Annotated in this window: 94 protein-coding genes, 5 tRNA genes and 1 other RNA gene (2 of these 100 cut by a window edge); 55 read left to right on the forward strand and 45 right to left on the reverse strand. The window is 51.8% G+C overall.

Features of this window, described 5'->3' with window-relative positions:
* From nth to OCL06_RS11115, 9 genes are all read right to left on the reverse strand, one after another.
* Positions 1-126 carry the start of an endonuclease III gene (gene nth, locus OCL06_RS11075; RefSeq protein ID WP_262994504.1) on the reverse strand. It extends 510 nt beyond the left edge of the window, so 126 of the gene's 636 nt are visible here — the first part of the coding sequence; the start codon lies at positions 124-126; its stop codon lies off the left edge, out of view.
* A gap of 20 nt (positions 127-146) precedes the next feature.
* Positions 147-839, reverse strand: coding sequence for an electron transport complex subunit E (locus tag OCL06_RS11080; RefSeq protein ID WP_262994506.1), 693 nt, complete (start codon positions 837-839; stop codon positions 147-149).
* Positions 836-1,486, reverse strand: coding sequence for an electron transport complex subunit RsxG (rsxG, locus tag OCL06_RS11085; RefSeq protein ID WP_262994508.1), 651 nt, complete (start codon positions 1,484-1,486; stop codon positions 836-838). Before rsxG ends, OCL06_RS11080 begins: the two co-directional genes overlap by 4 nt.
* Positions 1,486-2,577: an electron transport complex subunit RsxD gene (gene rsxD / locus OCL06_RS11090; RefSeq protein ID WP_262994510.1), complete on the reverse strand. Its 1,092-nt coding sequence runs from the start codon at positions 2,575-2,577 to the stop codon at positions 1,486-1,488. Before rsxD ends, rsxG begins: the two co-directional genes overlap by 1 nt.
* Entirely contained in the window at positions 2,577-5,027 is a 2,451-nt protein-coding gene (gene rsxC, locus OCL06_RS11095) for an electron transport complex subunit RsxC (RefSeq protein WP_262994871.1), read from the reverse strand. Before rsxC ends, rsxD begins: the two co-directional genes overlap by 1 nt.
* A 3-nt stretch (positions 5,028-5,030) precedes the next feature.
* Positions 5,031-5,600 (reverse strand): electron transport complex subunit RsxB, encoded by a 570-nt coding sequence (gene rsxB / locus OCL06_RS11100; protein ID WP_262994512.1) that lies wholly within the window; start codon positions 5,598-5,600, stop codon positions 5,031-5,033.
* The gene (gene rsxA, locus OCL06_RS11105; protein ID WP_262994514.1) at positions 5,600-6,181 is read right to left on the reverse strand and encodes an electron transport complex subunit RsxA; all 582 of its coding nucleotides are present in this window, start codon (positions 6,179-6,181) and stop codon (positions 5,600-5,602) included. Before rsxA ends, rsxB begins: the two co-directional genes overlap by 1 nt.
* A 331-nt stretch (positions 6,182-6,512) precedes the next feature.
* A tRNA-Asn gene (locus tag OCL06_RS11110) sits at positions 6,513-6,589 on the reverse strand.
* A gap of 23 nt (positions 6,590-6,612) precedes the next feature.
* Positions 6,613-6,689 (reverse strand) — tRNA-Asn (locus OCL06_RS11115).
* A 1,457-nt stretch (positions 6,690-8,146) separates the two neighbouring features.
* Here OCL06_RS11115 and OCL06_RS11120 point away from each other — a divergent pair.
* The 4 genes from OCL06_RS11120 to OCL06_RS11135 all read left to right on the forward strand — a co-directional run bounded on the left by OCL06_RS11120 (position 8,147) and on the right by OCL06_RS11135 (position 13,936).
* The gene (locus OCL06_RS11120) at positions 8,147-9,523 is read left to right on the forward strand and encodes an MATE family efflux transporter (RefSeq protein WP_505606710.1); all 1,377 of its coding nucleotides are present in this window, start codon (positions 8,147-8,149) and stop codon (positions 9,521-9,523) included.
* The gene (uvrB, locus tag OCL06_RS11125) at positions 9,520-11,535 is read left to right on the forward strand and encodes an excinuclease ABC subunit UvrB (protein WP_262994516.1); all 2,016 of its coding nucleotides are present in this window, start codon (positions 9,520-9,522) and stop codon (positions 11,533-11,535) included. Before OCL06_RS11120 ends, uvrB begins: the two co-directional genes overlap by 4 nt.
* A gap of 310 nt (positions 11,536-11,845) precedes the next feature.
* Positions 11,846-12,796, forward strand: coding sequence for a transposase (locus OCL06_RS11130; RefSeq protein ID WP_262994518.1), 951 nt, complete (start codon positions 11,846-11,848; stop codon positions 12,794-12,796).
* 213 nt (positions 12,797-13,009) lie between these two features.
* Entirely contained in the window at positions 13,010-13,936 is a 927-nt protein-coding gene (locus OCL06_RS11135; RefSeq protein ID WP_262994520.1) for a LysR family transcriptional regulator, read from the forward strand.
* A gap of 283 nt (positions 13,937-14,219) precedes the next feature.
* On the opposite strand, the gene queC is transcribed toward OCL06_RS11135, so the two are convergent.
* Positions 14,220-14,879, reverse strand: a complete 660-nt coding sequence (gene queC, locus OCL06_RS11140; RefSeq protein WP_262994522.1) for a 7-cyano-7-deazaguanine synthase QueC — start codon at positions 14,877-14,879, stop codon at positions 14,220-14,222.
* Positions 14,880-14,939: 60 nt separating this feature from the next.
* Here queC and queE point away from each other — a divergent pair, with 60 nt between their 5' ends.
* The 3 genes from queE to OCL06_RS11155 are packed head-to-tail and all read left to right on the forward strand — an operon-like array spanning position 14,940 to position 16,940.
* Complete coding sequence (gene queE / locus OCL06_RS11145; protein WP_262994524.1) at positions 14,940-15,647, forward strand: 7-carboxy-7-deazaguanine synthase QueE; 708 nt, start codon at positions 14,940-14,942, stop codon at positions 15,645-15,647.
* Between the two features lie 16 nt (positions 15,648-15,663).
* Positions 15,664-16,071 (forward strand): hypothetical protein, encoded by a 408-nt coding sequence (locus tag OCL06_RS11150; RefSeq protein WP_262994526.1) that lies wholly within the window; start codon positions 15,664-15,666, stop codon positions 16,069-16,071.
* Positions 16,071-16,940, forward strand: a complete 870-nt coding sequence (locus OCL06_RS11155) for a transporter substrate-binding domain-containing protein (RefSeq protein WP_262994528.1) — start codon at positions 16,071-16,073, stop codon at positions 16,938-16,940. The genes OCL06_RS11150 and OCL06_RS11155 overlap by 1 nt, the downstream gene beginning before the upstream one ends.
* A gap of 43 nt (positions 16,941-16,983) precedes the next feature.
* Here the strand turns inward: OCL06_RS11155 and asnB are convergent, their stop codons facing one another.
* Positions 16,984-18,657, reverse strand: a complete 1,674-nt coding sequence (asnB, locus tag OCL06_RS11160; RefSeq protein WP_262994529.1) for an asparagine synthase B — start codon at positions 18,655-18,657, stop codon at positions 16,984-16,986.
* Positions 18,658-18,950: 293 nt separating this feature from the next.
* Complete coding sequence (locus OCL06_RS11165) at positions 18,951-20,603, reverse strand: M28 family metallopeptidase (protein WP_262994531.1); 1,653 nt, start codon at positions 20,601-20,603, stop codon at positions 18,951-18,953.
* A 71-nt stretch (positions 20,604-20,674) separates the two neighbouring features.
* Here OCL06_RS11165 and OCL06_RS11170 point away from each other — a divergent pair, with 71 nt between their 5' ends.
* Positions 20,675-21,529 (forward strand): DUF3025 domain-containing protein, encoded by an 855-nt coding sequence (locus tag OCL06_RS11170; protein WP_262994533.1) that lies wholly within the window; start codon positions 20,675-20,677, stop codon positions 21,527-21,529.
* On the opposite strand, the gene OCL06_RS11175 is transcribed toward OCL06_RS11170, so the two are convergent.
* The 16 genes from OCL06_RS11175 to OCL06_RS11250 form a co-directional block, all read right to left on the reverse strand.
* On the reverse strand, positions 21,530-22,234 hold the full coding sequence (locus OCL06_RS11175) for a Yip1 family protein (protein WP_262994535.1): 705 nt from the start codon (positions 22,232-22,234) through the stop codon (positions 21,530-21,532). It abuts the gene before it with no gap.
* A 168-nt stretch (positions 22,235-22,402) separates the two neighbouring features.
* Complete coding sequence (locus OCL06_RS11180) at positions 22,403-24,133, reverse strand: SLC13 family permease (RefSeq protein WP_262994537.1); 1,731 nt, start codon at positions 24,131-24,133, stop codon at positions 22,403-22,405.
* Between the two features lie 17 nt (positions 24,134-24,150).
* Positions 24,151-25,566 carry a sulfate adenylyltransferase subunit CysN gene (cysN, locus tag OCL06_RS11185; RefSeq protein WP_262994539.1) on the reverse strand — a complete coding sequence of 472 codons (1,416 nt, stop codon included), beginning with the start codon at positions 25,564-25,566 and terminating at the stop codon, positions 24,151-24,153.
* 2 nt (positions 25,567-25,568) lie between these two features.
* On the reverse strand, positions 25,569-26,357 hold the full coding sequence (gene cysQ, locus OCL06_RS11190) for a 3'(2'),5'-bisphosphate nucleotidase CysQ (RefSeq protein ID WP_262994541.1): 789 nt from the start codon (positions 26,355-26,357) through the stop codon (positions 25,569-25,571).
* Positions 26,357-26,950, reverse strand: a complete 594-nt coding sequence (cysC, locus tag OCL06_RS11195) for an adenylyl-sulfate kinase (RefSeq protein WP_262994543.1) — start codon at positions 26,948-26,950, stop codon at positions 26,357-26,359. The genes cysQ and cysC overlap by 1 nt, the downstream gene beginning before the upstream one ends.
* The gene (gene cysD, locus OCL06_RS11200; protein WP_262994545.1) at positions 26,950-27,864 is read right to left on the reverse strand and encodes a sulfate adenylyltransferase subunit CysD; all 915 of its coding nucleotides are present in this window, start codon (positions 27,862-27,864) and stop codon (positions 26,950-26,952) included. Before cysD ends, cysC begins: the two co-directional genes overlap by 1 nt.
* A gap of 183 nt (positions 27,865-28,047) precedes the next feature.
* Positions 28,048-29,556 (reverse strand): sodium/proline symporter PutP, encoded by a 1,509-nt coding sequence (putP, locus tag OCL06_RS11205; protein ID WP_262994547.1) that lies wholly within the window; start codon positions 29,554-29,556, stop codon positions 28,048-28,050.
* Positions 29,557-29,861: 305 nt separating this feature from the next.
* Positions 29,862-30,566, reverse strand: a complete 705-nt coding sequence (locus OCL06_RS11210; RefSeq protein WP_262994550.1) for a DUF3379 family protein — start codon at positions 30,564-30,566, stop codon at positions 29,862-29,864.
* Positions 30,559-31,116: a sigma-70 family RNA polymerase sigma factor gene (locus OCL06_RS11215; protein WP_262994552.1), complete on the reverse strand. Its 558-nt coding sequence runs from the start codon at positions 31,114-31,116 to the stop codon at positions 30,559-30,561. The genes OCL06_RS11210 and OCL06_RS11215 overlap by 8 nt, the downstream gene beginning before the upstream one ends.
* 182 nt (positions 31,117-31,298) lie before the next feature.
* A complete protein-coding gene (locus OCL06_RS11220) occupies positions 31,299-33,170 on the reverse strand; it encodes a DUF885 domain-containing protein (protein WP_262994554.1) in 1,872 nt (623 codons plus the stop codon).
* Between the two features lie 106 nt (positions 33,171-33,276).
* A complete protein-coding gene (locus tag OCL06_RS11225; protein WP_262994556.1) occupies positions 33,277-34,980 on the reverse strand; it encodes a BatD family protein in 1,704 nt (567 codons plus the stop codon).
* Positions 34,980-36,911, reverse strand: a complete 1,932-nt coding sequence (locus OCL06_RS11230) for a vWA domain-containing protein (RefSeq protein ID WP_262994557.1) — start codon at positions 36,909-36,911, stop codon at positions 34,980-34,982. The genes OCL06_RS11225 and OCL06_RS11230 overlap by 1 nt, the downstream gene beginning before the upstream one ends.
* Entirely contained in the window at positions 36,911-37,933 is a 1,023-nt protein-coding gene (locus tag OCL06_RS11235; RefSeq protein WP_262994559.1) for a vWA domain-containing protein, read from the reverse strand. The genes OCL06_RS11230 and OCL06_RS11235 overlap by 1 nt, the downstream gene beginning before the upstream one ends.
* Complete coding sequence (locus tag OCL06_RS11240; protein WP_262994561.1) at positions 37,926-38,435, reverse strand: DUF4381 domain-containing protein; 510 nt, start codon at positions 38,433-38,435, stop codon at positions 37,926-37,928. Before OCL06_RS11240 ends, OCL06_RS11235 begins: the two co-directional genes overlap by 8 nt.
* The gene (locus OCL06_RS11245; protein ID WP_262994563.1) at positions 38,432-39,400 is read right to left on the reverse strand and encodes a DUF58 domain-containing protein; all 969 of its coding nucleotides are present in this window, start codon (positions 39,398-39,400) and stop codon (positions 38,432-38,434) included. The genes OCL06_RS11240 and OCL06_RS11245 overlap by 4 nt, the downstream gene beginning before the upstream one ends.
* Positions 39,400-40,356 carry an AAA family ATPase gene (locus tag OCL06_RS11250; RefSeq protein ID WP_262994565.1) on the reverse strand — a complete coding sequence of 319 codons (957 nt, stop codon included), beginning with the start codon at positions 40,354-40,356 and terminating at the stop codon, positions 39,400-39,402. The genes OCL06_RS11245 and OCL06_RS11250 overlap by 1 nt, the downstream gene beginning before the upstream one ends.
* A gap of 331 nt (positions 40,357-40,687) precedes the next feature.
* Between OCL06_RS11250 and fadI the strand changes: the two genes are divergently transcribed.
* The 3 genes from fadI (at position 40,688) to OCL06_RS11265 (ending at position 44,514) form a co-directional block, all read left to right on the forward strand.
* The gene (fadI, locus tag OCL06_RS11255) at positions 40,688-41,998 is read left to right on the forward strand and encodes an acetyl-CoA C-acyltransferase FadI (protein ID WP_262994567.1); all 1,311 of its coding nucleotides are present in this window, start codon (positions 40,688-40,690) and stop codon (positions 41,996-41,998) included.
* The gene (gene fadJ, locus OCL06_RS11260; RefSeq protein WP_262994569.1) at positions 41,998-44,151 is read left to right on the forward strand and encodes a fatty acid oxidation complex subunit alpha FadJ; all 2,154 of its coding nucleotides are present in this window, start codon (positions 41,998-42,000) and stop codon (positions 44,149-44,151) included. The genes fadI and fadJ overlap by 1 nt, the downstream gene beginning before the upstream one ends.
* Before the next feature lie 165 nt (positions 44,152-44,316).
* Complete coding sequence (locus OCL06_RS11265; protein ID WP_262994571.1) at positions 44,317-44,514, forward strand: hypothetical protein; 198 nt, start codon at positions 44,317-44,319, stop codon at positions 44,512-44,514.
* Positions 44,515-44,592: 78 nt separating this feature from the next.
* Here the strand turns inward: OCL06_RS11265 and OCL06_RS11270 are convergent, their stop codons facing one another.
* From OCL06_RS11270 to OCL06_RS11280, 3 genes are all read right to left on the reverse strand, one after another.
* The gene (locus OCL06_RS11270) at positions 44,593-44,757 is read right to left on the reverse strand and encodes a hypothetical protein (RefSeq protein WP_262994573.1); all 165 of its coding nucleotides are present in this window, start codon (positions 44,755-44,757) and stop codon (positions 44,593-44,595) included.
* A 151-nt stretch (positions 44,758-44,908) separates the two neighbouring features.
* Positions 44,909-49,498, reverse strand: a complete 4,590-nt coding sequence (locus tag OCL06_RS11275) for an EAL domain-containing protein (protein ID WP_262994575.1) — start codon at positions 49,496-49,498, stop codon at positions 44,909-44,911.
* A gap of 248 nt (positions 49,499-49,746) precedes the next feature.
* The gene (locus OCL06_RS11280; protein ID WP_262994577.1) at positions 49,747-52,497 is read right to left on the reverse strand and encodes an insulinase family protein; all 2,751 of its coding nucleotides are present in this window, start codon (positions 52,495-52,497) and stop codon (positions 49,747-49,749) included.
* 170 nt (positions 52,498-52,667) lie between these two features.
* Here OCL06_RS11280 and sixA point away from each other — a divergent pair, with 170 nt between their 5' ends.
* Entirely contained in the window at positions 52,668-53,183 is a 516-nt protein-coding gene (gene sixA / locus OCL06_RS11285; protein ID WP_262994580.1) for a phosphohistidine phosphatase SixA, read from the forward strand.
* A gap of 295 nt (positions 53,184-53,478) precedes the next feature.
* Entirely contained in the window at positions 53,479-53,658 is a 180-nt protein-coding gene (locus tag OCL06_RS11290; RefSeq protein WP_262994582.1) for a hypothetical protein, read from the forward strand.
* A 16-nt stretch (positions 53,659-53,674) separates the two neighbouring features.
* Here OCL06_RS11290 and OCL06_RS11295 read toward each other — a convergent pair whose 3' ends face one another.
* Both OCL06_RS11295 and OCL06_RS11300 read right to left on the reverse strand, forming a co-directional pair.
* Positions 53,675-54,967: an HlyC/CorC family transporter gene (locus OCL06_RS11295; protein ID WP_262994584.1), complete on the reverse strand. Its 1,293-nt coding sequence runs from the start codon at positions 54,965-54,967 to the stop codon at positions 53,675-53,677.
* Positions 54,968-55,067: 100 nt separating this feature from the next.
* Positions 55,068-55,859 carry a cytochrome C assembly family protein gene (locus OCL06_RS11300; RefSeq protein WP_262994586.1) on the reverse strand — a complete coding sequence of 264 codons (792 nt, stop codon included), beginning with the start codon at positions 55,857-55,859 and terminating at the stop codon, positions 55,068-55,070.
* A 231-nt stretch (positions 55,860-56,090) separates the two neighbouring features.
* Between OCL06_RS11300 and ffh the strand changes: the two genes are divergently transcribed.
* The 7 genes from ffh to OCL06_RS11335 all read left to right on the forward strand — a co-directional run bounded on the left by ffh (position 56,091) and on the right by OCL06_RS11335 (position 66,358).
* Positions 56,091-57,503, forward strand: a complete 1,413-nt coding sequence (ffh, locus tag OCL06_RS11305; RefSeq protein ID WP_262994588.1) for a signal recognition particle protein — start codon at positions 56,091-56,093, stop codon at positions 57,501-57,503.
* A 200-nt stretch (positions 57,504-57,703) separates the two neighbouring features.
* Positions 57,704-58,597: a WYL domain-containing protein gene (locus tag OCL06_RS11310; protein ID WP_262994590.1), complete on the forward strand. Its 894-nt coding sequence runs from the start codon at positions 57,704-57,706 to the stop codon at positions 58,595-58,597.
* Positions 58,598-58,836: 239 nt separating this feature from the next.
* Positions 58,837-62,517 (forward strand): ATP-binding protein, encoded by a 3,681-nt coding sequence (locus OCL06_RS11315; RefSeq protein WP_262994592.1) that lies wholly within the window; start codon positions 58,837-58,839, stop codon positions 62,515-62,517.
* Positions 62,514-63,149, forward strand: coding sequence for a hypothetical protein (locus OCL06_RS11320; RefSeq protein WP_262994594.1), 636 nt, complete (start codon positions 62,514-62,516; stop codon positions 63,147-63,149). The genes OCL06_RS11315 and OCL06_RS11320 overlap by 4 nt, the downstream gene beginning before the upstream one ends.
* Entirely contained in the window at positions 63,146-64,366 is a 1,221-nt protein-coding gene (locus OCL06_RS11325) for a phosphoenolpyruvate carboxylase (RefSeq protein WP_262994596.1), read from the forward strand. The genes OCL06_RS11320 and OCL06_RS11325 overlap by 4 nt, the downstream gene beginning before the upstream one ends.
* 247 nt (positions 64,367-64,613) lie before the next feature.
* Positions 64,614-65,033 carry a tellurite resistance TerB family protein gene (locus OCL06_RS11330; protein WP_262994598.1) on the forward strand — a complete coding sequence of 140 codons (420 nt, stop codon included), beginning with the start codon at positions 64,614-64,616 and terminating at the stop codon, positions 65,031-65,033.
* Positions 65,034-65,197: 164 nt separating this feature from the next.
* The gene (locus OCL06_RS11335; RefSeq protein WP_262994600.1) at positions 65,198-66,358 is read left to right on the forward strand and encodes an alpha/beta hydrolase; all 1,161 of its coding nucleotides are present in this window, start codon (positions 65,198-65,200) and stop codon (positions 66,356-66,358) included.
* 45 nt (positions 66,359-66,403) lie between these two features.
* On the opposite strand, the gene OCL06_RS11340 is transcribed toward OCL06_RS11335, so the two are convergent.
* From OCL06_RS11340 to OCL06_RS11355, 4 genes are all read right to left on the reverse strand, one after another.
* Positions 66,404-66,865, reverse strand: a complete 462-nt coding sequence (locus tag OCL06_RS11340) for a host attachment protein (protein WP_262994602.1) — start codon at positions 66,863-66,865, stop codon at positions 66,404-66,406.
* 162 nt (positions 66,866-67,027) lie between these two features.
* A complete protein-coding gene (locus OCL06_RS11345; protein WP_262994604.1) occupies positions 67,028-70,135 on the reverse strand; it encodes an efflux RND transporter permease subunit in 3,108 nt (1,035 codons plus the stop codon).
* The gene (locus OCL06_RS11350) at positions 70,128-71,183 is read right to left on the reverse strand and encodes an efflux RND transporter periplasmic adaptor subunit (RefSeq protein ID WP_262994605.1); all 1,056 of its coding nucleotides are present in this window, start codon (positions 71,181-71,183) and stop codon (positions 70,128-70,130) included. Before OCL06_RS11350 ends, OCL06_RS11345 begins: the two co-directional genes overlap by 8 nt.
* A 101-nt stretch (positions 71,184-71,284) precedes the next feature.
* Positions 71,285-73,039 carry an ABC transporter transmembrane domain-containing protein gene (locus OCL06_RS11355; protein ID WP_262994607.1) on the reverse strand — a complete coding sequence of 585 codons (1,755 nt, stop codon included), beginning with the start codon at positions 73,037-73,039 and terminating at the stop codon, positions 71,285-71,287.
* A 261-nt stretch (positions 73,040-73,300) separates the two neighbouring features.
* Here OCL06_RS11355 and rpsP point away from each other — a divergent pair, with 261 nt between their 5' ends.
* From rpsP to rplS, 4 genes are read left to right on the forward strand one after another with little or no spacing between them, the layout of a single operon-like run.
* Positions 73,301-73,552, forward strand: a complete 252-nt coding sequence (rpsP, locus tag OCL06_RS11360; protein WP_262994609.1) for a 30S ribosomal protein S16 — start codon at positions 73,301-73,303, stop codon at positions 73,550-73,552.
* A gap of 25 nt (positions 73,553-73,577) precedes the next feature.
* Positions 73,578-74,099, forward strand: coding sequence for a ribosome maturation factor RimM (rimM, locus tag OCL06_RS11365; RefSeq protein WP_262994611.1), 522 nt, complete (start codon positions 73,578-73,580; stop codon positions 74,097-74,099).
* Entirely contained in the window at positions 74,100-74,861 is a 762-nt protein-coding gene (gene trmD, locus OCL06_RS11370; protein WP_262994613.1) for a tRNA (guanosine(37)-N1)-methyltransferase TrmD, read from the forward strand.
* Positions 74,862-74,878: 17 nt separating this feature from the next.
* On the forward strand, positions 74,879-75,238 hold the full coding sequence (rplS, locus tag OCL06_RS11375; RefSeq protein WP_262994875.1) for a 50S ribosomal protein L19: 360 nt from the start codon (positions 74,879-74,881) through the stop codon (positions 75,236-75,238).
* A gap of 89 nt (positions 75,239-75,327) precedes the next feature.
* On the opposite strand, the gene OCL06_RS11380 is transcribed toward rplS, so the two are convergent.
* Complete coding sequence (locus OCL06_RS11380) at positions 75,328-77,889, reverse strand: hybrid sensor histidine kinase/response regulator (RefSeq protein WP_262994615.1); 2,562 nt, start codon at positions 77,887-77,889, stop codon at positions 75,328-75,330.
* Positions 77,890-78,405: 516 nt separating this feature from the next.
* On the opposite strand from OCL06_RS11380, the gene OCL06_RS11385 reads away from it, so the two are divergent.
* A complete protein-coding gene (locus OCL06_RS11385) occupies positions 78,406-79,497 on the forward strand; it encodes a 3-deoxy-7-phosphoheptulonate synthase (RefSeq protein ID WP_262994617.1) in 1,092 nt (363 codons plus the stop codon).
* A 33-nt stretch (positions 79,498-79,530) separates the two neighbouring features.
* Positions 79,531-80,673 carry a bifunctional chorismate mutase/prephenate dehydrogenase gene (gene tyrA, locus OCL06_RS11390; protein WP_262994619.1) on the forward strand — a complete coding sequence of 381 codons (1,143 nt, stop codon included), beginning with the start codon at positions 79,531-79,533 and terminating at the stop codon, positions 80,671-80,673.
* 8 nt (positions 80,674-80,681) lie between these two features.
* Here tyrA and OCL06_RS11395 read toward each other — a convergent pair whose 3' ends face one another.
* Positions 80,682-81,587 (reverse strand): LysR family transcriptional regulator, encoded by a 906-nt coding sequence (locus OCL06_RS11395; RefSeq protein WP_262994877.1) that lies wholly within the window; start codon positions 81,585-81,587, stop codon positions 80,682-80,684.
* Between the two features lie 95 nt (positions 81,588-81,682).
* Between OCL06_RS11395 and OCL06_RS11400 the strand changes: the two genes are divergently transcribed.
* Entirely contained in the window at positions 81,683-82,669 is a 987-nt protein-coding gene (locus tag OCL06_RS11400; protein WP_262994621.1) for a zinc-dependent alcohol dehydrogenase family protein, read from the forward strand.
* Between the two features lie 43 nt (positions 82,670-82,712).
* On the opposite strand, the gene pheA is transcribed toward OCL06_RS11400, so the two are convergent.
* From pheA to yciH, 3 genes are all read right to left on the reverse strand, one after another.
* Positions 82,713-83,894, reverse strand: coding sequence for a prephenate dehydratase (gene pheA, locus OCL06_RS11405; RefSeq protein ID WP_262994623.1), 1,182 nt, complete (start codon positions 83,892-83,894; stop codon positions 82,713-82,715).
* A gap of 228 nt (positions 83,895-84,122) precedes the next feature.
* Complete coding sequence (locus tag OCL06_RS11410; RefSeq protein WP_262994625.1) at positions 84,123-84,923, reverse strand: response regulator; 801 nt, start codon at positions 84,921-84,923, stop codon at positions 84,123-84,125.
* A gap of 53 nt (positions 84,924-84,976) precedes the next feature.
* Positions 84,977-85,309, reverse strand: coding sequence for a stress response translation initiation inhibitor YciH (gene yciH / locus OCL06_RS11415; protein ID WP_373318484.1), 333 nt, complete (start codon positions 85,307-85,309; stop codon positions 84,977-84,979).
* Between the two features lie 156 nt (positions 85,310-85,465).
* Between yciH and OCL06_RS11420 the strand changes: the two genes are divergently transcribed.
* The 8 genes from OCL06_RS11420 (at position 85,466) to OCL06_RS11455 (ending at position 94,100) form a co-directional block, all read left to right on the forward strand.
* Positions 85,466-85,771 (forward strand): STAS domain-containing protein, encoded by a 306-nt coding sequence (locus tag OCL06_RS11420; protein WP_262994628.1) that lies wholly within the window; start codon positions 85,466-85,468, stop codon positions 85,769-85,771.
* 10 nt (positions 85,772-85,781) lie between these two features.
* Positions 85,782-87,425 (forward strand): fused response regulator/phosphatase, encoded by a 1,644-nt coding sequence (locus OCL06_RS11425; RefSeq protein WP_262994631.1) that lies wholly within the window; start codon positions 85,782-85,784, stop codon positions 87,423-87,425.
* A 120-nt stretch (positions 87,426-87,545) separates the two neighbouring features.
* The gene (locus OCL06_RS11430) at positions 87,546-87,983 is read left to right on the forward strand and encodes a tellurite resistance TerB family protein (protein WP_262994633.1); all 438 of its coding nucleotides are present in this window, start codon (positions 87,546-87,548) and stop codon (positions 87,981-87,983) included.
* Between the two features lie 52 nt (positions 87,984-88,035).
* Entirely contained in the window at positions 88,036-90,111 is a 2,076-nt protein-coding gene (locus OCL06_RS11435; RefSeq protein ID WP_262994635.1) for a putative bifunctional diguanylate cyclase/phosphodiesterase, read from the forward strand.
* Positions 90,112-90,346: 235 nt separating this feature from the next.
* Entirely contained in the window at positions 90,347-90,619 is a 273-nt protein-coding gene (locus OCL06_RS11440; protein ID WP_262994637.1) for an EF-hand domain-containing protein, read from the forward strand.
* A gap of 99 nt (positions 90,620-90,718) precedes the next feature.
* Positions 90,719-92,167 carry a sensor histidine kinase gene (locus OCL06_RS11445; RefSeq protein ID WP_262994638.1) on the forward strand — a complete coding sequence of 483 codons (1,449 nt, stop codon included), beginning with the start codon at positions 90,719-90,721 and terminating at the stop codon, positions 92,165-92,167.
* Positions 92,164-92,760, forward strand: a complete 597-nt coding sequence (locus OCL06_RS11450; protein ID WP_262994639.1) for a hypothetical protein — start codon at positions 92,164-92,166, stop codon at positions 92,758-92,760. The genes OCL06_RS11445 and OCL06_RS11450 overlap by 4 nt, the downstream gene beginning before the upstream one ends.
* A complete protein-coding gene (locus OCL06_RS11455) occupies positions 92,757-94,100 on the forward strand; it encodes a sigma 54-interacting transcriptional regulator (protein WP_262994640.1) in 1,344 nt (447 codons plus the stop codon). Before OCL06_RS11450 ends, OCL06_RS11455 begins: the two co-directional genes overlap by 4 nt.
* Before the next feature lie 16 nt (positions 94,101-94,116).
* Here OCL06_RS11455 and OCL06_RS11460 read toward each other — a convergent pair whose 3' ends face one another.
* A complete protein-coding gene (locus OCL06_RS11460; RefSeq protein ID WP_262994642.1) occupies positions 94,117-95,019 on the reverse strand; it encodes a DUF72 domain-containing protein in 903 nt (300 codons plus the stop codon).
* Between the two features lie 194 nt (positions 95,020-95,213).
* On the opposite strand from OCL06_RS11460, the gene aspS reads away from it, so the two are divergent.
* From aspS to OCL06_RS11550, 18 genes are all read left to right on the forward strand, one after another.
* Positions 95,214-96,974, forward strand: a complete 1,761-nt coding sequence (gene aspS, locus OCL06_RS11465; protein ID WP_262994644.1) for an aspartate--tRNA ligase — start codon at positions 95,214-95,216, stop codon at positions 96,972-96,974.
* Between the two features lie 3 nt (positions 96,975-96,977).
* Positions 96,978-97,418, forward strand: coding sequence for a dihydroneopterin triphosphate diphosphatase (gene nudB, locus OCL06_RS11470; protein WP_262994646.1), 441 nt, complete (start codon positions 96,978-96,980; stop codon positions 97,416-97,418).
* Positions 97,418-97,936, forward strand: a complete 519-nt coding sequence (gene ruvC / locus OCL06_RS11475) for a crossover junction endodeoxyribonuclease RuvC (RefSeq protein WP_262994648.1) — start codon at positions 97,418-97,420, stop codon at positions 97,934-97,936. The genes nudB and ruvC overlap by 1 nt, the downstream gene beginning before the upstream one ends.
* 10 nt (positions 97,937-97,946) lie before the next feature.
* On the forward strand, positions 97,947-98,564 hold the full coding sequence (gene ruvA, locus OCL06_RS11480; protein WP_262994649.1) for a Holliday junction branch migration protein RuvA: 618 nt from the start codon (positions 97,947-97,949) through the stop codon (positions 98,562-98,564).
* Positions 98,565-98,577: 13 nt separating this feature from the next.
* Entirely contained in the window at positions 98,578-99,582 is a 1,005-nt protein-coding gene (ruvB, locus tag OCL06_RS11485) for a Holliday junction branch migration DNA helicase RuvB (RefSeq protein WP_262994651.1), read from the forward strand.
* A gap of 388 nt (positions 99,583-99,970) precedes the next feature.
* Complete coding sequence (ybgC, locus tag OCL06_RS11490; protein WP_262994879.1) at positions 99,971-100,369, forward strand: tol-pal system-associated acyl-CoA thioesterase; 399 nt, start codon at positions 99,971-99,973, stop codon at positions 100,367-100,369.
* Positions 100,359-101,042, forward strand: coding sequence for a protein TolQ (gene tolQ / locus OCL06_RS11495; protein WP_262994653.1), 684 nt, complete (start codon positions 100,359-100,361; stop codon positions 101,040-101,042). The genes ybgC and tolQ overlap by 11 nt, the downstream gene beginning before the upstream one ends.
* Before the next feature lie 38 nt (positions 101,043-101,080).
* Entirely contained in the window at positions 101,081-101,503 is a 423-nt protein-coding gene (gene tolR, locus OCL06_RS11500) for a protein TolR (RefSeq protein ID WP_262994655.1), read from the forward strand.
* Positions 101,500-102,309, forward strand: coding sequence for a cell envelope integrity protein TolA (gene tolA / locus OCL06_RS11505; protein ID WP_262994657.1), 810 nt, complete (start codon positions 101,500-101,502; stop codon positions 102,307-102,309). Before tolR ends, tolA begins: the two co-directional genes overlap by 4 nt.
* Before the next feature lie 5 nt (positions 102,310-102,314).
* Positions 102,315-103,670: a Tol-Pal system beta propeller repeat protein TolB gene (tolB, locus tag OCL06_RS11510; RefSeq protein ID WP_262994659.1), complete on the forward strand. Its 1,356-nt coding sequence runs from the start codon at positions 102,315-102,317 to the stop codon at positions 103,668-103,670.
* Between the two features lie 36 nt (positions 103,671-103,706).
* On the forward strand, positions 103,707-104,273 hold the full coding sequence (gene pal / locus OCL06_RS11515) for a peptidoglycan-associated lipoprotein Pal (protein WP_262994661.1): 567 nt from the start codon (positions 103,707-103,709) through the stop codon (positions 104,271-104,273).
* The gene (gene ybgF, locus OCL06_RS11520; RefSeq protein WP_262994663.1) at positions 104,273-105,064 is read left to right on the forward strand and encodes a tol-pal system protein YbgF; all 792 of its coding nucleotides are present in this window, start codon (positions 104,273-104,275) and stop codon (positions 105,062-105,064) included. The genes pal and ybgF overlap by 1 nt, the downstream gene beginning before the upstream one ends.
* Before the next feature lie 224 nt (positions 105,065-105,288).
* Positions 105,289-105,364: transfer RNA gene (locus OCL06_RS11525), tRNA-Lys, on the forward strand.
* 41 nt (positions 105,365-105,405) lie between these two features.
* Positions 105,406-105,481, forward strand: a tRNA-Lys gene (locus tag OCL06_RS11530).
* A gap of 38 nt (positions 105,482-105,519) precedes the next feature.
* Positions 105,520-105,650: non-coding RNA, RtT sRNA (locus tag OCL06_RS11535), on the forward strand.
* A 268-nt stretch (positions 105,651-105,918) separates the two neighbouring features.
* Positions 105,919-106,983, forward strand: coding sequence for a quinolinate synthase NadA (gene nadA, locus OCL06_RS11540; protein ID WP_262994665.1), 1,065 nt, complete (start codon positions 105,919-105,921; stop codon positions 106,981-106,983).
* 116 nt (positions 106,984-107,099) lie between these two features.
* Positions 107,100-107,190 (forward strand) — tRNA-Ser (locus OCL06_RS11545).
* 403 nt (positions 107,191-107,593) lie between these two features.
* The gene (locus OCL06_RS11550) at positions 107,594-109,414 is read left to right on the forward strand and encodes a DUF885 domain-containing protein (RefSeq protein WP_262994667.1); all 1,821 of its coding nucleotides are present in this window, start codon (positions 107,594-107,596) and stop codon (positions 109,412-109,414) included.
* A 145-nt stretch (positions 109,415-109,559) separates the two neighbouring features.
* On the opposite strand, the gene OCL06_RS11555 is transcribed toward OCL06_RS11550, so the two are convergent.
* Complete coding sequence (locus OCL06_RS11555; RefSeq protein WP_262994669.1) at positions 109,560-110,540, reverse strand: PA2778 family cysteine peptidase; 981 nt, start codon at positions 110,538-110,540, stop codon at positions 109,560-109,562.
* 1 nt (position 110,541) lies between these two features.
* The gene (locus OCL06_RS11560; protein WP_262994671.1) at positions 110,542-110,922 is read right to left on the reverse strand and encodes a PA2779 family protein; all 381 of its coding nucleotides are present in this window, start codon (positions 110,920-110,922) and stop codon (positions 110,542-110,544) included.
* A gap of 249 nt (positions 110,923-111,171) precedes the next feature.
* On the opposite strand from OCL06_RS11560, the gene OCL06_RS11565 reads away from it, so the two are divergent.
* Positions 111,172-111,663, forward strand: a complete 492-nt coding sequence (locus OCL06_RS11565) for a BLUF domain-containing protein (RefSeq protein ID WP_262994673.1) — start codon at positions 111,172-111,174, stop codon at positions 111,661-111,663.
* Between the two features lie 4 nt (positions 111,664-111,667).
* Positions 111,668-115,343, forward strand: the 5' portion of a protein-coding gene (locus OCL06_RS11570) for a response regulator (RefSeq protein WP_262994675.1). 215 nt of this gene lie beyond the right edge of the window; the window shows 3,676 of its 3,891 coding nt (coding positions 1-3,676); it begins with the start codon at positions 111,668-111,670; its stop codon lies off the right edge, out of view.

Raw genomic sequence — 115,343 nt, forward strand, 5'->3', positions numbered from 1 at the left:
AGCCTGTGCCGACAGCGTCACGGCCACCAACAGCTCGTAAGGCGTGGTGAAGTTAAGCTCGGTGGTGGGATTCGGATTCGCATCACGAAGACGAGTCAGGATCTCTTTGCGTTTTGTATTGTTCATAAATGATAGCGACTTTTATATTAGTTTTCTGCCGTCACCCGCGCCCGGGTGGCTTTTTGATGAACGACGGTCTGGCGCGCTGCAATATGTGCATCGATACTGTTTTTCAGAGCAATCAATAAGCCCATACCCAGAAAGGCGCCGGGGGGTAAAATGGCCAGCAGGAACGGATGCTCTGTTGTGAACAGTGTGAGTGTCCAGTCTTTGGCTACCGGACCAAACAGACGGTCTGCGCCTGCCAGCAGCGTTCCGCCGCCCAGTGCTTCCCGCAGCCCGCCCAGTAACACCAGTACCAGTGTAAAGCCCAGGCCCATCATCAGACCATCAAACGCGGCAGCGCCCACAGAGTTCTTTGACGCATAGGCTTCGGCACGACCAATAATGGCGCAGTTGGTCACAATCAGCGGAATGAAAATACCCAGTGCCAAGTACAGTTCATAAGTGAATGCGTTCATCAGTAACTGCACGATGGTGACAAAGCCGGCAATGATCATCACAAACACCGGGATCCGAATTTCATTTCTGACGATATTCCGAATTAGCGAGACAGTCACATTGCTGCCTACCAGCACCAATAAGGTAGCCAGCCCTAACCCCAGCCCGTTAACTACCGTGGCAGTAACTGCCAGTAGTGGGCAGAGACCCAGTAGTTGTACTAAGGCGGGGTTGTTTTTCCAGATACCCTGCAACGAAAGATCTCTAAAATCTGTCATACCTTATCTCCGGTTGCCTTGGGGGGTTGGCATTGGTTAGGGCGTGCAAACAGGTCCTGCTGATTTTCATTCACATAAACCAGCGTACGTTTCACTGCATTCACCACTGCCCGGGGCGTAATAGTCGCGCCAGTGAAGGCATCAAATTCGCCCCCGTCAGATTTAACCTGCCAGCGCTCAACGCTGTCGGCACTAAACTGCTTGCCGGTAAAGGATAAGATCCAGTCACTTACCGCCAGTTCGATTTTGTCGCCCAGACCTGGGGTTTCCTTGTGTTCGACCACACGCACCCCCAACACTTCCATCGTAGCGCTTACCCCCACTACCAGCTCAATATTGCCACTGTAGCCATTGGGCGCGGTTGTTTCGATGGCCAGCGCACTGGGCTCGCCGTTATTTCGAGCGCGGTATACCAGGTGGGGCAGGGTATTGCCTAATGCAGGATCCGTTACCGTGGCACAATCTTTAAACAGCACGTTGTCGTGGTACCGGGCGGGAACCACTTCATTAAGTACACCTAGCAACCGTTGCTGCTGTTGAAACGCGATGCGTTCGCGGGTGCCTTCAAAGGTAAACGCAATCAAGGCGGTTGTTACCACCGCAAAGGCTGCCAGCATCCCCCCATTTTTCGATAATGTACTTAACATTACTGCTGCCCTCCGCGCGCACTGTTACGCGGCGTCCGGCCATAGGTCCTGGGGCGGGTATAGTAATCAATCAAGGGGACGGCCATATTCATTATTATTACCCCGAAGGCCACAGCATCCGGGTAGCCGCCAAAGGTGCGGATAATCACCACCCAAAAGCCGATGAGGGCTCCGAACACGATTCTGCCGCGTGGGGTAGTGGAGCCTGACACAGGGTCGGTAACAATAAAAAACGCCCCAATCATGACAGCGCCATTGGTCAGATGAAACAGCGGCGAGCCATATAAGTCGGCATTGGTGAGGTGCAGTACTAACGAAACCACCAACACGGCCAACAACATACTACCGGGCATGTGCCAGGTAATTACCCGTAACCGAATAAGCATCAGACCGCCCAGCAGGTAAGCCAGACTAACGTATCCCCAGCCATAGCCCATGGCATCGAAAAATGCGGTATTAAATATATCGCGGCTCAGTAACTCTGAGTACGTCGCGCCCTGGGTGAGGCCGGTTTTCACAGTATCCAGCGGCGTAGCGGCGGTGACGCCATCTATGGCGCCTCGCACCTGAGTGATGTCATAGCCGTGTTGCGTGAAACCGGTAAAGATCAGGCTAGCGGTATCCGCCAGCGACAAGGCGTCGGCAAATACGCCGGCGGCGGGCAACCACATGGTCATTGCGACCGGAAAAGAGATAAGCAAAACCACATAGGCAACCATGGCCGGGTTGAACATGTTGAAGCCTAACCCGCCATAGAGCTGCTTGACGATAATGATCGCAAACAGGGTGCCGACTACCGTCATCCACCAGGGGAGAGCGGGAGGAATGCTTACGGCAATCAGTAAGGCAGTTAACACCGCCGAGTAGTCACTTAATGCGCGCTCGACGTTTTTCTTGCGCAAGCTCAGGATGGTGCCTTCCGCGAGTACGGCCGTCATTACCGCCAGTACGGCCTGGATCAGCACACCCCATCCGAAGAAGTACCACTGAGCCAGGATACCCGGCACCATGGCGTAAATAACCAGGCGCATCACCTGGCCGGTGTCACGCCGGGTACGTAAGTGCGGTGAACTGGATAAGGTTAACTTCATCAGCTGGCGCTCTCGTCTTTATCAATACTTTCATTATTCGCTTTGGCCGCTTTTTTAGCTTTTGCTTTGGCAACGGCAGCTGCAATCCGGCGCTGTTTTTCTGTTTGGGCGTCGGCAGTGGCGTGGTGACTGTCAGCGTCCGGTTCTTTCTTGTCCGCTGTGTCAGAATCTTGTGGCAGCACCTGGTCCCTGGCGGCTTTTTTCGCCTTAGCTTTGGCAACCGCAGCGGCAACCCGCTGCTGCTTTTCAGACTTCGCGTGGTCATTAGGCGTAGTGTTGTCATCCGTGTTGGAGTGACTGTCCTCACCGGTGTCTGTCTTGTTGTGGTCAGGCTGTTGTGCCGCGGCTTTTTTTGCTTTGGCTTTGGCGACTGCAGCAGCCACCCGCTGTTGTTTTTCAGACTTCGCGTTGTCATTAGGCGTAGTGTTGTCATCCGTGTTGGAGTGACTGTCCTCAGCGGTGTCTGACTTGTTGTGGTCAGGCTGTTGCGCAGCGGCTTTCTTTGCCTTAGCTTTGGCAACCGCAGCGGCAACCCGCTGCTGCTTTTCAGACTTCCCGTGGTCATTAGGCGTAGTGTTGTCATCCGTGTTGGAGTGACTGTCCTCACCTGCGTCTGTATTGTTGTGGTCAGCCTGTTGCGCAGCGGCTTTCTTTGCCTTAGCTTTAGCGACTGCAGCAGCCACCCGCAGTTGTTTTTCAGGCTTCCCGTGGTCACTAGGCGTAGTGTTGTCATCCGTGTTGGGGTGACTGTCCTCAGTGGTGTCTGTCTTGTTGTTGTCAGCCTGTTGCACAGCGGCTTTTTTGGCTTTGGCCCGGGCAATGGCGGCGGCCACCTGGGCTTTTTTATCATCCACCGCCGGTGCGTCGTCGGTCGTCTTTTCAACCTCTTGGGCAGCGGCTTTTTTGGCTTTCGCGCGAGCGAGCGCCGCCGCGACCTTATCTTTAGTTCCGCCGTCTGTTTTTTGTCCTGCGGCTTCCCGGGCAGCTTTGGCCTTACGGTGTTTTTCTTCCCGCTCTAATTTTTCCCGCTCTAATCGGGCTTTACGTGCTTCAAAGCGCTCCTTGGCTTTTTCTGCTTTGTTGCGTTCATCACGCTGGGTACGAATTTCTGCTTTGGCTTGCCGGTAATAATGCACCAACGGAATTTCACTGGGACACACATAGGCGCACGCACCACACTCTATACAGTCAAACAGGTCGTATTCTTCCGCCTTGTCCAACTCCTTGGCCTTGGCGTGCCAGAACAGCTGCTGGGGAAGCAATGAGGCCGGGCAGGCCTGCGCGCAATCAGAGCAGCGTATGCAGGGGCGTTCGTTATCATCAGCGGGTAGCTCTTTCGCTGCCGGCACCAACAGGCAGTTGGTAATTTTTACCACAGGGATAGCGGTGTCGGTGAGCGTGAAGCCCATCATGGGCCCGCCCATGACTATCTCAGGGTGACGCTGCTTCTTCGGCAAATAATTCGTGTGAGCCAGCATGTGGCTGACAGGGGTGCCGATGAGCGCCCAGTAGTTACCGCGCTGCTGCACGGCTTCTCCCGTTACCGTCACAATACGTTCAATAAGCGGTTTACCATGGAAAATAGCATCGGCAATGGCGTAAGAGGTCGCGACATTGAACATCAGCACGCCGACATCAGCGGGCAGCCCATGGCGCGGCACTTCCCGGCCGGTCACCACCTGAATTAACTGTTTTTCACCGCCCGCCGGATAGACAGTTTCAATGACCACCACCCGGTATTCCGGCTTATCCTGACAGGCAATTTTAATGGCCTCAATGGCTTCTGGCTTATTGTCTTCAATCGCAATGACGACTGCTTTAGGAGAAAGCAGGTGGTCCAGGACGTCAATGCCCTGACGAATTTGCCAGGCAAACTCTCGCATCAGCCGGTCGTCGGCACTGATATAGGGTTCGCATTCCACGCCATTAATAATGAGAAACTCAATGTCTTTACTACTGGCCGTCTTGATATGAGTGGGAAAACCGGCACCGCCCATTCCCGAAACCCCGGCATTGCAAATGGCTTCTATTACCTGCTGCGGGGGGAGCTCCTGATAATTAGCCAGGGGGGTTAACGGCGCCCACTTATCATCGCCGTCCGGGCGAATGGACACACACATTTCCGACAAGCCACTGGGGTGCGCTATCACATGGGGAGCGATGGCCACAACTTCACCGGACGTGGGGGCGTGGACCGGGACCGCGAAAGGACTTTGGCTGGTAGTAAGGGGTTGGCCTTTTAATACCTTGTCGCCCACGCTGACATCACATTGACCATCTGTGCCAGCGTGCTGCCGTAATGGCACGGTAACAAGCTGAGGTAAAGGCAGCCGCTGCGTTGGGGTAGTGGCTGACAGTTCTTTACGGCCATCGGGATGTACCCCGCCCGGGAAGCGGTGCAACTTATTGCGATTGAGGTTTTCTATAATTTCGTCAAAGGCTGGATACATCAATTACGACACCATTTTTACCGGGATATCGCCTTTGGGCGAGTCTGAAAAATCCCATTTCCAGGACGCTGTGGTTGGCGTCAGGGGAACCATATCGATACAGTCAACCGGGCAGGGGTCGACACACAGATCGCAGCCTGTGCATTCGTCAACAATGACAGTGTGCATGTGTTTTGCTGCACCTAATATGGCGTCCACCGGGCACGCCTGAATACACTTAGTGCAACCAATACACTCATCTTCCCGGATAAAGGCAACTTTTTTGGTATCTTCCTCACCATGGGCTGCATCCAGCGGCTTGGGTTCAACGCCCATAAGATCTGCCAGTTTCTTTATCGTGGTTTCACCCCCCGGGGGGCATTTATTAATTTCGTCCCCATTGGCGATGGCTTCCGCATAGGGGCGGCAACCGGGATAGCCGCACTGGCCACACTGAGTTTGCGGCAAGACTTCGTCTATTTGGTCTACCAGCGGATCGCTTTCCACCCGAAAGCGGATACTCGCATAGCCCAGCGCCAACCCAAACGCGAGCGCCAGAAGGCCTATTGCAATCAGACTCATCGTTATCGTCATCAGAATTTCACCAATCCACTAAAACCCATGAATGCCAGTGACATCAGTCCGGCAGTGATCATGGCGATTGAAGCACCCCGGAAAGCCACCGGGACATCTGCCGCGGCCAGGCGCTCTCGCATTGCCGCAAATAAAATAAGCACGAGGGAGAAGCCCAGAGCAGCACCAAACCCGTAAATCAGACTCTCCATCAGGGTATGTTGCTCGGTGAGGTTGAGCAGTGCTACGCCTAGCACAGCACAATTGGTGGTGATCAGCGGCAGAAAAATGCCCAGCAACCGGTAAAGGGTAGGGCTGGTTTTATGCACCACCATTTCGGTGAATTGTACCACTACGGCTATTACCAGAATAAAGGCTAACGTGCGCAGGTAGCCGATACCAAGAGGCTGCAGCATGTAGGTTTCTACCAGGTAGCTGGAAACAGACGCTAATGTGAGCACAAACGTGGTGGCCATAGACATGCCGATGGCGGTCTCCAGCTTGCTGGATACCCCCATAAACGGGCAAAGTCCTAAAAACTTTACCAATACAAAATTATTTACCAATACTGTGCCGATTAACAGTAATAGAAAATCTGTCATGTAACTGCCTGGTTTCCCGTAACGTCGTCACCGCTGCATGCTGCTGACTCATACGGCCTCTGCAAAAGAAGATTACGAGAGACCCGGACGATTACTGCGCGGTGATATTACGATAGGTTTTTAATGTAAGCTGCGCATTATGCGCATACCGGGTGAGCCCGGTTTAGCTTCGTGCGTCCTTTACCCTCATTCGGGGTGCAGGTAAACATCGGTATTATCGCTGTTTAGGCGTCGAGAAACAACTTGCGCGCCGCCACTTTACAATGAAATTCAAAGAAATATGTAAACTAAAGCGATGTAGAATTTTACGAGAGACCAAAGGTAGGGAAGGTGGCTCCCCCTCCCCGACTCGAACGGGGGACCTGCGGATTAACAGTCCGTCGCTCTAACCAACTGAGCTAAGGGGGAATCTTACCTTTGGTGTGAAAAGTTGGCTCCCCCTCCCCGACTCGAACGGGGGACCTGCGGATTAACAGTCCGTCGCTCTAACCAACTGAGCTAAGGGGGACCTGCTTTTCAACGAGGGCGAATATTAAAGAGCATCCGTATCGCTGTCAACAACCCACATGACTTTTTTATTTCAACTGAACAAAAATTGTATTTTTGACGCTTATATGGCTAATTTTAAATCAACAGCGAAAAATATATGGTTACTTTATGCCCACATTGGCGATTGCTGAGAATTAAAGAGAAATGTTAGTGCGGCGTAATGGAATTCTATAAATATCACCGGTTATGCTTTTAATCGTTATTATTATATCAAAAAGCTATTAAAATACCTTTGATCACTGTTTTTAAATACAGTTGTTCATAAAAGTGTAACCTGTCCACGTCAGACAGGCGGTTAGTCATCACTTACATATTTTTTAGTGAATGAGCCAGTAATTCCCGCCATTGCTGGGTTTAAGCCACTTATCCACTAAAACTGTGGATAAGTATGTTGATAGCTCTCCGGAAGAATGCAGCTGATACAGCTCCCTATCGCCTTCTCCAGTAAGGATCACTTTTAAGTTAACTGTTTTGTTTATTATTTTCAGTTGCTTATTGAATCATTTTAGATCTGGGGATGATCATATTTGCGATCAGTTGGACAATAAATAGCTTGTGTGTTAATTCCCCGCCCTGAGGGATAATTAACCATGGAAACCGACAAATTCACGGCTGTCCAACATTAATTTAACGATTGGTTGTTAGCTACCCAACTTTACGTTGTCTATTTTCTCTAAAGGCGGGCGTCGCCAATTTCCTACAGTCTGTTAGTTAACTAAGGGAATCGTTGCTGGTAGTTAGAAAGAAACCGTGCATGGTCAAATAGTAGTCAGCAATAATCATTTTCAAAAGATAACTTAGATGAATATGCACTACGGCGTATTTATCACACTATGGACACCCACATACAATCAAGTTTGTTCATCGTGCGCAATTCCACTCATGGACACCCACCCCCGTGAATTCTGGACACCCACTGTTTTAGTAACAACCAAAAGGTCCAAATTGAAGTTAATTGCACAGTCACTCAGCGTTTACTGCACCACTTTCGCAGGTAAACGCGTAGTGTGGGAACTACTGACGGTAAGTTTCATCAGGTGATTGAATAAAAAAGTGGACAGTCACACTTTTGCAAACGCCCCAAGGAAACCCGTTGAGTAACCAATGTATAGTTGGATAACTTCATAGAAAGCACATGAAAGAGGGTGGGTGGCCATGAACATTGACCGGGCAGACGTGCAGTGTGAAAGTTGTGTGGGTGTCCATTCTTTTTTAGGTGTAGGGGTTAATTTGCACTGTGCGGCACATATTTGGACCTACTTCATGGTAGAGCTGACGCAGGTGCTTTAAACTAGCTGGTTCAGTAGCCTTCGCAGGATAATGAGGGCTTATCAGAAATGGTGGGTTCAATGCATAGCCTCATGGTTGACGGCGCAATTGCACAGCTCCCGGTTAACCGCAACAAAGTGAGTGATAGTGAGCAAATCGCAGTCTTCTGATCGCAATTCCAACCTTACTGAGGGTGACATAAGCCAAACACTTCGACGCATGACCATACCCATGATTTTGGGCATGATCATGATGATGAGCTTCGGACTTATCGATACGTTTTTTGTCAGTCTGTTAGGGACCGACCAGCTGGCCGCAATCAGTTTTACTTTTCCGGTAACCTTCACTGTCATAAGTCTGAATATAGGGCTTGGGATAGGCACTTCGGCAATTATTGGTAAATTGCGTGGTGCGGGCGAAATGACGCAATCAAAGCAGCACGCCACAGGGGCACTTATTTTGTCCTTTTTATTAGTGGGACTGCTTGCCTTATTGGGCTTTTTCGGCATCGACATTATTTTCCGGGCACTTAATGCCACCGACAACCTGATGCCCTATATCCATGATTATATGGGGATATGGTATCTATCGAGTATATTTCTGGCTCTCCCAATGGTGGGTAACAGTGTACTTCGCGCCTGTGGTGACACTCGTACCCCCAGTATTATCATGGCGGCCGGGGGGGGACTGAATGCGTTGCTCGATCCTCTTTTAATCTTCGGCTGGGGCCCGGTACCGGCGATGGGTATACAAGGCGCGGCACTGGCCACGTTTATCGCATGGCTGGTGGGGGCAAGCTGGATCCTTTATTTGCTGGCTGTGCGCAGAAAACTCATCCTGCCGCGTTTTTTAACCTTAGCTGAGATGCGGGAAAGCAGCCGGGATATTCTCAGGATTGGGTTACCTGCCGCTGGGGCCAATATGCTCACGCCTGTTGCTGGCGGCGTCATGACCGCGGTAGTAGCAAGCTATGGTGCAGAGGCCGTTGCAGCATGGGGAGTAGGAAACCGCTTGGAATCTATCGCCAGCATTGTGATCCTGGCCTTATCAATGACACTGCCCCCGTTCATTAGCCAGAACGTGGGCGCAGGGAATATTAATCGTGTTCACGAAGCATATAGCCGTACGTTAAAGTTTATTCTGATATGGCAACTGGCCGTCTTTGTGGTGATGTGGCTGTTATCAACCTGGATAGCCGCAGCTTTCGCTAAGGAACAGGCGGTAGCAGAACTGATTGCATTATTTTTAGTGATCGTGCCGCTGGGTTATGGAATGCAGGGGATCATTATTCTCACCAACTCATCACTTAATGCAATGCACCGGCCGATGTCTGCGTTAACCCTCAGTGTCATCCGCCTGTTTGTTTTTTACGTACCAGTGAGCGTGGCAGGAAGTTGGCTGTTCGGGCTGAAAGGCCTGTTTTGGGGCACAGTAGTGGCCAACCTGGCCATGGCGGCCGTGTCATATCTGATTTTTACCCGTGCGATAAGCGCACAATATAACGAGGGATCAACAACAGCATGAGTAAAGGTTTCGAACTGGTTTCACACTATCAACCTGCGGGCGATCAACCCAAAGCCATTGAGTCGTTGGTGGACGGCCTCGAAAGCGGCCTGGCGACTCAGACATTGTTGGGTGTAACCGGATCGGGGAAAACCTTTACGATGGCCAACGTAATTAAGCAGGTTCAGCGACCTACGCTTATTCTTGCACACAATAAAACGCTGGCTGCGCAATTGTATGGAGAGATGAAAGATTTCTTTCCTAACAATGCGGTGGAGTATTTCGTTTCTTATTATGACTATTACCAGCCTGAAGCGTACGTGCCAACCACTGACACTTTCATAGAAAAAGACGCCTCAATCAATGATCACATCGAACAAATGCGCCTGTCAGCCACGAAAGCGCTGATGGAAAGGCGAGATGTTGTCATTGTAGCGAGTGTGTCCGCTATATACGGATTGGGCGATCCTGAGTCCTATATGAAAATGCTATTGCATCTGCGTCAGGGCGACACGATGGATCAGCGGGACATTCTGCGTCGACTGGCTGAGTTACAGTACAAACGTAATGACCTGGCGTTTGAACGGGGTACCTTCCGAGTGCGTGGCGACGTCATTGATATCTTCCCGGCTGATTCAGAAAAGCAAGCGGTGCGGGTAGAGTTGTTCGACGACGAAATTGATAAAATCAGTCTGTTCGATCCGCTGACCGGTGCGGTGGATAAATCCGTCGTACGCACAACCGTCTTTCCAAAGACCCACTATGTCACCCCCCGCGAAAAAATTCTGAACGCTATAGAGCGTATTAAAGAAGAGCTAAAGGAGCGCAAAGATCAGCTCCAGGCTGTAAATAAACTGCTGGAAGACCAGCGTATTACCCAACGAACTCAATATGATATCGAGATGATGCTGGAGCTTGGGTATTGCTCAGGCATCGAAAACTATTCCCGCTACCTGTCCGGTCGCGCCCCGGGCGAGCCACCACCAACTCTGCTGGATTATTTTCCAGCTGACGGGCTGATGTTTATTGATGAGTCACATGTGACTGTCTCGCAGGTAGGCGCCATGTATAAAGGCGACCGTTCACGCAAAGAAACGTTGGTTGAATATGGTTTCAGGTTGCCCTCCGCGCTGGATAACCGCCCGCTCAAGTTCGAAGAGTTCGAGCAGATTTGCCCCCAGACAGTGTATGTCTCTGCGACGCCGGGCGCCTATGAACTGGAAAAATGTGGTGGTGATATCGTGGAGCAGGTAGTACGGCCTACTGGTTTACTCGATCCGGTAATCGAAATCCGTCCGGTAGCGACGCAGGTGGATGACGTGTTATCGGAGATCCAGAAGCGTGTAGAGCTTGACGAACGGGTATTAATAACCACGCTGACCAAACGTATGGCTGAGGATCTAAGTGAATATTTGAATGAACATGGCGTGAAAGTGCGCTACCTTCATTCCGATATCGATACAGTGGAACGTATTGAAATTATTAGGGATTTGCGACTGGGTAAATTTGACGTTCTGGTTGGCATTAACTTATTGCGGGAAGGGCTGGATATGCCCGAGGTATCGCTGGTGGCAATCTTAGATGCGGACAAAGAAGGGTTCTTACGGGCGGAACGCTCACTGATCCAAACGATAGGCCGCGCTGCACGACATGTGAACGGGCGTGCGATCATGTACGGAGACGTTGTGACCAAGTCGATGCAAAAAGCTATCGATGAGACAGATCGCCGTCGTGCGAAACAGATTGAGCACAATAAGGCCAATAACCTCACACCGCAGCGTTTGAATAAACCTATCACTGATATTATGGATGTCGGTGACTCTGCTCACCCAGCCTCCGGTAAGGTGCGCATGCGGAAGGTGGCAGAGAAGAAAAAACAGCAACAAACTGCCAGCGCCACAGACCTTATGGAACGAATCACTACTCTGGAAAAACAGATGTTTGAACATGCGCGAGAGCTTGATTTCGAAAAAGCAGCATCACTGCGAGACGATATTGAGGAGCTGCGTAAGCAGGTAGTGGCACTGTCATGATGTGCCATCAGTAATTCAGCAGTAACTCAGGACACCCACCTTTTTCAGCTGTAGTTTACGGCCGGGATACTCACCGGCCGTACACTACATTCTATGAATCTCCCACAGCGCGGCAGCATGAGTTAAAACCGAGACACCCACCTGCGATATACAGTCATTCACCCTCGCATGTGTATAGGCATGGTAGCGACCGAAAGGCAGTACGCGTGATAAAAGTTGTGACTGTCCTACCTTTGATTACCTTACTTAGTACAGCTGACGTGCAGTCCTTTCGGGCGCAAAATCTAATTTTATTTCGATGAAGTTCGTTATGCCCAGACCCAGAAAGAGCCTGATAGATTTATCTGCCACACCTTATTATCACTGCATATCCAGGTGCGTGCGCCGGGCATTTTTGTGTGGGCAGGACACCATTACAGGCAAAAGCTATGAACACCGCAGGAAGTGGGTAGAAGACAGGCTCTTATTTTTGGCCCGGGTGTTTGCCATCGATGTGTGTGCTTATGCGGTCATGAGCAACCATACCCATGTGGTTCTTCATGTGAACACTCGGCACGCAGAAAGTTGGACAGAGACAGAGGTTTTGCGCCGCTGGCACAAGCTGCATAAAGGGTTACCTTGCTGCCACAATTTTATAGACAACAGATTGCGACAATCATTATCGGAAGCAGAGCAGCAAACGGTAAAAAGCTGCATCGCCATATACCGGTCTCGCTTACAATGCATCAGCTGGTTTATGCGGTTGTTAAATGAGCCTATCGCCCGACAAGCGAACCAGGAGGATGAGTGTACGGGGCGATTTTGGGAGGGCCGCTTTAAATCACAGGCCCTGCTTGACGAATCCGCTCTGGCTGCCTGTATGGCATATGTGGACCTGAATCCTGTTAGAGCCGGCATCGCCTCATCGATAAAAACGTCATCGCATACCAGCTTGCGTCTTCGTATGGCAAATGATCCTCTCCAAGGAAAGGTATTGCCACTTATGCAGTTCTTTGAACACACCAAACCCTCTGTCAGAACAACTTTGCCGTTTGCATTCGAGGAATATCTGGCTCTGGTTGAACAATCACTTCCCCAGCAACCTTCGATAGCGTCGGGTGCTAGGCGCTTTGCGGAGGTAAACTTACTGGATCGTCTTGGAGTCTCTACTGAGCTTTGGTGCGCGTGGCTCACTGCTATAGAGACCCATTTTGGTACAGCAGTGAGTCGTACCATTGCATTTAGACGTTTAACGACCGGTGAGCTTCGACGCACAGGCTAGACTCAGCACCTGCCGCAGATGTATCCAAACACTACGTAGTATGGCAGGTGCATCACGTTCGGTATAGTAAGTGATAACCCAAAAGCTGAGTGGCCACCCACTTCTTCAGTTGTGACACGCGTATAATCTTGAAATTTGTGATTGTAATCGCAAACACAGTTGCCTATTATGCTAGCTTGAGTATCCATAACTATACCTATAACTGGTGCCTCCATGTTGAACCGACTGCAAGAATCCGATATCAAATTACTTCGCGTATTTTACGCGGTGGCAAGTTGCAATGGCTTCACGGCTGCTGAACCTGTATTACGGATGCAACGGCCAAATATCAGTGCGGCGATTAAGAAACTCGAAGAGCGCTTGGATCTGGTGCTATGTCACCGGGGCAGGGGTGGCTTCCAGATGACAAAAGAAGGTGAAGTGGTTTTCCAGGAAACTAAGCGCATCTTCAACGCCTTTGATAACTTCGTTTTCAACCTCAAGTCTCTCCACGACGATTACTCCGGACATATCACGTTAGTGATGATGGCGGGGTTGCCATTATCTGTTCATCTGGCCGTGAGTAAAGCGGTGAAGAGTACGATGAAAAAGTTTGACGATATCCATGTAAATATACAGACCCGACTGTATAACGAAGTGGAGCACGTGGCACTTTCGGGAGAATGTCACCTGGTAGTGTCCACCTACGATATGGTGAAGCCCGAATCTGTAACGTTTCATCCTATCGGTATTGAGTGTGAGGGGCGCTTATACTGTGCGCCTTCCCATCCACTGGCCAAATACCGCGACACCGATCTGCCTGCAGAGGTCAAAATAGAAGATTACCCGGCTATTGGTATATCGGGACTGTCGTCAGCCAATTACATTGAAGGTGATCGTCGACTGGCTATTCAAACGTTTTCAGACTCTTACGATGCAGCAATGTCCGCGATGATGACCGGTGAGTATGTAGCTTTGTTGCCGGACTACATGGCCAAAGAGCAAGGTGCAAGCCTGGGCTTGGTGCCTATTGCGCAGGGAAGTTTGTTTACGTTTCAGCATGAACTGTTTGTCATGAACGGTAAAAACACGCGCCTCAACCCCGTACTTCGGCATTGCATTAAAGAATTATCCTACTTCATTTCAGAAAGCCAAAAGTAACTAACAATATGCATTGTGAGAGCACGACCCGGCGTCGCGCTCTCACATATAGCGCACAGTGTTACCTTAGTTCCACAGGATACTTCTTCCCACTTCATTAAGGCCTAAACCAGCCCGCCAGGCTAACTATCCCTACCAGCAGCTGTGACTGTCCTACTATAAATGACTGTCCATTTCATAGGCGCTAACCAAAGTCGCCGTATAACTGTGGCTGTCCAAATCTAGCTGTGACTGTCCAGTGAGTTGTGTGAGTGTCCACCGCCGGGGAGCGGCGGCGGAGGCATTAACTTTCGTATTCGAGGGGGTCGTTGGCCTGGTTATCGCGAAATGCTTCCAGCCGCTCCTGACAGGCTCCGCAACTACCGCAGGCCTTCTCTCTGCCGTTGTAGCAGGTCCAGGTCTGGCTGTAATCCAGGCCCATGTTCAGGCCATCGGTAAGTATGGCTGTCTTACTGTCTTTCAGGTAAGGCGTGACAATTTCTACCGGCGTGTAATTGGCAATGCCACACACGTCGTTCATGCGCTGCACAAACTCCGGGCGGCAATCCGGGTAAATAGCGTGGTCACCGGAATGGGCGCCGTAATACACCTTCTCTGCCTCCAGGCTAACCGCATAGCCCACCGCCATCGAAAGTAAAATCATGTTGCGGTTCGGAACCACCGTCTGCTTCATGCTGGGCTCTTCGTAATGGCCTGCTGGTACCTCAATATCTGACGTTAATGCAGACCCGCCAATCAACTGATTAATGGCAGAAATATCCACCACCTTGTGGGGCACGTTAAGTGATTCACACACCCGGGCGGCATAATCAATTTCTTTCTTATGGCGTTGGCCATAATCGAACGTGAGCGCATACGGGGCTTTGCCCTCGCGTAACGCGCGGTGCAAAACGGTAAATGAATCCATTCCACCGGAATAGATAACAACAACTTTTTCAGACATAGTGAGTAAAAGTGAGGAAATTATCCCGGAATTTTATGTGATCCTTGGTAAAATCCCAACATGATATTGCGATTGGATAACCCTGTGAGCCATTTCTCCACCCTAAAAATCAACGAAATGTTCGAAACCATTCAAGGCGAAGGCGCCCATACCGGCGTGCCTGCGGTGTTCGTCCGCCTGCAGGGCTGCCCGGTAGGATGCCCATGGTGTGATACCAAGCATACCTGGACGCTGGATGACGCGCTGGTAACCACCGCGGATAATGTGCTTAAAAAAGATGCGGAAAGTGAAACCCATTTCGCAACTGATGCAAAGGGGCTACTGGCGCTGTTCGAACAGGAAGGGTACGTGGCAAAACACATTGTCATTACTGGCGGAGAGCCCTGTATGTACGATTTACGCGATCTGACGACGCGGCTGCACGCACGGGGCTATACTACTCAAATAGAAACCAGTGGCACGTATGAAGTGCTGTGCCACGCCGATACGTGGGTCACCGTATCACCCAAAGTGGAAATGAAAGGTGGCTACGAGGTGCTGACATCCGCTTTACAGCGTGCCAATGAAATTAAGCATCCGGTGGCGATGGAGAAACACATCGAAGAACTCGATACTTTGCTGGCGCGCCTGGATGACATCAGTCAGGTTCAGGTGTGTCTGCAACCTATCAGTCAGCAGGCCAGAGCCACAGCATTGGCGGTGAAGACTTGTATCCAGCGAAACTGGCGTCTATCGTTACAGACACACAAGTACATTGGTATTGAATAACCGGTAAGGGATTAATATGACAGCAGAAGTCCGGGCGTTTTTCCGCCACATGGCCGATGCACTGCAGCAGGGCGATATCGGGGCTCTGGAAACCATGTTTGGGCGCCCTACGGTATTTGTGACTGACGGCGAAAAAGAAGCCTGCCTGTCGGCAGGGGCCATTCGTGACAAGCTGTCGGGATTCATTCATATTGCCAGAGAACACCTGGGGCTTAGTTTACACATTGAGCTGATACAGTTAATGAAGCTGGCCGACGATACCTACTTCGCCCAGCTAAACTGGCAGTGGAAAAATGCCAAGCAGGAGGTGATCAGGCAACGGGTCAGTTCCTTCACGTTGCATCAACAAGCCGGCGCGTTGAGCGTAGTGGTCTGCGTGGTGGATAAGCCCCAGCTGGTAAACAGCGAGAAGGTGGCTTCCTGATGCGTCTTACCCTGTTGTTACTGTTTATACTTATCTGGAGCGGCAGCACGGCGGCTGCGCTGTGGACCATCACCTACCCTCGGCCTTTATCTGAGGCTGACTTGCGGGATGAATACCCCCGCGCACTGCTGACTCTGGCACTGGAAAAAACCGGAGTTAAATACGAACTCAAACCCTCGGAGCGTATCTTGTTGCAAGGCAAGGCACTCCGCCAGTTACGGGAGAACCGCGAAGTCAACGTGGTCTGGAGTATGACGGACAGTCAGCGCGAAAAGGATCTGCTGCCTATTCGTATTCCTATTGCAAAAGGCTTGATCGGCTTACGTATATTTTTGATTAACCGGCAGCGCAGTGGTACGTTCCGTTCGGTTGATTCAGCCCGCGAACTGGTAGGGCTGGCGCCTATTCAGGGGGAGGAGTGGCCCGACACGAAAATCCTGCAGGCCAATGGCTTTAACGTTATTACGGTACCGGACTACCCGGAAGCTATGGAGCTACTGGCCAGCAACCGCGGTGACTTTTTTCCCCGTTCGGTGATTGAAGTGAATAATGAACTGGAGGAGGCCGGACGTGATCCTGATATAGTTCTGGAGCCGCGACTGGCTATTCACTATCCCTCGGCAATGTACTTCTTTGTGAACCGGGGTAATCCCACGTTAGCACGGCTGATTGAAACCGGGCTCAGGCGAGCCCTCGATGACGGCTCGTTCGACGCCCTGTTTATGTCAACTCATGAAGAAATTCTCAACTCGCTGAACCTGCCGCAACGCCAGATTTTCACAATGGAAAACCCACTGATGCCACCGCAGACCCCATTGGGTGATTCGAAATTATGGCTGAAAGTAAGCGACCTGAGCGAAAACGAGTGATAGGCAGGGAAGGGCAGCAGCACCGCAGCGCTGCTGCTGAGTACTAGTGGCTGTTACCAGCGTGTACCCCTTTCATTGAACGGCCTGACGGATCGGCGTTCGATTTAAAGCTCTCATCCCACTCCAGTGCCTCCGCGGTACTGCAGGCAATAGATTTACCCCCAGGCACACAATGGGCAGCGCTTTCCTGTGGGAAGTAGGCCTCGAAGATAGTCCGGTAGTAATACCCTTCTTTGGTATCCGGGGTGTTAACCGAAAAACGGAACTCCGCGGTGGCCAGTTGCTGGTCAGTCACTTCGCTGTCCACAAAATCCCGAATGGAGTCAATCCAGGAGTATCCAACCCCGTCACCAAATTGTTCTTTCTGACGCCATAAAACTTCTTCTGGCAGGGTTTCACCATTGTCGAAGGCTTTGCGCAGGATCCATTTTTCCATCCGGCCGTTGAGACACATTTTATCGTCCGGGTTTAACCGCATAGCCACGTCAATAAAGTTTTTATCCAAGAACGGTACCCGGGCTTCTACCCCCCAGGCTGATGTCGCTTTGTTGGCGCGGGCACAGTCGAACATATGCAGCCGCTCCAGTTTGCGAACGGTCTCTTCGTGAAACTCTCTGGCGTTGGGGGCTTTGTGGAAATACAGGTAGCCACCGAATATTTCATCAGCACCTTCGCCACTGAGCACCATTTTAATCCCCATCGCTTTAATCTTCCGGCTCATCAGGTACATAGGCGTGGCGGCACGGATGGTGGTGGTGTCGTAGGTTTCAAGGTGGAAGATAACGTCACGTATGGCGTCCAGGCCTTCCTGAACAGTGAAATGGATCTCATGGTGCACGGTGCCAATCATCTCCGCGACCTGCTTAGCGGCTTTGAGGTCCGGCGCGCCTTCAAGGCCGACAGAAAAGCTGTGCAGGCGCGGCCACCAGGCATCGGATTTATCTTCATCTTCGATGCGTTTGGCTACATACTGTGCGGCTACCGCAGAGACCAGCGACGAGTCCAGGCCACCGGATAACAGAACCGCATAGGGTACATCCGACATCAGGTGCGATTTTACTGACTTTTCGAATGCTTCACGCAATTCCGTTAAGTCAGTTTTATTGTTCGCCACATTGTCGTAATCCATCCAGTCACGCTGATAATAGCGGGTCAGCTTGCCGTGTTTGCTCCACAGGTAATGGCCAGGAGGGAACTCCTTAATGGTTTTGCACACCGGCGCCAGTGCTTTCATTTCCGACGCTACGTAGAAGTTGCCGTGTTCATCGTAGCCGGTGTACAGCGGGATAATGCCCATATGATCCCGGGCAATCAGGTAGGCGTCTTCTTTGGCATCATAAAGAACAAATGCAAACATGCCTTCCAGCTGATCGATAAAGTCTATGCCGCGCTCCTGAAACAGTGGGAGAATGACCTCACAGTCGGAGCGTGTTTTAAACTGATAATCGTTGGTCAGATCGGCAGCCAGGTGCTTATGGTTATAAATCTCACCATTAACGGCCAGAATTCCATTGCCATCCTGACTGATCAGCGGCTGCGCGCCGGTGTCGACATCTACAATCGCAAGGCGCTCGTGACACAGAATTGTATTGTCATTATTCCAGATACCTGACCAGTCGGGGCCGCGATGGCGCAGCAGTTTGGTTAAATCCAGAGCTTGTGTTCTTAGTTCAGACACGTCGGTCTTGATATCCAGGATACCGAAAATACCACACATAAAACGAGTTCTCTCTTGTCACTTGTTGAAAAATTCAGGCGATTTTCTGTCGGATCTCGCGGGGAGATAGCGGTGGTGTTGTTATTGTTTTATGTTGCGTCACACGCGTGTCTTTGAATGTGCCAGCATGAGGAAAAATTGCAAGCGGAATCTCGTGCCATTTTGGAATCATGTACGAAGACCGGGTGGGGAGCGCAGGCAGGCGGGTGGGTGAAATGGCGTGCTTTATTTTGCCGCACAAATAAAAAAGCCAGTCTCGGTGGCTGGCTTAACTTAAATACTACAACGCGTTGTTACTGACGCTGGAATTCGCTGCTGTCTTTCCATTGTGGCCAGTCTTCGGCATTGGCTATCTGGTAGCCTACATCAAATAGCAGTTGGGTGTCCTGGGCGATGCCGCTCAGATCCCAGTTGTCGCGATAATGGTCACATACCTGGTGATAACAACCGTTTACAATCACGTTCATGCGCTTGCGGTATGCGGCCGTTTCCTCGTCAGCGGGTTCGCTGCCACCTTTTGCGTACAATGCCGGCACCCCTTGCTTGGCAAAACTGAAGTGATCAGAACGATAGTAATAGCCTGCTTCTGGTTTATCTTCCTGGGTCAGCGTGCGGCCCTGACGTTCGGCAGCCACTTTCAGGTTGTCTTCCAGGTCAGACTTACCCATTCCCACCACGGCGACGTCTTTGGTTTTACCCAGCACATTCATAGCATCCATGTTGATATTGGCGATGGTGTTTTCAATCGGGATGACAGGATTGTTGGCGTAAAACTTAGAGCCCAGTAACCCTTGCTCTTCGGCGGTAACCACCAAAAAGCTGACGGAGCGCTGTGGGGCAGGGCTTAACTTTGCGAAGGCGCGGGCCATAACAAGTGTGGCTGCGGTGCCGGTGGCGTTATCATGGGCACCGTTGTATATCTGATCGCCCTCTTTAGAGGTATCTTTACCCAGGTGATCCCAGTGCGAGGTATAGATCACGTGCTCATCAGGCAGCTCGGCACCGGGAACGGTGGCAAGCACGTTGTAGCTTTTCGACTTCTTGAAGGTGTTTTTTACCGTTACTGATGCAGTCACATCCATAGGTTTGGAGTAGGGGCCCTGCATGGCTTTGGCTTTTTCTTCAAAGTAGTCCAGGCCAGCATCGGCAAACACTTTCTGTGCGGCGTCTACGGTCAGCCAGCCTTCCATGGCCACCCGGCTGGCACCACCGTCTTCAGTGACCAGGCCATATTGAGGCCCACTCCAACTGTTTGCCACCACCGACCAGGGGTAACTGGCGGGGGCTGTTTCATGCACAATCAGTGCGCCCGCGGCACCCTGACGGCTGGCTTCTTCATATTTGTAGCTCCAGCGGCCGTAATAGGTCATGGTAGTTCCCTGGAATTTGCCGCTGCCCGGATTTTCAAAGCCGGGATCATTAATCAGTATGACCACGGTTTTGCCTTCAACATCCAGCCCGTCGTAATCGTTCCAATCGTATTCAGGCGCATTCACCCCGTATCCCACGAACACCAGCTCAGAGTCGGACAGCGCGACTTCCGCCTGCTCACGTTTAGAGGAGGCGACCATGTCTTCTTTGTAATTAAAAGTGTTGTCGCCAATGGTCATGACCATATTGGGGTCGGCGTTAATTTCCATTAGCGCGACTTCTTGCAGGAAGCTATCTCCGTTGCCGGGCTTGAGGCCGGCAGCTTTAAACTCGCTGATAAGGAAGTCGAGGGTTTTCTTTTCTCCGGCCGTGGTGGGCAGGCGACCTTCAAATTCGTCGGAGGCAAGAGTTTTTAACGGCGGGCGAATATCATCTGCGGTGATATTGGCGTAAATTTCTTCGAAGTTATTGATGTCCTGCGCTACATTTCCCTGGTTTTCAGGATCTTCGGCAGGCGAGCATCCGGTAAGTGCCACGGAGAGCGTGGCTGCCAGTGGCAAAAGAATTTTTTTCATTGTTAGTCTCTGTTTGCTCTACAATAGACAGCCAGTATAGAGAAATCCAGAGCGCTAACCAACTGCTGACTATGACATCTACCGATATAAACTGGCAACCTGACACATTTCTGACCGCGGCAGCCGCGCCTGTGAGAGCGCTTTTTGACACTTTACAGTTAACCGGCTGCACCGCGTTCCCCACTGCCGGATTCCTCAGTGAAAAAATGAAAATGCTGCATCCGGCATGGCAGGGGCCAGTGTTTGTCGCCCAGTCAGCCTTGGCGGAAGACGATGCCCGTTATTACGAGGAGATTATCGGCAGCGATAATCGCATTCCCACCCGGGAACACAGCTGGCATGATTTGTTTAATGCCTGTATCTGGATGCAGTTTCCGCAAACCAAGTTGCATCTGAATCAGCTGCATGTTGATGACATCCAGCGGCATGGCGTACATCCGCGCACTCCCCGGCGTAACCGGCTGACCCATTTTGATGAATGCGGTGTGGTACTCGCGGTAGAGCAGCGGCATCTGAACGCAGGTAATGCCTTGCTAGCCGGGCTGGCAGAGCACGCGTGGCTGGAGGTCTTATGGCACCATCGTCAGACCTGGCTGGATACGGTGACGCCGTTTATGTTTGGGCATGCCAATCTGGAAATGATGCTGGCGCCGTTTACCGGCCTGACTGGTAAGTGGCTGGCAGTTACCGTGCCTGACGGGTTTCGTGAGTTATCGCAAGCCCAGCAGTGGGCAGTGATAGACAGTGCGGTGTCAGCAAGAATTACGGCGCTGGATAATTTTCAGCAGCCGGAGATCCTCAGACCCTTGCCGCTATTGGGTGTGCCTGGCTGGTGGCCGGGGCAGTCGAAAAGCTTTTATCATGATACCAGTTACTTCCGCCCGCAGCGTGCCAACACGCCGCGAACGGTACAATTGCCATTGTAATTACAGTAGCACCACAACCAGCCAGATCGTCCAAATAATGGCAAACGGGGCGATCGCAATCACCGCTGATTTTCTTACTGAAAATGACGTCCACTGGCTAACACCAACCATGGTCAGATAAATACTCCAGATCGAGTCCAGCCGAACCGACTGCAAAAACGCAAACCAGTCTGAGGTCATCGGCACACTAAACCAGTATGCCAGTGACAGCGGCATGCTAATCGCCGGGCTTATCTGCGGGTCACTGTTCAGCAAGAGCAGAACAATGCTGATCAGTGCACTGAATACGATGGGCATGCCAGCCCACCAGGTGAATCCATACCAGTCGGTAAACCCGTTGGCGTTACTTTCGTCTGAACGGGTAGCCAGGTTGAGGTAGGTAGCGACTATGGCATTAATAACAATCATGCCGATGATAGTGCCGACTACGGCAAAGGCGGTAATCGAGGTTTTCGTCATGTTCTGACGGTAGGTGTCCTGCTCGGCTGGGCTCAGGTCGCCATACTGCGCATCAATGATGGTATTCTGATACCAGCTGAAGTCCACCGCATTAAGGTACAGATATTGAGGCAACAAGCCCATCAACACCACGATGATAAACGGGATCCACGACCAGTTATTATGCTCGTTTACTGCTTTAAACACGCCATTTGGTCGGAAAAATATATCATTACATGCCTGGATAGGATTGGTCACAGTGTGCATCCGGTGCTCCGTCTTATTATCGTTCTGGTTGAATGTGATGAAGGGGCAAGCCCACTGGATAGTCTATACCGTGTTCACCTTCCAGCGAAAGCCCGAATGCCATATTGCGGTAACAGAGATAGTTACCAAATGTGTCGGCAAACAGGCCGCACGCAGCGGCCTGCCCGGTTAACCCGCCAGATAGGTGACATTCAGCAACATCAGCACCACACTGCTGTAAAGCAGGGAAATGGGCACCCCTACCTTGATAAAGTGTTTAAACCGGTAATTGGCAGCATTAAACACCAACAGGTTAGTCTGGTAGCCGTAGGGGGAGATGAAACTGGCGCTGGCAGCAAATGCCACGGCCAGTGCAAACGGCATCAGCGGTGCGCCGATAATCTCCACCAGGCCATAGGCAAACGGAAACATCAGTGCTGCCGCCGCGTTATTGGTCACAAACTCGGTGAGCAGCAAGGTCACGACATAGACGATGATAAGCGCGATAAACCAGTCTGTATCCGCCAGGTAGGGCATTAGCTGAGTCGTTGCCAGGGCAATGACCCCAGTTCCCTCGAGTGCCGTGGCCAGGCTTAACGCGCCGACGATCACCACAATAAGGTTGAGGGGTAAATTACGCTTAATCTCGCCGTTGGTGGCTACTCTCGCGGCCAGCAAGACCGCTGCAAAGAACAACAGCCCCAGTGCCAGCGACAGCATATCCATGGCGGCGAGTGCCACGGTGAGCAAGAAGCCTCCCAGCGTCACCCACTCCTGCTTCGAGCTGAGTGGCCGGGCTATTTTCTGCTCTGACAGAATAAAGAAGTTTTTCGACAGGTTATGCCGGGTATGAAAGTCCGGTCCGGTCGCCAGCAGTAAAAAATCACCGGCGCGTAACTTGATGTCGCCCAGCTTGCCGGAGAGTTGCTCGCCATCGCGTCGTATGGCCACGACGGCGGCGTCAAACAGTGCCCGAAAGCCCAGTGCTTTGATAGTCTGCCCGATGATTTGTGCGCGGTTGGCAATAATCACTTCGGTCAGGTTTTCCCGCAGGATCCCATCCGCCTCGGCGAAGGTGGTAAGGCCACGAATATGACTGAGATTATCGAGCTTTTGCACATTACCGGAAAAGATCAGTTTATCCCCTTCCAGGATAACCAGTTCCGGTGATATCGGCGAGATGAGCTGGCCTTCGCGGACCACCTCTACTAAAAACAGCTCCGGTAAATTCCGCAGGTGATTGTCTTCTACGGTTTTGCCTACCAGTTCAGAGTCGGGTTCAACTTCAGCTTCCAGTAAATATTCCCGGTAGTCGCCGCCTTTATGCGCAATGGTGGGCAGCAAGGGGGTAAGAAAAAACATAAACACCCCACAGGTCAGCCCGGCTATCATGCCGTACAGGGTAAAGTCCCAGAATTTAAACCCCGGGTGCCCCTGTTCCTGCAGGAAACTGTCAACAATCAGGTTGGTGGATGTCCCTATCAGGGTGACGGTGCCGCCCAGAATAGCCGCATACGACAACGGGATAAGCAGCCGTGAGGCGTGAAAGTGTTGGTTTTGCTTCACCGGACCAATCAGACTGGCCACAATAGCCGTGTTGTTCAGCAAAGCAGAAGAAAAGAATGTCAGCCCAAACAGACGCCAGTAGGAGGCAGTATAGCTGGCCGTAACCAGCTTTCTGCCAAGGCGCTTAATGAGGGCCGTCTTGTCGATGGCACTACTGACGATAAGCAGCAGTATCAGCGTAATCAGGCCCTTATTGGTCAGGTTGTGCAGGACATCGTCAAACGTGATTTGCTGGGTGACCAGTAAACTGAGCACGGCCAGTGCGAAAATCGAAGCAGGGCGCCGTTTCGTAAAAATCAGCGCAGCAATGGTACCGAAGAAAATCCCCAGTACCATTAACTGGTTTAACTCCATGTTGTCCTGTCCTGTGGTTACAGCTTAGTAATATCCAGTGCATTCCAGTGTGGGAAATGCTTACGAACCAGGGCGTTAAACTCTTGCTCGAACTCAGAGAACTGTGGGCTCTCGTGTTGTTCATCCTGACTCAGTTCGTCAATGATCATGCCTGCGCCAACGGTGCCGTTGGTCATGCGGTCAATCACAATAAACGAGCCGGTAGGCTGGTTGCGGGTGTACGGGTCGCACGCTACCGCTTGCTGGAACTTCAGGTCAACCACACCGATTTCATTCAGGTTCAGATGCAGCGCATCTTTTTTCTGTAACGTATTCACATCAATCTGGCAGTCGATATGGGCCACAGAGCCGGTGGTGGTCTTGGTAGCGAATTTGAACGCGTATTGCTTGTTCGGCATCATCGGTTCTTCGCTCATCCACACCAGGTGCGACTTAAACTGCGTGGACAGCAGCGGCAGGTTGTCTGATTTTACAATCATGTCGCCACGGGAAATATCAATTTCATCTTCCAGCGTCAGTGTCACGGCTTGTGGCACATAGGCACGTTCCTGCTCGCCATCAAAGGTGACCACAGATTTCACTTTGGACGTTTTACCTGAGGGCAGGGCCGTCACTGCGTCACCCGGGGCGATCTGGCCAGACACCACGGTGCCGGCAAAGCCACGGAAATCCAGGTTCGGACGGTTCACATACTGCACCGGGAAGCGGAAGTCGTCATGGTTGGCGTCTTCGCCAATTTCAATGTTTTCCAGCAGTTGCATCAGCGGGGTGCCGTCGAACCACGGTGTACTCGGGCTCTGGTTTACTACGTTGTCGCCTTCCAGCGCTGAAATAGGCACAAAGCGGATATCCGGAATGTCCAGCTGCTCGGCAAACTTCAGGTAGTCTTCACGGATCTCGTTGTAGACGTCTTCACTGTAATCCATCAGGTCCATCTTGTTGACGGCCACGATCACGTGCTTAATGCCCAGCAAGGACACCAGGAAGGAGTGACGTTTAGTCTGTACCTTCACTCCACCACGGGCATCTACCAGTATAATTGCCAGATCACAGGTGGAAGCACCGGTAACCATGTTGCGGGTATACTGTTCGTGTCCCGGCGTGTCAGAAATAATGAACTTACGTTTTTCGGTTGAGAAATAACGATACGCCACATCAATGGTGATGCCTTGTTCACGCTCAGACTGCAGGCCATCGACCAGCAGGGCCAGATCGACTTTTTCGCCGGTGGTGCCCATTTTTTTGCTGTCTTTAGTGATGGCTGCCAGCTGATCTTCATAAATCATTTTTGAGTCATGCAGTAAGCGACCGATAAGGGTGCTTTTGCCATCGTCCACACTACCGCAGGTTAAAAAGCGTAGCAGGTCTTTCTTTTCATGTTGTTCAAGGTAAGACAGTACGTCTTCTTTCAATAAACTGTTTTCGTTATTCATGCTTATGCACTCACAAGGAAGAAGGGGTTCAAAACAGACTCTTTCTGATTGTAGGTCAGAGCCTCTGCATCGGGATCAAGTGGGTTTTCAGGATCCAGCACGGTGACTTTTGCGCCGGCGGCAGTTGCCACGGCGTGGGCGGCGCCAGTGTCCCATTCTGAGGTTGGCCCCAGACGCGGGTACAGGTGAGCTTCACCTTCGGCGACCAGACACAGCTTCAGTGAGCTGCCCATGGCGACCAGTTCGGTTCCACCATCCAGCTGTGCCATCAGGTTCTGGATTTCGGGGCTCTGATGCGAGCGGCTACCGACGATCTTCCAGGTTTCGCCGGCGCTGTGCACTTTTGCCGAAATGGCGGTAAGTTCACCGTCCTGTTCGGTCCAGGCACCTTTGCCCTCAATGCCTACATAGGCTTTGTTCAGCGCGGGAGCGTACACTACGCCCATGACTGGTTTGCCGCCGTCAATCAGCGCGATATTGACGGTAAACTCACCATTTTTCTTGATGAATTCTTTGGTTCCGTCAAGCGGGTCAACCAGCCAGTACTGCTGCCATGTCTGACGCTCCTGCCAGTCGATATCGGCAGATTCTTCAGACAAGATGGGCAGCTCAGATATGCTTTTAAGCTCATCCACGATAACGTGGTGGGCAGCAAGGTCAGCCTCAGTTAGCGGACTGGTATCCTGCTTTTCATAAATGGCGAAGTCTTTTTCATAAATCGCCATGATCTTATCACCGGCCAGCTTGGTGATGTGTAACACCTGCTGGGCAAGTGGATCGGGTAATCCCATTATACAAGTCCTTTTTCTGCTAAGAGGTGGTACAAACGTTCGGCGGTGTCTTCTGCCGACTCATCGCGATATTCAAGATGAATTTCTGGGTTTACCGGCGCTTCATACGCAGAATCAATTCCCGTGAAGTCTTTAATATCCCCGTTGCGGGCTTTCTTGTACAAACCCTTAGGGTCACGTTGTTCACAAACTTCCAGTGGCGTATCGACAAACACTTCCACAAACTCGTTCTCGCCAAGCAGATTGCGGCAAAAGCTGCGGTCAGCCTTAAATGGCGAAATGAAGGCGGTCAAAACGATGACACCTGAGTCGACAAACAATTTGGCCACTTCGCTGATGCGACGGATGTTCTCCACCCGATCAGTATCAGAAAAGCCAAGGTCGCCACACAACCCATGACGGATATTGTCTCCGTCCAGCAGGTAGGTGTGTTTACCTTCGTCGTGTAATTTCTTTTCCAGCAAGTTTGCCAGCGTCGATTTGCCCGACCCGGATAAGCCAGTCAACCAGACCACACGTGGGGTTTGTCCAAGACTTTCGGCACGGGTCTGTTTATTTACCTCATGCTTATGCCAGACAATATTGGTGGTCATTAGAAATATCCTTCCATTTTCTTCTTCTCCATCGACCCGGCGCTGTCGTGGTCAATGACCCGGCCCTGGCGCTCTGACGTTTTCGTCAGCAGCATTTCCTGAATAACCTCAGGCAAGGTGTCTGCGGTAGACTCCACGGCACCGGTCAGCGGGTAGCAGCCTAGCGTCCGGAAACGCACCGAACGCATTTCTGGTTCTTCGCCTTCTTCCAGTGGCATACGGTCATCGTCAACCATGATCAATACGCCATCACGCTCTACTACCGGACGGGGCTTGGCCAGATACAATGAAGGAATGTCGATGTTTTCCAGGTAGATATATTGCCAGATATCCAGCTCAGTCCAGTTAGACATCGGGAATACCCGAATGCTTTCGCCTTTGTTCACTTCTGAGTTATAGATATTCCACAGTTCAGGACGCTGGTTCTTTGGATCCCAGCGGTGGTTGCTGTCACGGAACGAGTATACCCGTTCTTTGGCACGTGACTTTTCTTCATCACGGCGTGCGCCACCAAAGGCCGCGTCAAACTGATACTTGTTCAGCGCCTGTTTCAGGGACGCGGTCTTCATGATATCGGTGTGTTTAGCACTGCCATGAGTGAACGGCCCTACGCCTTGCTCGACGCCTTCCTTGTTAATGTGGACCAGCAGGTCGAAACCGTATTTTTCTGCCTGACGATCCCGAAACTCAATCATTTCCCGGAATTTCCACGTGGTATCAACGTGCAGCAGGGGGAAAGGAATTTTGCCAGGCGCGAAGGCCTTACGGGCAAGATGCAAGAGAACCGAGGAGTCTTTACCTACTGAGTAGAGCATGACCGGATTATCAAATTCGGCTGCTACTTCTCTGAAGATATGGATACTCTCGGCTTCGAGTTGTTTTAAATGCGTAATAGACGGGATACTTGCTGTCATTAGTCGAGTCCGATGGTTATGGGTTATATGCTAAAAGATTATATGCATAGAACACTAACACATTTGTGCAAAAAAGTGCTATGCGATTTTGCTATTTAAAATACTCTTGTTATTACCCAGTACGATTTAGTGTCGCACTATAAAAAACGCCGCTTATAGGCGGCGTTCTTACTGAGATGAAACTTATAAGTATTCTTTCATTTTTCGATCAAACTGATCGAACATTTCTGTGACACCGTCACGGGGCTCGTTGGTCCGGCTGAGTATAATAATTGTCAGCGTAGACAGGATGAAGCCCGGGACAATCTCATACATCCAGTCGCTTAAGCGCTGGCCCTGAATTTCTACCGGGAAGTAAATCCAGAACAATACGGTGACGGCGCCGACGATCATTCCACCCAGTGCGGCCCGACGTGTCATCTGGCGCTTAAACAGGCTGAACAACACTAATGGTCCGAACGCTGCACCGAAGCCTGCCCAGGCGTTACTGACCAGCGTCAGAATCGTGCTGTCGCGGTCATAGGCCAGGTAAATTGCTACCGCGGCTACTACTACCACTGAAATCCGCCCGGCAATCACCAGCTCAGTATCAGATGCCTCACGACGCAGGAACGCTTTGTAGAAATCTTCCGTGAGTGAACTGGACGTTACCAGCAGCTGGGATGAGATGGTACTCATGATCGCCGCCAGAATAGCTGCCAGTAAGAAGCCGCCAATCAATGGGTGGAATAGAATTTGTGACAGGTAAATAAATACCGTTTCAGGATCGATAGTGTTGTTGTTACCTGTGACATACGCCAGTCCGAACAGGCCGGTCATCAACGCACCAATAATAGAAACAATCATCCATCCCATACCGATATTGCGGGCTGCAGGCACGTCGTTCACTGAACGGATAGCCATAAAGCGCACAATAATATGTGGCTGTCCAAAATAGCCCAGGCCCCAGGATGCCAGCGAAATAATACCGATAAAGGAAATGGCCGCGCCGGACTCTGCATTCATGAAGGGGTCAAACAGGGCCGGGTCGATATCTTTCAGTGCCGTCACCGACGCGCCCAGTCCACCCAGTTCCATCACTACCACCACGGGCACCATCACCAGCGAGATAAACATAATACAGCCCTGGACGAAGTCGGTCATACTGACCGCCATAAAGCCGCCAATCAGTGTATAGGTCACTACCACACCGGCGGTAACATACAGGCCAACTTCATAGCTTAGGCCGAACGAGCTTTCAAATAATTTTCCCCCCGCGACCACGCCGGATGACGTATACAGGGTGAAAAATACCACGATGACCACCGATGCGATGACGCGAAGTACCCGGGTGTCGTCTGCAAAGCGGTTTTCAAAATAGTCAGGAAGGGTAATAGAATTCTTTGCCACCTCTGTAAACACCCGCAGGCGTGGTGCGACCAACAGGTAGTTGGCCAGTGCGCCAATCACCAGTCCGATGGCGATCCAGCCGGCTGATATACCCTGCACATACATGGCGCCGGGCAGACCCATCAGCATCCAGCCGCTCATGTCAGATGCGCCGGCAGACAGGGCGGTGACCGCGGGCCCCAGTTGTCTGCCACCAAGCATGTAACCTTCAACGTCAGTGTTGGTTTGCCGGTAGGCAAAGATGCCAATTCCCAGCATTACAACAAAATATAAACCCAGTGAAATTATCGTGCCTGTAGCCATAAGTTATCCTTTTTTCTTTCATGCTAACAGGAAGCCGACAGACTCGCCATGCCAGTCAATCGCTTTCTTTTTCAAATACAAAGGCTTCCCAAGATGCACTCAGGAACATCAACAACTAATGAATACGCGCTTCGGGGTCATTCAGATGACAGACGGGGAAAAATGCTGGTGGCCGGATGGCTCATCAAAAAGTATACATTTGAGCGTGTGGTTATGGCTGAAGAGCCAGTCAGGATAACCCGGCTGGGGCAAGGGAGCCCGGTAACGATGTTGCCGGGCCGCGACGTTATTTTCACAGCCGGTAACTACGCGGAAAACCGCATAGACCGGCGAACTTTTTCCATGACCGGCGCGAGGTCGGCGTGCTTATCTCCCACCACCATGATGTTTGCCCGTTGCATATTAACAGCCTGGCCATGGTAACGCTCGTCAGCAAACTGGGCTGGCAGGTCGACATCATCCCGTGGTGGGACAATGAATACCGAGACTGTGCCCTGGCTGGTTCGCATGATCAGATGCAGGCTCCTTACCGACTGCAAATGGCAGTAGTTTGCTACTTTCACATCACCAATCATATCGGTGAAGGAGGCGCCAAAGCCTGCCAGTTTGGCATTAATCTGCGCCAAATCGACCGGCAGTACGGAGTGCGCTTGTTCCGTTTCTGCATACTGCATGTGTACCAGCGCTTCATTACCGAGACTGACCGACTGCTGCGGCAGTAAGGTAATACTCAACCCTATTGCGAACGCGACTGAGGCGGCCAGGGCCACATACCACTTGTTGCGTTTACGCTGTCTGACAAATTCATTGGCCGATTGCTGCCAGATTAAACGATGCGCCAGATCAGGCGGCACATCTATCCGCGCAGTATCAGCTAACGCACGGTTAAGTTGTTTTTGTTCCTGCCAGAAAGCCATTTTGGCAGGATCGGCTGTTGCTGCCGCTACTACGTCCTGGTCTGTCGTGTCTGGATTGGCGTAGACACGACGCCTGAATTCTAACTCATCCATTTTGACGACCTCGTTGGTTATCTTGTCTTTGCAATGCATCCCGGATCTGATTTCTGGCTCTGAACAGGCGGGTCATTACAGTATTTTTATTAAGCTGAAGTTGGGTGGCGATTTCTTCGCCGGTAAAACCGAAAATGAGTTGCATGACCAGTGGCTCACGATACTCTTCACTTAGCCCTCCGAGCAGCCGGTGTAAATCACGTTCTCGAAGTGAGGCATCAGAACTGGCCGTGTCATCTGCCACCAGCTCATTATCCAGCTCGGTGGTGTCCAGCTGTTTGCGCTCAAACCGCCGGGCATTTTCGCGCCGCAAAATTGTGATCAGCCATGCTTTAGCGGCCTGCTCATCCTTCAGTGAATCCAGGGAGCGCCAGGCGCGCAGAAACGTCTCCTGGACAATGTCTTCGGCGACGCTTTTATCTTTAACCAGCCAGAACGCATAACGGTAAATGTCGGCATGAAACGCGTGCACCAGGGCTTCGTAACGTTGTTGTTTTTGTTTCATATCCGATAAGACCTGCTTGTCGGATGAATTATTTCGCCGGAACATAAAAAATCTCTGCAGCTGGCCGGTGACGGCAAGAGTAGGGGGTTGCCAGACAAGTATATCCTATTCTGTGGTGGGCACGCAGAAGGAATTGGGGGCAGGATATGCCTTACTGCGAACAATGCGGACAGGCCAGATAAAAGCCCGGCATCGCGGCCGGGCTGTGGGTATTCAGTTAAAACGCGTTAATCCTGTGCTTTCACAGTGGCAATCCACTGGGTGATTTTTTCTTCCAGAATGGATAAGGGTACGGTGCCGTCTTTTAAAACTTCATCGTGAAAGCCAGCGTAGGTGAATTTATCACCCAGTTCCGACTTCGCCCGCTCCCGTAAGGCCATGATTTCCAGTTTTCCGATCATATAGGCGGTAGCCTGGCCCGGCATGGCGATATACCGCTCAATGGCCTTTTGCGCGTCGTATTCCGGGTTGGGGGTATTTTCAATTAAATACTGCACGGCTTTTTCACGGCTCCATTGCTTAGCGTGAATGCCGGTGTCGACGACCAGCCGGCACGCGCGCCACAACTCCATCGCCAGACGCCCGAAATCAGAGTAGGGATCCTCATAGAAGCCCATGTCCTTCGCCAGTTCCTCAGAGTACAGGCCCCAGCCCTCGGTATACGCGGTAAAACTCTGAAATTTCTGAAACTGCGGGATCCCGTCTAGCTCCTGGGCGATAGCGCGTTGCATATGGTGGCCCGGGATCCCCTCGTGATAGGCCAGCGCTTCCAGCTGATAGCTGGGCATAGATTTCATATCGTACAGGTTGGCATAGTAAATACCCGGGCGGCTGCCATCCTGAGCGGGGTTCTGATAAAACGCCTTACCGGCTGACTGCTCGCGGAACGCTTCTACCCGTTTAACCACCACAGCGGCTTCTGGCAAAATACCGAAATATTCTGGAATCGCTTCCCGCATATTGTCGATAGCCTGTTTAGCGTCAGCCAGGTATTGCTGACGGCCTTCAGAGGTATTGGCATAATAAAACTGATCATCCTCACGCATAAACGTGAAGAACTCCTGCAGGCTTCCCTCAAAGCCCACCCGCTTCATTATTCCGCGCATGGCGGTATGAATTCGCTCAACGTTCTCAAGGCCTACCTGGTGGACTTCATCGGCGGTCATTGCTGTGGTGGTGAAGTGCTTAAGACGGTTCTGATACCACGCATCGCCGTCAGGTAAGCGCCAGACACCATCGCCTTCAGGACTTAGTGACTGTTGACTGGCCAGCGCCTCTATCAGCGCTTCATACCCGGATTTTACTGACGTGAGCAGCGCTGACTTGGCTTCCCCTTTCAGGTTTTGCTTTTCCACGTCACTGATGTCCAGACTGTCTATTTTTTTCTGCACGTCAGCCCACAGCGTGGAAGGCGTATCACTGATATCAAAAGGGGCGCCGGAAATAACGTTTTTTGAGGCACTGATCATCTGTTCATAAGCCCAGGCCGGCGGGAATACTCCCGCTTCTTCGCGCAGTTTCAGTTGTTCTATAACCTGATCAAACAAGGTATCCACACTGTCCAGACGACTGATATACGCTTCTGCATCCGCCTTATTGGTCACCCGGTGAATATTAATAAGAAAACTTGGGACCATAGTATGTGGGGCGCGGTACTGGTGCATAACATAGGTATGATGACGGAAACGATCATTTTCGATATCCCGCTCCAGCCCCAGCCGGTATAGCCGCAGACTTAGCTTCTCCTGCTCTGACAGTTGCTCAGTGTCGAACATTGCCAGTGTTTCAAGCCGGTTTTTGGCTACAGCAATCTGTCGCTCCTGGTGCTCTTCTGACATGTCGTCCCACTTACCGTAATCCCATTTAATGCCCAGATAACTCTGGAATACCGGTGACTGCCGCAAGTCTTCCTCAAAGGTACGCTCGAAAAAATCCTGTAAACGTTCCGATTCGGTTTTGTCTGCCACCGTGTCAGTGGGTTCGTCAGACGTAACGGTCGCAGACTCCTGCTGCGGGGGCGCTTGCTCGGCAGGCGAACAGGCCACCAGTGCAGACAGGGTTAACGCTAAAGGTGTGAGTCGCCAGCGAGGTGTGAGCATGGGGGTCTCCCTAATATGCAATTATCAAAGTGGGTTTGGCCGTGGAGCATGGGGGGGTAGCCCCGGCGCTCAGTTGTGACCCCGTTGCTAACCAACAGGTCATGGTTTATTTAACATCAGGGTACAGATCTGGCAACCGCGAACTCGCGCTGTTTTGCTGTCTTTTTAACGAATTTCTGGCCCGTTCCAGCGCGCTGCGCATCTCGCTGGCCTGCCAGGCTTGTGGTTGCGCGCCATAGCGGGCTGCCAGCAATTGATTGAGTTGCTGCTGTACTTCGCTGAATGTGGGGTGAGTGGACAACACCACAGCAGGGCGATGATGGGGTAGCAGCGTGCCCAGCCAGTCGCGTAACCGCGCCTGAATGTTAGCAGATTCGCCGCTGTCTACCGCGCGCAGCAGGGCAGAAAACGCGTGTTTTTCGTTTACTGACACAGGCTGATTCACCCCGACCGGCGCGGGCGCTGTGCCCGTGCGTCGACGATAATAAAGCCAGGTAAATAGCCAGCCAGCCAGGGCGATCGCTAACGCTCCCGCTAAGTACAGATCAAAGGAGTACGTGGGGGACCGGACCGGCGCACTGTCGGCACCTGGTAATGGCGAAGCGGGTGGTGTCTCTGCCGGGCTTTGCGGTTGAGTCTGAGGTGGTGCTGAAGTGTCTGCCGCGGCAGGCGCCACAGTGATGGTACGTGCGGGCAGGGTGGCATACTCCGTTTCGCCCGTGAGTACGTTAAACCAAGGTACGGTAACTTCAGGCAACACAAAATCCCCGGCCTTGGTGGGAATAATGGCCAGTGATTCTACCCGTTGTGCTATCAGCAGGTTATCTTTTTCTACTGTGGCCGTGGAGGCCTGGTCGGGGTAAAGCTTGAATCCGGGCGGATAATGGCTGGGCAATTCCGGAAGCTGCTCCTCCACCACACCCATGGCCGTGAATGTCAGGACCCGGGTCATCGGCTCACCCACAGTGAATGATTCCTGGTCCGGCCATTCCTCGTCGAGTCCGACAAATTCACTGGGAAGCCAGTGGTAATCAATGTCGGTGGGTACGGGTTTTACTTCAATGGTAATATCCGCCCCCACCCGGTTGACCTGTTGCGTACGGTTGAAAAAACCAAATCGCTGGTTGCTGTCCGCGGCAATAACCTCGCCCTGGAAAACCGGACCGCGCAGTGTAAAGGTCCCGGATTTCTGCGGTACCACAGCAAAGTTTCGCTCAATCACCTGATACCGCTTGCCGTTCACAATATCAGTGTACTGCTTATCTTCGCCCACCTGCCGAATCTCTGCATTCGCCAGTTCAGGCGCCTGTAACGACCCTTGCTCAATGCGGGTAGCCAGATGAAGTTTCGCGGTATACAGAATTTGTTGATTCAGGTACACCTCGCGGGTGTCAGCCTGGGTGGTGACAAAATAATCCCGGGTCGCCTGAGTGCTGCCCTGAGCAACCGGAATAACTTCTATTTCAATAGGCGCGGACTGTTTACCCTCAATAGTAATGGCCGGAATGGTGAAGGTGCCCACTGCGCGGGGAAACAGGGTGGTGGTCCACACTGTCGTGCGGGTGGTGTTAAAATTCACCATCGACGTCCGGCTACTTACCGAGGTACGGCCAACCACAAAGTCATCGAGCAGCACAGAGCTGTCAAACGCGTCGCGATCAGCATCGCCATGCGCGGTGACCGTCAGGCGTATGGCCTCGTCCAGCATTACAGGGTTATTGTCGACACTGGCCTCCACCGCCTCAACCTCAGCAAGGGCAGGCAGATGCCATCCCAAAACAGAAATTAATATAAATACCAGTGTTCTCATTACCACTCACTCCGGTTGGTTGGCATACGTTGGCGGCGACGCTGTTGTGCCTCTAACTGCATTTTGCGTTTAAGCAGATACGCCGGATCATCCGGCACCCGGCGCAACAGGTTATCCAGTCGCTGCTGAGCTTCTTTTTGTTCTTCGGTCATTTCGCCGGCGACCCCTGCATTGCCCTCAGGTTCACCTTCGGCTTGTTCTGACTGGCTATTTTGAATTGGCGTCTGGTCTTCCTGAGCCGCTTGTTCATCGGCGGTTGTGTCGCCGGGCTGAGGCTCGCTATCCTCCGCAGACGGGGCAGGTTGGTCATCTTCGTTCTGTGGCGCCGAGTCAGCACCGCCCTGTTGGCTCTGGTCACCGGAGTCCGGTGACTCACCCTCCTGGGGCTGATCTTCCCCCTCGCCGGACTCTCCCTGTGATTGATCCCCGTTGTCGCTGCTGCTGTCTGAAGACTCGCCATTGTCGCCTTGCTGGCTGTCAGAAGACTCGCTGTCCGATGATTGCGAGTCTTGCTGTTGCTGCTGTTTTTGCTGATCTTTCAGCGACTCCAGTAGTGCCTTATTCGTCGCTGCATCTTCGTGATCCGGATTGGCTTCAAGCACTTCTGCATATTTTTTAATAGCGGCATCCAGCTCCCCCATCTTCGCCAGTGCGTTGGCCTGATTATAAGTGGCCTGAGGGGTATTAAGCTGACTATAAGCCTGTGCTGCGGCAGCGTAGTTCCCGGCTTTGTAGTGCGCCGCGCCACGCCAGGCCGGGTTCTCAAACTGGCTGGCGGCCTGCTCAAATTGCTGCGCATCAAAGGCAGCAGCCGCTTCCTGATTATCATTTAAAAACGGACGCTGCCAGCCTGGTACCGGGTCTGCTGGCGCCTCTTGGGCGTGCGCCGGCGGCGAAAGGGGGACCAGTGCGGGCAACAGCAAAAACAGGATTATCCCGCGGCGAAAGCCGTAAGCTGCCAGAGGGATAAGCAGAAGCAGCAGATACGGACCAAGTTCCTGCCACTGGTCGCCGGCGCGGCGTTCGTCGGTACTGTCACTGCCAGACTGACGCTGACTGAGTGTGAGTTCGGCCAAATATTTAATATCCCTGTCGTCCGCTGTCAGGGTTGTAAAGCGGCCGCCGCCGGCCTGACTGATGCCCTTCAGCAGCCCACTGTCCATTTTAGGAATGACGATGGCGCCACTGGTTTGTTTTAGCAACTCACCATCCAGCTGGCGAATAGGCGCGCCCTCGCGGGTGCCCACCCCCAGCACGCTGACGGTGTAGGGTAATTTGCGGATATATGACTGTAATTCGCTTTGCTGGTCCCGCTCAATCCCATCGGTGATCCAGTAGATGCTGCCTTGCGTGTAGCCAGCCTGCTCCAGTAAATCGGCGGCAGTCCGGATCCCCAGTAAGGGATCCGAGCCGGTTACTGGCATAATCTCAGGACTCAGGCTGGGCAGCAGGGTAGTGAGGTTACTGGCATCACTGGTAAGCGGGCTGATTACAAACGCATCCCCCGCGTAGGCCACCAGGCCCATTTCCCCTTCACCAATTTGATTCACCAAATCGATGGCTTTGTACTTGGCACGAGTAAGACGATCTGGCGACACATCGGTGGCCCGCATAGAAAGTGACATATCAATCACCACCACGTGGCCGGTATTTAACTGATAAACCGGTTGGGGCAGACGTTCCCAGGTAGGGCCCGCCAGGGCCACTACGGCCAGTAGCCAGCCAGCGGCCAATAGCCAGAATGGCGGGCGCTGCCCCCGTCCCGCTTTCCCGGCCACCATGTGTTGATACAGGTGATTGGCCACCACCTGCTGCCAGCCAGACTGTTTATGGCGGAGTTGCCGAACCGCAAACAACAGTGCCAGCAGTGGCAACAACGCCAGAAACCATTCGGGGCGAAGAAAATGAAACTGGGCAAACGGTATATCCATTAACGTCCCTCACTATGCAGACGACGACCAACGGACACTTTGCGCCAGGCAGCCCGGCAGATATACACCAGCAGCGGAAGTACTGACAGCACTAGCCCCAGCATGAGCGGGTAGTAGAACAGGGCGGTGAGCGGACGCATTTTGCGGCTTTCGCCTTCGATGGGCTCAAGGGCATCCAGGGTCTGGTATATGGCTTCCAGTTCCTGGGCGTCCCGTGCGCGAAAGTACTGGCCACCGGTTTGTTTGGCAAGCTCGGTGAGCATCCGCTCATCCAGCTCCTGAGAAGGATTAACCTGGCGGCTGCCAAAGAAGCTTTGGATTAGCATGCGATCCGCACCGACTCCGATGGTGTAAATGGTCACATCTTTATTGACTGCAAGTTCCAGCGCTTGCTCCGGCGAAATATTGCCTGCCGTATTTTGTCCGTCGGTGAGCAAAATCAGAACCTTATTCGACTCGTCTTTTTCGTCGAACCGTTTCACGGCCAGTCCGATTGCATCTCCGATGGCGGTTTGTTCACCCACCAGACCGATTACCGATTCGTTGAGCAGGGTGGCGACGGTTTCGCGGTCAAAGGTTAAGGGAGCTTGCAAGTAGGCCGTATCAGCAAACAGGATAAGGCCAAGGCGGTCGCCGACCCGACGCTTTATGAAATCGTCCAGCACCGATTTGGTCATTGCCAGGCGATTTACCTGGCGGCCATTTACCTGCATATCATCTATTTTCATGCTGCCGGAGAGATCCACGGCCAGCATCATCTCCCGTCCCTGATCGGGGATACTCACGGGCTCACCCAGCCACTGGGGACGGGCAGCGGCGCCCAGCAAACATATCCACACCAGCACCGTCAGCACACTACGCCAGCGGCTGACACCGGCTTTGAGCGGCGCAGCAGTATACCCGGGACGTAGCGCGGGCACTTTCAGTGCGGCGTTTTGTGAATAGGCGCGGGCTGGTAACATCCAGACAAGCAACGGCAAAGGGAGTGCCAGCCATACCCACCACCAGGCGAACTCAAACATTGTCTCGCTCCTGTTGCTTAGGCAGCCGTGCATGTCTCAACCATACCCTGACCCCCGCTACAGCGTCATCAAACGCGGTGGCATCAGCGGTGGTGGGCTGATAGCGCTGCGCATTCAGTTGTTGTAAGCCCCCTTGTGCCTGTGAGGCCTTTCGGGCAGGCAAGGTTTTTAACAGAAACTGCTGCCATTGCTCACCATATAAGGCTGCAACTTCAGACGAAGGATAATAAACCAGTGCCACCCGCTTCATTAAACCGTTCAGCTGAGTGGGCCAGTCGTCATCCCGGGCAGAGACGGCGGACAGCTGACGCAGAGCTTCGCGACGGGGTCGCTGCCGGCGCCGGTGCTTTACATAGCGGTATACACCGAAACTGACCAACATTAACACCAGCGCAATGACACACCACCATCCCCATGCAAGTGGCCATGCGCTTACCGGGTCGGGCGTGTGGATGTCCCGCAGTTGAGCCAGCGGATCCTGGGTTGGCATACCCTGCATCATAATGGCCTCCTGCGCAGTTCTGCCAGCTGTTCATCCAGTGAGGCGCCGGCACTTACATGGTTCTGACTTACTTTGGCGCGGGCAAAGAAATCAGTCAGCCGCTGGTTGTGTTGGGCGCGCCATTGCCGGTATTGCTGCTGTTCTTTTTTGTCGCCCAGTAACCAGGTTTGTAGGTTACTGCCATCTGTGACATTGACCGACTGGGTTATTCCTGTGTCAGGGAGAGCGTGCTCCATTGGATCGGTAATGGTCACCGCATTTACTTCACAATGGCGGGCAAGCTGGCTGATATGTTGTTGCGCGTTAGCAGTAAGATGATGGAAGTCGGAAATCAGGTAAACCAGACTGCCCGGTCTTGCCAGGCGCCGGGCGCGGGCGCACACATCGGTAAATCCCTCAGCCTGGGACTGCTCGTCACTCTGCTGATTCAGGCTGAATCCTTGTAGTGTAATTAACTCATGACAAATGGCCAGCACCGCCCGCTTGCGGGATAAGGGCTTACATTCCCGGTGTTGCTGGCCGGCAAATAACAATGCCCCGACCTTGTCACCCCGACTCGCGGCTGCCCAGCTCACCAGCGCGGTAACATGGGCGGCCTGAACAGCCTTGGTAAGCAGTTGGGTACCAAACTGCATCGAGGTGGACAGATCGCACAAAATAAATACCGGCCGTTCCCGTTCTTCCCGGTAAATCTTCGTGTGGGTCTTTCCGGTGCGAGCTGTGACGCGCCAGTCAATGGCCCGGATATCGTCGCCAGGCTGGTAATGGCGGGCTTCATCAAATTCCATACCACGGCCTTTATGCCGGGTCAGGTAACCCCCTGATAACCGCGCCTGAGGCATACGCTGAGGGGTTAAATCCAGCAGCCGGGTAAATTGCTGGTACCGCACCAGCTCAGAGACGCTTAAATGCACGCCATCTGAACCCAGTGCGGTCAGTGTATGATCAGTTGAAGTTGCTCTCATCAGGGTACAGGTACAGTTTCAAGTATTTTATCCAGCACGTGATTGACGGTGATCCCTTCTGCTTCAGCCTGATAAGAGAGAATAATCCGGTGGCGTAATACGTTGTGGGCTACTGCCTGAATGTCATCCGGTCCGACGAAGTCACGACCAGCCAGCCAGGCGTGCGCCCGGGCGCACCGATCCAGTGAAATCGTGGCCCGCGGGCTTGCTCCGAACTCAATCCAGTCGGCCATATTGGCATCGTAACGGCCGGGTGTGCGGGTCGCCACGATAAGCTGAACCAGATATTCTTCAAGCTCGGGTGCCATGTGCAGTGCCAGCGAGGCCTTGCGGGCAGCGAAAATATCTGTTTGTGACAATGCGGATGGCACCACAGTATTGGTTTGCAGTTCTTCGCTGCGGGTGAGTCGAAGAATGTCCAGCTCAGTCGCGGCTTCCGGATAATCTATTTCAACATGCATCAGAAAGCGGTCGAGCTGCGCCTCAGGAAGCGGGTAGGTGCCTTCCTGCTCTAAGGGGTTCTGAGTGGCCATTACCAAGAACAGTTCAGGTAAGGGATAGGTTTTATTCCCCACAGTGATTTGCCGTTCGGCCATGGCTTCCAGTAAAGCGGACTGCACTTTCGCCGGCGCCCGGTTTATTTCATCGGCCAGCATCAGATTATGGAACAACGGGCCTTGCTGAAACACAAACTCACCTGTCTCCGGGCGGTAAATGTCGGTGCCGGTCAGGTCGGCCGGCAACAAATCGGGAGTAAACTGGACCCGGTGAAAGTTACCGTCCATGCCGTTGGCTAATGCATTTATGGCCCGGGTCTTGGCCAGGCCCGGCGGGCCCTCGACTAACAAATGACCGTCGGCGAGAAGTGCGATTAATAAGCTGCGCGTCAGCGCCTGCTGCCCAATGATCTGCGAGTCCAGATACGTTTGCAATTGCCTGAATTGCTCTGCTGCCATATACCAAAATCCCGTTGTGAGGTTGTTGTTGAGTGGCGAATTTAGCCCAGCCAACATAATTGCATTACAGACTATCAAACTCATATATGGTTCCGTCCGTAATCTTCAAGTCGTTGGAATGATTGTTTTTTACGACCAGTCCCCGGCAATCCCGTGCTGGGTTTGCCATGCTACAGCATACAATTAACAGATACACGCCTTGAAACAGCCCGCTGTTATAACAGGAAGCTGCGCAGCATGAGGTGATATTTGCTATTTTGTTCATTGTTTGTAAAAATCAGCAACCATTACAGGTCAGACCACTTAGGTGGCAAAACACACAGGTGCACTAATGGCAGCAAAACAATCAGTAACCACTCGCGAAGGTGATCGCATCGCGATAGTGGCGGGACTCAGAACGCCATTCGCAAAAATGGCGACAAATTTCCACGGCGTGCCCGCCGTGGACTTAGGAAAGATGGTCGTCAACGAGATGTTGATTCGACACGGCGTTAAGCCAGAGTGGGTCGACCAGGTGGTTTACGGCCAGGTTGTACAAATGCCGGAAGCACCAAACATCGCCCGTGAAATTGTGCTGGGCACTGGCATGAATGTGCATACCGATGCGTACAGTGTGTCCCGGGCCTGTGCAACCAGCTTCCAGTCCACCGTAAACATTGCCGAAAGCATGATGGCTGGCACCGTACAGGTAGGGGTAGCCGGTGGAGCAGACTCCACGTCGGTTTCGCCCATTGGGGTATCGAAAAACCTCGCCCGGGCGCTGGTGGATCTGCAGAAAACGAAAACCATGGGTCAGAAATGGAACGTATTTAAAAAGCTTCGTTTCAAAGACTTGTTGCCGGTTCCCCCTGCGGTGGCAGAATATTCTACTGGTCTGTCTATGGGCCAGACGGCCGAGCAGATGGCAAAAACACACCATATCGACCGAAGCGAGCAGGACAAGCTTGCTCATCGCTCGCATTCCTTAGCTGCGCAAAGCTGGGAAGAAGGAAAACTGGACGGCGAAGTGATGACCGCCTATCCGGAACCATTTAAAGGTGCCCTGGAGCGGGACAACAACATCCGGTTTGATTCTAAGCTGGAAGGCTACGCCAAGCTGCGGCCGGTATTTGACAAAAAATACGGGTCGGTGACCGCGGCCAATGCAACACCGCTCACCGACGGCGCGTCGGCAGTACTTATGATGACGGAAAGCCGGGCGAAAGCACTGGGTTATACGCCTTTAGGTTACATCAAGAGCTATGCGTTCTCGGCCATTGATGTATGGGAAGATATGCTGATGGGGCCGTCGTACGCGACACCTGTTGCCCTGGACAGAGCAGGGATGACCCTGAATGACCTGACCCTGATTGAAATGCATGAGGCGTTTGCGGCGCAGACACTGGCAAACGTTAAAATGTTTGCCAGCGATAAATTCGCCAGAGAAAAGCTCGGCCGTGATAAAGCCACCGGTGAAATCGATATGGATAAGTTTAATGTTATGGGCAGCTCAATTGCGTATGGTCATCCGTTCGCGGCGACCGGCACACGCATGATCACGCAGATGCTCAATGAACTGAATCGCCGTGGCGGTGGTACCGGACTGGTCACTGCCTGTGCGGCGGGTGGACTGGGCGCAGCAATGATAGTGGAGACAGAATAATGACGCAGGACGTAACGACAGACAATGGCGCCGCTGACTCAGGCGCCTTTACGCTGACCCGCCAGGATAACGGTGTGGCCATTCTGACTATGGACGTACCGAATGAGTCCATGAATACGCTGAAAGCCGAATTTGGTGACGAAATTTCGGCCATGCTGGATGAGATCGAAGCGGATCCAGGTATTAAAGGTGTGGTGCTGGCCAGTGGCAAACCTTCATCGTTTGTTGCCGGTGCGGATATCAGCATGCTTGCAGCCTGTGAAACCGAAGCTGACGCGCGTGCGTTGGCCACCGGTGGCCAGGAAGTGTTTGATCGTATCGAGCGTATGCGCCCTACCTTTGTTGCCGCTATCCATGGTGCTGCGTTAGGTGGCGGACTGGAGCTGGCGCTGGCGTGTCATTACCGAGTGTGTACGGACGACCAGTCCACGCAGTTAGGTCTTCCTGAAGTACAACTCGGGTTGTTACCGGGAAGTGGCGGCACCCAGCGTCTGCCACGCCTGATTGGCATTCAGCAGGCTATGAAAATGATGCTGACCGGCTCCCCGGCACGGGCAAAGCAAGCGAAAAAGTATGGCATTGTCGATGATATGGTGCCACAAAGTGTGCTGATGGAAGTTGCTGAAACCTATGCGTTAAAAGGCAAGCCTGCCCGCGAAAAACCGCAGCGTAGTCTGATGAATAAAGCCCTGGAGCTGACCGGACCGGGCAAGAAGATGCTGTTTAAAAAGGCGCGGGAACAAACGCTGTCTAAAACCAAAGGCAATTATCCGGCTCCAGGCTATATCATTGATGTTATTGAAACCGGCATGAACGAAGGCATGCAAGCCGGATTACGGGCTGAGGCAGATGCGTTTGGTAAACTGGTGATGACGCCCGAGTCCTACCAGCTACGTCAGATTTTCTTTGCGACCACGCAGATGAAAAAAGAAAACGGTGTGGAAGGTGTCGCCCCTCAGTCAGTGAACAAGGTGGGCGTCCTGGGTGGTGGTCTGATGGGCGGCGGGATCGCCTATGTTACTGCCACCAAAGCTGGCAAACCGGTGCGTATCAAAGACGTCCGTCCTGAGGGCATCGCCAATGCCATGAAGTACAGCTATGACCTGCTGAACAAGAAAGTGAAAAAGCGTTTCATGCGCAAAACTGAAATGCAAAAGCAGATGTCGTTGCTTACCGGCTCACTGGACTATAACGGTTTCCAGGATGCTGACATTGTGGTGGAAGCGGTGTTCGAAGATGTTGATTTAAAGCAGCGCATGGTGGCAGACATTGAAAGCCACTGTCATGAGGGGACCATCTTTGCGTCCAACACCTCATCGATACCTATTACCCAGATTGCTGCGAAAGCCAATCGTCCTGAGCAGGTCATTGGTCTGCACTATTTCTCGCCCGTAGACAAAATGCCGCTGGCGGAAGTCATCGCCCATGCAGAGACCTCTGACAGCACTATCTCAACCACTGTGGAGTTTGCCAAGAAGCAAGGTAAAACGCCGGTGGTGGTAAAAGACGGGGCGGGTTTCTATGTTAACCGTATATTAGCGCCTTACATGAATGAAGCGGCTAACCTTATCCTTGCCGGCGAGCCTGTGGATCATATCGATAAGTCACTGGTGAAGTTTGGCTTCCCGGTGGGACCGGTGAAGTTGCTGGATGAGGTGGGCATTGATGTAGGCACGAAAATCATTCCGTTCCTGGTGGATGAGTTTGGGGAGCGCTTTACCGCGCCACCGGCATTTGACAAAGTTCTGGCCGACGGGCGTAAGGGTAAGAAAAACAAGAAAGGCTTCTACCTCTACGAAAGTAAAAATCCGGGCAAAGAAGTGGATGACACGATTTACGCGCTATTGGGGTTAACCCCGTCGGTGTCGCGAAGTGAGCGCGACATCGCTGAGCGTTGCGTACTGATGATGCTGAATGAAGCCGCACGCTGCCTGGATGAAGGGGTGATTCGAAGTGCCCGCGACGGAGATATTGGCGCTATCTTTGGCATTGGCTTCCCGCCGTTCTTGGGTGGTCCGTTCCGTTATATGGATACCCTAGGTGTGAGTCACGTAGTCGAGCGTCTGCGCCATTATGAACAGGAAGTAGGTGAGAAGTTTGCTCCTGCTGATGTGTTAATTAAGATGGCAGAAAATGATCAGTCGTTTTATTAAACTGTAAGGACTATGTAAAAGAGCCGGCTTGCGCCGGCTTTTTTGTATAAAAAACAAATTGCTGCTGGTTTAATAAGCATAGATCCGTACAATCGCTGGTCGAAAATTCCAGAGCGGTCAATTTATTGACAAAAAGTATTACTACGTAGGTGAGGGAGGCGGATTGTGCTGGTGTATTTTGCGGTTACGCTATTAAGCAGTGTGTTTTTCTATATTGAGGCATTGAAGTGCGGTATGAACGCCCGTGTATGGGGGCTGGCTGCGTGCGCTCTGGGTCCGGCTCTGCTGCCCCTGTTTACTATCCAGCGACATATCCTGTGGCGTCGGGACAGTGGGTTTAATAACCTGTACCTGAAAGCCTGAAGGGGCCTGGACTGGTTTTTCAGATATAAAAAAAGAGAGCAGAGGCTCTCTTTTTGTAGCAATTCTTAAGCAAGCTTCTTATAGCCCTGCGCCAAGTCCATTACCTGTTTTAGGACGGTAAGTTTGCGGCTGGGTAACCACTTCCTTCTGGTTAGAAGGTGCTTTGTCGGCACTTTCCTGCTTTTCCGTAGCAACCGGTGTTGTTGTAGATAGGGCAACTGCAACTGCGTATGCTTTCAACATAACTCATTCCTCTGATTCATTATTTTTGTGAACAAAACAAACAAAACCGACTGTCAAGGTAGTTGCCGGTCAATCAGATTAATGCGAGAGTTGTGCCAGTTTTATAAATCCTTTATTTTACAAGTGGTTATATTTTTACGTCAAAAAACCGTCACGCGTTGGAGTGACTAATTAAATGGTGCAGTTTCTGGTTTTCGCGTAACAGCTTTTCAAACCGTTCTGCATTCAAGGGCTTACTGTACAAGTAGCCCTGCAGCATTTCACAGTCGTAGCGACGCAGAATACTTAGCTGACTTTCTTCTTCCACCCCTTCTGCGACCACTTTTAGTCCCAGGTTATGGGCAATGCTGATGATGGCGGCAGCCATATGCCGGTCTACACTGCTCTTGGCAATATCATCTATAAACGCTTTATCAATTTTCAGCGTGTTGAGTGGGAAGCGTTTCAGATAAGCCAGCGAGGAATAACCCGTACCAAAGTCATCCAGAGCCAGATGGATCCCGCGCTCACGGAGGCGTTCCATCATCCGCAGGCCGGCTTCCGGGTTTTCCATCAGGGTGCCTTCGGTAATTTCACATTCCAAATGAAGGGGAGAAAGTCCCACATCGTTCAGAATTTTATCTATGCGGTCGTCCAGGTCAGGTAATTCAAACTGCTTCACTGAAATGTTCACGGCTACCCGGCCGCTGAAGAGCCCTTCGTTTACCCATCGTTTGGTGTCGGCCAGCGACTTCCGTAGTACCTGCTCACCAATTTCAATGATCTGGCCAGTTTGTTCCGCCAGCGGAATAAACTGGCCGGGGCTGACAATGCCTTTATGCGGGTGTTCGAAACGCACCAGCGCTTCCATACTCACCAGCCGGCCGGAGGCAATGTCTACCTTTGGCTGGTAATACACCGTAAACAGGTCGTCTTTTATGCCCTGGCGGATCAGGTTTTCAATTTGCAGTTGGCGTACCGCATTCTGGTTCATCTCACCGCTAAAGAACTGGTAGCTGTTACCACCGTTGTTTTTAGCGAAGTACATGGCCGTGTCGGCGTTTTTCAGCATCTCCTGAGGGGTAGTGCCGTCATCAGGATAGAAAGCGATACCGACACTGGCGCCCAGTACAAATTCCTGCTTATTAATAATGAATGGCCGCGAAAGATTATCAAGCACACTTTGGGCGTAATGGGTGACGGTATGAATGTCAGTGTGATCTTCCATCAGTACACTGAACTCATCGCCGCCCAGGCGGTAACAGGTTGCATCCTTGCCGGTAATTCGTTGCAGGCGCTTGGCAATTTGTTTTATCAGAATATCGCCGGTCTGGTGACCAAGGGAGTCATTAATCTTTTTGAAGTTATCCATATCCAGACAAATCAGGGTATGGGGCACTGCCTTGCGCACCAGGTTGCGGTGACTGGCCTGGAAAAATGACCGGTTTGGTAACTCAGTCAGCGGGTCGGTATTGGCCAGTTTCAGCAGTTCTTTTTCAGTGCTCTTACGGGAGGTGATATCAGAGAAAACGCCCACGAAGTGGCTTATCTTGCCGTCCTCATCGTGAACCGCGTCAATATTCAGCTCCATCTCATACCGCTCACCATTGATCCGGGTCGACTCAACTTCACCTGACCAGTTGCCTTTCGAGCGTAAAGTTTTCTTAATTTCTTCGGTAAATGCTTCCGGGTACTGGTGGAAGTACAGGTACGAAGCCAGCGCCTGGTCACGGGTCTCACCGGTATATTTACAATATGCATTGTTAATAGAAATAAACCGGAACTGGGTATCGGTAATAAACACGCCCTCTGAAATATTTTCGATAGAGCGCTTAAACAGATTTAGTTGCTCCTCGGCTTCTTTCAGGTGATGGATATTCTTAAGGGTGCCGGTCATCCGTACAGGCTGATTATTGTGATCACGCTGTACCACTTTGCCGCGGTCAAGGATCCATATCCATTTATTCTTAAACGTACGGGCACGATAGGCCAGCTCGAAGAACTCTGACTTACCGTCAAGGTGCGCCTGCAGCGCTTCCTTTACTCTTACCATGTCGTTCGGGTGGATATTGGCATCGTAAGACGAGTGGGTGCGAATATCATCCTGCGGAAAATCCAGGGTTCCCCAGGTGTTTGCGCGGTAAACCTGACCGCGATACACATCCCAGTCCCACAATTCGTCACCGGAGCTCCACAGAGTGAGTTTCAACCGTTCTTCAGATTCATAAATGGCCTGTTGATTAGCCTTACGAATTTGATACTGGCGAATAATAAATACCAGCACAACGGTTAAGATAAGCGCATAAAAGCCCAGCGCTACCGAGTGCAGCCATGGCGGACGGGCCACCTTAATGGCCAACTGACGGCTGTCAGACCATTGTTTTCCCGACTCTCTGGCCTGCACTTCGAACACATGCTGGCCGAATGACACATTGTTGAACTGTGCGGTGCGGTTATTTTCCGCGTTGGTCCATTCGTCGTCGTAGCCGGATAACCGGTAGCGGTACTGTACCGATTCCGGCGACAGTGGGTTGATAAGGCCAAAAGTCACGCTGAATTTTGACTCTTCATAGGCCAGACTGAGGTTGTTTTTATAGGTGATGTTGGTGATGGCATCAGCGGCCTGTTGCGTTTCCTTGTCAACAGTAATAGAGCTCGTGTCTGGTGAGCCGCTGTTGTCTCTGTTTCTGCCAAATACTTTGAAGTCGAGTAACTGGGGAGGGCGGGTAGGTTCAGCCTGAGCATCATTCCCATTAAGCTGCCGATCGATGATGATACTGTTAAAACCCAGTTCGCCACCAAAAATCAGTTCGCTGTCGTTCGCTTTTAACACCGCATCTTCATTCAGCGGATTGAAGTTCAGCTGAACGTTGCTGATGGTATCCACCACATTCAGGGTATTCAGGTCAACCGTATGGACCCCCTGACTGTCGGCGTACCAGATAAAATTATCCACCCCTATCGTTGAGAAGATAAACCCACCTTCATTGCGCTGTTGCTTGTGGAGGATCTGCAGGGTACGTTTATCCAGTTTTAGGACGCCGTCAGACCGGGTGGTAACCCAGTAGTTGCTGCTGGTTTCATACACACCTATCGCCCGGGACATAAAGCCGTCTCTGGCGTTCAGGCTCTTGACGATCTGCCCGGTAGCCAGGCTCAGAAGATGAATCCCGTTAGCGCTGGTCAGCCACAAGCGGTTATTGCCGTCCAGAAAAATAGGAATTAAATACTCACCACTTTCAAGGCCTTTTGTCTGGCTAAGGTTATATATTTTGAAGAAAGGGTCGTCGCCGCCGGTCGCCAGGTAGTCTTTTAACAAATTCGTTCTTACGGATGCCAGTTGGTTATCATCCCTGACCAGCCATAAACGCTTGTTGCCAAAATAGAGTCGATCGAAAAGCTCGTCTTTATAGAAAGTTGCCAGACGCTTGATGGTGTTGTCGTGAAACTCATAAGCAAGTAAACCATTCGAGGAGGCAATCCAAAACACACCATATTCGTCAATAATAACGTCCCAGAAACTGACGCCACTGTCGGCCAGTGAAGTTAGATAATATTGGATATCACCGGTTTGTTTATTGTAGCTGCCCAGGCCTTGCTCCTGGGTAACGAACCAGATATTGCCTTCAGTATCCTTATCCAACCCCCACACGGTGGCATTTTTGGCGGTATTCTGAAAATCGCCGATATTCGAGATGAGCTTTTGGTTTCTTTGTTCCGGGTGATAGCGAAATGCGCCGTTTAATGACCCTAACCATAGTCCGCCTGCTGAATCAGGTACTAACGTTGAGATTGTACGTTCAGTTAAGCCTGTAATATCAGCGAGATCAGGACCTATATGGTCCAGCTCAGCGATTACCGGCCCTTGTTCGCCGGTGGTCGTAGTAAGCACGAACAGCCCGCTGTCGGTACCCAGCCAGACTTTATCGTTATATTCCTTTATTGCATATATTTTAACTGTGTCTGACAGACCCAGTGAGGTTTTATCAAAGCGGGCTATTGTCGCTCCATTGGCACCCAGCACGGTAATGCCCTGATCGGTACCCAGCCAGTATTCTCCGTTAATCACAGCAATATCATACATGGCTGACGATTCGAGACTGATGCCCCAGGGGTTGACTTTATCCAGCGGATATAAGGTCTTGTCCGTTTTTGAGTACAGATAACCCACATGGTCTATGGAGCCTATCCAGGTGCGGTTAGGTTCATCCAGCAAGGTGCGGGTGCCTTCGGCGACACGGATATTGTTGTTCAGCACTTGAATGGCGTTGGTAGCCACGTCAACCCGGTAAATGGTGTTGTTACTGTCCGCTATCAACACGTCTCCGTCGTGGGTGTTGCTAATAGCAAATATAAAACCGGAGCGCAGTGCCGAATTGGATTCGTTAAATACCTTAAAGTTATCCGTTTCGGGAATATAGCGGGCGAGGCCGGAATAGGTGCCCACCCAGAGGTTGCCACCGTTATCCACATGTAATGATTTAATCAGGCCGGAGGGAAGTGAATTACTGTCAGTGTCTGAGGGATGATATTGCACCATGTCGTAACCGGAATAGCGGTTCAGACCATTCATGGTGGCTATCCAGATGTAGCCTTTAGGGTCTTCGGCAATATCAAACACCAGTCCGTCTGACAGGCCGCCACGTTGGCTGACTTCACTGAACTGATAATCTGTGATTTCTGCAGCATAGCCAGAAACTGACCCTAAACTACTGCTAGCAAAAAGAACTACTATGAACGAAAAAAAGAGTGTTGTGCGCACCAATACACCTTTGGCATAAACGCCTTGTTTTTATAATTTGTTTTTATCGGCTGCATCCTTTCAGACCGGATGCACCAATATGCCCAATTCACGCGACTGCCACAAGGACTTTTTGGTTCTGCTAGCACGTAAAATCAGCACAAATTTATCGTGTACTATGTTACGGGTAAACAGGATGTCACTGTACATGGCTAACGTGTCGAAACACATTAGACCTATGGGGAAAATCGGCTGAAAACCGAAAAAGTTTAGCTAAAATACGGCGAACTGCGTTTAAATTCAGCAATATCCGTTATTGTGTCTTCAGGCGGAGTATCTAGACCAGAGAACTTGCCATGGGCGTAAAGCACCAGCTCACCGTACAGCGTTCGGTCTGCCAGGCGAGCGGCAAAGTCCTGAATTGCTTCAAAGGTAATGTTATTGATACATTCTGCCAGCCTGACGTTGCGGTTAAACTCGAGGTCCTTAGTCCCCAGGCTCACCCATAAACGTTGCGACTTCATCGCCAGCGACATGTCCCGTTCATCAAGCTGCTTCAACAGGTTTTGTTTGATGGTGGGCCAGTAGTACCGATAAAAATCTATTTCTTTTAATTGCTGGTACAGAAATTCAGTCATGGCAGAGAGTAGTTGCTCAGGACCGTGGGTGGGACTTTGTACATAAAAGGCCACACCGGGATGCTGGTTGTGGGGAACGTAGCCGGTCCCTACCACATACCCAAGTTGCTGTTCAGTGCGCAATGCATTGAAAAACGGCGCGGCCAGCATCTGCTCCAGGACCATGCACATGGCACTGTCCGGCAAACTGGCGCTGGGCGACTGCAGGTACAGTACCACCGCAGCATCACTGTGCTCGCTCGGCACCTGATGATAGAGAGTTCGGCCTACCGGCAATTGGGAAACAGCACGTGAAATAGCGTCACCGGTGGCATTCGGGCATCGATTGCGTACCAGCTCGGTAAGCTCCCGTGCCTGTTCGCTGCCCCAGTTCCCATGCATGAACCCTTCAACGAAATACTCGCTGAAAGCGGCTTCACGTAAGCATTCCATCTCCGAAAAAGTACAGGCGTTAACAGCATTCAGTAACTCTGCGGGTGCCTGGGTATTGCGCTGCACTAACACACTTAAACGTGAAAACAGACGGTTAGTGGGCTTATTTAGCAAAGAGTTTTGTAACGCTTGCTGCTGCATACTCTTACTGTTCTCAAACGCCCGTTCGCTTAGCCGGTATGTCAGAATCGCATCAATTAACTGCTCTGCCAGCAACATTTGCTGGTTAGTGAACCCTCGTGTATGCAGTGTCAGGCCAGCCTGGTGGCCATAAATGCGATAGTGAAGGCCAGCAATTTCAGCGCGATAATACCGGGATTGTAAGTAGTCGTTAAGTGCGCCAATCCAGATTCGCTTAGCAGCCACAGCAGCCAGCGGGTCAGCAAACGCCGGTATTTCAAATGACAAATAAATATCGCCCTTCGGGCTGTGAAACTGATGATCCTGTGCATACCAAATACACATACCAGGCTCATCTGCTACGGCGTGCGGCGTGTCCTTACCTTCTTCCGGGAGTACCAAGTGGTAATCATCGGCAAGGTAAGGGTTTGGCCCCGGGAGCGCAATGTCTTGTACCGGTCGGGACTTGGCTAAATCGTCGAGCAGGGCAGGGGAGAGCGGAGTAACCCGATATTCGGCATCGTAATACGCGCACTGTTTATCCGTGATCACCTCTGGCGCAATCACTTTCACCCGTAGCCGGTCTGGTACAAAATAGCTGAGTGCTTGTTGCAGTAACGTCTCGTCATAACTGTCGATGGTGCAGTGCAGCTGCACAATCTCTTCTGGTGAATATAAAAACAGGTGGTGTGCATAGTCGCACGCCACTGATAATGGCCGCGCACTTTCGTCGTATTGTTGTGCCAGCGCGGTGAGTTGTGCTTTCTCCTGAAATCGCCACGCCGAGCCCACTGATTCCTTTACCAGCGCCAGGCAGCCAAACAGTGCCCGCAATATTTCACCTTTATGCGCCAGCCCCGCTTTTGTCAGCTGAAAGCTGACATTAAAGTCTTTAAAGTCATCGCCTTCAATGCCGGAACCGGCAATCAGATTAGTTACCCAGTTTCGCGCTTTGAGGGCGGCCAGTAAGCTGCCTTCACCCTCGTCCCCCAGCAGATGACTAATATAATTCAGGGGTTTGGTTTGGAAATCGTTGTGCAGCCCGGGCATAGCAAACGTGACTATCATCCGGCGCGCTTCCTGTAAGGGCCGGATATTAATTTCGATACCGAGTTGGTCCCGGGTATATAAGTCAGGCCAGTCGTTGGCCGCCAGTTGTCCCGCAGGCAGCGGATTAAACGCACGCTCTACAGCCGGTAGCACCTCTTCCGGCGGCTGTGGGGTGATAATACACAGTGCCATATTGGCGGCACAGTAATACTGGCGGTGATAGAGCTGCAGCATGCTGTGCAGTTCATCAATATGATGTTGCTGAAACAGTGCGGCGGTGCCTACTGAGAATTTGCTGAACGGGTGGTGCGGGTTACAGGTTTCTTTATGCACCTGATACAACCTGCGTAAATCGTCCTTACGCTTAAACTGAAATTCAGCATCGATAGACTGAATTTCATTCTCGATGGCTTGCTTGTTGAGCAACGGCCGTCGCAGCATATCTGCAAACGCTGGCAGTACTGCAGGCAAGGCCTCGCCATTACAATGAAAGTGGTAATTGGCGTACTCTGTGCCAGTCCAGGCGTTAAGTGTACCGCCATGTTTTTCCATTAATGAGTTGATGGCGTTCGGCGCGGGCAGGTGGCGACTGCCCATAAACAGCATATGCTCAAGTAAATGCGCCAGCCCGTGACAATTTTCGGGGTCATAAAAATGGCCGGCCCGCACAGCCATTGAGACATAGCTGGCCTCGCCGTCAGGTTGCGGACACAGCATGACCTTCAGACCGTTTTCTAAGGTGATGAACTGCGCGTTTTCAAGTGCTAATGATGTTGTCAAAATGCTCTCAGTAGGGTGGTTGGATGCATTTTCTCAGGATGAAATAAGACAACTGCTCCCCTGATCCAGGCGGCTTTACGACTTTATACCTAATCTTTATCTTTCAGCTAGGCGCAACGTAATGGGTCTGCTATCGTTACCGTGTCTCATTTCATACTATGCGTTAAGTTATGTCAGGTCAAAGCAGCAACGACGACATTTTGTTCTTTATCATGCGACATGGTGAAGCGGAGCCGTTACAACTGGATGATAAAAGTCGCCAGCTAACCGGGGTAGGGCGGCGTCAGGTCGCTGATGCAACGCAATGGCTGACTGCCCACTGGTGTCCGGAGGGCAAGGTTGATCTGGCACTGGTAAGTCCTTACCGCCGGGCCAGACAAACCTACGATGTGATGTCACTGGACATACGGCCCGGGAAAATGGAAGTCTTCGAAGATATCACACCCGCGGGTAATCCCCAGCTGGTACATGATTATCTGGATGCCAGGGTGGCCACGGCGCAGGCGCGTAAACAGTCACTCAACAGTATCCTGCTGGTGAGTCATATGCCGCTGGTGAGTTACCTGGTTGATACCGTGTGTCAATCTTATACCACCAGTTTGTTCGCCACAGCCTCTATTGCAGTTATCCGCTACCAGCCTACGTCTCAGCGGGGGCACCTGGAAACCCACTTTCAGGGTAACTGACTCGCCGCGCCTCAAAGCGGCAAAAAATTGACACTTTTTCTAAAAATTACTTCAGAAGTTGTGTCCCCTGACCGATACCTAAGATAACCGGCTGGTGATAAACCGTACGGGTTGGGTAGTGAGAGAGGCTAACCGCAATACTCCACATTACGTAGCAGCCATTGGGCATGCGCGTGTTGCCTGTGTGCCGGAATAACTGGCGGCAGGCCCAATCCAGTTGCATCCAGAGTCAATTGCTCACCAGCTACCGGTTTTTACCTATGGATTAACCTGAAGCGGGGGGAGTCGCCCAGCGATGACTTCAAAATCGATACCTGAACTGCTCAAGCGTTCTTTGCAGTCACACATGGAGGAAGCTGACCTTCGTGACGATGCAGAGATGCAGGCCCTGATGGGGAAGTTAAACACCCTGTCGGCAAAAGTGGCGGCGGCTAAAGCTCAGGTGATGGCTCGCCGGGCAAACAAGAAAAATTAGTCCGGCCAGCGGGTCACTAATCTGATGCCGGTTCTGACACTTCCCGATAGTATTCCGGCAGGATCCGAACAGTTTTAATCATGTTTTCTGAGATATCGACGATTTCAATGGGGTAGCCCGCCAGCCGTATACTCACTTTATATTCCGGGATCTCTTGCAAATATTCCAGAATCAGGCCATTGAGCGTTTTCGGGCCTTCGGTAGGCAAATTCCACTGCATCTCTTTATTGAGATCCCGTACGTTGGCACTGCCGTCGACCAGTACACTGCCATCCTGTTGCACATATGCCTCTTTGCTGTGATTGGGGACCATGCTGGTGGTGAAGTCACCGATAATTTCTTCGAGTATATCTTCCAGCGTGACCAAGCCCATGATATCGCCGTATTCATCCACCACCAGAGCTATACGCTCTTTTTCGGACTGGAATTTATACATAAGGGTATGCAGCGGAGTCGACTCGGGCGTGAAATAAATCTCTCTTACGGCACGTAGCAAGCTGGCCTTGGTAAACTGGTCTTTCGATAACAGCCGCAGCGCATCCCGGGCATGCACAAATCCTACTGCGTCGTCGATACTATCGCGGTATAAAAGGACGCGGGTGTGTTGTGCCTGAGTGAGGTGCTTTTGAATTTTCTTCCAGTCGTCGTTAATGTCAATGGCGACGATTTCCGCTCGCGGCACCATGACATCTTCGGCAGTCACACTTTCTAAATCTAAAATACCCACCAACATGTCCTGGTGCTTTTTGGGGATCATGGCACCGGCTTCATACACTACCGTACGCAATTCCTCCCGGCTCAATGAGTCATCATTGCCGTTTAGCGGACTAATGCGCAGTAGCGACAGGATGCCATTAGTAATTCCATTGATAAAGGTCACAAACGGATACAGTACTGTAAGCAGTGGTAACAGAATGAGTGAACTGGGAAAGGCAATCTTCTCCGGGTAAAGCGCAGCCAGCGTTTTCGGCGTAACTTCGGCAAAAATGAGCAGAATAAACGTCAGGCCGAAAGTCGTCGCAATAAAGCCCCAATAATCCCCGAACAGGCGAATACAAATCACGGTGGCGATAGAGGAGGCCGCAATATTGACCAGATTATTACCAATCAGGATTAAACCAATCAGGCGGTCAGGGCGGTCGAGGAGTTTCTGAACCCGCTTTGCTGAGCGGTTGCCTTCATTCTGAAGGTGTTTCAGGCGATATCGGTTTATCGACATCATGCCTGTTTCGGAACTTGAAAAATACGCAGAGAGTAAAATAAGCACGCTCAATGCGATTACGAGCGTACTGGTTGCTATGTCGTCCAACTAAAAGGGCCCTTGTGCCTGCCAGGCTGCCCAATGTAGTAATTCGGGCAACCGGATTCAAGAAAAATATCGGATTGTAATACTACCAGCTAAATGGTTTTTATAGCAGCCATTCCCGGACTACCCGGCTGCCAAAGTAGGCCAGTGACAACAACACCAGCCCGGTAGTGGTTAACGCAATAACCTGTTTTCCCCGCCAACCCCATACACGCTGGCCGGCAAGTAAAAATACGTAGACCAGTAAGGCAATCAATGACAATACCGTTTTATGTGCGGCGGTGCGACTGAACATATCGTCTAAAAAGACAAACCCGCTGATAAGGGAAACTACCAGAAACAGCGTCCCGGCTAACAATAATTTAAACAGGATCCCTTCTACCAGCATCAGTGGCGGCAACGAGGAATGTAATAACGAGGCCCCTTTTTGCTTGAGTTTGTGGGTAATGAAGGACATCTGCAACGCGTACAAAAACGCGATTGCCAGCAAACCATAGGCAATCAGTGACAGAGTGATATGAATGATGAGGCCCGGTTCGAGCTGGATCTGCATGATATACGCCACGGGTATAAACAGTGACGCCAGTACCGTAAGCCCGGCAAAGCCATACACCACCGGCAACAAAATAGTGTTGGGTAGCACCCGGGCCGACAACAGCATAGAAATGGTAATTAACCACGCTACCAATGAGAGTACGTTGGTGATACTCATGTTCTGTCCCGGCACCTGCATAATTGCGCCGCTCAAAAAGATTGCGTGAGCCAGTACAGCTATGACGGCCAGCACATACCCGAGGCGCTGGTTAGGTCCTTCTTTATGGACAAAGCGGCCCATCAGTATAAATGCGGCCAGAAAATACAATCCGGCGGCTACCATGGCAAACATCGTGTTCATAATCTTCCCGTAGACAAAACCGACAACGTGCGCGGTCATCAGGCGCTATTGATACTGGAACTGCCTGCTAAATTCAACCATATGCGTTGTATTTAAGCATTTTGTACTTATTTAACCCAGACAAGCTGGCGAGTTATTGTGCATATTGGCTTTAGACAGTGGTACGTTCACGTCTGCTTTTGCGATACAATACGCCGCAATACCTTTTAAAAAGACAGAAGTTTCTCAATTATGTTTGAAAATTTATCTGAACGCCTCGGCCAGACGTTACGCAATGTCAGCGGAAAAGGGCGTCTAACAGAAGACAATATCAAAGAAACACTGCGTGAAGTGCGCATGGCGCTGCTGGAAGCCGATGTGGCCCTGCCGGTGGTGAAGTCGTTTGTGGCGCAGGTTAAAGAACGCGCAGTGGGCGCCGAAGTCAGTAAGAGCCTTAAGCCCGGTCAGGTGTTCATTAAAATTGTTCAGTCTGAACTGGAAGCAGTCATGGGGGAGGCGAATGAAAAGCTGAACCTGGCGACTCAGCCCCCGGCGGTAGTGCTCATGGCAGGTCTGCAAGGGGCGGGTAAAACCACCAGTGTGGGCAAACTGGCTAAATACCTCACTGAACGTGAGAAGAAAAAAGTGATGGTGGTCAGTGCCGACGTCTATCGTCCGGCAGCGATCAAACAACTTGAAACCCTGGCTGACGAAGTCAACGTGGGCTTCCATCCCTCCACCGAATTTCAAAAGCCGGTAGACATTGTTAATGGCGCCATCGATGCGGCCAAAAAGCAATTCTACGATGTCCTGCTGGTAGATACCGCCGGCCGTCTGCATGTGGACAACGACATGATGGGCGAGATTCAGGCCCTGCATAATGCGGTTAAGCCAGTAGAAACCCTGTTTGTGGTTGATGCTATGACCGGTCAGGACGCCGCCAATACCGCCAAAGCGTTTAACGACGCGTTGCCGCTGACCGGTGTCATCCTCACCAAAGCCGACGGGGACGCCCGTGGTGGTGCTGCCTTGTCTGTACGTCATATCACCGGCAAACCCATTAAGTTCATCGGTATGGGTGAAAAGGTCGATGCCCTTGAACCCTTCCATCCTGAGCGTATTGCCTCGCGTATCCTTGGCATGGGAGATGTACTGAGTCTGATTGAAGAAGTCGAGCGCAAGGTAGACAAAAATAAAGCCCAGCAACTGGCCAAGAAAGTGCAGAAAGGCAAAGGCTTCGATCTACAGGACTTTAAAGATCAGCTTGAGCAGATGAAAAACATGGGTGGCATGATGGGGATGCTGGACAAGCTGCCTGGTATGGGCGGCATGTCTGACAAAATTAAAGATCAGGCCAACGACAAACAGTTTGTGCAGATGGAAGCCATCATCAACTCCATGACGCCGGGTGAACGCTCGCGTCCTGAGATTATCAAAGGCTCACGCAAGCGCCGTATTGCTGCGGGTTCAGGTACCCAGATCCAGGATGTGAACCGGTTGCTGAAGCAGTTTACCCAGATGCAGAAAATGATGAAAAAAATGTCCGGTGGCGGCATGAAGAAAATGATGCGCCAGATGAAAGGCATGATGCCGCCGGGTGGCGGTGGTCCGGGCGGCCCGGGCGGAATGGGCGGCGGTATGGGCGGTATGTTCCCGCCTCGCTAACCTGCGTCTGATTTTACCGGCCACCCACGCGTGTGGGTGGCCGTTCGTTATACTCGCAGTGCCAGTCTGCCCGCTCACGGCAAGTGCCGTAATTCTCCGCAGCACCCACACCTTCTCCTGCAACACCACTGAATAAAACACCTTGACAGCATCATAAAGATGGCATCATTATGAGTCCATATTAACCGATGGATGTACTTATGCCCTCAAATACTTCCGCTATCGCTGAACTTCCCCATGCGCAGCGTGAGCGTCTGGCCTTTATTGATTTCAGCTTACAGTACTTCGGGCATATCAGCCGACAGGAACTTATCCAACGCTTTGCCACCGGTCTGGCGGCCAGTACCCGTGATTTTGCTACCTACCGTGAACTGGCACCAGATAACCTGCTACTGGATCACCAGTTTAAACGATACCGGCGCACCGACCGGTTTGCGGCACTCTTCTCTCATGATCCGCAGGTGATTCTGAATAGCCTGAGTTTAGGGTTCGGAGACGGCATCGCTACCGCAGTCACGCCATCGGCGCACTGTGTGAACGCGGTTAACCTGATCCATCCGCAGCCGGATATTATTGCCGGGCTCACCCGGGCCATCCATAACCAATATCCGGTAGAGGCGGAGTATGTCAGCGTCACATCCGGCCAGAAAAAGCGGCTGCTGGTGCCCCATGCCATTGTAAACAACGGGCATCGCTGGCATGTCCGTGCCTATGACTGCGACTCACAGAGTTTTCGCGACTTTGTGTGTACCCGGTTTATTCGCGTGACCGCCGTAGACCGAGCGCTGGCGAACCGTGAGCGGGCAGAACAGGATGCACTCTGGCAGCAGCAGGTTTGCCTCACGCTTATTCCCCATCCGGGCTTGCCGAACAGCCGTGCGATCGCACTGGATTACGCCATGCAGGACGGCCGCAAAGAGGTCACCATCCGCGCGGCGCTGGCCGCGTATTTGTTGCGATACTGGCAGGTAGACTGTTCGCCAGGCGCGCAAATAACCGGGCAGGGATGCCAACTGGCGCTGGCCAACCCTGAGATCCTGGGTAGCATTGACAGCGCCCACCTGGCGCCGGGGGCAGGGCGGGCACCACACTGACCACTTTGGTATGTGCAGTACAAAAAATGTGCGGTCGAACCCCAGGAATCCGCCCTGGGTAAGCCTGCCACTGGGCAGCGCAGGCATTTCATAATACACTGTCCGGCTACACAATGCGGGTCTCATGCGCAGCCGATTTAGCCTGCCTTACAACATCACCCGCAGCCCAAAGCAGTAGCCTACTTACGGGTGTTCCGCCCGCACGGCTTCTTCATTTGATGAATGTTTACAGGATTACTATGGCCGGCTTAAAACGCATTATTCTTATCGATACACACCTGCCAGGGGTGGTCGAACTCAAGCTGGATGGACATACCAACATCTGCGGTACCAACGCCTCGGGGAAAACCACCCTGCAACGTCTTATTCCGGTATTCTATGGGGAGTATCCCAGCCGCGTGGTACCGGCCACCCGTGACAGTTTCGAGCGCTGGTATCTGCCCCGCCAGTCAAGTTTCATTATTTATGAATATGCCCGGGCAGAGGGCGATCTGTGCCAGGCGGTGCTCTCGTCAAACGGTACTGGCGTCAACTACCGACTCATTGGTAAACCGTTCGAGAGTGACGATTACCTGATTAAGCAGAAAAACGGCAAATATACCAGTACCACCAGTGCGGAACTGGCCCGGGCTATGAAGCGCAACAATGTACTGGTCAGTAGCTTGCTCACGACCAAAGACTTCCGGGCCATCATGCAAAACGATCAGGGCGTGTTGAATCAGAGCGCCAATGGCCGGGAGTTGCTGGGCTATGCCAAAATCTTCAGCCTGTGCACACCGGGCCTGCATATGCGCCACATTGAGAAGCTGGCGAAGGCAGTGCATTCCAAAGAAGGCAAGATGGAAACCATCAAGGCCATGATTGCCGCTATTCTGGAAGAGGATGGTGTACAGCCACCGTCCTCCAACCTGAGCCGCAACCGGGTAGACGACTGGATAAAAGAATGCCATCTGATTAAGCAGTTTGACAAAATCCGCCCGGAGTTTTCAAAACTGGAACAGGCCAACATGGCCCTTACCAGCACCGAACAGACACTCTCTACGCTGAAGAAGTCCTTTGAGCTGGATAAAACCCGGCTGTCGGCAAAAGCCGAAACGTTACAGAACCAGCTTCAGGAGAACCAGTTCCAGCGTAAGCAGAGTGACGCCCAGTGGCATGACAGCCGTGATGAACTTAATCAGGTGGTGTCTTCGGCCAGAGCGGATGTCGAGAAGTTCACCAGTGAACTCGACGCCGTCGAACGGGAGTTCGATCACTGGCAGGAACAGAATATAGAACAACTGAAAGAAGACGTGGCCAACCTGCCACAATGGCAAAATGAACTGGAGCTGGTGTCCAGTCGCTATCAGTTACTGACCGAAAAGCACCAGGATATCGAGTCTGCATTTAACCGTCGTCTCGCTGAACTGGGTGATAAGCTGAGTCTGACCCTGGAGCAATTGTCAGCCTCACGTCAGGAAGCCGCAGACAAACGCAGTGAGCAACAGCAGGGAGAACGGGACGCGCTGCAAGCCATCCGCGATGATTTTTCCCAGCAACTGCAGGCGCTCAGTGACAGTTATCAGGCCCAGCTCAGTGATTTGAAAGTCACCGAGGCGGAACTGAAAGCGTCGCTGGCCAATGCGGGTTATAACGAATTCGAACAGTCCCAGCTGGACTTACTGGACGCGGCCATTAAAGAGGCGTCGGTGTCTGAGGATGCGGCGCGACAAGAACTCCGCCATGCGCAGCAGCAACACAGCAAGGCTGTGCAGCAGCGCCAGGAAGCCTCGTCAGCCCTCGACAAAGCGCGCCAAACCTACCAGCGGGAAGAAAAGGCAGTGGCCAGCGTGAATGCGCTATTGTATCCCGGTAAGGGCTCGCTACTGGAATATTTACGCGCGAACGTGGAAAACTGGGAAGCCTCGCTGGGGAAAGTACTGCGCCCGGAACTGCTTGAACGCACCGATCTTGCCCCTGGCACCGCAACAGGCGATAGCCTGTATGGTGTGACACTGGCCCTGGCGGCATTGGAAACACCGGAATATGCGGCCACTGAGCAGTCGCTTAAACAGCGGCTTGCTGATGCTCAAGCGGCTCAGGCTGAGGCTCTGAGTATCCAGAACAGCCGTGAAACGGAGCTGGCCCAGGCCAATGAAGAAGTCCGTAACGCCGAGCTGTCCATGACGCAGAAGGATAATGCGGTTAAATCTGCCGAAGCCAGCCGTAAACGCGCCCAGCAGGACCGCGATACCGTGCTCAGCGAATACCAGCAGGCACTGGCGGGACGCAAACAAAAAGCCAAGAGCCGCCTGGAATCTAACCAGCAGGCTCAGAAACAATGCCGTGCCCAGTACGAGCTGGACCGGGACGAGATGAAAGACCAGCAGCGTGAGTCGGAGACCGAGCATAGTTTCCACTGGCAGCAGCTCATTGCCGACACCGACGCCCGTATCGCGCAGCTGGACGCGGATATGAAAAAAGCCCGCGACGCTACCGCCAGTGACCGCAAAGATATGGAGCAGTGGCTGGAAGATGAACTGAATAACCGGGGTGTCGATGTAGATGAAATCGGCCAGCTGAAAAAGCGGATGAAGACGTTGAAAGACGACATCTACCGCACCGAATCACACCGTCATAAAGTCAGCGATTATGCCCGCTGGTATGACACCGTGTTCAACGGCCATAAAGTCAGCTGGCAGCAGTCGCTGGCCAAAGCCCGTAAAGTGCTGGGCGAAGCGGAGCGCAGTCTGGCGCAGAAGCAAAGTGCCTATAAAGAAACCCGCGAACAGCTAAAAGATCAGCAGATCACGCTGGAACGGGAACACAAGACGGTCACTGAGCATTTAGAGCAAGTGAACAGTTTATCCCGGGCGCTGGCCAAACTCACCCTGCGGCCTGCCGAAGACAGCGCGGTAGATGCCGATGACAATACCATTGGCCAGCGGTTGTCAGAAGCACAGAGCCTGCTGCAGGAGCGGGAAAACCTGCTCAGTGATGTCCGAAGCTATGTGGAGCGTTTCGATCAGCTTATTGCCGCGCAGGCGGGAACCGGGTTGTCCGATACCTGGGAACGGGCCCGTGAAGAGTGTGCGGTCATCAACGCCCACGGCGTGAAAGGTATTGATCACCGGCGCATGGTGGCGCACCTGGCGCAGCTGCTGAATGTCATTGTTCCGCAGAAGCTGCAGGGACTGCGGGAGCAGGGCCGTATATTCGGGGCGGATCTGAGTCAGTACTATTATGTGCTGGCGGATATCGATAAACGTATCGTGTCGCAGAGCCGCCGGATTACCAAAGAAGTCGACGGCGAGTTATTCCTCGACGGGGTATCTGATTCAGCCGTGAAAATTCGTTCCCGGATCAGTGAACTTGAGTTCTGGCCGGAGCTGGAGCAGTTCCGCAAGCACTATGATGCGTGGATGGAGCAGGGCGCGAACGAGTTACCAGAGGAAGAATACGGGCAAAGTATGCGCCGGGTGCTGGATATCCTTGGCCGTGCTGCACTGACAGGGGGCATCAGTAAGCTGCTGGATATTGAGCTGCACCTGCGAGAGGGCAACAGTGATTTGGTGATCCGTACCGACCGACAGCTAAATGAGTCCTCCAGTCACGGTATGGCTTACCTCATATTATGTAAATTCCTGCTGGCATTTACCCGCTTACTGCGAGGCGATGCCGACGCGGTGATCCACTGGCCAATCGATGAACTGGGTACCTTGCACCAAAGCAATGTGAAGAAGATTTTTGACGCCTGTCAGAACAATAACATCAGTGTGGTCGGCGCTTTCCCTAATCCGGAGTCGGATGTACTCACATTGTTTGAAAACCGTTATCTGATTGACAAGGTGACCCGCAAGTTACAGGTGGTGCAGCCTCAGGCAAGTATTATTGCCGATCGGCTGAAAGCCCGTCGCGAGCAACAGGAGGTATCAGCATGATGACTGAACAGGGGCGTGTAGTAAGCAAGTTACTGCAGGGAGAATTTATTTGTCAGGTCAGTGATGAAGAAGGCTGGCGGTATCTGAAGCGCCGGGACAGTGCCGAGCAGATTGAACCCCATTTGAATTTGCTGAACCGCACGCTGGCCAGCACCGCGGAAGGTGAGGTGTTTTTTGCCGGCTACCTCACTTTAGGTGATGATGAGCGTAAAGTACTTCATCAGCAGTTTCAGGAAACCGCCACCAGTCTGGTACCGCTGGTAGAGTGGCTGTTGCTGGTTCAGCAGGCCAGTGAGTCAGATATGCCCGTTACCATGGGTAATGCGATACGCCTGAACGAGCTGCAGAGCACCATCGAAGATACCCCGGCCTATGCTGAGCAACTGGAAAAAATTTCCCGCTACCGTTTGTTCGGTTCCACCAGTGTGAATTTGGACGGGCAGCTGAAACAGGTATTTAAACGCCTGACCGAGCTGGGTTATCTGTTAAAGCCCAATTCTGAAAAGCAGATCTATCTGGCGACCGGCAAAGTGGAACATTTATATGAGATGATCCGCTTTATCGATGAAACGGAGTCGCTGTCACTCTCGGAACAGGCGGAGGCGGCCATTCAACAGGGTAGTCTGCTATGAGCCAGGTGTTGATTCAGGCGGGCAACCGGCTGCTGAATGCCCTGGGGCGTCACAGTGAATTGATTATGCAGGCCTATGTGAACGGCACGGTAACCGAACGGGATCACAGCCCCAAAGTGCTCGAGCAACTGGTGCAGCTGGGGGTGCTATGGCGCCCGGATCCAGACAGCGAATTGCGACTGAAAAGTGCCGTACGTACATTGCTGGAGGGCAGCTTGCAGGACGAGCGTAGCCGCACTATAAATGCCAATATCGGCGCCTCGCTGGCGAGCCTGAAAACCCTCGCCGAGCACTACAAAGAAGCATTGCATTACGGCCGCTACAATGATGCCACGGCTCACATGGGCGATCTCACGGAACACGTATATCAGCTTACCGAGTCGCTCAGTAACAGCGTACGGGTAATGTTCAGCCGCATTGCTAACGAATTCGGCTATGTGGCCTCGGTAGAGGCGAAAATTCGCGAGAATGAACTGGCACAGGGGCAGGTTACTGAGCTGTTGTATCAGCTGGAGTGTTTCCGGTTCGATGAGTTAAGTGAAATCGCCGGATCTAACCGCGAGTTACGCCATCTGCTGGTGGTCTCACTGCAAAAGAGCTTCTCACGGGCAGCGCAGGAACTGTCAGTCGTGCAGGCCCGGTTGCTCGACTTACTGGGGCGGTTCCGTGAATTTCAGGGCCGCACCCGTCTGTTGAAAGGCTACTTATTACACATGGAGCAACAGCCTGATTTTGTGCCCGGTAATTATACCAGGCTCAGTCAGGTACCGGTGTTGTTCAATCAGGCCGCGAGCATGCTGAAACCGGCATTTGCCGACGTTAATAACGTCAGCCATGAAGCACAACTGCAGGAAGTGGTGGGGTCACTTACCCAGTTGCATAAACGCCAGCCTGAACAACATGCGTCGTCCCCCGACAGCGACATAGATGTCAGCGAGCAGGATACGGTGTCACTGACTAAAGATCCTATCCACCGTGAGGTGGACAGCTTCTTCTGCGCGGTGATCGACACTGGCCAGCCCCGATCGGCCCTCACCTATTATGCCGAACAAGGCCTCAGCTTCGATCCGGAAGTCTGGATTTATCAGGTTATCGGAGGCTTCCAGGCGTTAAACGATACCGACAAGCAATACTTTGCGCTGGAGCCCCACGGCCGGGTAGACCGCACCTTTGATGGTAACTTTTACATCAATGATATTACGCTGGGTTTACGCTAAGACAGCACAGGAAAAGGGGGTTAACACTCCCTTTTTTTATACCTAAAAAGTCTAGCGGCCAGCCTTGGCTATTTAGCCGCCGCGCCTATAATTAATTTGGGCATTTAAGAGTGAACCTTAAAAAAATGTCTGCCGTACTACGGTGGCTTATATGCACAATCCGCGTATGGACACCGTTGTTTTGACCTGTTGCGAGCCGGTCAGATAGTTGTAGCGTCGAAAGCGCGACGCGTAAGGAGAAACGCTTATGTACGTAACACCGCAGCAAGCCTTTAACGAGGCACTTATCAGAATGTCAGTATTGCTTTATCAGGCTGACGGTATGGTCACCCTCACCGAACAGGATTACCTTGACGAGTTTATCGATTCCCTCGACTGGCAGAGTCCGATCAGCGAGAGTGCGTTCCTGAATAATGCCATTTACGAAACCCGTAAAGCGCTGGATGTCGGGGATGGTGAAAAATACCTCAAAGCGCTTCAGCAGGATTTATTGTTTGATGCCGATAAGGCTATGGAAGTGGCAATGGCCATCACCGGCGCAGACGGCGAACGGTGCGACGAAGAAGCAGAGTTGCTGACCCTGCTGACCCATAAATTGCTTGCCAAGGCGCTGGTCAGCTGCGGACAGCCTAACGGGCCGGGCGGCACCGCGCCGGTAAGTATCTGAGCGGTGGACAATAGTTGCCCTTGTTCACCTGACGTATAGGCTATTCCTCTGCTCAGGTGAGCAACATGTCACGGGAAGTAGCATCCTGGCCGCGAGTCCGGCATCATAGTTCACACTGGATGGCGGCAGTGTAAACAACCTGCCCGGGCGTAAACCGGAGTGACATGAAAAAAATCTTCATTGCCTTATTGGTCTACTTGCTTTCTGCCTGCCAGCAGGTGCAGTCACCACGTTACGCGCCGTCGGCCAGCCTGCCCCCCTATCAGTTTGCAAAGTTTGCCGACTATCGCCAGGCGACCGCTGACTGGTTACAGCAGCACCGGCTGCCGGTTACCCGCAATGCTGACTGGGAGGTAACACTCAATACGCCGTTTAGTTGTGGGGAGCAATTCAACAAAGGCGTTATGCTGGTTCATGGATTAGGCGACTCGCCGTATTTTTTCCATGATGTGGCCCGTGACTTGTGTCAGGCCGGATATCAGGTGCGCACTATTTTACTGCCCGGTCACGGATCTAAACCGGGGGATATGCTGCAGGCCGACTATGCTACCTGGCAAGAGGTGACTAATTATCAGGTGGCGCAATTTGCCCGGGACGTAGACACGCTGGTGCTGGGTGGTTTTTCTACCGGCGCCAATCTGGTCACGCTGACCGCCGCAAATCGAGATGATATCGCCGGGCTAGTGTTATTTTCACCGGCATTCCAGCCCGATTTTTTTGTTACCCGTCTGGCGCCTTATGCTACCGCGCTGTATCCCTGGCCGAATCTGGAAGATGAAGATAACCCTACCCGGTACAACTCCATTGCCATGCAAGGCTTTTCTGCCTATCAGCAGAGTGTAACCGCGCTGAGCGACACCCTGGAAGCAAGGCGCCTGTCTGTGCCGGTGTTTATGGTGGTGGCAGAAAAGGACAGTGTGGTAAACGTCGATAAGGTGGCCGACGCTTTTCACTCCAGATTCACTGGCAAACCGAAAACGATGATGTGGCTGGGTGAACAACCCCCTTCGTATCCGGGCGTTACCGGCTATACCATGCAATTGCCCCAGCAACGTATAGGGGCTGCCTCGCACATGGCGGTGCTGTTCGACCCCGGCAATGTGCTGTATGGCACCAAAGGCAGCTTACGGATTTGTGATAACGGTCAGTCAGACAGCAAAACGGAAGCCTGCAAACGGGGAGAGGTGGTCTGGTACGGGCCTTGGGGATATACCGAAGAGGATAAAGTGTTTGCCCGGTTAACGTATAACCCGTATTACCCGACCATGCTCAGCCAGATACAAGGGTTTCTCAAACAGGTCGTGGCGCAGCATACCGATCAGTGAGCCAGGCAACAAACACGGCGGCAGCGCCGCCGCGTTCCGATGTCCCTAGACTATGTTTGACCCTCGACCGGCACTTTTGATGTCTTCCAGCCAGCGCGCTTCATCGGCTTTCACCACGTCTTTATTGACGGTGTAACCCACCAGTTTCTCCAGTTGCTTATTGAAGTTATTGCGCAGTTTCCCCAGAAAGCCAGGTTCGGCAATAATATCAATGTGTTCGACTTTTTCGCTGCAGCGGCGGTCGTCCAGCCATTCGGCTACCGTATGCGCGAATCGCTCTGCTTCGGTTTCGGCAGCGTCTTTGCGGCTCATGGAATCTACTCCCTGAACGGCACCACTGGGTGAGTGGGTTGCCCCCGGGCGGTCGGTGACAAGGTCGCTGTCAGAAGCACGACCATCGTCGTTACTCAACGTGGTTACCAGCTCAAGAGAGGAAGCACCCTCCTTTTCGAGCAGAATTTTTGCCTGATTCTGATTAGCAACAACGAGATAAGATTTACCTAACATGATAACTCCTTTTCTTGCGGTTCATCTGCTTATAAGACAGGGGGCAGGAAATAGTTTAGTCATAAGCGGTAAGTGGGAAAAGTTTAATCAACGACCCGGGCAGGGCGCCACTGTCTGACTTTTGGGAGATAATAGCCGGCAGCAGCGCTGCCGGCTGTAGTGTCAGTGCTGCTCTTCCGCCAGTTCCATTTCACGCGCAAGACGCTTGGTTTCGTCCGCGCGGGGCTGGGTAAAGCGTGCTAGGGCAAGGTACAGCACAGGCGTAAGGTACAGCGTGAATACCACCGCAATACCCAGACCACCGAACACCACCCAGCCAATGGCGTTACGGGATTCAGCACCGGCGCCGGATGACAAAATCAGCGGCAGGCCACCCAGGATGGTAGAGACCAGGGTCATCATGATGGGGCGCAGGCGCACCGTACCGGCTTCCACGATTGCATCATAAATACTGTGACCCTTATCGCGCAGCTGATCGGCAAATTCAATCAGCAGGATGGCGTTTTTAGCCAGCAGGCCAATCAGCATGACCAGGCCTATCTGTGAATACACGTTGATGGTGGTATTAGTGAGGTACAAGGCATAGATAGCCGCAGCAATACCAAAGGGCACCGTCAACATGACGACCACCGCGCTGTTCACGCTTTCGAACTGTGCAGCCAGCACCAGCAGTACAATAATGAAGGCCAGCACGTAGGTTACCGCTACCTGCTGGGAAGTTTCTTCAAAGGTCTGTGCCTCGCCGAGAAAAACCAGACCAATGCCCTCGGGCAGTGTTTCGTCGCCCAGCGCCCGCAGGGTGTCGACCACGTCACTGAGCGCCACGTCTTCGGGGAGCTCCATTTCCATCTCAATAGCACGGCGCTGCGCCTGCCGCTCCAGCTCTGCCGCGACCCCTTCTTCGCTGATATAGGCCACACTGGACAGCGGGACCAGGTTACCCGATGTGGACTTCACGTACAGGTTGGTAAGATCAGAGGGGTTACTTTCACTACGGTTATTCGTTTGCAGCATAATCGGAATGGCCTGATCGCCCACATTTAAATCGGCAATATCATAGCCGGCTACGGCTGCCCGCAAGGTACTGGCAATATCATTTAGCGGAACGCCAAGCTCTTCGGCCCGGCGTCGGTCTATATTTACCCGCAGCTGCGGCTGAGTAGGCTCGTAGCTGATGCGCGGGCGACCCAGCTCGGGCAGTGCCTCTTCAATTTTAACGGCGAAGTTCTGCGCTACATCGAAGATGCGGGCATAGGTATCGCCCGTCAGCGCCAGTTCCAGGCCGCCGCCCTGACCGCGCAGGTTCAGACTATTGCCCCCAAATGCGTTACCCGGAGCACCGGGCACCGCCTGCAGACGCGGACGAATTTCCTCAACCACATCCTGCAGGGACTGATCCCGGTCGTCCCAGTGCTTGAGCGGCGCGGTAATAAAGACGATATTCGGATCCCACTGGCCAACCACGGTGTAAATGGAGTCGATAGTGCCGTTGTCCACATAGGGCATCAGCACTGCTTCCATTTTTTCTGCCTGACGATCCATAAAATTAAGACCAGCACCATCCGGCCCGCGGGCGAAGATCCGGATAGTCCCCCGGTCCTCACTGGGCAACAATTCGTTATCGATATTTTGTGCAGTGAAGTAAGCTCCGACACCGGCCAGTAAACTGAGCGTGACGATGATCCAGCCGAACTTCAGGCTCCAGCGCAGCGTGCGCTGGTAAAAGTGCAGGCATTTGTTACCCGCCGCGCCCAGTGTGCGGCTAAACTTACCTTCACCCTGACGCTTTTTAAGCGGCAGCTTGGCGGTTAAGGCCGGCACCAGAGACAGCGCCACAAACGATGAGATTATCACCGCACCAGCCAGCACCCCGCCGAATTCACGGAACAGACGGCCAGCGGTAGACGGCAGAAAGGCGATTGGTATGAACACCGAGGCTAACACCGCCGTTGTGGCAACGACCGCAAAAAATACTTCCCGGGTACCAATCACGGCGGCGGCCCGGGCACCCAGTCCCATGGCCCGGCGTCGCTGAATATTCTCTGAAACCACAATGGCGTCATCGACAATCATGCCCGTGGCCAGCACCAATGCCAGTAAGGTCAGGATATTCACCGAGAAGCCCAGGGCGTAGATAATAGCGAGTGCGCCCACCAGGGATACCGGAATAGACAGGGCAGGGACAATGGTGGCCCGCCACGAGCCTATAAAGACCAGTAAGGTGAAAATAACCAGCAAGATAGTCAGGCTCAGCGAGATCACCACCTCTTTCACTGAGTCGCGGATGAATTCCGCATCATCGGAGGTCACCACAATATTCATATCGGTGAAGCGTTTATTGAGGTTTTCCACCATTGCGATCACCTGATCTGATATTTCAATGGTGTTGGAACTGGCCTGACGAATCACCCCTAAGCCGATAACCGGCTGCCCGTCCAACCGCACCATGCTGGTGGTATCGGCAGGGCCAAAAAACACACTGGCAACATCGCCCACGCGAATATCGCCGTTGATCACAATATCCTGAACATCCTGCGCCGTGACGGAGGTGGCATCCGCGCGCACAATGAGAGCCTGATCCGCAGACTGAATACTGCCTGCTGGTACATCAAAGGGCGCCAGCGCCAGTGCATCGGCCACATCGGTCATCGACAGCCCGAAGCTGGTTAACCTGAGCGGATCGACTGACACCCGTAGCACCCGTTCACGATCACCCCGCAAGTTCACGTCCGCTACGCCGGGAATAGCGAGAAATAGCGGCGCTAAGTCGGTTTCCACCCGCTCGGTCATGGTTTCCATATCCAGGGTGGTGCTGGATACCGCCAGGCTTACTACCGCCTGCGCGTCGTTGTCGGCGCGGATGATGGCCAGTTGTTCAATGTCATCCGGCAACTGACGGCGTACCCGGTCAACCGACTCGCGGGTTTCATTGGCCGCATCTTCCAGATTAATATTGGGCATAAATTCGACGCGGATCCGCGCCGAGTTTTCTTCACTCTGGGCATAAATATTTTTTACCCCGCTGACCCGGGCCACGGCGCCTTCAAGGCGACTGGTCACCTCAGCATCCACCGTTTCCGGAGAGGCGCCGGGGTAGCTGGCGGTGACCGTTATGGTGGGAGTATCCACATCTGGCAGCTCCCGTACTTCCAGGCCATACAGGGCCGCGAGGCCGGCAATTGCAATCAGCAGGTTCAGTACCACAATCAGCACCGGCCGGCGGATGGCCAGCGAGGGCAGGTCGCTGGTGGCCACGGTTGGCTTACTCATCGCCGGGTCCTCTGGCTAGCTCGGTGGTAATTTCCTGGCCATTGCGCAGCCGTTGAATGCCTTCGCTAATAAGGGTATCGCCATCGCTCAGTTTACCCGACACCAATATGGTGCCACGTAAGCGCTGATGCACTTCCACGTCGACCCGCCTGGCTTTACCATTTTCTGCAGTCCACAGATAGGCGCCGGTTGCGCCCCACAGTAACGAGGCTTCAGGGATCGCCGCGTAGCGATTACCGTCAATAGCCAGCTTCACCCGAAAGCTCATTCCCGGGCGAAAGCGATCCTGGCTGTTGTCGAGAATGGCGCGGACCCGCAAGGTGCGGTCAGACTCGTTAATACGAGAATCAAGCTGGGCAACCTCAGCCTGTAATTCTGTATTGCGGTTGGCCCACGGTTCCAGTGTCACTTTTGGGGCATTCATCAACACCGGCAGCGAGGCTTCCGGGGCGCGGAAATTGATATACAGCTTACTGCGATCATCCAGTGTGGTGATGGCTGTTGAGGTGGTGATCCGGTCGCCCACTTCAATTTCAGTCAGGCCGACAACGCCCGTGAAAGGCGCGCGGATATGGCGGTCGTCCAGATCGGCCTGGGCATCGGCTACGTTGACTTCCGCCAGGTCACGGGCGGTCTGGGCAAGGTCCAGTTCATTTTGTGCCACCGCACCCTGCTGCTGACTATTGAGCAAACGCTGATAGGTGCGTTCGGCGTCTTTCAATTGCAGTTTTGCCCGCTTAAGGGCAGTGAGTTGCTTTCTGTCATCCAGACGTACCAGCACTTTTCCTGCCTCAACTTGCTGGCCGGGCACAAAATTCACTTCCATGACTTCTTCCGCCACCGCCGGGTACAGCACCACCGAACGCACCGCTTCCGCCGTGCCTACCGCTTCTACCCGCCGCGTCTCATTTTGAAACTGCACGGGTTCAGTGACCACCAGTTTAGCTTCTTTGTCGCCTCTGAACTGCGCCAGGGCTGGGGTGGCTGGCACGCTTAAAAGGACCGTGGCGGTTACCGTAGCCAGCAGTCGGAAAATCTGTGCTTTCATGAATTGTCCATACAAACAACGCCGCCGTCACGGAGCACCGTGCAGCGGCGGGGGAGTAAATTAAAGAAGTCAAAGTGTATACGTATGGCAACACGCTTAGCTCAGCTGAGCAATTGCAGTTCGGCGTATTCTCTGTACAGCATATCGTTTTCAATCAGTTCGTCGTGAGTGCCGGTGCTGGTAATTTTACCTTTGTCCATTACCACTATGCGGTCGGCGTGCTGGACCGTGGCCAGGCGGTGGGCTATGACAATGGTGGTGCGGCCGTGCATCAGACGGTTCAGGGCTTGCTGAACACGCCTTTCACTATTGGCGTCCAGCGCCGAGGTCGCTTCATCCAGCAGCAAAACCGGACGGTCGGCGAGGATCGCCCGGGCGATGGCAATCCGCTGGCGTTGCCCGCCGGACAAGCGAACGCCCCGTTCACCTAATTCAGTATGGTAACGTTGCGGTAACTGGTCGATAAATTCATGGGCAAAGGCCGCCTTCGCCGCCTGACAGATATCGTCATCACTGGCATGGCTATTCCCGTAGCGGATGTTTTCCATCACTGTAGTGGCAAAGACCACCGGCTCCTGAGTAACAATGGCAATCTGTTGGCGTAAGGAGTTCAGCGTAAAGCGGTCGATAGGCTCACCGTTGAGCGTGATCTGCCCCTGCTGTGGCTGATAAAAGCGCAGTAATAAGTGGAACAGTGTCGATTTACCGGCGCCGCTTGGGCCCACCAGCGCCACAGTTTCACCGGCCGCGACATGCAGGTTAAGATTGGTAAACAGGGGCGCACTGTCGGGGTAGTGAAACAATATGTCAGCGAAATCAATGGTGGGAGGCTGGTTGGTCACGGGTAGCACCTGCGAACCCGCGCTTATATCTGAGCGGCTGGCCAGCAGTTGCAGTAACCGCTCACTGGCACCTACACCACGCTGTACCTCACCAATCACTTCTGAAATAGTGGCAATACTGCCCCCGGCCATCACCGCATAGAACAAAAATGCCGAGAGCTCGCCCATGCTCATGCTGCCCGCGAATACCTGCCGGGCACCTACCCAGGCAATCACAATAATGGCAGATAAACTAAACGCCATGATGGTGCCGATAAGCAGGGAACGGTAGTGGATACGTTGCCGAGCCGTATCCATGGCTGCTTCAACCCGCTGACCAAAGGCGTCGGCTTCGAGGCTTTCTGCCGTGTAGGCCTGCACCGTGCGGATTTCGTGGAGGCTTTGATCGACGTTGGCCCCAATGTCCGCCACCTTGTCCTGTGATAATTTAGCGTATCGCCGAACGCGGGGCGCCAGCAGCCGGATAGGTAACAGCACCGCGGGTACGGCAAGGAGGACGCAGAGCGTCAGTAACGGACTGGTGATCCCCATCAGCACAAGGGAGCCGATAAAGGTAATGGCGGAGCGGATGGCCATTGATAAGCTCATACCGATGACCGTCTGTAATACGGTGCTGTCGCTGGTAAATCGGGATATGACCTCGCCGGTACGGGTTTGCGCATAGAACGTGGGCGGTAGCGTCAACAAATGGGTAAACACTTGCTGGCGGATGTCGGCGCTAACCCGCTCACCCAACCATGTCATCAGGTAAAACCGGCAGTAGGTGGCCAGACTGGCAACTAAACAAATCACCAGCACCGCGACAATGGCAGTATTCAGGGTGCCGGGGTTTTCTGCCATAAACCCTTTATCGACGGCGAACCGCACGCCCTGGCCTAATAACAGCCAGGCGCCTGCAGCAATGAGCAGCGCGGCCACTGCACCGGCTACCCGCCAGCGGTAGGGCGAGAGGTACCCGCCCAGCCAGTGAATGACCTGGCGGGTGGTGACGGTATCCTGAAGCGGTGACGACATGAGACTCCTAAAATGAAGCGATGAATTCAGAGGGGGTAGTTTACGGTGAAAACCCGTAAAAAGCCCCGGCTTTGCGATAACCTAGAGTAGCAAAACGTTAAGCCTGTTTCCCCGCCCTTTATTGTTGCCGCTAACAGTGGATTCTCCTTGCATTCGGCTGTCATTTCCGTATAATTCCGCGGCCTTTCTCCTCGTCCGCAAAAGTTGTGGGCAGGCTGAAAGGTAAGTTAACGGTAACGCTACAACGAGTTTGAGGCATACATGGTTACTATTCGTTTACAGCGTGGTGGCGCGAAAAAGCGTCCATTTTATCAACTAGTGGTGGCAGATAGCCGTCGCGCAAGAAACGGTCGTTTTATTGAAAACGTTGGTTTCTTCAACCCAACAGCACAAGGTCAGGCAGAACGTCTGCGCATCGACCTTGAGCGTATTGAACACTGGGTTGGTGTTGGCGCGACACTTTCTGATCGCGTATCTAGCTTGGTAAAAGAAGCTAAAAAAGCAGCTGCATAATGCAGCGTGCAACTGGTGGGTATAGATGAGTCAAGCGTCTGACATGGTAGTAATTGGCAAAATCGGTGCGCCTTATGGCGTTAAAGGTTGGGTCAAGATAAACAGCTATACCGAAACACCGGCCGGTATTTTCGATTATAAGCCCTGGTTTATCAGTGGCGATACCGAATACCGCATTGACCAATGGCGACCAAACGGTAAAAACCTGGTAGCAAAGATTACGGGTGTTGAGTCCAGAGAAGATGCCGAGCGCATCAAAAATCTGGATATCTGTATTCTGGCCGACCAGTTACCTGATTTAGGTGACGAAGGTTATTACTGGCGGGAGCTCACCGGCATGAAGGTGGTAACAACGCAAGGTTACGACCTCGGTGTGGTGAAAGACGTATTTAACACAGGTGCCAATGACGTACTTCAGGTACGGGCAAATGTGGGCGATGCGTTTGGTCAAAAAGAAAGATTATTGCCGTTCGTGTTCGACGAAGTCGTACATGAGGTCGATAAAGAAGGCAAGGTCATAACAGTTGACTGGGATCCGGGGTTCTAAGTGACCGCGGAAAAATGGTTTGGCATTGTCAGCCTGTTTCCGGAAATGTTTGCGCCGTTTACCCAGCAGGGTGTAACGGGGCGGGCTGTGAAATCAGGGCTGCTCAGTGTAGATACGTTTAACCCACGAGACTTTACCCATGATCGTCATCGCACGGTTGATGATCGTCCCTATGGGGGCGGTCCCGGCATGTTAATGATGGTTAAGCCTTTAACTGACGCCATAACCGCAGCCAAACAGGTTGGCGGGGAAAACAGTAAGGTGATTTATCTGTCACCACAGGGTAAGCCCCTGGACCAGGCAGGCGTTAAACGCTTGTCAGAGACAGACCGCACGATTTTAATCTGCGGCCGTTATGAAGGAATTGATGAGCGTGTAATCGATGCCCATGTAGACGAAGAAGTCTCCATTGGTGATTACGTTCTCAGTGGTGGTGAGCTACCGGCAATGGTGTTAATGGATGCCGTTTCCCGGTTAGTGCCCGGTGTACTGGGTCACAAAGCCTCCGCAGTGGAAGATTCCTTTACTGACGGACTTCTGGATTGTCCGCATTATACGCGACCAGAAGTGCTCGAGGGTCAGGCGGTTCCTGAGGTGTTATTAAGCGGTGATCACGAGAAAATCAGGCAGTGGCGACTCATGCAATCGCTGGGAAGAACCTGGCAGCGTCGCCCTGAGTTATTTAACCACCTAGCTCTGACTGAGGAGCAACAGCAGTTACTTGATAAGTTCAGGTTACAGTTGCGGCAAGATGACAGTTAACTAGATGAGAGGAAATGATGAGCAAAGTCAGTCAAGATATCATCAAAAAAATTGAACAAGCACAGTTAAAAACTGATGTTCCTGAGTTTGGTCCAGGGGACACAGTGAGTGTAAAAGTTCGCGTTACCGAAGGTGACAAAGAGCGTCTTCAGGCCTATGAAGGTGTTGTTATCGCTAAGCGTAACCGTGGTCTTCACTCGTCTTTTACAGTTCGTAAAATCTCTAGCGGCGAAGGCGTTGAGCGTGTTTTCCAAACACACAGCCCGGCCATCTCTTCTATTGAAGTGAAACGTCGTGGTGCGGTTCGTCGTGCTAAGCTTTACTATCTTCGCGAGCGTTCAGGTAAATCTGCACGTATCAAAGAGAAGCTTAACTAAGATTACTAATACTTGCGTTATCGTTAACTTCGAAAAAGCCCGCATCTGCGGGCTTTTTTGTGTCTGTGAGTTGGTGAGAGGATAAGGCGCTAAGCACCTTGCACGCTGGCAGTTTTCTGCGGCGGGTTAAGAAAGGGCTGCAGACTTCCCAGTAAATGACTTTTCTGAATCGGCTTGCTGATGTGACCGTCCATACCCACCTGGAGGCAGGCATCAATATCCTGTTGCATGGCATTGGCAGTCAGCGCCAGAATGGGCGTATCCAGCGCCAGCTGTTCCCGGATCCGGCGGGACGCCTCATAGCCATCCATTTCCGGCATCTGAATATCCATTAAAATTATGTCGAATTCATGGTTGGCCAACGTATCCAACGCTTGCTTACCGTTTTCAACCCGGGTGATATCCAGATTGGTGGTATTCAGCATTGCCTGCAAGACTTCCACGTTAATGTCGTTATCTTCTACCAGCAGTACCCGGGTATATAAAAACTCTGTGCTGTAGTCAGCTTCCAGGGCCGACTTTTCCTGTTGCCGGGTGCGGGGCAGGTTAACTTCAAATGAAAAGGTAGTGCCTACGCCCGGCTCGCTTTCCAGCTGCATATCGCTGCCCATCAGGGCTAACAGCTGATTACAAATATGTAGCCCAAGCCCGGAGCCGCCAAATTTCCGGGCAGTAGAGCTTTCTGCCTGTGTGAACGGCTGAAAGAGGCGCTGCTGTTGTTCTTCGGAGATCCCAATTCCTGTGTCTTTCACCCAGACTTTTAAGCGACAGTGTGTATCTGTCATACCGGCCGTCACCACACCTATTTCCACTTTGCCGCGTTCGGAGAATTTAATGGCGTTGCTCATTAAATTAGCCAGCACCTGCTTAAACCTGAGCTCATCGAAAATCAATAATTTGGGTGTTTCCGGGTCAATTTTAAATACCAGGCTTAACTCTTTGGCCTGGGCCTGAGCACTGAAGATGTCACCGAGCTTTTTCAGGCTGCGTTTAATGTTGTATGGGCCCGGGTCCAGTGCCAGCTTACCGGCTTCAATTTTAGAGAAGTCCAGCAGATCGTTAATCAGTTGCAGCAGCATTTCCGATGAATTGGTGACCTGATAAATGAGTTTTTTGTGCCGGGCGTCTTGAAGTTGTTCGGTAAGCACCTGACCAAAGCCAATAATGGCATTCAGCGGTGTGCGAATCTCATGACTGATGTTGGATATAAATTCTGATTTCAGACGATTATGCAGCTGTGCCTGATCACGTGCTTTGGCATTCAATGCCATTGTCTGGCGGGACTTCTTAAGGAGAATCAGAATAATTGCCAGCGTCACCAGGGTCAGCGCTACCAGAATAATCAGCCACTGATTAAATTGCCGCTCAGTCTCCCGGGCATCATCCTGTGCTGCCAGCAACTCGGAAATGGCCCGGTTTTCTTCTTCAAGCATGTTCGCTTTGGCTTTTTCCTGCTCAATCTGGTAGACCAGTTGTGAACTTTCTATAAGCTCCAAATCGTCGTACTTTTTGGCGTCCAGGTAAGCCTGATGAAATTGCGTGTACTGCTCGTAGGCGGTTTTATAGTTGCCTTCACTGGCCGCAATAAACGCTGCGATTTGTTCAAGCTCAGCCCGCCAGGTAGTTTGCTCTTCGGGCCGGTCCTGATCAAACATCTGACGTGAAACCTGTAATGCTTCCCGGGCCTTATCAGGGTCGCCGAGCTCAAGGTACGCTTTGGCTTTCCATTTGTAAATTTCACTATCAAAAAATGGCGAGGTCAGGGGGTGGCTGGTCACCCGGTCAGACAATGTCAGGGCTTTATCAAGCTGCCCGGCACGGAAGTAAGTGGTGGCCATGCCATACAGTGCGAGGTATTCAGAATAGTTGATGTCTATATTGCGGTCGTTATCCAGTGCTTGCTCAAAATAGCGGATTGCCTCGCCATAATTCTCTTTGTTGCGATACAGGATGCCCGAGGCATACAGGTTGTCACTTACCAAAACCCAGTCTTTATTTTCCCGGGCGCCCTCCAGTGACTCGGCATAATGTTCCAGCGCAATATCCAGTTGCTGGATAGAGTGATAATAATCAGCCACCTTGTTGTAATAAAGTGGCCAGAGGTCGGTGAGCCCCTCACTGCGCAATAAGTCGTTTAACGTGTCGATGAGCTGGCCATTCGTTGCGAACGCCTGGTTCTCACTGTTGGTCACCATCAGGTAAGAAATAGTCACTGCCCGTAACCGTGGACTGATATTCTTATTGGCCAACACCTGTTCAAACAGGCTGTAGGATTGTTCGTAATTCGCATTAATACTGTGCATACGGGCCAGGCCCATTTTAATCGCCGGTCCGTATTCGGGGGGGCTGGCCAGGCGGCTTAGTTGCTCAATTAATGCGGGCTCAGCAGCCTGGTTTAGAGTAATCATATACCAGGCATAGTCGGCTGCAATCTGTGCTTTTTCATTGCGACTGTAGGCGGGATCACCCAGCCACATCGCCAATGTTTCGGTAATTTGTCCGATGGGCATGGGGGTTTCACTGGCAAGTCGCTGCTCAAAACTCTCCAGCTGTCGGCTTACATCTGCCAGCACCGAAAAACTGCATAGCCAGACTATCAGAGCCAGCGCGCACTGGCGAAATCGGGGCGCGAATTTACGCTGAAGAACCATGAGAAGTCCGTTTCGCCACCTGGCGTTGGTTAGTTGCTGTGGCTGACATCAGTCGATACTAATGGCCATGCACGACGTACCGACGCCGGATGCTGGCAAACCGTTGCAAATGAAATAAAGTGACATAGCTAAAACACGATCAAGAGTGCCTGACATTGAAGCTAGCAAACTCCGGAATAAAAGTCTGTAAGTAAGTGCATGAAAAGTATTCAACTTTAGTTGTGTGTGAAGAAAGTTTAATCGTCAACCCCGGGATTGCAAGGTGAACTGGCGAACAAAAAGTATCCAGCTACAGCAGAATTTTCAGTGTCATTTAACCAATTGTCGTGCGCAGACCCTTTAAGCATGTGTTAGAACAAAGTATTCTTCACAATGTCTTGCCTGATCTCCAGCCTATTGTTAAAAAGTCAATAGTTATCAGGCTTTGGCCGTTTTCTTTGTTGTATCTTTTTTTTTACATATTGGCGTAGCTTTGGGTAGGCGTCAGTTTCTCTGTTTGCAAATAATGAGAGCATTATGATCAAGGACACCGTTAACAATATTCATATCAGCGCCGAAGATGTGCTGGTTACGCCGGAAGCCCTCGCCAATGAGCTGCCGGTTTCTGATAAGGCCTTACAGGCCATCTCTGACTCGCGCACAATTATTTCCGATATTATTCATCGCCGTGACCACCGGATGCTGGTGGTGTGTGGCCCGTGTTCAATTCATGATGTGGATGCCGCGAAAGAGTATGCGTTACGCTTAAAAGAGCTTCACGAGTCATGCAAAGATACCCTGTTTATTGTTATGCGGGTGTATTTTGAAAAACCACGCACCACCACCGGCTGGAAAGGGTTGATTAACGATCCGCATCTGGATGGCTCTTTCGATATTGAAACCGGACTACGCAAAGCCCGGGAGCTGCTGATCTGGCTGGCTGAACTGGAACTACCGGTGGCAACCGAAGCCCTGGATCCGATCAGCCCGCAGTATCTGGCAGAGCTGTTCAGCTGGAGTGCCATTGGTGCGCGTACCTCTGAATCACAGACTCACCGTGAAATGGCCAGTGGTCTGTCAATGCCGGTGGGCTTCAAAAACGGCACCGACGGCAGCCTTGGCATCGCTATTAATGCGTTGCAATCCGCAGCTTCGGGCCACCGCTTCATGGGCATCAACAAACAAGGGCAGGTAAGTATCATTGCCACCAGTGGCAATCCGGATGGTCACATCATCCTGCGGGGTGGCAAACAGCCGAATTACGACTCTGTGTGTGTCTCTGAGAGTGAGCAGGAAATGGCGCAGGCAGGACTGTCTGCAGGACTGGTAGTAGATTGCAGTCATGCCAACTCCAGTAAGGATTATCGCCGTCAGCCGCTGGTGGCACAAAATGTGGTAAACCAGATCCTCGAAGGTAACCAGTCAATCATCGGTATTATGCTGGAAAGCCATTTAAAATCGGGGAATCAGAAAGCCGACGGTAAGACCCCGCAGGAGCTGGAATATGGCGTCTCTGTCACAGACGGCTGCATTGACTGGACGACCACGGAAAATCTGATCACCCAGACCCGGGACAAACTGATTACTGTGTTACCCTTGCGTCAGGATAAACGCTCTGACGTCGCCTGATTTTGGTTGCCTCAACAGGAACCTCGATACGTTATGACGACTGAGTCAACAAACCTGGACGGGCTGCGCTCGGGTATCGATCAGCTGGATGCCCGGCTGATCGATATTCTGGCGAAACGGGCGGAACTGACCCGGCAGGTTGGCGAATTAAAAGCGAAAACCGGTATGCCGGTCTACGTACCGGAGCGGGAAGCGGCGCTTATTAACAAGCTTCGCGATCTGGCCACACAGGCCGGGGTATCTCCGGAGCTGGCAGAAGATCTTATGCGCCGTATCATGCGCGACTCCTATCATACCCAGAATAACCGCTATCAGTGTGTGAACCCTGACGCGGGCAGAGTGGTGGTAGTAGGTGGGGGCGGTGCGCTGGGCCAGGTCTTTGTAAGCTTGTTTCAACGCAGTGGCTATGCCGTTGACGTGGTAGAGCAGGCGGACTGGGGCAACGGGCACGCAGAAAACATGTTGAAGCGCGCCGCACTGGTTATTGTGGCCGTGCCGATTAACCTGACCGAAGCTGTGATTGGACAGCTTTCCACTTTGCCGGAGCACTGCATACTGGCCGATATTACCAGTATCAAAAGCCGCCCGCTGACCGCCATGCTCGACGTGCACAGTGGCCCGGTGGTTGGTCTTCACCCTATGTTTGGACCGGATGCGCCCGGTATGATTAAGCAGGTGGTGGTGGTTTGCCATGGACGTCAGCAACCCCACTACCAGTGGCTACTCGACCAGATGCAAATTTGGGGTGCTACTTTGCATGAAAGCAGTGCCGAAGAGCACGATCAGGCTATGGCTTATATTCAGGTGATGCGGCACTTCAATACCTTTGTATATGGCGCACACCTGCAGGGGGAAGACCCGGATCTGGATACCCTGACGGTATTCAGCTCACCCATTTACCGGCTGGAGCTGGCCATGGTGGGACGCCTGTTTGCGCAACCCCCGGAACTGTACGCCGATATTATTTTCAATAACCCGCAAAACGTGGCGCTGTTACGCCGTTTCCATCAGCGCTTTGGACTGGCACTTGATATGCTGGAAGCCGCCGATAAAACAGCCTTTATTGAGCAGTTTAAGGAAATTGGCGACTGGTTCGGTGATTATGCAAAAATGTGCTTAAGTGACAGCAAGCAGCTGCTGCTAAAAGCTGACGACGGTAAGTTACTGCGTAAATAATTTCCCATTTATTGCCGGGCAAGCTGTTCCCAGTAAGGTGTATCGCCAAAATAGTCAGCCAGATAGTCGATAAATACACGCACTTTGGGCGCCAGCAAGCGCGAGCTGGGATAGACCGCCCAAATTGCCGTGTCAGACACCAACGAGTGATCCTGTAATACCGGTACTAGCTCGCCCCGTTGCAAGTGGCGGTAGGCGCACCACAGTGAGCTGACAGTAATGCCCAGGCCTGCCGCGCAGGCGTCGCGCACCGCCTCACCATTATCGGCGCGCAGCGGACTATTCACCTGAACACTGTAGTTGCCGGTACGGTCCCTGAATTGCCAGGTGTCCATCCCCACCAGGGTCACGCAGCGGTGCTCGCTGAGGGACGCCGGTGTCGCCGGTTCTCCCCATTGTTCAAGATAACCTGGCGACGCGACCAGCAACCGTGTATCACTGGCCAGTTTTCTGGCTACCATCGTGGAATCCTCCAGCGCCGCATCACGAATGGCCACATCAAAGCCGCCTTCTACCAGGTTCACAATACTGTCGCTTAAACGCAGTTCAATGGTCAGATCCGGGTAGCGCTGCATAAATCCGGGCAGCGCCGACATCAGGTGCATTCTGCCAAACGACGCCGGCGCAGTAACGCGTAAATTGCCCTGTGGGGAAAGGTTACCCGCACCCACTGCGGCGCGCGCTGTTTCAGCGCTGGTCAGCACATCTAAAGCATGGGGGAGGAACGCCTGTCCGTCTTCCGTCAGGGACACCCGGCGTGTGGTTCGGTGGATCAACCGCACACCAAGTTGCTGCTCCAGCTTATTCAAATGGGCGCTGGCCACGGCCGGTGACAATCCCAGTTCTTTACCAGCCTGACTGATATTGTGAGTACTGGCTACCCGGGTAAACAACGCAAGGTATTCTAGATTCATTTTCAATAAAAAGTAAAAACTGATTCTATATAAGCTTACATTATCATCAAAAAGAAAGTAGTTATACTGTGTGCAGTGTAATTGAGGAGAACAGTATGAAAGCAATGATAGTTAATGAATTTGGCGGCCCTGACGTTTTTACCCAGTCAGACATTTCGAAACCAGCGCTCACCAGCGGTCATATACTGGTACGGATTAAAGCTACCAGCGTGAATACGGTGGACACCATGATCCGCAGCATGGGGCCGGAATTACCGCTGGCTCCGGCTGCGCCCGCGCTGCTCGGAATGGATTTCGCAGGAGTGGTAGAAGAAGTGGGTGAAAATGTGTCTGGCTTTAAGCCCGGCGATGAAGTGTATGGTTGTGCAGGTGGGCTCGGCGACTTGCCTGGCACACTCACCGAGTACATCGCGGCAGATGCGCGACTGGTGGCACGCAAGCCAGCTAATCTGAGTATGGAAGAAGCCGCTGCCCTACCTTTGGTGGGGATCACCGCCTACGAGGGATTGACTCGCGCTGGCATTAAAGCCGGGCAAAAGGTATTAGTGCATGGCGGCTCAGGCGGCGTAGGGCACGTGGCTTTACAACTTGCCAAACACTTTGGCGCCGACGTTTACTCTACCGGCGGCGGGGAAGCGCAGCTTGCTCTGATTGACAGGCTGGGGGCTACTGCCATCAATTACAAAACAGACTCAGTGTCGGACTATGTAGAGCAATACACGCAAGGTGCGGGCTTTGATGTGGTCTTTGATTCAGTCGGTGGCGCGAACATGGCCAATTCATTTGCAGCTGCAGCTCTTAACGGGCAGGTGGCCTCTACGGTGGCGATGGTGGATCTGGACCTGTCAGAAGCGCACTTTAAAGGCTTGTCGCTGCATGTCGTGTTTATGCTTATACCCATGCTGCATAATGTGCAGCGGGACGTACACGGTGACATCCTGAACACTCTTACTGATATTGTGGAAGCCGGGCAGCTGACCCCGGTACTGGACGAGAAACGTTTTACGCTGGCACAGGCAGGGGATGCGCATGCTCGACTGGAAAGCGGCAAGGCGATGGGCAAGGTGGTCATCAGCGTGTAGTGCTGAGGAGGTGGCGTTCTGCCACCTCCCGCTGCTTTACGTACTATTCTGACAGGGCGTTAGCCGCGGCCACTTTGGTGGGGCTGATTTCCTCACTGGGGTAGCATCCTAATACTTTTACGTACCGGGTGATGGCGCGCAAGGCATCCAGCGCTTTTTGCACAGGGCCGTCCTGCACGTTCCCTTCCATATCAATATAGAACATTTCTTCCCATGGATTCCCCGGGATTGGGCGGGACTCAAGCTTGGTCATATTGATGCGGTTATCCCGCAATACCATCAAGGCTTCAACCAAGGCGCCGGGTTTTTGTACGGTAGACATGACCAGGGTAGTTTTGGCAGGTACCTGCAACGGTACGACCACCGGATCCCGGGCGACCACAATAAAGCGGCTGTGATTTTCTTTCTGGTTTGCCAGGTTAGACTTGATAGCAAGGAGTCCGTACAGGCTGCCGCCGGCCTCGCTGCCAATGGCGGCGACATCATCCCGCTGTAGCTCACTGACTTTGAGCATGGCCGATGAAGTGCTGTCGATGGTTTTTACTTCCACATTGCCCAGTTCGGCCAGAAAGTGACTGCACTGAGTAAATACCTGAGGGTGGGCGTACAGGGTTCTGATTTTACTGATACTGGTATCTTTTGCGACTAATAACGTGTGGCGAATGGGGTGAGTCAGCTCGCCGATAATACTTAACTGCGTATGCTGCAGCTGATCATAAACTTCGTTGATACTGCCTGAGGTGGTGTTTTCGATAGGCAGCACCGCATAATCTGCCTCGGTGTGTTCCACTTTATGGATGATTTCACTGAAGCTCTGACAGCCAACCTCCAGTAACTCACCCGGTCGCCGGGAAAAGTATTTCTGTGTGGCCAGATAAGAATAAGAGCCCTTATCGCCCAAAAACGCTACCCGGTTGAGGGGCAGAGCACTACCGGGATTAGCCCGTTCCGCCAGCATGGCTTGCTGATTCAAAACCGAATCTTCAATAATCACATGAAAAAGCTGAGTGACGTAATGTGCGTCCAGGCCTGCTTTCTGGCCTTCCTTAATGAGCTTAACCAGCAGTTGTTCTTCCCGTTTAACATCGCGGACCGGAATGTGATGCCGGATCTTGGTTTCAGCTACTTCATTGGTCAGCTTGCGTCGTTCAGCCAGCAGGCGCAATAATTCACTGTCTAATTTGGTAATTTGGTCTCTGACCTGGGCCAGTGCATCATCAGGCATAGGGTGTCGCTCCGGTAATCAGCAAAAAAAAACCTCCCGGTGGGAGGCTTTTCGTACACAACGTCTCTCCCTACGCGTCGCTAACGAGCGTAAAAAAAGTAAACTGTGCACGCAGAATATTTTTCATCATGCATCCGACTGTATGCTTAGCCCGTAATAGTGTCAACTCTTTATTACAGCTGATGTGAAACTTTTTAGGGGGCACTATTGCAAGCATACTCAAATCTGCTATTCGCCCAGCAGCGCAGCCAGCATCACGCGGACTTCAGTAGGCTCGAACGGCTTGTCACACAGTGCGTTAACACCCGTTTGCTGGATGTTTGCCATGTGCGCACTGTCCGCGGACTCAGACGTTACCATGATGATAGGAATATGGGTGGTTTCCGGATTGAAGCGGATAAATTCAGACAACTCACGGCCATCCATTTCCGGCATATTATAGTCAGTGACGACCAGATCGAACTGTTCATCTTTAATAAAGGTCAGCGCCATAGCACCGTTCTCGGCTTCTCTGATGCGCTTGAGTCCCATGCCTTCCAGCACCCGCCGTATATGATTCCGTGCCAGTTTACTGTCGTCCACCAGTAGTACACGTACGTCCTGAACATCAAACAGCTCCAGTTCAAGTTCGTCATGGTTTATTAAATCCAAACTGGCGTTAAGCGCTCGGGACAAGTGTAACGGGGCGAAGGGCTTGGGCAGAATGGCGGCTACACCGGCCTGTTTGAATTCCTCAAGCTTGGCCAGCCGGTTTTCACTGGAAACCAACATAAAAGGAATGGTTTCGAAGTCTGGTGACTGCTTGATGTATTTCAGTAAATCCAGTGCGGTACCGTCTTCGAAATACATAGCACTGACTACCAGGTCGGCACCATGAGAACGTAGGGCAGCTTTAGCTTCTGCTACCGTACTGACCGGGTCAATTTCTTTGACTTTTTCCTTCAGTAGCAAGGTTGTAATAATTTTTCTTTGGGTATCTGAAGGTTCGATAAGCACAATGTGCAGATCGGAAATTGACAGCTTTTCCATTTCAATAACTCAATGTAGTAGTTTAAACATTTCCCTTCGGCGGGGAAAATAAATCAGCCACCGGCAATTTTGGCCATATAGCCTGCACTTTCCAGTAACCCTTTAAGCTTTTCCCGGTCATCAGTTTGGATTTCCAGGGTGCCGTTTTTTACCGCGCCGCCGCAGCCACATTTTTTCTTCAGGGTGGTACAGAGGGCTTTCAGGGCTTTGGGGTCGAGATCAAGGCCGACTATGATAGACACGCCTTTGCCCTTGCGGCCTTTGGTTTCGCGATGAATACGCACCACGCCATCGGCACTTACAGAGCGGGCGGCAGGGGCTTTGTCCTGCTGTACTTTGCCACTGTCGGTGGTATAAACAAGATGAGAATTTTGCATAGACATTATCACCTTTTAACAAGACGGCAAGAGGACCGCCTTTTACTGCATATTTTGCCTATAGTAGAAGAAAGCCATTGAAATTAACACCGTTATAGATTCACACTAGCCATGCCGGTTATCGGACACAGCTTTAGAGCCACCAACTACACGCGAGGACGCACAATGAGTATTTCCACCAACGTCAGTGACGACGGTAACAAGCTTGTGATTATTATGGATGACAAATTCGACTACGTGAAAGCGCAGGATTTTCGTGCCGCTTACGATGGCCTGCCTGAGACTGTCCATCATGTTGAGATAAATCTGGCGGCGACCGATTATATGGACAGTTCGGCTCTTGGCATGTTGTTGAATATGCAAAAGTCGCTCAGTCACCGCAATCTTACCTATAGTATTTCCCACTGTCGCATGCAGGTCGCACGGGTGCTGAAGATTGCACGCTTCGACAAGAAATTTGATATTAGCTAAGAAATAAATCATGCGTATTCTTGTAGTAGACGATGAGTCAATAAACCGGACGTTACTGGTAAACATGCTGGAGCAGGAAGGCTACCGGGATTGCATGTCAGCGGAGAGCGGGGAGCAGGCGCTGCGTTTAGCGAAAGAAAACCCGCCGGATCTGGTGTTGCTGGATGTGATGATGCCGGGCCTGAATGGCTACGAGGTAGCTCCGAAACTAAAAATGATGGCTGAGGGCGGCTATTTACCGGTAATTTTCATTACCTCTCTGGATGATAAACGCAGCATTATCCGCTGTCTGGAAGTCGGCGGGGATGATTTCATGCTCAAGCCCTTCGACCGGCATATTCTTGCTGCAAAAATTCGCGCCCACGACCGCATCCGCACCTTAAGTAAACGCATTGATGAACAAAATCAGCAACTGCGGGTTCACCAGCAAAAAGTAGAGCGTGAGCACGCCATTGTGGAACATATCTTTGGCAATGCGATAGTCAATAAACCGGAAATACAGGCCTATTTCGATGTGGTGGTCGCGCCTGCCACCGACTTCAACGGTGATGTGTTTTTGTGTGAAAGAAGCCCGAAAGGGGGGCTATATTTTTTATTGGGCGACTTTACCGGTCACGGGCTGGCCTCTGCGATAGGTGCGTTGCCCGTAACCCGGGCCTTCCAAACAATGTCGTCAAAAGGTCTGGCCGTATCAGAGATGGCTTTTACGCTAAATCAAACTCTGTATAGCTTGCTCCCCGCCGACATGTTTTTCGCGGCCAGCATTGTGGAAATCAGCGAAAGCGGCAAGCGCTTTACTATCTGGAACGGTGGCTTGCCGGCGCTGGTACTGAAAAATCGCAGCGGGCGTCAGATCCGCCGCTTTGTCTCCCGGCATATGGCGCTTGGGGTGCTTCAGGAACATGAATTCGATAGTCATTGCGATGTTTTTGAAGCTGAAGAAGGTGATCAGCTTATGGCCTATTCAGACGGGATCATCGAGATCACTGATAACCAGGGCAACCAGCTGAACGAGGAAGGCGTTGCCGCGTGGTTTACGCAAGCGCCGGACGTGAGTGCCCACACCCTGTACTCCCAGGCCAGAGATTATTTACAGGGGCGCGCACCTGACGATGACATGACGTTGGCCATCTATCGGTGCCAATCGCTGGACGGGTTACGTCACTCGGCCAATGTCAGTGCACTGCCGTTTGCTATTAGCTGCACGTTATCCGCTGAGGATCTTAAAGCCGATAATGTCGTTGCGCCCATGCTGGAAATGGTAAACAGCCAGCAAGGGTTGGGCAGACTACGGTCTGACCTGTTTACGGTTCTGACTGAAATGTTAAGTAATGCGGTCGAACACGGGTTACTTGAGCTTGACTCCACACTGAAAAACTCGCCGGACGGTTTTGTTAAATATTACGCCCTGCGGGAAAGCCGACTGGCGGAGTTGCAGGACGGTGAGGTGCAAATCTCGATAGCCTTCTGTCCGCAACAACAAACGCTTTCGTTGTGTGTTGATGACACCGGAAACGGGTTCGAGGTTGACGCGGTGCGTAAGAATCAGCAAGACGATGCTTACGGGCGTGGGTTGTTATTGATTGATGCGCTGTGCGACCGTGTCTGGCATGAGAACAACGGACGCAAAACCTGCGCGGTTCTTACAGTGTAAGAACACCTGAATTGACCCTACCATCAAGCCGGCAATATCGCGGGTTAATCGTATCCGGCTAATCCGAATTCTCTCACCAGCGCTATCAATCAGTATTGCTGAATATACACAGGTATCAACATGCTAAAGAAAGTACTCGATTTATTTACTGAGTCTAAGTCTCAGCAGGAGCCCAAACTGTCGGTTGAACTGGCTACTGCAGCGCTGCTGAGTGAAATCATTCGTGCCGACCGTCACGCCGACGAACGTGAGCTGGCGGCGTATAAAGCCATGCTCGAAGCGCGCTTTTCGCTGTCCGAGCAGGAGTTAAGTGCGCTGATGGAAGATGGCCGTGAAACCGCAGAAGAAGCGGTGGATATGGTGCAGTTTACCCAGGTGGTAAATGAGCAGTGCGATAACGATGAAAAGCGCGCTATTCTCAAGAGCCTGTGGGAAGTCGCTTATGCTGACAAAGACATAGCGCCGATTGAAGAACATACCATTCGGCGCATTGCTGACCTGTTGCATATGCCGCACAGTCAGTTTATAAAGACTAAACTGGATGTCACGAATACCTGATCATTAACAGGTCGTGCTCTAAATACAAAAATAATAACAATGGGTTAGAGCAGTGTTTCGATCAATTAAAAGTCCGTTAGGCATGCTGGTGGGCGGAGCCGTTGTTTTTGCTACCGCCATGGTGCTGTGGCTGACGATATCCGAGCATGAAGATCTGTACACTGACGCGGTGCGCAGCAATATCGACGCGGTGGCGTCGAATCTTTCTGAAGAGCTGTCGGAAGTTATCGGCGAAGGGAGCAAGGTGGCTGAGTTGCAGTTAGTACTGCGACAGTTACAGGCTTACGATAATATTGTCAGCGCCAGCGTGCATGACCGCCATGGCAACATGCTAACCAGTGTGGCAGGCAATTCTGCGCGACAAGACAATAATATTAATCCATCTGCGCTGTCACAACCGGTGACAGCGGGTTTTATGGCCGAGGACGGAAACTTGGTCAGTTTACATATCATTGGTGATCCCGTATTCGCACGTGGTTATTTGCGTGTCGTTACCGATGTCGCTACGCCAGTGTCCCGTAGTAAGCGGACACTGCTCTTTCAAACCTCGCCGTTGGTGCTGGCCGTGCTTATCCTGACTATTGGCAGTGGCCTGTTCTTTCTCAACCGGCTATTACATCCGCTGTATGCACTGTCCCGCTTTACCCAGTCTGTCAGTGACAGTAAAGACTATGCCATGCGTTTTCGTACCGGCGATAACAATGAAATCAGTAAGCTGGGCACCAGTATCAACAGCCTGCTGGAAATGATTGAAGCAGAACTGACAATTAATCAGGAGCAGAATCAGATCCTCACCGAGCAGCAGCAAACCATGACGCGTCTGGCGAATTACGACAGTCTGACGGGCCTGCCGAACCGCCAGTTTGTGATGGATAACCTGCGCCTGGAGCTGGCGCGGGCACGCCGGGCCGGCGACGACAGAGTATTGATGTTCTTCGACCTGGATGGGTTTAAAGGTATTAATGACTCGCTGGGTCACGAAACCGGTGACTTAATTCTGATTGAAGTGGCAGACCGGGTAACCAGTCTGTTGCGGGAAGGGGACTTGATTGCCCGGCTGGGCGGAGACGAGTTTATTATCTTACCGGACCGGGATACCTCAGAGGCCAGTATTGCCAACATGGCTAACCGGGTAATCACGGCGTTTTCAGAACCCTTTCAACTACGCGGTCTGGCCCTCACGGTAGGTGTCAGCCTGGGCATTGCCAAAGCTTCTGAAGCCGACTATGACCTGAGCCAGCTTATGAGTAATGCAGATCTTGCCATGTACCGCTCTAAAGCACGAGGGCGTGGGACGTTCACAGTATTCACTCCCGATATGGTGGAATCCCATAAACGAAAATTGTCTATTGCCAACAGTATCGACCAGGCGATCACCAACAATGAGTTTCAGCTGTATTATCAGCCTAAAATCGCCCGGGACGGGCGTATTATTGGCCTTGAAGCACTCATCCGGTGGCTGCACCCTGAGTTTGGTATGGTGATGCCGGGCGAGTTCATACCCATTGCCGAACAGGGCGGGAAAATATCTGCTATTACCCAGTGGGTTATCGAACAGGTGTGTATCGAGTTGCCGATGCTGCAGGAAAAAATTGCGCAGCGCTTCCGGGTGTCTATTAACCTGTCTGGCCATGATTTACGTCATGGCGGCCTGTTTGATGCCATCCACAGTCTGTTTACCCGCCATCGAACGAACCCGGAATACATCGAGTTTGAGGTAACTGAGTCGGCATATTTGGAAAACTTTGCCTTATCGAATAAATTTTTCCGTCGGGTCAGTAATATGGGCTGTGCCATTGCGTTGGACGATTTTGGTACCGGGTATTCCTCGCTCAGTTATCTGACACAAATCAGCATCGACACGCTCAAAATTGATCGCCAGTTTATTCGTGAACTGGAAACCTCCGAACGCAGTCGACTGGTGACCGGCACCATCATTGATCTGGCCAAGCGTTTATCACTGACTATCTGCGCCGAAGGCATTGAAAATCATCGGCAATGGGAATATCTGCTAGAGCATGGCTGTGATCATGTTCAGGGGTTCCTGTTTAGCAAGCCCATCCCGCTGTCTCAGTTTCATTCACTGCCGATGCGCTTCGAACGTTTACGGGAAGCTGCCAACGCTTAGCGCGTCAATCCCCCCGCCCATGAACTACCCATATTCTGCCGCTTGATTGTTGCTAATTTGCAACAATCAAGCGGCTACTCAGTAGGTATATATTTCTAAAGCCATAAAAATTAAGTGTTTTTTCATGTTGGCATGATTCGCGCAATCTAACTGGTGTATCGACAGAAGTGCGGTCGATGACCCGGGCAATGGGTAATTGGTTGCCCTGACCTGTGACAGACGCGCGGAGGCTATCATGAAGCGTATGGAAAAAATGTTTCTTATTTTATTAACTGTAGCGGCCATTCAGGCTGTGTCCGTCGCCAGTGCTCATGCTGACGAACATGGTGAGTTGATGACCCAGTTAGACAGTGATCAGGACGGCTTGATCTCGCTGAAAGAAGCGGTGCGAAATACTGAGTTATTGCGCAATTTCGGGCTGATTGACCAGAATGAAGATGGTTTGCTGTCAATGGATGAATTACTGGCCAGCGAGTTGACGCCAAGTGGTCAACGCATGGAATCATAACTAACGAATTTGACAAACAGGCGCTCGTGGGATTAACCACAACGAGCGCTGTTACCTACCCGGCCAGGGCTACCCAGCCGGCCAGTCTTGCTAGTGGTAATGGGGTATGCCATTCTGAGTGACCGAATTTCTTTTAGTGAAAAATTAGTGCAGTTAGGATCGCTAAGACAGCTTACCTTGGGCAGCTTTTTAGTTGCTCTGATCCCGCTTATCGCCCTGTTATGGCAAAGTCAGAGTGATTTGGCCAGAGTGGGCCAGATGACCAGTATCGAGACCCGCTACGTGGTTAACGTGGTGGGCCTGATGCAAACCTTAGATGGCGCGGTGATCGACCTCGAACGCAGTATTCGCCAGTATGCAGTGCTGCAAAGTGATGCCGTGGCACAGTTGTCAGACAATGCTCTCACGCAATTTACCGCCGCCAAAAGCAGCCTTTGCAAGGTGCTCCAGCGACCCGCGCCGTGCGCAAGGCTGGACAAACAGCTCCAGCAGCTTAGTACTTACCGCGAGGTTAACGATCAGCTTCTGCTGAATGCGTATCTTGCTTCCATGAACAACAGCGTGTCAGCTTTACGCGGCGACGTTGACGATGCCATTCAGGAGCGGTTAAATCTGCAACAGGCTGATCTCAGCGCCATGCAGGCGAAACAAGCCTGGTCCACCGCGATGCTGGTCAGCATTTCGTTATTACTGATATTGCTGGGTAGCCAGTTGATTGTGAATCCGGTGAAAAAGCTTAAGCAAATTATCCGGATCCTGGCCCAGCAACAAGGCCAGTTACCCCCCATTTCAACCCAGGCGCCTCGCGAGCTAATTGGTGTCGAGCAGGATTTGCACTGGTTATCAGACCGTCTGCAACAACTTGAGCATATCCGCACCGCGTTACTCCGTCACGCAGCCCACGAACTGAAAACCCCACTGGCGAGCATCAAAGAAGGGTGTAGCTTGCTGTCAGACAACGTGGTGGGGGAACTGAACACCCAGCAGCAAGAAGTGTTATCCTTACTGACTTCCAGTACCCAGCGACTGAGCACCCTCATCGAAAAACTATTGGATTATAATTTACTGTTACAACAGGCTCAGCCGAAGTTTACCCGCGCTGATCCCAATCAGCTGGTGCAGGATTGTCTGGAAGATTATGCGTTAGCATTGCAGGAGCGGGAAGTGCGCGTGTCTATTCAGACCGATACGGTTTGGGTAGATGAAGAACTGTATCGTCGAATCCTTGATAATTTGGTGTCTAACGCGGTGGCGCACGGGGCGGTAGGGCGACCTATAGACGTGCAAATTTACTGTGCTGATGACACCGTGATCCTGGATGTGGCGAACCGAGGCAAGCGGATCCCGGCAGACAAGGTAGCGACCTTGTTTGAACCTTTTATCCGCGGTGATGATCCACGCAACGACAATGTCATTGGTACCGGGCTGGGCCTGTCCATCGTTTCCGACTGTGCCCGCCTCATGCATGGCGATGTAGCCGTGGTTGAAGTAGATTACGCTGATGTGTGTTTCCGGGTCACTATCCCTCAACAGGAACAAGAACAATGAGAGCAATGTGGTTACTGCTTACTCTGGCCGGGCTGGCCGGATGTGCAGCTTTGCAACCAGTGTCGGACAAGCCGGTGGTGGCAACGCCGCCAGAATTTCAACATGACAGCATTTTACCGCTTAAACCAGATGTGTGTGTGTTCAATGACGAGGTTGATATCAGCAAACACAATTGTGAGCTGACCTACTGGGCCGGCGTCTGGGTGGGGGCAGACAACACTGCCTGGCCAGAGCGCAAAGCCGCTATTACGGAGCTGGGCACCAGTGCGTCCGATAAATTGCACAAAGTGTTGTTGTCGTTGCCCACGGACACGCCCTATCAGGACAGGTTGCGAGCCAAGCACTGGCTGGACGAACTGATCCCCCACTTCACGCCGCAGATGCAGCAAGTGGCCGTCACTGTGCTGGCGTCGCCAAATAACCAGATGCTGGAGTACGAGTCTGCCATTAGTGTACTGAACAAACTCAATACCCAGCGCGCAGTAACCATACGCAGCCTGAACGCGGAGCTGGAAGCGCAGCATAAAAAGCTGCAGGAGTTGCTGCAAATAGAAGCGACTATGATGGATAAGAACCGGAGTAATCAACAATGAGTGATAAAAAAGACGTTAAACCACAATTATTGTTGGTAGATGATGATCAAAGTCTGCTGCGCCTGCTGACCATACGCCTGGAAGGCGAAGGCTATCAGGTCACGGCAGTCGAGGACGGCCAGGCAGCACTGAAAAAAATCAACAATGAGTCGTTTGATGTGGTGCTGAGTGATTTACGCATGCCGGGGCTGGACGGCCTCAGCTTATTTGAAGAAATCATGGGCGTGCGCAAAGATATTCCGGTTATCCTGATGACAGCGCACGGTACCATTTCTGATGCCGTGGCGGCGACCCAGCGCGGCGTGTTCGGGTTTCTGACCAAGCCGGTAGATCACGAGGAACTGCGTAGTTTGCTGCAAAAGGCGCTCAGTCAGTCTGTCGCGGCCCAGCCCGGCGAGTGGGCCAAAGAAATAATTACCCGGTCCCCAGAAATGCTCAATGTACTGGATCAGGCTTATCGCATTGCCCAACGGGAAGTGAGTGTGCTTATCAGTGGCGCCAGCGGTACCGGTAAAGAGCTGTTGGCCAATGCGATCCATCAGGCCAGCAACCGGCGGGACAAACCGTTTGTGGCAATAAACTGTGGTGCGTTACCCGAGAACCTGCTGGAATCGGAACTATTCGGCCATGCTAAAGGCGCCTTTACCGGCGCCGTGCAGGCCAACGGCGGGCTCTTCCGCGAAGCGGACGGTGGTACGCTGTTTCTGGATGAAATTGGTGACATGCCAATGACATTGCAGGTGAAGTTACTGCGAGCGCTGCAAGAGCGCCAGATCCGCCCGGTAGGCAGCAGCAAGCATGTGGATATCGATGTGCGCATAATCTCAGCCACACACAAAGATTTACACAAGGAAATGGAAGAGGGCAGTTTCCGGGAAGACCTTTATTACCGCCTGAACGTGGTGAACCTGAAGTTACCGGCACTGAAAGAGCGCAGTGAAGACATTCCCTTACTGGCCCGTTCCCTGTTACGTCAGAGTGCACAGCGCCATCAGGTGTCAGTCAGCCAGTTCTCCGATGATGCCATGCAGTTGTTGGTAAAATCAGACTGGCCGGGCAACGTGCGGCAACTGGTGAATGTGGTTGAGCAGTGTGTGGCACTGACTCAGACCCCCGTCGTGCCGCTGCACCTCGTTGAGCAGGCACTGTCAGCGACACGCCAGAGCTGGCCAACGCTCACAGAAGCGCGGGATGCGTTTGAGCAAAAGTACCTGTTTAAACTATTAAAAATGACCGATGGCAACGTGACCCGCGCGGCGGAGCTGGCGGGGCGTAACCGCACGGACATGCATAAACTGATGAAAAAACACGAGCTGGACGCCAGTGATTTTCGCTCCTGAGAACTCCGCCAGCTAGCTAAAACAGCGCATCCTGGCTGGGCTGCGCTGCCAGGCCGATGTCGGGCAGCGCAAACTCAGGATAACGCTGGTTATAATGAGTAATAAACAACTGCGCCAGCCAGGGAGCATCTTTATTATCCGGACGGTGTAAGAACACATACGGGGTGCGCCCTTCTTCCCGCCACTGATGCACTTTGCTGAACCACGGGATCAGGCAGCGCAGGTTATCCTGTTCATTGTCGTTGCCAACAAAGCGCACGATCGGCGCCCGCCCGGTGGCAATCACATTCACTGGTACCCGCGGTTTCTTGGTGCGGACATCGGCCACCAGGGCACTGGTAGACGGCCCGGTGAACAACGCGCGGGTATCCATAATAATGCGATCCGCCTGATGCTCCATGAGTAACCGGTTCAGTCGTTGCTCTGCCTCACCTTTTTGAAAAAACGCCGGATGGCGCACTTCCACAGCCACCCGGTACGTTTTTGGTAAGCCTTCCAGAAACGCTGACAGTGAGGGTAGCCTGGCCGGGCTGAAGCTGGCGGGGAGTTGCAGCATGATACTTCCCAGCTTGTTTCCCAGTGCAGACAATAACGTTAGCTGCTCAACGGCAGCCGGTAATTGCGCATCCAGTGCCTCGCTATGGGAAATGTGTTGATGAAATTTAAAAGTAAACGAAAACCCGTCACCGGTTTCCCCTGCCCAGCGGGCAACCGCATCGGCGTGGGGTAATGAATAAAAGGTTGTGTTGCCTTCTACACTATTGAGTTTGTTTGCATAGGTGCGCAATTGTTGCTGGCGGGTCGAAGATGACTGAAACCAGTGTACAGGCCAGCTAGGATCCTGCCACACGGGTAAGCCCAGAAAAATTGGTGGTAACGCTTGTTGATTCACTTCACACTCATTCGTTGTTTTAGTCATTGGGCTTTACGAAGCATTTGTTTATACTATGCGGCCTTTAATTTATCGCAATGCAGCAGACTTGCAGACCGCATGTGAAATTGGCTGAATGTCGGCCCGTCGTCATACATCGAGACGACGATTGCACCATCGGGCCCACAGCAGCGCAAGTGACTGGCATCATCATTGTACAAAAATATCAGGGGTCAAGGACCATGCGCACAGATTACTGTGGGAATATCGATTCATCATATGTCGGCCAGGAAGTCACACTGTGTGGCTGGGTGAACAAACGTCGCGATTTAGGTGGCGTAATTTTTATCGATTTGCGCGATCGTGAGGGCATTGTCCAGGTTGTATTCGACCCGGATCTGCCAGACGTGCTGGAAGTGGCAAACACCTTGAGAAGCGAGTTTTGTGTCAAGCTGTCGGGTAAAGTTCGGGCGCGCCCCGAAGGCCAAATTAATAAGGACATGCGCACCGGCGAAATCGAAATTTTCGGTACCGCGCTGGAAGTCATCAACAAAAGCGACGTGCTGCCGCTGGACTGGAACCAGGAAAACTCGGAAGAGCAACGTCTGCGTTACCGCTACCTGGACTTACGTCGTCCGGTAATGAGCCAGCGTTTGCAGTTCCGTGCCAAAGTCACTGCTGCCGTTCGCCGCTATCTGGAAGACGATGGTTTTCTGGATATCGAAACCCCCATTCTTACCAAGGCAACGCCGGAAGGCGCCCGTGATTACCTGGTTCCGAGCCGGACTCACAAAGGGGAGTTTTTCGCTCTGCCGCAATCTCCGCAATTGTTTAAGCAGTTGCTGATGATGTCGGGCATGGACCGCTATTATCAAATTGTAAAATGCTTCCGGGATGAAGATTTACGCGCTGACCGTCAGCCAGAATTTACTCAGATCGACCTGGAAACCACTTTCCTGGATGCCGACGGTGTCATGGCTATCACGGAAGGCATGATCCGCAATCTGTTCAAAACCATGCTGGATGTCGACCTGGGGGATTTCCCCCGTATGACCTATGCCGATGCAATGCGTCGCTATGGCAGCGACAAGCCGGATTTGCGTAACCCGTTAGAGCTGGTGGATGTTGCCGACCTGCTTAAAGACGTTGAGTTTAAAGTATTCAGTGGCCCGGCGAATGACGACAAAGGTCGGGTTGCCGTAATCCGTGTGCCTGGCGGTGCCAGCCTGTCCCGTAAGCAACTGGATGAATACACGAAGTTCGTGGGTATTTATGGTGCCAAAGGCATGGCCTGGCTGAAAGTGAACGACACGGCAGCGGGGCAGGACGGACTGCAATCGCCCATCCTGAAATTCCTGAGCGCCGACATCACCGACGCGCTACTGGAGCGCAGTGGTGCCCAGGACGGGGATATTCTGTTATTCGGCGCTGATAATGCCAATGTCGTAACCGAAGCTTTAGGTGCATTGAGACTGAAAGTGGGCGAAGACTTCGACCTGCTGGAAGGTGAGTGGAAGCCATTGTGGGTTGTAGACTTCCCCATGTTCGAAGAAGCGGACGGTGCGTTGCATGCGTTACACCACCCGTTTACTGCGCCCCGTGATATGACCGCAGAAGAACTGAAAGCCGACCCGGTGAATGCACTGTCCGACGCTTACGACATGGTGCTGAACGGTGTGGAACTGGGCGGGGGCTCGGTACGTATTCACGACCAGGCCATGCAGTCAGCAGTATTCAGTATTCTGGGTATTAACGAAGAAGAAGCTGAAAATAAATTTGGCTTCCTGCTGGATGCATTGCGTTTTGGTGCGCCACCCCATGCCGGTCTGGCATTTGGTCTGGATCGTTTGGTGATGCTGATGACTGGCGCCAGCTCTATTCGCGATGTCATGGCATTCCCGAAAACTACCACTGCGGCCTGCCCACTGACCAGCGCCCCCAGCCCTGCGAATCCGCAGCAGCTTGAAGATCTGGCCATTGCAACGGTGAAAAAGTCATCCTGAAGCATGGCGTATAAGCGACCGGAGTCAGTATTGGTGGTGCTTTTCGATAAGCACCACCAGGTACTCATCATGCAACGTGACGATGATCCCACGTTCTGGCAGTCGGTAACCGGTACTATCGAAGCGAATGAAACACCAAAGGCGGCCGCTTATCGGGAGGTCCGGGAAGAAACCGGTCTGGTGCTGAGTGATGCTACGACGCCATTAACCGATTGCCACATGACTAACCGCTTTGAAATACGTCCGCAATGGCGGTATCGCTACCCACCCGGCACCCGTTATAACACTGAGCATGTGTTTTATGCCTGTGTCGACAGTACGCAACCTCTAATACTGACTGAGCACACTGATTATGCCTGGGTGTCTAAGCAGGACGCGCTAACCAGACTATGGTCACCCTCGAGCCGGGAAGCCGTCAGCCAGTTTGTGCCCGGAGGCATTTAATGATAATACTGGGTATAGATCCAGGTTCCCGTATCACCGGCTATGGCCTGATTGCCCGAAAACAAGGCAAACTGTGCTATGTAGCCAGTGGCTGCATTCGGGTAGGGACGAACGAATTGCCAGAGCGTCTGAATAATATCTTCATAGGAATAGGCGATATTATTCGGCAGTTTAAGCCACAGCAATTTGCCATTGAGCAGGTTTTCATGGCCAAAAACCCGGACTCTGCACTTAAGTTAGGGCAAGCCAGAGGCGCTGCGATTGTTGCTGCCTCGCAGGCAGCCTTGCCGGTAGCGGAATACTCGGCCAGGCAAATTAAGCAAGCCGTGGTAGGCAAAGGTGGGGCAGATAAAACCCAGGTTCAGCACATGGTTAAACACCTGCTGCAACTGCCCGGTACGCCCCAGGCCGATGCTGCCGATGCACTGGCCGTGGCATTATGTCATGCCCACACAGAACAAAGCCTGATTAAAATGGCAGGACAAGCCAGTAAAACCGTACGCGGAAGACTGCGTTAATAGAGGGTATATGATCGGAAGAATTCAGGGTCTCCTGATAGAGAAACAACCACCAGGAGTTTTAATAGACGTAAATGGCGTGGGCTATGAAATTCAGATGCCCATGACCAGTTTTTATCAGCTGCCTGCGGTGGGTGAGAACGTCACTGTATTCACGCACTTTGTGGTACGGGAAGATGCGCAATTGTTGTTCGGCTTCGCCGACAAAATGGAGCGCGGGCTGTTTCGAGAACTGATTAAAGCAAACGGCGTAGGGCCCAAGCTGGGGCTAACCATACTGTCGGGCATGTCGGCACCGCAATTTCTCAGTAGTGTGCAGAATGAAGATGTCACTGCACTGGTAAGCTTACCGGGTATTGGCAAGAAAACCGCAGAGCGGCTGGTGGTAGAGTTAAAAGACCGGCTGGCGAATTTCGGTAAAACCGAAAATATTACGTTACCGGCAAATACCGGAGAACGCCCGGGAGAAACCATTGTGGCGGTGAACGATGCCAGGGAAGAAGCCCTGAGTGCACTTGTGGCTCTGGGCTACAAACCTGCGCAGGCCAGTAAACTGGTGAGTGGCGTGTATAAAGACGGCATGGAAAGCGAAACCGTTATCCGCGATGCGCTGAAAGCGGCCATTTAATACAGAGATAATTATGATTGAAGCAGATCGCCTGATTACGCCCGCATCAAACAGTGAAGACGAGGTTATCGACCGCGCCATTCGCCCCAAGATGCTTGCCGATTATACCGGCCAGCCTCATGTATGCGAACAAATGGAGATATTTATCCAGGCGGCCCGCAACCGGGACGATGCACTGGATCATTTATTGATTTTCGGCCCGCCGGGACTGGGTAAAACAACCCTGGCCAATATCGTGGCCAATGAAATGGACGTCAATATTAAAACCACCTCAGGGCCGGTACTGGAAAAAGCCGGCGATTTGGCGGCCTTGCTGACCAATCTTGAAAAAAACGATGTGCTGTTTATTGATGAAATACACCGCCTGAGCCCGGTGGTGGAAGAAATTCTGTATCCGGCCATGGAAGACTATCAGCTGGATATTATGATTGGTGAAGGCCCGGCGGCCCGTTCCATTAAACTGGATTTGCCGCCATTTACGCTGGTAGGTGCCACTACCCGGGCGGGCTCGCTCACCTCACCGCTACGCGACCGGTTCGGCATTGTACAGCGGCTGGAGTTTTATTCGGTGGCTGACCTGACCAAAATCGTCACCCGCAGTGCAGAATACCTCAACCTCAGCATGGATAGCAGCGGGGCAGAAGAAGTGGCCCGTCGCTCACGAGGAACACCTCGCATAGCTAACCGGCTACTAAGACGGGTACGAGACTACGCAGAAATAAAATCGAACGGTACGGTCGGCGCGGGTGTTGCGGCGCAAGCACTCGATATGCTGGATGTGGATAAGCAGGGCTTCGACTACATGGATCGTAAATTGCTTACTGCCATTATCGAAAAATTTGATGGCGGGCCAGTGGGCCTGGATAACCTCGCGGCAGCAATCGGTGAAGAAAAGGAAACCATCGAGGATGTCATTGAGCCTTACCTTATTCAGCAAGGCTTTCTGCAGCGGACACCGCGGGGACGAATCGTATCGCAACGGGCGTACCTGCATTTTGGCTTCACACCTGATAGCTGAGGGGCAGGCTTTTTGCTCTTCTGCCTGATTAACAGGCATAAAAAAGCCCGCTCAAATGAACGGGCAAAACAACAAGTGTTGAAGGAAATAAATCCAGGGAACTCATGTCTAACAGGAGAAAATCTCTTGCATGACCGCTTTCGCCATCACGCTCTGTGCGACTGATGCGGTGCATTATAGAGCGATTTTTATTTCGCTCAATTGAGGAAAATTAGGTTTTCTAATAAGAATATCTAATGTGTTAACGCAGTGTTGATTTGCGTTAAATTATTCATTAAATGTACGGCTGTAACGGCCTGTAGGAAGATGTGGTATCTGGTTTTTTATGCATTTTAACTGATGCATAATGAGCCTGGGTATGAATTTTAGTAGTGTGGGAAGCATAACTATGCATGAGTGCCAGATACGGGTGTATTACGAGGATACCGACGCAGGTGGCATCGTTTATTACGCCAATTATCTTAAGTTTTTTGAGCGGGCCCGCACAGAATGGTTGCGCTCACTGGGCTATGAACAGGATACATTGCTGGAACAATCAGTGGCCTTCGTCGTCAAACGGGTTGAAATGCATAATCACGCGCCGGCCCGGTTCAATCAGATGTTGAGTATTGAGACGCAGATTGTAGAATTGGGCGGCGCAAGTATTACGTTCAGACAAGAAATAAAAAATGCACAGCATGACCTGCTGGTCACGGCTGAAATACAGGTTGCCTGTGTGGACTTGGCGAAGATGAAAGCCCGTCGCCTGCCACGCACATTGCTAGGGGATATATCGCGTGGAATCTGATCTCACTTTTATTGGATTATTCTTACAAGCCAGTTTCATTGTACAGCTGGTGATGTTGCTGCTGCTGGGGGTGTCGGTCGCTTCCTGGGCCTTTATTTTTCAGCGTAGTAAAGCATTGAGTGCCGCGCGCAACGAGATGCGCCAGTTTGAAGACAAGTTCTGGTCAGGTGCTGACCTTAACCGTCTGTATCAGGAATTATCGGCCCGTCCTAACGTAACCGGGTTGGCCAGCATCTTTTGCGCCGGCTTCAAAGAATTCATCCGCCTGCGTAAAAGCACTACCCCAACCACCGGTATTGTGGACGGCACCTATCGCGCCATGCGGGTGTCCATGTCACGGGAAGTTGATTCACTGGAAAGTCGCCTGCCGTTTCTTGCGACTGCAGGTTCAATCAGTCCTTACATTGGTTTGTTTGGCACAGTATGGGGCATTATGAATGCCTTTATCGCCCTGGGTGAAGTTCAGCAAGCCACGCTGGCGATGGTAGCCCCCGGCATTGCGGAAGCATTGATTGCTACTGCGATCGGTCTGTTTGCGGCAATCCCGGCAGTTATCGCGTATAACCGGTTCAGCCACCAGGTGGAAAAGCTGGAAAACAGCTACGGCAACTTTATGGAAGAGTTTTCCGCCATCCTTCATCGTCAGGCGGTTGCACAGCAAGCGCAGCAGTAGCCTGGTGTCAGGCACTGATCCTGCTAGGAGGATAGATTATGTATGTACGTAAACGCCGTCGCCCGGTTTCTGAAATTAACGTGGTACCGTATATCGATGTGATGCTGGTGCTGCTGATTATTTTCATGGTAACCGCCCCGCTGGTATCGCAGGGGGTGAAAGTCGATCTGCCTAAAGCAAGTGCGAACCCCATCGAACAGGAAGACACGCCGCCGTTGATTGCGTCGGTAGATGTAAAAGGGCGCTACTTTCTGAATGTGGGCGACAGTCAGGATAGCCCGATCGCCGCAGATGAGCTGGCTGCGCTGGTGCAGGCGCAGTTGCAGAAAGAGCCACAGACCCCGGTGGTAGTAAAAGGGGACGGCCAGGTGGCTTATAACGAAGTGATTTCACTGATGGTATTGCTGCAACAGGCTGGCGTACCCTCGGTGGGGCTGATGACAGATCCGGTGGAACCTTGAGCAAGAAAAAGTCGCTGTTTGCTAATTTATCCCCTGATGCGATTGCCGTTTATAAATCGTTGGGTGTGCATGCGGTTATCGCCGCACTGTTGCTAATTAGCGTCAGTTTCTCCCCGGACCCGCTACCGGCCCCGCCTGCTTCCGCCCCGGTAATACAAGCCACATTTATTGATGCTCAGGCAATTGCCGACAAGCAGCGTGCACAGGCGCAGGCTGAAGCTCAGGCACGTGCCGAAGAACGTGAACGGCAGCGACAGGCACAAGCGGCAGCAGAGAAAAAGCGTCAGCAAACCCTTGCTGAGCGCCGTGCCCGTGAAAAGCGCGAAGCGCAGGAAGCAGAGCGAAAACGTCAGCAGGAGCTGAAGCGCATCGCCGCGCAAAAAGAAAAAGCACGCAAGGAAAGAGAGGCGCGGGAGAAAGCCGAAGCGGCCCGGAAAAAGCGCGAAGCGGAACAAAAAGCAGAAATGGAAAGAATTATGCAAGAGCAGCTGGCGGAAGAGCAGGCTGCTCAGCAACAACGTCGTCGTCAGCAGGTATTGTCCGAGGTCGAGCGCTACCAGGCGCTTATTCAGCAGACCATCAAGCGCTACCTGATTGATGATGACAGTTATGACGGTAAAACCTGTCGGCTGAATATACGGCTGGCGACCACCGGTTATGTGACGAGTATTCGGGTGTTAGGCGGTGACACGGCGCTGTGCCGTGCCGCGGAAAGTGCGGTAAGACGCGCTGAGGAGCTGCCGGTGTCAGAATCACCGGATGTTTATGAGCAGCTAAAAGATATTACTCTAAAAGTGGAAATGTAACGATAATGAGAAAATTAGGAATTGGACTGGCACTGTTGTTCGCCATGATCAGTTCGGCCGCCCAGGCCACACTGGAAATTGTCATTACTGAAGGGGTGGATGGTGCGCGCCCGATTGGGGTAGTGCCATTTAAATGGAAAGGGCAGGGCAGCATGCCGGGCGAGCTGACCAAAGTTATTCGTGCTGACCTGATGCGAAGCGGTAAATTTAACCCACTCGCCGTGTCGGATTTACCTCAGTACCCGGAAACCGACTCACAGGTTGACTACTCAAGTTGGGCCAGCACTGGCGCAGATACTATTTTGGTCGGAACGGTTGAAGAAGAGTCGCCGGACCGTTACATGGTCACCTACGAACTCATTGATGTGCTGCGCGGGCAGGTTTCAAAAGGGCAGAATAAAGCGCTGAAGAACGGCAAGTTAGTATCCAGCCAGGATCATATTATTGCCCGTGGACGCTCGGTGATTTCAGGGCGGGATTTTCGCACCCACGCACACCGTATCTCCGATGTAGTGTATGAAAAACTCACTGGTATACGCGGTGCTTTTCTTACCCGCATTGCCTACGTAATTGTGCGGGACAGAGAAACCCATGAATTACCCTATCAGCTTATGATCGCAGACTATGATGGCGAAAATGAAATTCGCCTGCTGTCATCGCCAGAGCCATTGATGTCGCCGTCCTGGGGGCCTGAGGGTGAAAAGATTGCGTACGTAAGTTTCGAGAACCGTCGCCCACAAATATATATTCAGGATATTTATTCCGCAAAGCGCGAGCAAATCACTGATTTCCCGGGCATTAACGGTAGTCCGGTGTTTTCACCTGACGGCAAAAAATTAGCCATGGTGCTGTCTAAAGACGGTAACCCCGAGATATATGTGATGGATTTGGCTAGCAGAAAACTGCGCCGCATCACCCGCAATCGTGCCATCGACACCGAGCCAAGCTGGACACCAGACGGCCAGAACCTGATTTTTAGCTCGGAACGGGGTGGTAAACCTCAGATTTATAGCGTAAATTTATCATCAGGAAAAGTGAGACGGCGCACGTTTGTTGGTGAGCAAAACCTTGGGGGGACAATAACCCCGGACGGCAAGCAAATGGTATTGGTGAATCGCACCAACGGGAATTACCATATTGCCAAGCAGGCGCTTGATGATGGCGCACCTCAGGTCCTTACCCGTACGTACCTGGATGAGTCGCCGAGTGTCGCACCGAATGGAAGCATGATTATTTATAGTACGTTACATGATGGTATGCAGGTATTGTCCCTGGTATCGCTTGATGGACGTTTTAAGGCTAGGTTACCAGCAGCCAATGGACAAGTTAAGTCGCCGAGTTGGTCACCATTTTTATTTTAACAAACTCAGATATTGATAAATATAAGGATTAAGAGGATGCAAATGAATAAAGTAATGAAAAGTTTCATTATCGCCTTGCCAGTGGTGACTATGATGGCCTGTTCGTCAGGTCCGAGTGAAGAAGAGTTAGCCGCAGAACGTAACCGTCAGGCGCAAGAGCAGGCACAGGCTGAACGCGAAGCAAAAGCTGCTCAAGAAGCACGCGTTAAAGCTGAAGCGGCTCAGCGCATGGAACGTGAAGAGGAGATGGCGCAGCAAGAGCTGGAATCTCTGAAGAACGAACAGACTGTTTACTTTGACTTTGACCGCTCTAGCATTAAAGCGGAATTCCGTTCACTGCTGGACAAGCATGCTAAGTTCCTGGTTGAAAACCCGGATCAAAACGTAGTAATTGAAGGTCACACAGATAGCCGTGGCACGCCAGAGTACAATATTGCACTGGGTGAGCGTCGTGGAAAAGCCGTACAAACTTATCTGATGAACGCAGGCGTAAGCAGCGGTCAGATTTCGGTAGTGTCTTACGGTGAAGAGAAACCGGCAGTAATGGGCTCTACTGAATACGCTATGGCGCAAAACCGTCGCGGAGTGGTTGTATATCAATAATGGCTAACTCCATTATCAGACATACCATAAAGCGGGGCGTCACAGTATGTGTCGCCCTTGCGGTTTCTGCAGGTGCCGCAGCACAGGCTCCTGTTTATGATGTGAACGGTAGCGACCGCGAGCTTGAAAAGCGAATTGCGGTACTCGAACGCATGGTAGACAGCCGGACTGAAATGCAGCATCGGCTGCAGGAACAGATCGATACTATGCAAAATGAGGTCGATCAGCTGCGTGGTGCACTGGAAGTGAATACCAACAAGCTTGAAAAGGTCCTGGAGCGGCAACGTGAGTTGTATCTGGAAATAGACAAGCGGGTAGAAGCACTGAAACAGAACGGCATTACCAGCAGTTCTTCCCAGTCCTCTTCTCAGGTATCACAACCAGCCCAAAGCCAGCAAACCAGTTCGCCGGCTTCTCAGGATGAATCTGCAGCGTACGACAACGCGGTCAACCTTATTCTGAAGTCGCGGGAATACGATAAAGCTATTCCGGCCTTCCAGTCGTTCATTCAACGCTTCCCGAACAGCGAATTCGCGCCTAATGCACATTATTGGTTAGGACAGCTGTTATTTAATAAACAAGCGTGGGGTGACGCAGAAGAGCAATTCCAGATAGTCGCTAATCGCTTCAGCGATTCGACGAAACGTCCGGATGCTATCCTGAAGTTAGGCGTAATTGCCGAGCGCCAGGGTAACAAAGGTTCCGCCAGAGAATATTTCGAGCAGGTGGTGTCGCAATATCCGAACTCCTCCGCACGTAAATTAGCTGAGTCGCGACTCTCCGGTTTATAAAAAAAGCCTCTCTATTGAGAGGTTTTTTTATGCCTTTACTATAGAGAATGAATCCGGATAGTGCGCTAAAGAGTATGACTTTTAGGCGATTTGATCTCATTTTGACCGTTTAAACGTTATTTATAAGAAAAGTGTACTAAAAAGCAGAAATAGGGTTGCACAGGCTCAGGAATTCAGTATTATATGCGCCCGTTGCCAAGGCAAGGCAACAAACGGAAAGCGAAGGGTCGTTAGCTCAGTTGGTAGAGCAGTTGACTTTTAATCAATTGGTCGCTGGTTCGAATCCAGCACGACCCACCACTTTCGCCACGAAGGTGAATCGCATTTCCAAGTCTCTTGATGGGTCGTTAGCTCAGTTGGTAGAGCAGTTGACTTTTAATCAATTGGTCGCTGGTTCGAATCCAGCACGACCCACCATCAAGACACAAAGCTTCCTCTCTAAAGAAACTCAATCAAGCATTATTAGCCCGCGCAGGATTTGAACCAGCGAAGCGGTTCGACGTCCGAGCAACGCGAGGCGAACGCACTTCAGTGCGGCCCGAAGGGCAAGGCGCATAGCGCCGCAGTAATCCAGCACGACCCATCATCAAGACACCAAACCTTCCTCTCTAAAGAAACTCAATCACACACTCTATATATTTTTTCATTAGTTTATTGACGCTTACCAGACGCCATTTGGCAATATTAAACCGGAGCGTAAATAGCCGCGGACATCGAGCATCAAATATCAGCTTAAAATTAATCTAAACAATGGTTGAATTTGTCGCTCGCGCTACAACCTAAGAAGTATGAAATTTATATGACAGTCGGGTATAATCCCCGGCCTTGTCGTAACACACATGCAGGTTTACATCATGTCAGTAGCGTTTCGGGTGGATGAGATAGAGTATCCATTCCCAAGCAAACCAGAACCGTTGTCAGCAGCACGCAAAGCAGAGCTTAAGGCAGAGATCAAAGCCTTACTTAAAGCCCGTAATGCGGTAATGGTGGCGCACTATTATACCGACCCTGAAATTCAGGCGCTGGCCGAGGAAACCGGTGGCTGTGTGGCTGATTCGTTGGAAATGGCCCGCTTCGGGCGTGATGCTGAAGAGCAAATGCTAATCGTGGCCGGCGTGCGCTTCATGGGTGAGACGGCCAAAATTCTGAGCCCTGAAAAAACGGTACTTATGCCTACCCTTGAGGCCACCTGTTCCTTGGACCTGGGTTGCCCGGTTGAAGAGTTCAGTGCTTTCTGCGACCAGCACCCAGACCACACGGTGGTGGTGTATGCCAATACATCTGCCGCTGTTAAAGCCCGGGCAGACTGGGTCGTCACCTCCAGTATTGCATTGGAAATCGTTGAACACCTCGACGCTCAGGGTAAAAAAATCATCTGGGGGCCTGACCGTCACCTGGGTGCTTATATCTCCAAACAAACCGGCGCGGATATGCTGATGTGGCAGGGAGAGTGTATTGTCCACGATGAATTTTCTGCGCAGAAGCTGAAAGACATGAAAGCGGTGTATCCGGATGCAGCCATTCTGGTGCACCCAGAGTCGCCAGCCAGTGTGGTAGAGCTGGCCGACGCCGTGGGCTCAACCAGTCAGCTTATCAAAGCCTCGCAAACTATGAGTAACGATACGTTCATCGTGGCAACCGACCGCGGTATCTTTTACAAGATGCAGCAGCTGACGCCTGATAAGACGTTTATCGAAGCTCCTACTGGTGGCAATGGTGCAACCTGTAAAAGCTGCGCACACTGTCCCTGGATGGCTATGAATGGCCTTGAAGCCATCAAACAGTCACTAAGCGCAAGCAGCAGCGAAGGGCATGAGATCTTTGTGGATGACATGCTGCGTACAAAAGCGTTGATTCCGCTTGACCGTATGCTCGACTTCTCAGCGCAACTGAAGATGAAAGCAGTAGGTAACGCCTAATTTATCGACAGTTACACGCTTTTTACGCACTTTGTCTTGATTCAGCGCGCGAGTTTACCTACTATACGCGCGCTCTTCGCATTATTAACCGATAAGGTTGCGTGAGCGGACAAACCGGAGAGATGGCTGAGTGGCTGAAGGCGCACGCCTGGAAAGTGTGTATACGTTTATAGCGTATCGAGGGTTCGAATCCCTCTCTCTCCGCCAGATTATTTCAAAGCCCCGCAGAATGCGGGGTTTTGTCGTTTAAGACTTTAAGAAACTTGCTGGACAGTGTTTTTAACTCATCCCCACCTGTCGAAATTTTTCAACGCCCTTCGCTGAATACCCAAATATCGCAATACCTTTACGATGCTGTTATTTGTCAAAGCAAATAACTATTTTGCATCCAACGCCCCCGTTGGGGTTGGGTAGAGTACAGCCAACTCCCCCCAGCGCTAGCATCCTTACTTCTCATACATCGCACATCACCACTGTCGTGAGCTATCAGCATTAATTACAGTGGGCGGTTTAAATTTTGCACAATATTGGTTTTTTCAAAATGGCCAACTACACTCCTGATAGCCTCCGACCATCGTTGGGAAGCGGGGTTTACCAATAAGGAGGTTGCATGACGTATAAACTCATCTCGCTCATTTGTGGGCTATCAATGGCTGTTTTACTCAGTGGATGGGACTCTGCGAATGCAAAGCCTCTTTTCTCGTCATCTCAGAATTTAAACAGCACAAATCCAGATATCAGCGAGGCTGATATTGAATTTGAGGCGGTGATGGACAAAAGCTGGCAATTGGAGCTTGAGTTCAATCCAGAGAAGGCAACCTACCTGGGGATGGGCAATAGTGACTTACATAGTCAGTGGTACGATGGCTCTCCGCAGGGGTGGCAGCGGCAACTAGCCACGCAAAACGAAATACTCGCTCAACTTAACAAAATTGACTACGCCAACTTATCCAGTCAGAACAGAATCAACTATGATTTGTTAACGTGGCAACACGAAATGATGAAAAGGTACATTGAATCAGAGGCTTACCTTATGCCGATGAGTCAGAGGGGCGGAGTGCAAACTTTGGATGATTTTGCTAACTATATGCAACTTGATACTGTCGAGAATTATCAGCATTGGTTAAGCCGCCTTCAGCGTATTCCTGCTTTATTAGAACAAACCACAGAGACAATGAAATTAGGTATGCGAAAAGGGATGGTGCCACCTAAAGCCACCATGAATCGCATTCCGTCACAACTCGAAAGCTTACTTGCCGATGAACCCACTGAAAGTCGTTTCTATGCAAAATTCGAAACACTACCGGAGCATTTCAGTGATGATGAAACGAAACTCATTCAGCAACATGCCCGACATATTATTCGGGACAATGTGCTACCAGCTTATCGTCAGTTCCACAAATTTTTCGTAGAAGAATATTTACCTGCAAGCAGAGATACGGTGGGTTTAAGTCACTTACCTAATGGTGATGACCTTTACCAATTACATATTAGTTACTTTACAACCACTGATATGACCCCTGAAGATATACATCAGTTGGGTTTACAGGAAGTCGCTAAAAACAGAAAGGAGATGGATAAAATTATCAAAGAAGTCGCTTTCGAAGGTACTTTTGGTGAATTTATTAAGTTTTTACGAAGTGACCCTCAATTTTTCTACGACTCCCCCGAAGCGCTCTTTAACGCTTACCTGGCAACAAGTAAGCGTCTCGATCCTGAGATGACAAAATTATTCAGTAAGCTACCCCGCATGCCCTACGGCGTGAAGGCCATTCCGGATAATATCGCACCAGATACCACGACCGCTTACTATTCTCGACCTTCAGCCGATGGGCGCAGGGCCGGATACTATTATGTCAATTTGCATGAACCCCATACGCGTCCGAAATATGAGATAGAAGTGCTGAGCGTACACGAAGCAGTACCGGGCCATCACTTGCAGCTTGCATTGCAAATGGAACTTGGCGAGCTGCCATACTTCCGTCGTTATAATGGATTCACTGTTTTCATTGAGGGGTGGGGACTGTACAGCGAGCGTCTTGGTTACGATATGGGGCTTTATCAAGACCCTTACTCCCGGTTCGGCCAGCTTACTTATGATATGTGGCGATCAATTAGGTTAGTTGTTGATACGGGTATGCACGCCATGGGGTGGACCCGGCAGGAAGCTATTGACTACTTCTTGGCAAACGCCGCTAAAAGTGAAGAAGACATTATAAATGAAATAGATCGGTATATTTCTAATCCTGGCCAGGCGTTGGCGTATAAGATAGGCCAGCTGAAAATATTGGAGCTCCGTGAACGTGCCACTCAGACGCTGGGCGAAGAGTTCGATATCCGTAAGTTTCATGATGTGGTACTTGGCTCAGGCTCTATTCCACTACATGTTTTGGAGAAAAATGTTCAGCAATGGATCGATAGTCATAATTAAAATTGACGCTGAGGGCATGTTCAAGCTGGAAAAGCTTGCTTTTAAACGGCTTACACATCGCTGGCGTTACTCTGTGTGCAAAACCAGGGTGCGTTCGAAGGGGGGGCGCAGTTACGTGCTTCTCAACTTTTAAGAGAGCTTTTTGTTAACGCATGTCAATACCCTCGCCTCCCGGGCAACGCATATTACTGTCTATCTGTGTTACCTGCTGCTCGGTAACAACCAGCATTTTCTCGTCAGGAAACGCGTCTCGCCCCATTCGTAATAGCTCAAGTGCCTGCTCTTTACAGCCCTCCTGGGCAAGTACATGGGCGAAGTTGTTCAGATAGGCGGGGTGGTGCTGACCAGCGTGAAAGCCTTTTGCGAACCAGTCTATTGCCTGCTCGGGGTGAGTGGATAGATAATGGTTTCCTAACAGAAAATACGCCAGCCAGTCATCAGGCCAGTATGACGTGGCCGCTTCCAAAAACGGCAGCGCTTTGCTGGCTTGTCCGGTGGTTAACATATCGTAGGCGGCACTCACATAAGTAAAGGCATTTAAGTGCTCGCTGACTTTATTGTGGGGCAACGGCGCAAGCATCCAGTGATTTCCTCTGGCCCAGGTGCGCTCAAATACCGTTAGCGCCATGGTGTAATCAGGGGTTACGCCGGTATGTAGGGTTAGCGTTTCAGTGGATAAATCATACCCAATGACCACGGCATAGTGCCATTGCGGCAGCCATTCCACGGATAAGTTTTGCAACACTATGACCGGGATATCAGCACTGACAAGCTGCAGTAGCTTGTTCAGAGTACCTTGCTCGGTATAGGGCAGAAACCCAAACTGACGGGTGGCACTGACCATTTCTAATTGCAGACTGCCTTCCCGTTCCGGTATAAAAATGCGGGGTGCTATAGCCTCAGGAGCCACTGGATAGCCATGGTAGCCAAATACTTCCGACAGCGTGGTTGGGCCGCAATAATACTGTTGCTGGGCGGTAAACGGCACATGTTGGATATAATAAGCTGCTGGAATATCTGCAGGGGGCTGCTTAGTCAGGCGATCGGTCTGTGGTGTGGCCTGACACCCAGTCAGAATAAGAAAAAAGCCTGCCAACAGGCAGGCTTGATACGTCTTTTTGAGCATATCAGCTGTTTATCGGGCGAATAAACGAGTACACGTCAGTTACACCCAGTAAATCCAGCACAGCGATAATGGCAAATACAGTGATAATAGCGCCAACAACACCGCCGGCAGGCGCATCGTTAAGTTGTTCGTTAAGTTGATTGAGCTCGCTAGGGGTCATAGCGTTAATGCGGGCTATAGCGTGCTGTTTATCTACGCCGAGACTTATCAGTCTTTCCTGAACATCTTCCCGGTTGACCATAGTAACAAGTTGCTGCTTAGTAAACTGTTGGGTTTGCGCTTGCATGACCGACGCCGAGCTTATCGCTTCAGCGTGTGCTTGTCCTGACAGACAAACCAGCATGGTTAACAACGCAACTCCTGTGCTTGCTAATTTTCTCATTGTTATTTCCTCGAAATTATCATATCTGATTAACCTAGACGATGACGTACGTTACCGCTACTATTCTTACAGATGTACTGGCTATCCAGTTCAAAACACTCGCCTTTATGGTGAATTAGTACAACTAAGAGGGCGAAAGCAGTACACATGAGACTCTGACCTCCCACGTGATTTCTGGCAGCAGAAAAAATAACTCTGCCGGCTGCCTTGCAGTTTGGCCATATCACAGCTAATTTTATCAGAGTTTAAGTGTCTGAATACGTTGTTGAAACTATGATTGTTCAGCAAAAAAATACAGCGCCGGTTAAGAGCGCTGACAGTCGGGAAGTCGTTCAGCTTTTATATACCAGTACCGCCCGGGGAGAAATATCACCCGCTGTGGTCGACGATATCCTGGCTATCTCACGTCGTAATAATATCCTGCACGGGGTAACCGGTCTGCTGTTATATACTCAGGGTGCTTTTCTGCAGGTCCTGGAAGGGGCTGCCGAAGATGTAGAGCGCACGCTTGGAAAAATAAAAAAAGACCCGCGCCATTCCCACCTTCAGGTCTTACTTAAGCACGCTGTTAGTTCTCGTGATTTTAGCAACTGGGCCATGGCCTACCGAATGCTGGATGAGTCTGTGCAGGGTGGAAGTTCAGACTTTTTGGCTCCGTATTCGTCGCAAGATGAAATGAGTATTCCGGAAGGTCCTGCTAAACAATTGATGAGGCGCTTTCGCGACGTACACATGAGGTAACACTATGGACGAACAAACGGGAAAGATTCCCACCGGCATGTGGCGCCCAGTGCGGGAGCGTAAGCACAGGTTTCATGACGACCTGAATATAGGCATGTGCTTTTTAGTAGCGGGCATCATCGGCGTGACAGTCATTGCCGGCTGGCGGCTGCAAATACCTGCACTGGTACAAATCAATCAGCAATTCGTTCCCATGCAGTTTAACACCGCGCTGGCGTTTGTCGGCATCTGTATTGCCGGCGTAAGTCTGCAAATGGCACGATTCAAGCTGGCAACAAGCATCGCGGCATTCATCGGCGGACTGGCCGCGTTAACCCTCATACAATATATAGCCGGGGTTAATCTCAATATTGATGAGCTTTTTCAGTCTCATTCGATTGTCACCAATACTTCTCACCCCGGCAGAATGGCGCCCAATACAGCAGTGAGCTTTCTTGCGATTACGGTAGCGCTTATATCACTAAGCGCTAAACGTGTGCGGGGCAAGCGCGTTAATCTGGCTTCAGCCCTTATCAGTAGCACACTTGCACTGAGCCTGGTCTCTCTGGGCGGTTACATCTTTGATATTGAAGCCAGTTACAGCTGGGGTGGCCTTACGCATATGGCAGTGCATACAGCCCTGGGAATATTACTTTTTAGCATCGGGTTATTGGCATTGTTGCGGCAGAAAACTGCGTTATTAGATGCCCAGAAGTACCACCTTCCGGTGTTGGTGGGAGCCTTGTGTTTCAGCACCACACTGTTACTCACACATGTCATCAACAGTCACCAGCAGCAGAGCCTGGAGCGGGAGCGTGAGGCAAGCATCCGAAATATCAAAGCTGAAGCTTTACTGGCCTGGAAGGGGGACTTGCTGGCACTGTCGAGAAGTGTTTATCAGGATTTATTGTCTGACACGAGTACGCATATTGGGCAAACGGAGCTGGCGGGTATTGCTGATATGGTGATATTGGAAGCAGGCGGTGCTCCGCTGAAAGTGCTTGCCAGAACAAGGCGTCATGACGAACTGTTAACCCGTATCCCAGCTCAGTCGTTCCGTCTACTGGAAAACAGTAAAATTTCACGCATGCTCAACGTGCAGTATGCCAGCTTTAATGACAGTGCCGGGAGCCCTTTTCTTGCCATGCGCCTGCCGGTACCCGAAGCACTTGGGATCTCTCGCGGGCTCGTTATAGTGCTCAGCTACGACAAATGGGTGAGTGCTTATATCGACAACGCCTTAAACAATGAAGCACGGGCTCGAGCGCTAAGGCCGGGGCAGTCCGCCCGGGCAATGGAACACGTAATCGCATTGCCGTATTTATCGGTTGCGGTGGAATATCTTGAGGGACCGCTGGCAACACGGTCTAACCTCCCTCATGTGGTCTTTCTCAGCGGCATTATATTCAGTCTGGTGCTCGTGGCTCTGAGCTGGTATTTCCAGAAGGCCAGATACAAGTCGGCAGTGCTTAACAAAGAAATTGAAACCAGAAAGGCCATTGAGCAAGAACTAAAAAAATCAAACCTATCGATTTCACTGGCTTCTGACACTGCCTTACTGGGTATCTGGACGTGGAACAGGAGCACCGGTGCGCTTGAGTGGAACGAGCGTATGATTGAAATATACGAGGTACCTGAAGAAATCCGGGAAAGCGGTCTGTATTACGATTATTGGTATGAGTGCGTGCACCCCGAAGACCGCAGTGATGCAGCAGGCTCACTGAATTATGCCGTTGAGAACAACACTAAATGGACAACGGTTTTCAGACTGTTATTGCCGGGTGGGCGCATTAAATATGTTCAGGCCACAGCCACGCAAACCATAGATGAACAAACTGGCGAGGCCATTGTGGTGGGCGGTAATTTAGACATTACCAAAGAGCGTCAGCTTGTTCACGACCTTAAGGTGCAGACCGCGCTGGCCGAACAAAGCAGCGTGGCCAAAAGCCGGTTCCTTGCCAATATGAGTCATGAAATTCGCACCCCTATGAATGCCATATTGGGGATCGGTGAATTACTTCAGCAAACCCGGTTATCGGCAAAGCAAACCGAATACATGTCGCTGGTCATGAACTCAGCCAATCAGCTGCTGGACTTGCTCAACGATATTCTAGATTTATCGAAAATTGAAGCGGGACAGCTCAGTATTGAAACTGTGTGCTTTCCCATTGAAGAAGTGATTGGCAAAGCAGTGAAGTCACAGGCCAACCAGGCACATATGAAAGGGCTGGACTACTATTACTTTTTCTCTTCTGAACTGCCCAAATGGGTAGAGTCTGATCCTGTCAGGCTGGGGCAAATTGTCAATAATCTGGTTTCAAATGCGATTAAATTTACCGAACGCGGTGAAGTCAGTGTAGAGGTGCTTCACGGCGACGATCTGGAGTCCGGACAGGCCCTTTCTATTTGTATTCGGGTCTCTGATACCGGTATCGGCATGTCTCCCGCTTTTGTAGACAATCTTTTCAAACCTTTCAGCCAGGCCGACGACAGTACGACACGCCGCTATGGCGGGACGGGGTTGGGGCTGTCAATCATCAAACAGTTAGTGGCCTTGTTTGATGGAAAAATTGAGGTAGACAGTGAAATTGGCAAAGGTACCACTATCGAGGTGACCGTGCCCGTCCGTGAAGGCGAGCAGAAAAACGCGACTATCCCGGCGTCCAAAGATTACGAAAACTATTTACATAGTGACTTTGCCAAAGTAGCCAATCGACGAATTCTGGTAATAGAGGATCATGAGCGAAGCCGCAGGTGGCTGATAAAAATATTACATTCGTGGAATTGCAATGTGGCTTCCTGCGCCTCAGTTGAACACGCCGTATACGAGGTGCAGCGGGCCAAAGGCCGGGGTAAACCTTTTGATGCGGTCATTATCGACGATGACTTTAATAAAAGTAGCGCTAAGAGTGACCTCTATAAAGAAGCGCATAATAGCAATTTGCAGTTACTGTTTTTCCTCAGTACCAGACAGCTCGACACTAACCTGGAAGAAGTCCAGGCATTCAGTAATGCCACCTATCTGGTAAAGCCGATTAAACAGTCTGAGCTGTATAACGCCCTGGTAGCCTTATTTGAAGGTAATCCATCGGTAACCAATGGCAGCGCCATGAGTGGGTTAGGGCCAGCGAAAAAAGCCCTGAAGTTATTGTTAGTGGAAGATAACCAGGTGAACCAGTTACTGATACGGGAGTTACTGGAGAACCGCGGACACACGGTACAGATAGCGGAAAATGGCCGGGAAGGGGTGGAAGCAGTAAAAGCCAGCTACTTCGACGCGGTAATGATGGACGTACAGATGCCAGTGATGGATGGCGTGGATGCCACTGAAGCAATCAGACAACTGCCAGAACATAACGATGTATTTATTATCGGGCTAACGGCGAAAGCTTTTAAAGAAGATGAGCAGCAGTGTCTCGAAGCCGGCATGGATAAGTTTTTAACTAAACCCGTCGACCCTGAATTGTTGGTCAGGACGATTGAGCTGGGAGAGCGAATTCAGAAAGCGTCTGCTGTGAAGACACCGCCACAGGGATATCAACCGCTGGATACAGGTAAAAAAGTATTAGATGCATCTCGCGCGCTGATGTATTGCGGTGCCGATGCCGGGCTGTTGCATAAAGTACTGAGCCTTGCTTATCAGTACATACCTGAGGTAAATTCAGACATTGACACATTATATCAAGAGCAAAAGTGGCATC

This window comes from Alteromonas salexigens, from assembly GCF_025628895.1.
Taxonomy (GTDB): Bacteria; Pseudomonadota; Gammaproteobacteria; order Enterobacterales; family Alteromonadaceae; genus Alteromonas; species Alteromonas salexigens.

Bases quoted from the DNA above. Each gene is read 5' to 3' on its own strand.
- rimM (WP_262994611.1), top strand. From the start codon at position 73,578: ATGAGTCAAGCGTCTGACATGGTAGTAATTGGCAAAATCGGTGCGCCT.
- tolR (WP_262994655.1), top strand. From the start codon at position 101,081: ATGTATGTACGTAAACGCCGTCGCCCGGTTTCTGAAATTAACGTGGTA.
- OCL06_RS11430 (WP_262994633.1), top strand. From the start codon at position 87,546: ATGCTAAAGAAAGTACTCGATTTATTTACTGAGTCTAAGTCTCAGCAG.
- OCL06_RS11560 (WP_262994671.1), bottom strand. From the start codon at position 110,922: ATGAGAAAATTAGCAAGCACAGGAGTTGCGTTGTTAACCATGCTGGTT.
- cysN (WP_262994539.1), bottom strand. From the start codon at position 25,566: ATGAATAACGAAAACAGTTTATTGAAAGAAGACGTACTGTCTTACCTT.
- rsxA (WP_262994514.1), bottom strand. From the start codon at position 6,181: ATGACAGATTTTCTATTACTGTTAATCGGCACAGTATTGGTAAATAAT.
- OCL06_RS11440 (WP_262994637.1), top strand. From the start codon at position 90,347: ATGAAGCGTATGGAAAAAATGTTTCTTATTTTATTAACTGTAGCGGCC.
- aspS (WP_262994644.1), top strand. From the start codon at position 95,214: ATGCGCACAGATTACTGTGGGAATATCGATTCATCATATGTCGGCCAG.
- rpsP (WP_262994609.1), top strand. From the start codon at position 73,301: ATGGTTACTATTCGTTTACAGCGTGGTGGCGCGAAAAAGCGTCCATTT.
- OCL06_RS11410 (WP_262994625.1), bottom strand. From the start codon at position 84,923: ATGGAAAAGCTGTCAATTTCCGATCTGCACATTGTGCTTATCGAACCT.
- OCL06_RS11550 (WP_262994667.1), top strand. From the start codon at position 107,594: ATGACGTATAAACTCATCTCGCTCATTTGTGGGCTATCAATGGCTGTT.
- OCL06_RS11225 (WP_262994556.1), bottom strand. From the start codon at position 34,980: ATGAGAACACTGGTATTTATATTAATTTCTGTTTTGGGATGGCATCTG.
- ffh (WP_262994588.1), top strand. From the start codon at position 56,091: ATGTTTGAAAATTTATCTGAACGCCTCGGCCAGACGTTACGCAATGTC.
- uvrB (WP_262994516.1), top strand. From the start codon at position 9,520: ATGAGTAAAGGTTTCGAACTGGTTTCACACTATCAACCTGCGGGCGAT.
- OCL06_RS11350 (WP_262994605.1), bottom strand. From the start codon at position 71,183: ATGAAAGCACAGATTTTCCGACTGCTGGCTACGGTAACCGCCACGGTC.
- OCL06_RS11400 (WP_262994621.1), top strand. From the start codon at position 81,683: ATGAAAGCAATGATAGTTAATGAATTTGGCGGCCCTGACGTTTTTACC.
- OCL06_RS11385 (WP_262994617.1), top strand. From the start codon at position 78,406: ATGATCAAGGACACCGTTAACAATATTCATATCAGCGCCGAAGATGTG.
- putP (WP_262994547.1), bottom strand. From the start codon at position 29,556: ATGGCTACAGGCACGATAATTTCACTGGGTTTATATTTTGTTGTAATG.
- OCL06_RS11355 (WP_262994607.1), bottom strand. From the start codon at position 73,039: ATGTCGTCACCGCTTCAGGATACCGTCACCACCCGCCAGGTCATTCAC.
- OCL06_RS11080 (WP_262994506.1), bottom strand. From the start codon at position 839: ATGACAGATTTTAGAGATCTTTCGTTGCAGGGTATCTGGAAAAACAAC.
- OCL06_RS11170 (WP_262994533.1), top strand. From the start codon at position 20,675: ATGACATCTACCGATATAAACTGGCAACCTGACACATTTCTGACCGCG.
- OCL06_RS11215 (WP_262994552.1), bottom strand. From the start codon at position 31,116: ATGTTCCGGCGAAATAATTCATCCGACAAGCAGGTCTTATCGGATATG.
- ruvA (WP_262994649.1), top strand. From the start codon at position 97,947: ATGATCGGAAGAATTCAGGGTCTCCTGATAGAGAAACAACCACCAGGA.
- pheA (WP_262994623.1), bottom strand. From the start codon at position 83,894: ATGCCTGATGATGCACTGGCCCAGGTCAGAGACCAAATTACCAAATTA.
- sixA (WP_262994580.1), top strand. From the start codon at position 52,668: ATGTCAGGTCAAAGCAGCAACGACGACATTTTGTTCTTTATCATGCGA.
- ruvC (WP_262994648.1), top strand. From the start codon at position 97,418: ATGATAATACTGGGTATAGATCCAGGTTCCCGTATCACCGGCTATGGC.
- OCL06_RS11180 (WP_262994537.1), bottom strand. From the start codon at position 24,133: ATGGAGTTAAACCAGTTAATGGTACTGGGGATTTTCTTCGGTACCATT.
- fadJ (WP_262994569.1), top strand. From the start codon at position 41,998: ATGACGCAGGACGTAACGACAGACAATGGCGCCGCTGACTCAGGCGCC.
- OCL06_RS11130 (WP_262994518.1), top strand. From the start codon at position 11,846: ATGCCCAGACCCAGAAAGAGCCTGATAGATTTATCTGCCACACCTTAT.
- OCL06_RS11240 (WP_262994561.1), bottom strand. From the start codon at position 38,435: ATGATGCAGGGTATGCCAACCCAGGATCCGCTGGCTCAACTGCGGGAC.
- cysD (WP_262994545.1), bottom strand. From the start codon at position 27,864: ATGACAGCAAGTATCCCGTCTATTACGCATTTAAAACAACTCGAAGCC.
- OCL06_RS11325 (WP_262994596.1), top strand. From the start codon at position 63,146: ATGAGCCAGGTGTTGATTCAGGCGGGCAACCGGCTGCTGAATGCCCTG.
- OCL06_RS11555 (WP_262994669.1), bottom strand. From the start codon at position 110,540: ATGCTCAAAAAGACGTATCAAGCCTGCCTGTTGGCAGGCTTTTTTCTT.
- OCL06_RS11300 (WP_262994586.1), bottom strand. From the start codon at position 55,859: ATGAACACGATGTTTGCCATGGTAGCCGCCGGATTGTATTTTCTGGCC.
- OCL06_RS11395 (WP_262994877.1), bottom strand. From the start codon at position 81,587: ATGAATCTAGAATACCTTGCGTTGTTTACCCGGGTAGCCAGTACTCAC.
- OCL06_RS11250 (WP_262994565.1), bottom strand. From the start codon at position 40,356: ATGGCAGCAGAGCAATTCAGGCAATTGCAAACGTATCTGGACTCGCAG.
- queC (WP_262994522.1), bottom strand. From the start codon at position 14,879: ATGTCTGAAAAAGTTGTTGTTATCTATTCCGGTGGAATGGATTCATTT.
- tyrA (WP_262994619.1), top strand. From the start codon at position 79,531: ATGACGACTGAGTCAACAAACCTGGACGGGCTGCGCTCGGGTATCGAT.
- OCL06_RS11340 (WP_262994602.1), bottom strand. From the start codon at position 66,865: ATGTTAGGTAAATCTTATCTCGTTGTTGCTAATCAGAATCAGGCAAAA.
- rsxB (WP_262994512.1), bottom strand. From the start codon at position 5,600: ATGACGATAACGATGAGTCTGATTGCAATAGGCCTTCTGGCGCTCGCG.
- nadA (WP_262994665.1), top strand. From the start codon at position 105,919: ATGTCAGTAGCGTTTCGGGTGGATGAGATAGAGTATCCATTCCCAAGC.
- OCL06_RS11270 (WP_262994573.1), bottom strand. From the start codon at position 44,757: ATGTTGAAAGCATACGCAGTTGCAGTTGCCCTATCTACAACAACACCG.
- OCL06_RS11320 (WP_262994594.1), top strand. From the start codon at position 62,514: ATGATGACTGAACAGGGGCGTGTAGTAAGCAAGTTACTGCAGGGAGAA.
- rsxG (WP_262994508.1), bottom strand. From the start codon at position 1,486: ATGTTAAGTACATTATCGAAAAATGGGGGGATGCTGGCAGCCTTTGCG.
- pal (WP_262994661.1), top strand. From the start codon at position 103,707: ATGCAAATGAATAAAGTAATGAAAAGTTTCATTATCGCCTTGCCAGTG.
- OCL06_RS11290 (WP_262994582.1), top strand. From the start codon at position 53,479: ATGACTTCAAAATCGATACCTGAACTGCTCAAGCGTTCTTTGCAGTCA.
- cysC (WP_262994543.1), bottom strand. From the start codon at position 26,950: ATGACCACCAATATTGTCTGGCATAAGCATGAGGTAAATAAACAGACC.
- ybgF (WP_262994663.1), top strand. From the start codon at position 104,273: ATGGCTAACTCCATTATCAGACATACCATAAAGCGGGGCGTCACAGTA.
- OCL06_RS11245 (WP_262994563.1), bottom strand. From the start codon at position 39,400: ATGAGAGCAACTTCAACTGATCATACACTGACCGCACTGGGTTCAGAT.
- OCL06_RS11345 (WP_262994604.1), bottom strand. From the start codon at position 70,135: ATGAGTAAGCCAACCGTGGCCACCAGCGACCTGCCCTCGCTGGCCATC.
- tolB (WP_262994659.1), top strand. From the start codon at position 102,315: ATGAGAAAATTAGGAATTGGACTGGCACTGTTGTTCGCCATGATCAGT.
- OCL06_RS11335 (WP_262994600.1), top strand. From the start codon at position 65,198: ATGAAAAAAATCTTCATTGCCTTATTGGTCTACTTGCTTTCTGCCTGC.
- OCL06_RS11165 (WP_262994531.1), bottom strand. From the start codon at position 20,603: ATGAAAAAAATTCTTTTGCCACTGGCAGCCACGCTCTCCGTGGCACTT.
- OCL06_RS11455 (WP_262994640.1), top strand. From the start codon at position 92,757: ATGAGTGATAAAAAAGACGTTAAACCACAATTATTGTTGGTAGATGAT.
- OCL06_RS11175 (WP_262994535.1), bottom strand. From the start codon at position 22,234: ATGCACACTGTGACCAATCCTATCCAGGCATGTAATGATATATTTTTC.
- OCL06_RS11135 (WP_262994520.1), top strand. From the start codon at position 13,010: ATGTTGAACCGACTGCAAGAATCCGATATCAAATTACTTCGCGTATTT.
- OCL06_RS11220 (WP_262994554.1), bottom strand. From the start codon at position 33,170: ATGCTCACACCTCGCTGGCGACTCACACCTTTAGCGTTAACCCTGTCT.
- nudB (WP_262994646.1), top strand. From the start codon at position 96,978: ATGGCGTATAAGCGACCGGAGTCAGTATTGGTGGTGCTTTTCGATAAG.
- OCL06_RS11330 (WP_262994598.1), top strand. From the start codon at position 64,614: ATGTACGTAACACCGCAGCAAGCCTTTAACGAGGCACTTATCAGAATG.
- OCL06_RS11150 (WP_262994526.1), top strand. From the start codon at position 15,664: ATGACAGCAGAAGTCCGGGCGTTTTTCCGCCACATGGCCGATGCACTG.
- OCL06_RS11420 (WP_262994628.1), top strand. From the start codon at position 85,466: ATGAGTATTTCCACCAACGTCAGTGACGACGGTAACAAGCTTGTGATT.
- queE (WP_262994524.1), top strand. From the start codon at position 14,940: ATGATATTGCGATTGGATAACCCTGTGAGCCATTTCTCCACCCTAAAA.
- OCL06_RS11425 (WP_262994631.1), top strand. From the start codon at position 85,782: ATGCGTATTCTTGTAGTAGACGATGAGTCAATAAACCGGACGTTACTG.
- rsxC (WP_262994871.1), bottom strand. From the start codon at position 5,027: ATGTATCCAGCCTTTGACGAAATTATAGAAAACCTCAATCGCAATAAG.
- rplS (WP_262994875.1), top strand. From the start codon at position 74,879: ATGAGCAAAGTCAGTCAAGATATCATCAAAAAAATTGAACAAGCACAG.
- OCL06_RS11445 (WP_262994638.1), top strand. From the start codon at position 90,719: ATGGGGTATGCCATTCTGAGTGACCGAATTTCTTTTAGTGAAAAATTA.
- rsxD (WP_262994510.1), bottom strand. From the start codon at position 2,577: ATGAAGTTAACCTTATCCAGTTCACCGCACTTACGTACCCGGCGTGAC.
- OCL06_RS11380 (WP_262994615.1), bottom strand. From the start codon at position 77,889: ATGGTTCTTCAGCGTAAATTCGCGCCCCGATTTCGCCAGTGCGCGCTG.
- OCL06_RS11315 (WP_262994592.1), top strand. From the start codon at position 58,837: ATGGCCGGCTTAAAACGCATTATTCTTATCGATACACACCTGCCAGGG.
- OCL06_RS11155 (WP_262994528.1), top strand. From the start codon at position 16,071: ATGCGTCTTACCCTGTTGTTACTGTTTATACTTATCTGGAGCGGCAGC.
- OCL06_RS11450 (WP_262994639.1), top strand. From the start codon at position 92,164: ATGAGAGCAATGTGGTTACTGCTTACTCTGGCCGGGCTGGCCGGATGT.
- fadI (WP_262994567.1), top strand. From the start codon at position 40,688: ATGGCAGCAAAACAATCAGTAACCACTCGCGAAGGTGATCGCATCGCG.
- OCL06_RS11235 (WP_262994559.1), bottom strand. From the start codon at position 37,933: ATGTTTGAGTTCGCCTGGTGGTGGGTATGGCTGGCACTCCCTTTGCCG.
- ruvB (WP_262994651.1), top strand. From the start codon at position 98,578: ATGATTGAAGCAGATCGCCTGATTACGCCCGCATCAAACAGTGAAGAC.
- OCL06_RS11310 (WP_262994590.1), top strand. From the start codon at position 57,704: ATGCCCTCAAATACTTCCGCTATCGCTGAACTTCCCCATGCGCAGCGT.
- asnB (WP_262994529.1), bottom strand. From the start codon at position 18,657: ATGTGTGGTATTTTCGGTATCCTGGATATCAAGACCGACGTGTCTGAA.
- OCL06_RS11230 (WP_262994557.1), bottom strand. From the start codon at position 36,911: ATGGATATACCGTTTGCCCAGTTTCATTTTCTTCGCCCCGAATGGTTT.
- ybgC (WP_262994879.1), top strand. From the start codon at position 99,971: ATGCATGAGTGCCAGATACGGGTGTATTACGAGGATACCGACGCAGGT.
- OCL06_RS11210 (WP_262994550.1), bottom strand. From the start codon at position 30,566: ATGGATGAGTTAGAATTCAGGCGTCGTGTCTACGCCAATCCAGACACG.
- cysQ (WP_262994541.1), bottom strand. From the start codon at position 26,357: ATGGGATTACCCGATCCACTTGCCCAGCAGGTGTTACACATCACCAAG.
- OCL06_RS11460 (WP_262994642.1), bottom strand. From the start codon at position 95,019: ATGACTAAAACAACGAATGAGTGTGAAGTGAATCAACAAGCGTTACCA.